The sequence below is a fragment of the Paenibacillus glycanilyticus genome (assembly GCF_023715145.1).
Taxonomy (GTDB): domain Bacteria; phylum Bacillota; class Bacilli; order Paenibacillales; family Paenibacillaceae; genus Pristimantibacillus; species Pristimantibacillus glycanilyticus_A.
The window spans coordinates 230,687-346,029 of the sequence record NZ_JAMBNP010000006.1 but is presented as its reverse complement, the minus strand read 5'-3'; the positions used below and the strand labels follow the sequence as shown (position 1 = coordinate 346,029).

At 49.2% G+C, this 115,343-nt stretch carries 106 protein-coding genes, 5 tRNA genes and 4 pseudogenes (2 of these 115 running past the window's edge); 83 read left to right on the top strand and 32 right to left on the bottom strand.

Translation table 11 applies throughout. The features are described from left to right. The 7 genes from M3194_RS19005 to M3194_RS18975 form a co-directional block, all read left to right on the top strand. Positions 1-598, top strand: the 3' portion of a protein-coding gene (locus M3194_RS19005) for an SDR family oxidoreductase (protein ID WP_251655642.1). Its footprint begins 182 nt before the window's first position; only the last 598 of its 780 coding nucleotides appear in the window; its start codon lies off the left edge, out of view; it ends in the stop codon at positions 596-598. Positions 599-801: 203 nt separating this feature from the next. Next, positions 802-1,725, top strand: a complete 924-nt coding sequence (locus M3194_RS19000; RefSeq protein WP_251655641.1) for an ArsR/SmtB family transcription factor — start codon at positions 802-804, stop codon at positions 1,723-1,725. A 282-nt stretch (positions 1,726-2,007) separates the two neighbouring features. Then, positions 2,008-3,414: an ABC transporter substrate-binding protein gene (locus M3194_RS18995; protein WP_251655640.1), complete on the top strand. Its 1,407-nt coding sequence runs from the start codon at positions 2,008-2,010 to the stop codon at positions 3,412-3,414. An 87-nt stretch (positions 3,415-3,501) separates the two neighbouring features. Beyond that, positions 3,502-4,395 (top strand): carbohydrate ABC transporter permease, encoded by an 894-nt coding sequence (locus M3194_RS18990; RefSeq protein WP_251655639.1) that lies wholly within the window; start codon positions 3,502-3,504, stop codon positions 4,393-4,395. Between the two features lie 14 nt (positions 4,396-4,409). Continuing rightward, positions 4,410-5,249 (top strand): carbohydrate ABC transporter permease, encoded by an 840-nt coding sequence (locus M3194_RS18985; protein WP_251655638.1) that lies wholly within the window; start codon positions 4,410-4,412, stop codon positions 5,247-5,249. A 19-nt stretch (positions 5,250-5,268) separates the two neighbouring features. Beyond that, positions 5,269-7,692 (top strand): glycoside hydrolase family 43 protein, encoded by a 2,424-nt coding sequence (locus M3194_RS18980; RefSeq protein WP_251655637.1) that lies wholly within the window; start codon positions 5,269-5,271, stop codon positions 7,690-7,692. A 58-nt stretch (positions 7,693-7,750) separates the two neighbouring features. Next, positions 7,751-9,508 (top strand): glycoside hydrolase family 2 protein, encoded by a 1,758-nt coding sequence (locus M3194_RS18975; RefSeq protein WP_251655636.1) that lies wholly within the window; start codon positions 7,751-7,753, stop codon positions 9,506-9,508. A 91-nt stretch (positions 9,509-9,599) separates the two neighbouring features. Here M3194_RS18975 and M3194_RS18970 read toward each other — a convergent pair. From M3194_RS18970 to M3194_RS18955, 4 genes and pseudogenes are all read right to left on the bottom strand, one after another. Then, positions 9,600-11,158: pseudogene (locus tag M3194_RS18970) on the bottom strand (IS1182 family transposase). Positions 11,159-11,463: 305 nt separating this feature from the next. Then, the gene (locus M3194_RS18965; RefSeq protein ID WP_251655635.1) at positions 11,464-13,374 is read right to left on the bottom strand and encodes an LTA synthase family protein; all 1,911 of its coding nucleotides are present in this window, start codon (positions 13,372-13,374) and stop codon (positions 11,464-11,466) included. Positions 13,375-13,401: 27 nt separating this feature from the next. After that, the gene (locus M3194_RS18960; RefSeq protein ID WP_251655634.1) at positions 13,402-14,343 is read right to left on the bottom strand and encodes a TIGR03943 family putative permease subunit; all 942 of its coding nucleotides are present in this window, start codon (positions 14,341-14,343) and stop codon (positions 13,402-13,404) included. Then, complete coding sequence (locus M3194_RS18955) at positions 14,340-15,218, bottom strand: permease (RefSeq protein WP_251655716.1); 879 nt, start codon at positions 15,216-15,218, stop codon at positions 14,340-14,342. The genes M3194_RS18960 and M3194_RS18955 overlap by 4 nt, the downstream gene beginning before the upstream one ends. 344 nt (positions 15,219-15,562) lie before the next feature. Between M3194_RS18955 and M3194_RS18950 the strand changes: the two genes are divergently transcribed. Then, positions 15,563-16,702 carry a transglutaminase domain-containing protein gene (locus M3194_RS18950; RefSeq protein ID WP_251655633.1) on the top strand — a complete coding sequence of 380 codons (1,140 nt, stop codon included), beginning with the start codon at positions 15,563-15,565 and terminating at the stop codon, positions 16,700-16,702. 68 nt (positions 16,703-16,770) lie between these two features. Here the strand turns inward: M3194_RS18950 and M3194_RS18945 are convergent, their stop codons facing one another. Continuing rightward, positions 16,771-17,916 (bottom strand): virulence factor, encoded by a 1,146-nt coding sequence (locus M3194_RS18945; protein WP_251655632.1) that lies wholly within the window; start codon positions 17,914-17,916, stop codon positions 16,771-16,773. A 205-nt stretch (positions 17,917-18,121) separates the two neighbouring features. Between M3194_RS18945 and M3194_RS18940 the strand changes: the two genes are divergently transcribed. From M3194_RS18940 to M3194_RS18925, 4 genes are all read left to right on the top strand, one after another. Continuing rightward, the gene (locus M3194_RS18940; RefSeq protein ID WP_251655715.1) at positions 18,122-19,039 is read left to right on the top strand and encodes an MBL fold metallo-hydrolase; all 918 of its coding nucleotides are present in this window, start codon (positions 18,122-18,124) and stop codon (positions 19,037-19,039) included. Positions 19,040-19,180: 141 nt separating this feature from the next. Continuing rightward, positions 19,181-20,251 carry a Gfo/Idh/MocA family protein gene (locus M3194_RS18935; protein WP_251655631.1) on the top strand — a complete coding sequence of 357 codons (1,071 nt, stop codon included), beginning with the start codon at positions 19,181-19,183 and terminating at the stop codon, positions 20,249-20,251. Between the two features lie 137 nt (positions 20,252-20,388). Next, positions 20,389-22,008, top strand: coding sequence for an ABC-F family ATP-binding cassette domain-containing protein (locus M3194_RS18930; RefSeq protein WP_251655630.1), 1,620 nt, complete (start codon positions 20,389-20,391; stop codon positions 22,006-22,008). A 211-nt stretch (positions 22,009-22,219) separates the two neighbouring features. Further along, complete coding sequence (locus M3194_RS18925) at positions 22,220-23,113, top strand: cation diffusion facilitator family transporter (protein ID WP_251655629.1); 894 nt, start codon at positions 22,220-22,222, stop codon at positions 23,111-23,113. Between the two features lie 39 nt (positions 23,114-23,152). Here M3194_RS18925 and M3194_RS18920 read toward each other — a convergent pair whose 3' ends face one another. From M3194_RS18920 to M3194_RS18900, 5 genes are all read right to left on the bottom strand, one after another. Continuing rightward, on the bottom strand, positions 23,153-24,349 hold the full coding sequence (locus tag M3194_RS18920) for an acyltransferase (protein ID WP_251655628.1): 1,197 nt from the start codon (positions 24,347-24,349) through the stop codon (positions 23,153-23,155). A 197-nt stretch (positions 24,350-24,546) separates the two neighbouring features. Beyond that, the gene (locus M3194_RS18915) at positions 24,547-25,398 is read right to left on the bottom strand and encodes a polysaccharide deacetylase family protein (protein ID WP_251655714.1); all 852 of its coding nucleotides are present in this window, start codon (positions 25,396-25,398) and stop codon (positions 24,547-24,549) included. Positions 25,399-25,427: 29 nt separating this feature from the next. Beyond that, the gene (locus M3194_RS18910) at positions 25,428-26,618 is read right to left on the bottom strand and encodes an acyltransferase (RefSeq protein WP_251655627.1); all 1,191 of its coding nucleotides are present in this window, start codon (positions 26,616-26,618) and stop codon (positions 25,428-25,430) included. Between the two features lie 126 nt (positions 26,619-26,744). After that, on the bottom strand, positions 26,745-28,160 hold the full coding sequence (locus M3194_RS18905; RefSeq protein WP_251655626.1) for an NAD-dependent malic enzyme: 1,416 nt from the start codon (positions 28,158-28,160) through the stop codon (positions 26,745-26,747). A gap of 112 nt (positions 28,161-28,272) precedes the next feature. Further along, positions 28,273-29,388 carry an MGDG synthase family glycosyltransferase gene (locus M3194_RS18900; RefSeq protein ID WP_251655625.1) on the bottom strand — a complete coding sequence of 372 codons (1,116 nt, stop codon included), beginning with the start codon at positions 29,386-29,388 and terminating at the stop codon, positions 28,273-28,275. A 553-nt stretch (positions 29,389-29,941) separates the two neighbouring features. Here M3194_RS18900 and M3194_RS18895 point away from each other — a divergent pair. Continuing rightward, the gene (locus M3194_RS18895) at positions 29,942-30,331 is read left to right on the top strand and encodes a kinase-associated lipoprotein B (RefSeq protein WP_251655624.1); all 390 of its coding nucleotides are present in this window, start codon (positions 29,942-29,944) and stop codon (positions 30,329-30,331) included. A gap of 58 nt (positions 30,332-30,389) precedes the next feature. On the opposite strand, the gene M3194_RS18890 is transcribed toward M3194_RS18895, so the two are convergent. Next, positions 30,390-31,601, bottom strand: a complete 1,212-nt coding sequence (locus M3194_RS18890) for a stalk domain-containing protein (protein WP_251655623.1) — start codon at positions 31,599-31,601, stop codon at positions 30,390-30,392. A 429-nt stretch (positions 31,602-32,030) separates the two neighbouring features. Between M3194_RS18890 and gltB the strand changes: the two genes are divergently transcribed. The 3 genes from gltB (at position 32,031) to M3194_RS31305 (ending at position 38,154) form a co-directional block, all read left to right on the top strand. Next, positions 32,031-36,632, top strand: a complete 4,602-nt coding sequence (gene gltB, locus M3194_RS18885; protein ID WP_251655622.1) for a glutamate synthase large subunit — start codon at positions 32,031-32,033, stop codon at positions 36,630-36,632. A gap of 414 nt (positions 36,633-37,046) precedes the next feature. Further along, entirely contained in the window at positions 37,047-37,520 is a 474-nt protein-coding gene (locus tag M3194_RS18880; protein ID WP_251655621.1) for a DUF2975 domain-containing protein, read from the top strand. Between the two features lie 508 nt (positions 37,521-38,028). Beyond that, positions 38,029-38,154: a hypothetical protein gene (locus tag M3194_RS31305; protein ID WP_285889365.1), complete on the top strand. Its 126-nt coding sequence runs from the start codon at positions 38,029-38,031 to the stop codon at positions 38,152-38,154. A gap of 14 nt (positions 38,155-38,168) precedes the next feature. On the opposite strand, the gene M3194_RS18875 is transcribed toward M3194_RS31305, so the two are convergent. Continuing rightward, on the bottom strand, positions 38,169-38,537 hold the full coding sequence (locus M3194_RS18875) for a helix-turn-helix domain-containing protein (protein WP_251655620.1): 369 nt from the start codon (positions 38,535-38,537) through the stop codon (positions 38,169-38,171). 267 nt (positions 38,538-38,804) lie between these two features. Between M3194_RS18875 and M3194_RS18870 the strand changes: the two genes are divergently transcribed. From M3194_RS18870 to M3194_RS18840, 7 genes are all read left to right on the top strand, one after another. Next, entirely contained in the window at positions 38,805-39,230 is a 426-nt protein-coding gene (locus M3194_RS18870) for a PilZ domain-containing protein (RefSeq protein WP_251655619.1), read from the top strand. Positions 39,231-39,251: 21 nt separating this feature from the next. Beyond that, positions 39,252-39,950, top strand: coding sequence for a CpsD/CapB family tyrosine-protein kinase (locus M3194_RS18865; protein ID WP_251655618.1), 699 nt, complete (start codon positions 39,252-39,254; stop codon positions 39,948-39,950). Next, the gene (locus M3194_RS18860) at positions 39,950-41,164 is read left to right on the top strand and encodes a sugar phosphate nucleotidyltransferase (protein ID WP_251655617.1); all 1,215 of its coding nucleotides are present in this window, start codon (positions 39,950-39,952) and stop codon (positions 41,162-41,164) included. Before M3194_RS18865 ends, M3194_RS18860 begins: the two co-directional genes overlap by 1 nt. Before the next feature lie 34 nt (positions 41,165-41,198). Further along, positions 41,199-42,158, top strand: coding sequence for an LCP family glycopolymer transferase (locus tag M3194_RS18855; RefSeq protein ID WP_251655616.1), 960 nt, complete (start codon positions 41,199-41,201; stop codon positions 42,156-42,158). A 170-nt stretch (positions 42,159-42,328) separates the two neighbouring features. Next, the gene (locus M3194_RS18850; RefSeq protein WP_251655615.1) at positions 42,329-42,472 is read left to right on the top strand and encodes a hypothetical protein; all 144 of its coding nucleotides are present in this window, start codon (positions 42,329-42,331) and stop codon (positions 42,470-42,472) included. A 233-nt stretch (positions 42,473-42,705) separates the two neighbouring features. After that, positions 42,706-43,626, top strand: coding sequence for an ABC transporter ATP-binding protein (locus tag M3194_RS18845; protein WP_251655614.1), 921 nt, complete (start codon positions 42,706-42,708; stop codon positions 43,624-43,626). After that, entirely contained in the window at positions 43,619-44,413 is a 795-nt protein-coding gene (locus M3194_RS18840) for an ABC transporter permease (RefSeq protein ID WP_251655613.1), read from the top strand. The genes M3194_RS18845 and M3194_RS18840 overlap by 8 nt, the downstream gene beginning before the upstream one ends. Before the next feature lie 75 nt (positions 44,414-44,488). Here the strand turns inward: M3194_RS18840 and M3194_RS18835 are convergent, their stop codons facing one another. Beyond that, entirely contained in the window at positions 44,489-44,938 is a 450-nt protein-coding gene (locus tag M3194_RS18835) for a bactofilin family protein (RefSeq protein ID WP_251655612.1), read from the bottom strand. Between the two features lie 190 nt (positions 44,939-45,128). Here M3194_RS18835 and rfbC point away from each other — a divergent pair, with 190 nt between their 5' ends. The 4 genes from rfbC to cls all read left to right on the top strand — a co-directional run bounded on the left by rfbC (position 45,129) and on the right by cls (position 49,135). After that, positions 45,129-45,686: a dTDP-4-dehydrorhamnose 3,5-epimerase gene (rfbC, locus tag M3194_RS18830; RefSeq protein WP_251655611.1), complete on the top strand. Its 558-nt coding sequence runs from the start codon at positions 45,129-45,131 to the stop codon at positions 45,684-45,686. Between the two features lie 10 nt (positions 45,687-45,696). Continuing rightward, the gene (gene rfbB / locus M3194_RS18825) at positions 45,697-46,716 is read left to right on the top strand and encodes a dTDP-glucose 4,6-dehydratase (RefSeq protein ID WP_251655610.1); all 1,020 of its coding nucleotides are present in this window, start codon (positions 45,697-45,699) and stop codon (positions 46,714-46,716) included. Positions 46,717-46,739: 23 nt separating this feature from the next. Next, entirely contained in the window at positions 46,740-47,588 is an 849-nt protein-coding gene (gene rfbD / locus M3194_RS18820) for a dTDP-4-dehydrorhamnose reductase (protein ID WP_251655713.1), read from the top strand. A 110-nt stretch (positions 47,589-47,698) separates the two neighbouring features. After that, entirely contained in the window at positions 47,699-49,135 is a 1,437-nt protein-coding gene (gene cls, locus M3194_RS18815; protein WP_251655609.1) for a cardiolipin synthase, read from the top strand. 9 nt (positions 49,136-49,144) lie between these two features. Here cls and ligD read toward each other — a convergent pair whose 3' ends face one another. From ligD to ku, 3 genes are read right to left on the bottom strand one after another with little or no spacing between them, the layout of a single operon-like run. Continuing rightward, positions 49,145-50,056, bottom strand: a complete 912-nt coding sequence (gene ligD, locus M3194_RS18810) for a non-homologous end-joining DNA ligase (RefSeq protein WP_251655608.1) — start codon at positions 50,054-50,056, stop codon at positions 49,145-49,147. Further along, positions 50,053-51,000, bottom strand: a complete 948-nt coding sequence (locus tag M3194_RS18805; protein ID WP_251655607.1) for an ATP-dependent DNA ligase — start codon at positions 50,998-51,000, stop codon at positions 50,053-50,055. Before M3194_RS18805 ends, ligD begins: the two co-directional genes overlap by 4 nt. Next, on the bottom strand, positions 51,000-51,911 hold the full coding sequence (gene ku, locus M3194_RS18800) for a non-homologous end joining protein Ku (RefSeq protein ID WP_251655606.1): 912 nt from the start codon (positions 51,909-51,911) through the stop codon (positions 51,000-51,002). The genes M3194_RS18805 and ku overlap by 1 nt, the downstream gene beginning before the upstream one ends. A 275-nt stretch (positions 51,912-52,186) precedes the next feature. Between ku and M3194_RS18795 the strand changes: the two genes are divergently transcribed. The 5 genes from M3194_RS18795 to M3194_RS31475 all read left to right on the top strand — a co-directional run bounded on the left by M3194_RS18795 (position 52,187) and on the right by M3194_RS31475 (position 55,942). Continuing rightward, on the top strand, positions 52,187-52,375 hold the full coding sequence (locus tag M3194_RS18795) for a hypothetical protein (RefSeq protein ID WP_251655712.1): 189 nt from the start codon (positions 52,187-52,189) through the stop codon (positions 52,373-52,375). 37 nt (positions 52,376-52,412) lie between these two features. Continuing rightward, a complete protein-coding gene (locus tag M3194_RS18790; protein ID WP_251655605.1) occupies positions 52,413-52,595 on the top strand; it encodes an H-type small acid-soluble spore protein in 183 nt (60 codons plus the stop codon). 183 nt (positions 52,596-52,778) lie between these two features. Beyond that, positions 52,779-55,097: a YcdB/YcdC domain-containing protein gene (locus M3194_RS18785; RefSeq protein WP_251655604.1), complete on the top strand. Its 2,319-nt coding sequence runs from the start codon at positions 52,779-52,781 to the stop codon at positions 55,095-55,097. Between the two features lie 124 nt (positions 55,098-55,221). Then, on the top strand, positions 55,222-55,749 hold the full coding sequence (locus tag M3194_RS31480; RefSeq protein ID WP_311291297.1) for a glycosyltransferase family 2 protein: 528 nt from the start codon (positions 55,222-55,224) through the stop codon (positions 55,747-55,749). Beyond that, a complete protein-coding gene (locus M3194_RS31475; RefSeq protein WP_311291374.1) occupies positions 55,682-55,942 on the top strand; it encodes a hypothetical protein in 261 nt (86 codons plus the stop codon). Before M3194_RS31480 ends, M3194_RS31475 begins: the two co-directional genes overlap by 68 nt. Before the next feature lie 172 nt (positions 55,943-56,114). Here M3194_RS31475 and M3194_RS18775 read toward each other — a convergent pair whose 3' ends face one another. Beyond that, a complete protein-coding gene (locus M3194_RS18775) occupies positions 56,115-56,426 on the bottom strand; it encodes a dehydrogenase (protein WP_251655603.1) in 312 nt (103 codons plus the stop codon). Positions 56,427-56,506: 80 nt separating this feature from the next. Next, positions 56,507-56,953 (bottom strand): cupredoxin domain-containing protein, encoded by a 447-nt coding sequence (locus M3194_RS18770; protein ID WP_251655602.1) that lies wholly within the window; start codon positions 56,951-56,953, stop codon positions 56,507-56,509. 193 nt (positions 56,954-57,146) lie between these two features. On the opposite strand from M3194_RS18770, the gene uptA reads away from it, so the two are divergent. The 6 genes from uptA to M3194_RS18740 all read left to right on the top strand — a co-directional run bounded on the left by uptA (position 57,147) and on the right by M3194_RS18740 (position 62,868). Beyond that, positions 57,147-57,755 carry an undecaprenyl phosphate transporter UptA gene (gene uptA / locus M3194_RS18765; protein ID WP_251655601.1) on the top strand — a complete coding sequence of 203 codons (609 nt, stop codon included), beginning with the start codon at positions 57,147-57,149 and terminating at the stop codon, positions 57,753-57,755. Positions 57,756-57,780: 25 nt separating this feature from the next. Further along, on the top strand, positions 57,781-58,350 hold the full coding sequence (locus M3194_RS18760) for a thioredoxin family protein (RefSeq protein WP_251655600.1): 570 nt from the start codon (positions 57,781-57,783) through the stop codon (positions 58,348-58,350). A gap of 24 nt (positions 58,351-58,374) precedes the next feature. Continuing rightward, positions 58,375-59,010, top strand: coding sequence for an MBL fold metallo-hydrolase (locus tag M3194_RS18755; protein ID WP_251655599.1), 636 nt, complete (start codon positions 58,375-58,377; stop codon positions 59,008-59,010). A 172-nt stretch (positions 59,011-59,182) separates the two neighbouring features. Further along, entirely contained in the window at positions 59,183-61,402 is a 2,220-nt protein-coding gene (locus tag M3194_RS18750; RefSeq protein ID WP_285889388.1) for a Tex family protein, read from the top strand. Between the two features lie 76 nt (positions 61,403-61,478). Continuing rightward, positions 61,479-61,970, top strand: coding sequence for an RrF2 family transcriptional regulator (locus tag M3194_RS18745; RefSeq protein ID WP_251655598.1), 492 nt, complete (start codon positions 61,479-61,481; stop codon positions 61,968-61,970). Between the two features lie 253 nt (positions 61,971-62,223). Continuing rightward, positions 62,224-62,868 carry a nitroreductase family protein gene (locus M3194_RS18740; protein ID WP_251655597.1) on the top strand — a complete coding sequence of 215 codons (645 nt, stop codon included), beginning with the start codon at positions 62,224-62,226 and terminating at the stop codon, positions 62,866-62,868. Positions 62,869-62,922: 54 nt separating this feature from the next. Here the strand turns inward: M3194_RS18740 and cmpA are convergent, their stop codons facing one another. After that, on the bottom strand, positions 62,923-63,075 hold the full coding sequence (cmpA, locus tag M3194_RS18735; protein ID WP_091185053.1) for a cortex morphogenetic protein CmpA: 153 nt from the start codon (positions 63,073-63,075) through the stop codon (positions 62,923-62,925). Between the two features lie 146 nt (positions 63,076-63,221). Next, positions 63,222-63,569: a hydrolase/acyltransferase gene (locus tag M3194_RS18730; protein WP_251655596.1), complete on the bottom strand. Its 348-nt coding sequence runs from the start codon at positions 63,567-63,569 to the stop codon at positions 63,222-63,224. A gap of 115 nt (positions 63,570-63,684) precedes the next feature. Between M3194_RS18730 and M3194_RS18725 the strand changes: the two genes are divergently transcribed. The 14 genes from M3194_RS18725 to M3194_RS18660 all read left to right on the top strand — a co-directional run bounded on the left by M3194_RS18725 (position 63,685) and on the right by M3194_RS18660 (position 75,181). Beyond that, entirely contained in the window at positions 63,685-64,146 is a 462-nt protein-coding gene (locus M3194_RS18725) for a SprT family protein (RefSeq protein WP_251655710.1), read from the top strand. Positions 64,147-64,234: 88 nt separating this feature from the next. Then, positions 64,235-64,310: transfer RNA gene (locus tag M3194_RS18720), tRNA-Asn, on the top strand. Between the two features lies 1 nt (position 64,311). Next, positions 64,312-64,402 (top strand) — tRNA-Ser (locus M3194_RS18715). Positions 64,403-64,462: 60 nt separating this feature from the next. Then, positions 64,463-64,537, top strand: a tRNA-Glu gene (locus M3194_RS18710). 47 nt (positions 64,538-64,584) lie between these two features. Next, a tRNA-Lys gene (locus tag M3194_RS18705) sits at positions 64,585-64,660 on the top strand. A 46-nt stretch (positions 64,661-64,706) separates the two neighbouring features. Next, positions 64,707-64,792: transfer RNA gene (locus M3194_RS18700), tRNA-Leu, on the top strand. Positions 64,793-64,943: 151 nt separating this feature from the next. Further along, positions 64,944-65,636, top strand: a complete 693-nt coding sequence (locus M3194_RS18695) for a response regulator transcription factor (protein ID WP_251655595.1) — start codon at positions 64,944-64,946, stop codon at positions 65,634-65,636. Next, complete coding sequence (locus tag M3194_RS18690) at positions 65,633-67,159, top strand: HAMP domain-containing sensor histidine kinase (RefSeq protein WP_251655594.1); 1,527 nt, start codon at positions 65,633-65,635, stop codon at positions 67,157-67,159. The genes M3194_RS18695 and M3194_RS18690 overlap by 4 nt, the downstream gene beginning before the upstream one ends. A gap of 151 nt (positions 67,160-67,310) precedes the next feature. Further along, entirely contained in the window at positions 67,311-68,441 is a 1,131-nt protein-coding gene (locus M3194_RS18685) for a TolB family protein (RefSeq protein WP_251655593.1), read from the top strand. Between the two features lie 337 nt (positions 68,442-68,778). Next, positions 68,779-69,864, top strand: a complete 1,086-nt coding sequence (locus M3194_RS18680) for a stalk domain-containing protein (RefSeq protein WP_251655592.1) — start codon at positions 68,779-68,781, stop codon at positions 69,862-69,864. Between the two features lie 129 nt (positions 69,865-69,993). Next, positions 69,994-71,475 (top strand): copper amine oxidase N-terminal domain-containing protein, encoded by a 1,482-nt coding sequence (locus M3194_RS18675; protein ID WP_251655591.1) that lies wholly within the window; start codon positions 69,994-69,996, stop codon positions 71,473-71,475. Between the two features lie 249 nt (positions 71,476-71,724). After that, complete coding sequence (locus M3194_RS18670) at positions 71,725-73,206, top strand: copper amine oxidase N-terminal domain-containing protein (RefSeq protein ID WP_251655590.1); 1,482 nt, start codon at positions 71,725-71,727, stop codon at positions 73,204-73,206. 168 nt (positions 73,207-73,374) lie between these two features. Continuing rightward, positions 73,375-74,232 (top strand): polysaccharide deacetylase family protein, encoded by an 858-nt coding sequence (locus M3194_RS18665; RefSeq protein WP_251655589.1) that lies wholly within the window; start codon positions 73,375-73,377, stop codon positions 74,230-74,232. Between the two features lie 82 nt (positions 74,233-74,314). Beyond that, the gene (locus tag M3194_RS18660) at positions 74,315-75,181 is read left to right on the top strand and encodes a fumarylacetoacetate hydrolase family protein (protein WP_251655588.1); all 867 of its coding nucleotides are present in this window, start codon (positions 74,315-74,317) and stop codon (positions 75,179-75,181) included. A 36-nt stretch (positions 75,182-75,217) separates the two neighbouring features. On the opposite strand, the gene M3194_RS18655 is transcribed toward M3194_RS18660, so the two are convergent. Continuing rightward, the gene (locus M3194_RS18655) at positions 75,218-76,075 is read right to left on the bottom strand and encodes a helix-turn-helix transcriptional regulator (RefSeq protein ID WP_251655587.1); all 858 of its coding nucleotides are present in this window, start codon (positions 76,073-76,075) and stop codon (positions 75,218-75,220) included. Positions 76,076-76,262: 187 nt separating this feature from the next. Here M3194_RS18655 and fabF point away from each other — a divergent pair, with 187 nt between their 5' ends. After that, a complete protein-coding gene (fabF, locus tag M3194_RS18650; RefSeq protein ID WP_251655586.1) occupies positions 76,263-77,501 on the top strand; it encodes a beta-ketoacyl-ACP synthase II in 1,239 nt (412 codons plus the stop codon). On the opposite strand, the gene M3194_RS18645 is transcribed toward fabF, so the two are convergent. Then, positions 77,445-78,311: a WYL domain-containing protein gene (locus M3194_RS18645; RefSeq protein ID WP_251655585.1), complete on the bottom strand. Its 867-nt coding sequence runs from the start codon at positions 78,309-78,311 to the stop codon at positions 77,445-77,447. The two genes, fabF and M3194_RS18645, sit on opposite strands and share 57 nt — an antisense overlap. Beyond that, positions 78,262-79,614, bottom strand: coding sequence for a helix-turn-helix transcriptional regulator (locus tag M3194_RS18640; RefSeq protein WP_251655584.1), 1,353 nt, complete (start codon positions 79,612-79,614; stop codon positions 78,262-78,264). Before M3194_RS18640 ends, M3194_RS18645 begins: the two co-directional genes overlap by 50 nt. A 727-nt stretch (positions 79,615-80,341) precedes the next feature. On the opposite strand from M3194_RS18640, the gene M3194_RS18635 reads away from it, so the two are divergent. The 7 genes from M3194_RS18635 (at position 80,342) to M3194_RS18605 (ending at position 86,661) form a co-directional block, all read left to right on the top strand. Further along, positions 80,342-81,460 (top strand): slipin family protein, encoded by a 1,119-nt coding sequence (locus tag M3194_RS18635; protein ID WP_251655583.1) that lies wholly within the window; start codon positions 80,342-80,344, stop codon positions 81,458-81,460. 13 nt (positions 81,461-81,473) lie between these two features. After that, positions 81,474-82,271 carry a nucleotidyltransferase domain-containing protein gene (locus M3194_RS18630; protein ID WP_251655709.1) on the top strand — a complete coding sequence of 266 codons (798 nt, stop codon included), beginning with the start codon at positions 81,474-81,476 and terminating at the stop codon, positions 82,269-82,271. A gap of 26 nt (positions 82,272-82,297) precedes the next feature. Beyond that, positions 82,298-83,977 carry a GAF domain-containing sensor histidine kinase gene (locus M3194_RS18625; protein ID WP_251655582.1) on the top strand — a complete coding sequence of 560 codons (1,680 nt, stop codon included), beginning with the start codon at positions 82,298-82,300 and terminating at the stop codon, positions 83,975-83,977. Beyond that, positions 83,974-84,651, top strand: coding sequence for a response regulator (locus M3194_RS18620; RefSeq protein ID WP_251655581.1), 678 nt, complete (start codon positions 83,974-83,976; stop codon positions 84,649-84,651). Before M3194_RS18625 ends, M3194_RS18620 begins: the two co-directional genes overlap by 4 nt. A gap of 166 nt (positions 84,652-84,817) precedes the next feature. Further along, positions 84,818-85,441, top strand: coding sequence for an FMN-dependent NADH-azoreductase (locus tag M3194_RS18615; RefSeq protein ID WP_251655580.1), 624 nt, complete (start codon positions 84,818-84,820; stop codon positions 85,439-85,441). A 172-nt stretch (positions 85,442-85,613) separates the two neighbouring features. Continuing rightward, positions 85,614-85,775, top strand: a complete 162-nt coding sequence (locus M3194_RS18610) for a hypothetical protein (protein ID WP_251655579.1) — start codon at positions 85,614-85,616, stop codon at positions 85,773-85,775. A 139-nt stretch (positions 85,776-85,914) separates the two neighbouring features. Then, the gene (locus M3194_RS18605; RefSeq protein WP_251655578.1) at positions 85,915-86,661 is read left to right on the top strand and encodes a peptidoglycan recognition protein family protein; all 747 of its coding nucleotides are present in this window, start codon (positions 85,915-85,917) and stop codon (positions 86,659-86,661) included. A 55-nt stretch (positions 86,662-86,716) separates the two neighbouring features. Here the strand turns inward: M3194_RS18605 and M3194_RS18600 are convergent, their stop codons facing one another. Continuing rightward, complete coding sequence (locus M3194_RS18600) at positions 86,717-87,610, bottom strand: DNA-primase RepB domain-containing protein (RefSeq protein ID WP_251655577.1); 894 nt, start codon at positions 87,608-87,610, stop codon at positions 86,717-86,719. Positions 87,611-87,774: 164 nt separating this feature from the next. Continuing rightward, positions 87,775-88,188, bottom strand: coding sequence for a CHRD domain-containing protein (locus tag M3194_RS18595; protein WP_251655576.1), 414 nt, complete (start codon positions 88,186-88,188; stop codon positions 87,775-87,777). 419 nt (positions 88,189-88,607) lie between these two features. Between M3194_RS18595 and M3194_RS18590 the strand changes: the two genes are divergently transcribed. The 6 genes from M3194_RS18590 (at position 88,608) to M3194_RS18565 (ending at position 93,986) form a co-directional block, all read left to right on the top strand. Continuing rightward, positions 88,608-89,765, top strand: a complete 1,158-nt coding sequence (locus M3194_RS18590) for a Gfo/Idh/MocA family protein (protein WP_251655575.1) — start codon at positions 88,608-88,610, stop codon at positions 89,763-89,765. Positions 89,766-89,779: 14 nt separating this feature from the next. Beyond that, positions 89,780-90,853 carry a Gfo/Idh/MocA family protein gene (locus M3194_RS18585; protein ID WP_251655574.1) on the top strand — a complete coding sequence of 358 codons (1,074 nt, stop codon included), beginning with the start codon at positions 89,780-89,782 and terminating at the stop codon, positions 90,851-90,853. Between the two features lie 30 nt (positions 90,854-90,883). Further along, positions 90,884-91,747 carry a sugar phosphate isomerase/epimerase family protein gene (locus tag M3194_RS18580; protein ID WP_251655573.1) on the top strand — a complete coding sequence of 288 codons (864 nt, stop codon included), beginning with the start codon at positions 90,884-90,886 and terminating at the stop codon, positions 91,745-91,747. Positions 91,748-91,749: 2 nt separating this feature from the next. Then, positions 91,750-92,577, top strand: a complete 828-nt coding sequence (locus tag M3194_RS18575) for an AraC family transcriptional regulator (protein WP_251655572.1) — start codon at positions 91,750-91,752, stop codon at positions 92,575-92,577. 210 nt (positions 92,578-92,787) lie between these two features. Then, positions 92,788-93,117 carry a PadR family transcriptional regulator gene (locus M3194_RS18570; protein ID WP_251655571.1) on the top strand — a complete coding sequence of 110 codons (330 nt, stop codon included), beginning with the start codon at positions 92,788-92,790 and terminating at the stop codon, positions 93,115-93,117. Between the two features lie 14 nt (positions 93,118-93,131). Further along, positions 93,132-93,986, top strand: coding sequence for a pentapeptide repeat-containing protein (locus tag M3194_RS18565; protein WP_251655570.1), 855 nt, complete (start codon positions 93,132-93,134; stop codon positions 93,984-93,986). Between the two features lie 111 nt (positions 93,987-94,097). Here the strand turns inward: M3194_RS18565 and M3194_RS18560 are convergent, their stop codons facing one another. Then, positions 94,098-95,489, bottom strand: coding sequence for an ABC transporter substrate-binding protein (locus tag M3194_RS18560; protein WP_251655569.1), 1,392 nt, complete (start codon positions 95,487-95,489; stop codon positions 94,098-94,100). Positions 95,490-96,885: 1,396 nt separating this feature from the next. On the opposite strand from M3194_RS18560, the gene M3194_RS18555 reads away from it, so the two are divergent. From M3194_RS18555 to M3194_RS18530, 6 genes are all read left to right on the top strand, one after another. Further along, entirely contained in the window at positions 96,886-97,449 is a 564-nt protein-coding gene (locus tag M3194_RS18555; RefSeq protein WP_251655568.1) for an NADAR family protein, read from the top strand. 458 nt (positions 97,450-97,907) lie between these two features. Continuing rightward, entirely contained in the window at positions 97,908-98,381 is a 474-nt protein-coding gene (locus M3194_RS18550; RefSeq protein WP_251655567.1) for a UPF0158 family protein, read from the top strand. 178 nt (positions 98,382-98,559) lie between these two features. Then, positions 98,560-99,036 carry an NUDIX domain-containing protein gene (locus tag M3194_RS18545; protein WP_251655566.1) on the top strand — a complete coding sequence of 159 codons (477 nt, stop codon included), beginning with the start codon at positions 98,560-98,562 and terminating at the stop codon, positions 99,034-99,036. A 168-nt stretch (positions 99,037-99,204) separates the two neighbouring features. Next, positions 99,205-99,429, top strand: a complete 225-nt coding sequence (locus M3194_RS18540) for a hypothetical protein (RefSeq protein WP_251655565.1) — start codon at positions 99,205-99,207, stop codon at positions 99,427-99,429. Between the two features lie 172 nt (positions 99,430-99,601). After that, entirely contained in the window at positions 99,602-100,060 is a 459-nt protein-coding gene (locus tag M3194_RS18535; RefSeq protein ID WP_251655564.1) for an NUDIX domain-containing protein, read from the top strand. Positions 100,061-100,134: 74 nt separating this feature from the next. Beyond that, positions 100,135-100,605 (top strand): hypothetical protein, encoded by a 471-nt coding sequence (locus M3194_RS18530; RefSeq protein ID WP_251655563.1) that lies wholly within the window; start codon positions 100,135-100,137, stop codon positions 100,603-100,605. 476 nt (positions 100,606-101,081) lie between these two features. Here the strand turns inward: M3194_RS18530 and M3194_RS18525 are convergent, their stop codons facing one another. Both M3194_RS18525 and M3194_RS18520 read right to left on the bottom strand, forming a co-directional pair. After that, the gene (locus M3194_RS18525) at positions 101,082-101,498 is read right to left on the bottom strand and encodes a MerR family transcriptional regulator (RefSeq protein WP_251655562.1); all 417 of its coding nucleotides are present in this window, start codon (positions 101,496-101,498) and stop codon (positions 101,082-101,084) included. A gap of 24 nt (positions 101,499-101,522) precedes the next feature. Further along, the gene (locus tag M3194_RS18520; RefSeq protein ID WP_251655561.1) at positions 101,523-102,257 is read right to left on the bottom strand and encodes an SDR family oxidoreductase; all 735 of its coding nucleotides are present in this window, start codon (positions 102,255-102,257) and stop codon (positions 101,523-101,525) included. A 364-nt stretch (positions 102,258-102,621) separates the two neighbouring features. Here M3194_RS18520 and M3194_RS18515 point away from each other — a divergent pair, with 364 nt between their 5' ends. From M3194_RS18515 to M3194_RS18500, 4 genes are all read left to right on the top strand, one after another. Then, on the top strand, positions 102,622-102,933 hold the full coding sequence (locus M3194_RS18515; protein ID WP_251655560.1) for a PadR family transcriptional regulator: 312 nt from the start codon (positions 102,622-102,624) through the stop codon (positions 102,931-102,933). 17 nt (positions 102,934-102,950) lie between these two features. Beyond that, positions 102,951-103,583, top strand: coding sequence for a DUF2812 domain-containing protein (locus M3194_RS18510; RefSeq protein ID WP_251655559.1), 633 nt, complete (start codon positions 102,951-102,953; stop codon positions 103,581-103,583). A gap of 277 nt (positions 103,584-103,860) precedes the next feature. After that, entirely contained in the window at positions 103,861-104,094 is a 234-nt protein-coding gene (locus tag M3194_RS18505; RefSeq protein WP_251655558.1) for a hypothetical protein, read from the top strand. A gap of 305 nt (positions 104,095-104,399) precedes the next feature. Further along, a complete protein-coding gene (locus M3194_RS18500; RefSeq protein WP_251655557.1) occupies positions 104,400-105,647 on the top strand; it encodes an MDR family MFS transporter in 1,248 nt (415 codons plus the stop codon). 106 nt (positions 105,648-105,753) lie between these two features. Here the strand turns inward: M3194_RS18500 and M3194_RS31835 are convergent. Both M3194_RS31835 and M3194_RS31685 read right to left on the bottom strand, forming a co-directional pair. Beyond that, positions 105,754-106,057: pseudogene (locus M3194_RS31835) on the bottom strand (transposase); the annotation flags it as partial. Between the two features lie 468 nt (positions 106,058-106,525). Continuing rightward, positions 106,526-106,615, bottom strand: a pseudogene (locus M3194_RS31685) (catalase); the annotation flags it as partial. A 229-nt stretch (positions 106,616-106,844) separates the two neighbouring features. Here M3194_RS31685 and M3194_RS18485 point away from each other — a divergent pair. The 5 genes from M3194_RS18485 to M3194_RS18465 all read left to right on the top strand — a co-directional run bounded on the left by M3194_RS18485 (position 106,845) and on the right by M3194_RS18465 (position 113,023). Further along, positions 106,845-108,344 carry a CehA/McbA family metallohydrolase domain-containing protein gene (locus M3194_RS18485; protein WP_251655556.1) on the top strand — a complete coding sequence of 500 codons (1,500 nt, stop codon included), beginning with the start codon at positions 106,845-106,847 and terminating at the stop codon, positions 108,342-108,344. Positions 108,345-108,410: 66 nt separating this feature from the next. Beyond that, positions 108,411-109,493, top strand: coding sequence for a HupE/UreJ family protein (locus M3194_RS18480; protein ID WP_251655555.1), 1,083 nt, complete (start codon positions 108,411-108,413; stop codon positions 109,491-109,493). A gap of 669 nt (positions 109,494-110,162) precedes the next feature. Further along, on the top strand, positions 110,163-110,822 hold the full coding sequence (locus tag M3194_RS18475; RefSeq protein WP_251655554.1) for a response regulator transcription factor: 660 nt from the start codon (positions 110,163-110,165) through the stop codon (positions 110,820-110,822). Next, complete coding sequence (locus M3194_RS18470; RefSeq protein ID WP_251655553.1) at positions 110,819-112,252, top strand: sensor histidine kinase; 1,434 nt, start codon at positions 110,819-110,821, stop codon at positions 112,250-112,252. The genes M3194_RS18475 and M3194_RS18470 overlap by 4 nt, the downstream gene beginning before the upstream one ends. Positions 112,253-112,360: 108 nt before the next feature. After that, positions 112,361-113,023, top strand: a complete 663-nt coding sequence (locus M3194_RS18465) for a hypothetical protein (protein ID WP_251655552.1) — start codon at positions 112,361-112,363, stop codon at positions 113,021-113,023. Between the two features lie 100 nt (positions 113,024-113,123). On the opposite strand, the pseudogene M3194_RS18460 reads toward M3194_RS18465, so the two are convergent. Then, a pseudogene (locus tag M3194_RS18460) lies at positions 113,124-113,225 on the bottom strand (DinB family protein); the annotation flags it as partial. 151 nt (positions 113,226-113,376) lie between these two features. On the opposite strand from M3194_RS18460, the gene M3194_RS18455 reads away from it, so the two are divergent. Together M3194_RS18455 and M3194_RS18450 are read left to right on the top strand one after the other, a co-directional pair. Beyond that, complete coding sequence (locus M3194_RS18455) at positions 113,377-114,102, top strand: MBL fold metallo-hydrolase (protein ID WP_251655551.1); 726 nt, start codon at positions 113,377-113,379, stop codon at positions 114,100-114,102. Positions 114,103-114,145: 43 nt separating this feature from the next. Beyond that, entirely contained in the window at positions 114,146-114,724 is a 579-nt protein-coding gene (locus M3194_RS18450) for a TetR/AcrR family transcriptional regulator (RefSeq protein ID WP_251655550.1), read from the top strand. Positions 114,725-114,734: 10 nt separating this feature from the next. Here the strand turns inward: M3194_RS18450 and M3194_RS18445 are convergent, their stop codons facing one another. After that, positions 114,735-115,343, bottom strand: the 3' portion of a protein-coding gene (locus M3194_RS18445) for an AraC family transcriptional regulator (protein WP_251655549.1). 243 nt of this gene lie beyond the right edge of the window; 609 of the gene's 852 nt are visible here — the last part of the coding sequence; its start codon lies beyond the right edge, outside the window; its stop codon occupies positions 114,735-114,737.

Here is a 115,343-nt window from a genome sequence, read left to right as displayed (position 1 = left end):
CGAGGAACTGCGTCAATCTGGCGTTCAGGTTGGACATATGAGCTTGGATCTAGCTTTATCGGGCTCAGGATCCCAGCTGCTGGAGGAGGCAGTGAGAGCGGTTGGTTTTCCGACCATCCTCGTTAATAACGCAACGTACAGCGTCGATGCCGATTTCCGGCAATTAACCGAGGAGCTCATTGATGCGCATTGTGCCGTGAACATTAGGGGGACGTTTATGTTATCCGCTGAATTTGCACGTTTGATAGAAAGAGAGAAAGTGACCGCAGGCGGACGTATTATTAATCTCACCTCTGGTCAGGGAAAAGGTCCGATGCCCGGGAATCTCATCTATGCCGCGACCAAAGGGGCCATCTCGGTTTTTACCGAATCGCTGGCGGCAGAGCTGGCTCCGCTATGCATAACCGTGAATGCAGTTGATCCGGGTCCAACGGACTCGGGCTGGATGTCCGAAGAAGTGAAAGAAGCGCTTCTGCCGCAATTTCCGATGGGCCGTATCGGGGTTCCCGATGATGCGGCGCGACTTATTGCTTTTCTCGCAAGCGATGATTCGCAATGGATAACGGGGGAAATTATTCATTCCAGGGGCGGTTTCTAACGAGTCATGCAGGAAAAACAACAAAGCTTGCCATATTCATTGGCAGCTTTGTTACGGTTAAGGGGTTATTTCAAAGTTAAAAACAAAAATTCTGTAACAAAAAATAAAAATATATTTTGTTACAATTAAACTAGACAAAATAGGTAAATAGCGCTAATCTTGTTGTAAGAAACTATCAGATAAGAGGAAGAAGGGACTTTGCGGTGTTGGAATTAACGATAGACGAGCCCGATCGTCTCGTAAAGGTCGCGCATGCTCTTAGTACACATACCCGAATTGGCATCATCAAGCTGCTGCTTGCCAAGCCTAACCTGAACATAATTGAAATCGCGGAGGCGCTCGATATTCCGGTCTCTACAGCGGCAACCAATGTGAAGGTGCTCGAGGAGGCAGAGCTTATACTGACCGAGCTTCAGCCGGCTTCCCGCGGGGCGATGAAGGTGTGCAGCCGTAATTTCGATGACGTGCGCATGATACTTAATCCGATTGCCTACTATCAGAATACGAGCAAAGCGGTCGAGGTCGAGATGCCGATTGGCCATTTCATCAACTTTGATATCATTCCGACCTGCGGAATGGCGAATACGACAGGCATGCTGTTTGCCGAAGACGAGGCGGACAACTTCTATCATCCGGACAGCCGGACGGCGGAGATTATCTGGTTCCGCAAGGGCTGGATCGAATACCGCTTTCCCAAGAAGCTTCCTGCAGGCGCAAAGGTGAAGTCAATCGAATTCTCTCTCGAGCTATGCTCGGAAGCACCTAACTATAATAATGACTGGCCCTCCGAGATTACGGTTTGGGTTAATGATATGGAGGTTGGCTCCTGGATATCGCCGGGCGATTTCGGTGACCACCGGGGCAAGCTGAATCCGCCTTGGTGGAATGACTCCAGCACCCAGCATGGCCTGCTCAAGACATGGGCAGTGGAGGAAAGCCGCAGCACGGTTGATAATGAGAAGAGCTCCATGACAACGCTTCGGGATCTGCATCTGGATCAGAAGCCTTTTATTACCTTCCGGATCGGACTGAAGCCGGACGCGAAGCATCAGGGAGGCATAAACCTGTTCGGCAAATCCTTTGGCGATTATGCGCAGGGGATTATCATGCGTATGCAATACGAATAAAGCTCGTTCAATTGTTCCAGATGTTTTGTGAGAACAAACGCATCTGGAACTTTTTTATTGAATGATACAATTTTATTGAAAGAAAGCGTTGACATTATAATAAACCGACTGTATATTTTGTTTATAAACAAATAAGTTGTAACAAAATAAAAAATATGTCGGGATGGTTAGGCCTGTTGAAAGGAACGCTAGCGGGGGCCGATTAGACTGTACATAAGGGTCAATGCTTATTTGTTTGTGGGGAATCGTATCGTTCATTCATTATGAAGGGGGAAGTAACAAATGGCGAAATGGACTAACGGTAAGGTTTGGATGGCTGCCATGCTCTGTCTCATCATCGTGCTTGCAGGCTGCAGCTCGAGCAACGGTGGCAGCAAGGAAAGCTCGAATAACGGTAAGAACAACAGTAACGCGGCAGCGCAGGAGTCGACGAATGCAGGAGCGGCAGAAGGAACGGATTCCGGTGCCGACGCGAAGTCCAGCATTGAATTTATGGGCTGGGGCGGAGACACGGAAAAGGCTGTATTCCAGAAGCTGATCGATGCTTATATGAAGAAATACCCGAACAAAAAGGTGAAGTACACGGTTGTGCCTCCAGGCGAGTACTATCAAAAGCTTGATACGTTGATCGCAGCGAAGAAAACGCCGGATGTATTCTACGCAGGCGGGGCGAACTTCAACAAGCTCGTAAGCAGCGGTGTTCTGAAGAACCTGCAGCCGATGCTCGATTCGAGCAGCCTCGTTGATCAATCCAACGTATGGCCGGCAGCGCTGGACCGTTACCGTTATGACGGGACTGCATCGGGTCAAGGCGATATTTACGGCTTGCCGAAGGACGTTGGTCCATGGGCGCTTGCTTACAACAAAGATTTGTTCGATAAAGCCGGTCTTCCTTATCCTAGCGCCAAAGCAGGCGAATACACTTGGGATGATATGCTTGCTGATGCCAAGAAGCTGACCGTGACGAACGAGCGCGGTAAAATCGATACCTTTGGCGTTGCCGGTTATTCTACGGAATCTGCCGTATGGGCGAATGGCGGAGACTGGACAGACGGCAAAGGAACAATCACAATCGACACGCCCGAATTTGCGACGGCCATGCAATTTGTTGCTGACCTTAGCCTTGTTCATAAAGTGAGTCCTTCCCCGGATGACGAGAAAGCGCAAAATGGCTATGCACGTTTCGTAGCAGGCAAAATCGCGATGTTCCCGATGGGACCATGGGATCAGCCTGGATTCTGGGATCTGCCGTTTAACTGGGATATCGCAGCATGGCCGGCTAGCCCGAACACGGGCAAGACAGCAACATGGCTCGGATCGCTTGGTTTTGTCGTATCGGACAAAACGGAGTTCCCTGATGACGCCTTCCGCCTTGCCGCTTACCTCAGCCTTGATCAAGACTCGCAAAAACAAAACTATGAGCTTGGCCAAGCGGTTCCAAACCTGATGGATATGGCAAAAGGCGAGTTCCTGCAAATGGATAAAAAACCGGAGACCCGCCAAGTATTCCTTGATATTATTTCCGACTATGGCCGTCCGCCAATTGAGAACACCTCGAAGAACACGAAATGGCTCGATACGTTCTGGCAGGATGCGAGCGTTGTCTGGAACGGCAAGCAAAGCGCAGCCGACTTTGTGAAGGCTGAGCAGCCGAAGCTTCAAAAACTGTTCGACGAAAGCAATAAGTAAAGCAGGTTGAACTTGCTGGAGTGCCGGGGGCGAAGATGATAAGACATCGTCTTTGCCCCTCTCACCTTCGGCCAGGGAGGATTAATAATGAAGAAAACAATAACCGGATACCGTCGCAAGGAAATGATCTGGTCCCTCATATTTGTAATGCCGCCCGTGCTCGGGTTCCTGATCTTTGGGCTGGCGCCGCTGCTCACCTCGTTTGGCCTCAGCTTTATGTCCTGGGATATGCTGACGCCTTCGGAGTTTGTCGGAGCTGACAATTTCAACTATATGTTCCATGACGAGAAGTTCTATAAGTCGCTGTACAACACATTTTTCCTGCTTCTAGGCATCCCGGTTGGCATGGTCGTCTCAATGATTCTTGCCATCATGATGAACCGCAAGCTTGCCGGAATCTCGCTTTTCCGGACCATTTATTATATCCCTGTCATTTCTCCGATTATTGCCGTTTCTCTCTTGTGGCAGTGGATGCTGAATTATGACTACGGCCTGGTTAACGAGTTCATTTGGAAGATCTTCGGCACGCAGGGCCCTAACTGGCTGGGTGATCCGAATTGGGTAAAACCATCCTTCATTATTATGGGATTATGGGGCGGCGTAGGCGGTACGATGGTACTGTATCTGGCCGGTCTCCAGGGGATTTCTTCAACCTATTATGAAGCAGCAGAAGTTGACGGGGCTACCCGTTGGCATCAATTCAAGCATATTACGCTTCCGCTTTTGTCGCCGATTCATTTCTATGTCGTTGTTATGGGCATTATCGGAACCTTCCAGTCCTTCAGCCAGATGTACATACTTGCAGCGGATGGCGGTCCGGAATACAGCGGCGCGACAATTGTGTATTACATTTTCCAAGAGGCGTTCAAATATTTCAACATGGGTTACGCAAGCTCGGTTGCCTGGGTGCTTGGCATCCTTATATTTATCATTACTTTGGTACAATTCCGCTTGTCCAAGCGGTGGGTGTATCAGGATTAGGAGGCCCCTACGCAATGGCCAATCAACGCCGTCTTATAGATACGATTATTTTCGCGCTGCTGCTTGCGGGATCCGTTATTATGCTGGGCCCGCTTGCATGGACAGTATCGACCTCGCTTAAAACGCAGCAGCATGTGTTTGATGTTCCGCCGCAATGGATTCCCAATCCGTCGACCTGGCTCAACTATAAAGATGTCTGGTCGAAGGCGCCATTATTATACGGATTTATGAACAGTGCCATCGTCGTTGTATGCGTACTGACTGTCGGCCTGTTTGTGGCTGCAATGGCAGCCTACGCGTTCTCCAAGTTCGAATTTCCGTTCAAGGAATGGATCTTTATGGCGCTGCTTGGCACGATGATGATTCCTTACTCGGTTGTCATGATTCCGCAGTATATCGGCTTCTCCGAGCTGGGCTGGGTGGATACGCTTGCCCCTCTGATTGTACCGGGCTTATTCGGGAACATCGTAACGATCTTCTTCTTCCGGCAGTTTATGCAGGGCTCCATACCTAACGATCTGATCGACGCGGCCAAAATCGACGGCTGCGGTTACTTCCGGACGTTTACAACCGTTGCGCTTCCGATTGCGAAGCCGGCGATTGCCGCACAAGCCGCGCTAGGTTTTATGGGCATCTGGAATGACTTTATGGGTCCGCTTATTTACTTGCATACGCCTGAGCGTCAAACGATTCAAGTCCTTATCGCGAGCATGCAGTCGAACTATATCTCTACCTCTAACTACCCGTCACTGATGGCGGCGTCGGTTGTTGCGCTTGTGCCGGTTGTTATCGTGTTCTTTATGGCGCAGCGTTACTTCATCGAATCGATGGCAATCAGCGGCATTAAGGGGTAATGACATGAGCGCTTCGCAAATGAAACGATCTTTGATCGGCATTGGCATCGCGGTTGTACTGGCAGCAGGGGGAGGGGGGATATGGATGATGACGCAGAAGCAGGATGAAGTTAAGGTCAGAGAGGCTCTAGCATGGGACCGAACCTATCAAAATCCGATTGTCCTGGATCAGGAATGGGAGGATTACGGGATCGGCGATCCTTATGTGCTTCGCTACAACGGCAAGTATTATTTGTACTGCAGCACGAAGGACTGGCGGGTCGGCATAAAAGCGTGGAGCTCCGACGATCTGGTGAATTGGAGCTATGAAGGTCTGGTGACGGAAGAGCCGCTGACCGAAGGCGCGTATGCGCCGGAGGTTGTCTATTGGAACGGTTCTTTCTATATGTATACGTCTCCGGCGGGCAAAGGGCATTATGTGCTGCAAAGCGACAGTCCCACGGGACCGTTCGCTGTAAAGACGGACAATCTCGGACTTACCATCGATGGCTCCGTCTTTATTGATGACGATGCCAAGTGGTATTTCACCCATGCCGAATCCGGCGGGATTATGGCCAGCAGCATGAGCGATCCTTATACGATTGATGCGGGCAATAAGCTGAATACGTCGCTTGGACATTGGACGGAAGGCTCGATGATCATTAAGCGGGGCGGCACTTATTACATGACTTATACCGGCAATCATGTCTTCTCGAAGGGTTACCGCGTGAACTACGCAGTAGCGCATGATTCTCCGACAGGCCTTTATGCGATTCCCGATAATAATCCGATTATTATGTCGACAGACAAAGATTTTAACGGTCTTGGCCATAGCGCGACCGTTCTCGGGCCAGATATGGACTCTTATTACATCGTTTATCACAATTTGGCGGGCAAGTCAGCCGAAGGGCCGCCGGTAAGGAAGCTCAATATGGACCGGCTTACGTTTAACGGAGATAAAATGTCCGTGCTTGGTCCAACGCATGGCATGCCTGCTCCGGCGCCATCGCTTCCCGCGTTTCGAGATTCGCTCGGCGATGATAGTCCTGGCAACGAGCGATGGGAGCAGGCAGACGTTGCCGGAGCAGATAAAGCTTGGGTGACAACGGTCACGACGGAAGACCGATTTACCGCGGAATATAACTTTGTCGTGGACAAAGAGCAGTCCTCGCCAGCTTCCGGCGAACTGGAGGCCATCTTCTCTTATGCCGATCCGGCAAGCTATCGAAGCGTCCGGATTCATCCGGCCAGCCGTTCGATTTCCTTGTTGAATTCGGAAGCGGGAGAAGAGCTGCAGCAAGCTTCTTTGCCCGAAGGCATGGACTTCGCCAAGCTGCATACGGTCCGGGTTGAAGCGGATCGGAACGGAACACGAGTATATTGGGACGGCCTTTTGCTCATTGATAATACGCAGCTGACCGCGAAGGCCGGACGGATCGGCTATGCCTGGAGCGGCGGACTTCATCCGGGGCTTCATTATACGGCATTCTCGAATGAGGCTGGCGGCAGCAGCGATAATCAAACGATTAAGCAGGTGCCCGGCACGATGGAAGCCGTTCATGCATCTTCGATGGCCAGTAACGACATTGTCCTTCATCAGGAAGGAACACCTGACGGAAGCTACTCGGCAGAGCTGAAGGGTGAGGACGCCGAGCTAGCTTTCCCGGTATATGTACGCGCAGACGGTGACTATGCCGTGGCCGCCATGGTAGAGGATACTTCAGCCGGCTCAACGCTTGTCGTCGAAGCTGGCGGCGCGAAGCGGACCGTGAAGCTGAAGGCTCGGAATTTCGCAACCGAGGATGATACCTCGGAATGGATGAAGGTACCGCTAGGAACGTTTCCCATGAAGAAAGGCATGCAATGGCTGACTGTCGCGAAGGGGAAAGGGAATCCGAATATCCGGTTTATCGAGACCAGCGAGGCGGCAGCTTCCGAAGGGAGGCAGGAGATTGCCTTTGACCCGGATTCTACCTTTGGAGATTGGCAGGTGGAGAGCGGTGCGATTGGACTGCTGGTAGACAGCAATAACGCCATGATCTTTGGCGGGGATACCCGGTGGACGGATATGGAGGTTGGTGTCGAAGTTACACAGACCGAAGCGGCAGAAGGCGAGGCATCGATTCTGCTGCGGACGACCAATGAATCCTCCTTCCGTGATCAGGTGACGGATTCCTTTATCGGGTATGAGCTCGCTTTGCGCAACGGCAGAATGATCTTGAGGAAGATCAGCTATGAAGTGAATCAGGAGCTGACCTCAGGTGTGCTTGAGCTTGAGAACGGCAAAGCGCATCCGATTCGGATCAAGCTGGAAGGTGCGAGCATTGAAGTATATGACGGAGACAATGACGAGCCGGTTCTGGCCTGGACGGACCGCAATGCCCTCCTTCATGGACGTGTTGGCCTTCGAGCAAGCTCGGCAGGCTGGCAGTTCAGCAATATGACGGTAAATACGAAATCATAATATTCATCTCATCCTTAAACGCAGCACATGAGGTGTAACAGAGAGCAGGGAAGCTAGCATGACAACAAAAATGTATATTAAAAACTACCCCCGTCCGCAATTTGTCCGGGAGCAATGGGTCGATCTGAACGGGGAATGGAATTTTGCCTTTGACGATGCGAACACCGGCGAGGCTCACTTGCCCGCTGCATTTACGGGCGATTTGAAGATCAACGTTCCTTTTACGTATGAAACGCAGGCAAGCGGGATCGGCGATGAAAGCCATCATCCTTATGTCTGGTACAACCGTACATTGGATATTCCGGCAGACAGGGACGGCTCTAGAGTGCTGTTGCATTTCCAGGCTGTTGATTACGCAGCAAAAGTATGGGTGAACGGCTCATACGTTGGAACTCATCAAGGCGGCTATGCGGCATTTTCCTTCGATATTACGCCTTATATCGCAATTGGAGAAGCAAACCAGCTTACCGTCAAGGTAGAAGACAGCCTGGACGCTACACAGCCAAGGGGCAAGCAGCGCTGGGTGAAGGATAACTTTGAATGCTTCTATGTGCAGACAACGGGCATCTGGCAATCGGTGTGGATGGAATTTGTAGCGCCCGTCCGCTTGGACTCCGTGAAGATTACGCCGGATATCGACAGCCGTACCGTGCGTTTTGAATACCAGGTCGAAGGTGACTACTCGGCTTCCGATATTCGCCTGGAGACGATCATCAGCCTGAAGGGACGCCAGGTCAAGCAGATGAGCCTGACGATCGACCGCCCTTGGCTGCAGCTGGATGCCGATCTTGTTCATGAAGCGAACGGACCTTGGATGCACAGCTACTGGTCGCCGCAGCATCCAAATCTGTATGATGTTGAATTTGTTTTGTACAAAGGCAATGAGAAGCTGGATCATGTCTATTCGTACTTTGGCATGCGGAAGATCTCGATTGAGAAAGGCCGGATCCTGCTCAACAATGCGCCGCTGTATCAACGGCTTATTCTGGACCAGGGCTATTGGCCGGAAAGCCATCTAACGCCTCCTTCCGAGGAAGCGCTGATCGAGGATATCGATCATATTATGGCGATGGGCTACAACGGCGTCCGCAAACATATGAAGGTGGAAGATGCGCGGTTCCTTTACTGGTGCGATGTGAAAGGTCTGCTTGTCTGGTCGGAGATGGCTGCGACCTTTGAATTTAACGACAACGCCGTTCATAAGTTCACCAATGAATGGATGGAGGTTGTCCGCCAGCAATATAATCATCCGTCCATCATTACTTGGGTGCCGTTTAACGAATCCTGGGGCGTCATGAATATTAAGAAGGACCGGAAGCAGCAGAAGTTTACCGAAGCGATCTATCATCTGACCAAAAGCTTTGATCCGTATCGCCCGGTTATTACAAATGACGGCTGGGAGCATACGGTCTCGGATATTCTGACCCTTCACGACTATGTGGAGACCGGCGAAGAGTTCGAGAAGCGCTACAGCAACAAGGATGAAATCTTAAACAATGAGCACTCGTTCAACCGCTGGAAATATGCTTTTGCGGACGGGTATGAATATCAAGGGCAGCCGGTTATCGTCAGCGAATTTGGCGGTATCGCCTTCCAGTCCGAAGAAGGCTGGGGATACGGCAATCAAGTAAGCACGGACGATGCTTTCCTGAACCGGTTCCGGAGCATCCATCAGGCTATCAAGAATAAAGATTACATCGTCGGCTACTGCTATACGCAGATTACCGACGTGCAGCAGGAAGTGAACGGACTTCTCACGGCAGACCGCAAGCCCAAAATTCCGCTCGAGAAGATCCGGGAAGTTAATCTGATGTAATTCGAAAAAAAGGGGCCGTCTCAAAAGAGGTTCGCTCGCTGAAGAAACGGCTCGCATCCGTGTAATTTCTATAAAAATAGCAGTGCAAGGGCTATCCCCGCACTGCTATTTTTGTTTTTAGATCTTTTGCTGCTTTCTTCAGCAAATTGTGGGCAAGTGAAAGCCACCCGACCTCTAGGCTGACTTTCGGCAAGCCTCGAAGCAGGAGCCGACGGAATCCTCGGTTATTCTTTATTTGCCCAAACACACTCTCCGGTTCATGCATGCGTCGAACCGATAAGGCATGTCCATCCTCGCTCTTTAGTTGCTCTCTCGCTTGCTGCTTGAGTCGAAGATATTCCATGCTGACCTTTATTTCTCGATCTCCTTGTGCCTTTGTACACCTGTCCTTTAGCGGACAGCCCTTGCAGGAAATACTGCGATAGTTGCGAGTAACGATCTCGTATCCGCTCTCGGTTAAGCTTTTGCTTTCATAGCGAAATAGCAGTTTCTGTCCTGCTGCACATGTCCACGAATCTTCATTCTCGTCATACAACCAGTTCTCGAACTTGCTTATATCTTGCTTCCATGCTTTGGTGTTTTCTTTATGATAAGTATTGTATTTTACAAGTGCTCGTTGTTCTTCAGACTCTAGGTAAGCATAATTTTCTTCGCTCCCATAACCCGCATCTGCGATGATGGTTCTCGGCAATTGACCAAGCAAAGCCTTTACTTGGTCAAGGTGCGGCTTTAGGCAACGCGTATCTGTTGGGCGTTGGTGAAGGCTGTAGCTAAGGATGAACTGATCCTCTGTTCCGATCTGCACGTTATAGCCTGGTTTCAACTGGCCATTACGCATGTGGTCTTCTTTCATGCGCATAAACGTTGCATCGGGGTCGGTTTTACTGAAACTATTGCGGCTTCCGAGTGTTTCCTGCTGATTTTCATATTTCTGCAGGCGTGGCAGAAGGTCTTTTCGCACAAGGCGCACGGTTTTCTTTAGTGGCTTGTCCTTCGGCTTTTCTGAAGCTTGCTTTCAAGCTGTTGAACAGCCTGTTCCAGCTTTTCACTCGTGATGGTTGAAGCTTCACCAAGTTCAGGGAGGTCCAAGTTACTCAGCGTTTGCTCTTCTTGTTTTTCTGCCTCTTCAATCGCGGCGAACAAGGTCTGAACTTTTTCTTGGAGCTTCAGCTTTTGTTTGACGACAGCCTTGCCCCAAACAAAGGTGTAGCGGTTTGCATTTGCTTCGATCTTCGTTCCATCCACGAAGTAATGGTCGAGCTTGACGTAGTTTTCTTCCATGAGAAACTGAAGAACAGCTGTGAAGATAGCCTCTAGTACGTCTTTCATACGTTCAGAGCGGAAGCGATTAATGGTGCGGAAGTCTGGGCGTTGTCTGGCCGCCAGCCACATAAACATGATGTTTTCGCGAACCGCTTTTGCGATCTGGCGAGACGAGTAAATGCGCTGCGTGTAAGCATAGATGATGACCTTCATAAGCATTTTAGGATGATAGCTGTCCCGGCCACCTCCGGGATAAGCTTTTGTGAAGAGATTCATTTCTAAACGGTTGACTGCGTCGTTGATGACGCGAACGAGATGATTTTCGGGATTATCTTCTTGCAAGTCCATTGGCAAGGACAGCTGATCCATGGTATATTCTTTGTACATAAAGAAGCCTCTCTTTACTTAGAATGGTTGGGTGGTACCTCCATTTTAACAAGGGTTGGCTTCTTTTTGTTTGAGCATTTCATGAACAGGTTAAAGGCAAGCGGAGCGTTTAAATGATTCTGGAAAAGCTTTAGCGGTCGCTTTTGCTCGGGGATTCCAACCTTGCCTCGTTGATTCAAGGAATCCCCGAGCAATGGCGATTGGAAGAACATTTAAATGCGCAGACTGCTGTTTAGCCCAGATAAAAAGGGGGTGTCCCATCGTCATTTACATGACTTATGGGACACCCCCTTTTCTGCGTTTTATTATTTCACGGAAGCAACCTGCTGATTGTTATTTTGCGGCTTGACGTCCTTCTCGTTGATTTCCGGAAGCGATGCGACATACTCGTCGGACATGCTGACCAGACGGTGAGCTATCGTATACGTTTCTTTGGTATCAAGCGGTGCCGTGACAGGACCGCCAGCCAGCGGATACGAGATCCCGTCCTCATAACCGGAGCCGGGCACAAATGCGCCATTATCCGAGATAAACGAGCCGGATGGCAGATAATAACGTTCGGGCAGAATGTTCGTTGCATGATTCAGCAGATCCTGGCCGAAATGCACCTGATCCTTAAGCGATACGCCCATCAAGTTGGATACGGTCGGGAAAATATCCGATTGTCCGCCGACCTGCTGGAATACTTGAGGCGATTGATTCGGCACGGACATAATAAGCGGGATATTCATCATATCCGGCAGCGCATAGTCACGGCCGTAAATTTCCTTCATCAGCTTCTTCTCGTTGTTGTTCAGCGAGTAGATCGGCAGTCCTTGATGATCGCCGTACAGAACAATAACGCTGTTATCCCAGATGCCCTTCTTCTTCAGATCATCAATGAATTGGCCAAGCGCGTAATCCGCATAGTTCTGGGCTTCGATATAATCGCCGACCAGCGTGTTTTTGTAACGGGCGGGAAGCTCCATCTTATACTTGCTTTCCGGTATCCGGAACGGATGATGGCCGGACATGGAGATCAATTGAACGTAGAACGGCTGGCCGGTCTGCTGCATGCGTGACAGCTCATCGGCCGTTTTGGCGTACAGGACTTCATCGGAAGGACCAAAGGCGACAAGATCTTCTTTGCCGAAGAACCGGTCATCATAATATTTGTCCCAGCCAAGAGCTTTATACAGCTGGTCGCGGTTCCAGAACACCACGTTGTTCGTATGGAAGGTAGCTGTCTGATAACCGTTAGCCGCAAAAGCCTTCGGCATGCTCGGAAGCTCTTTATCGGCATACACCTCGGAAGCTGCGCCGTTAGGCGGTACGTACAGCGATGTATTTACCACATACTCGGCATCCGCCGTATTGCCTTGACCGACCTGCTGGAAGAAATGCGGGAAGTAGAAATTCTCGGCAGCCAGCTTGTTCATGTTTGGCGTGATTTCTTTGCCGTCGATCTTTAAGTTAATCAGGAAGTTCTGGAATGCTTCAAGCTGAATGATAATTACATTCTTCCCTTTGGCCGCTTCCCAGTATGCAGGCTGAGCAGGCTGTGCGCTGCCTTTTTCCTGTTCGACCATAGCCGGAGTAATCTCCTCTTCCGCTATAGGCAGATCCTTGGAGGAAGCAAAGGTGGCATAGACCTCATAATTAAGAATGCCCATGTTCTTCGCTTGCTGGAACTCATTCATATCCTCCCGGTAAGGGAGAATAGCCGCGGTACAGGCGGCAAGCGCAAGCACCTGGCCGGCAGCAAACCAGCTGCGTCCTTCACGGACGGACAAGCTTTTGCTCCAGGCACGGAAACGGCGGCTGAATGCCATGAACATAAAGGCCGCGATAATGTCCGTAAAGATAAACAGGAAGTACGGGTCCATAAGCGAGATCACGCTGCTGTTGACCTCGGATACTTGATTGACCTGGCGAAGCTCGTGGTAAGTAACAATAACGCCGAAATATTTGTAGTACATGATAACGGCAAAATAAATGCCGGTAAGAATCAGGTCACTGATCAGATAAGCGACAAGCTTTTTACGGTAAGCGAACGATTCGATCAGGCAGAAAATAAACCCGATGGACGAAATGCCGGTTATCAGCATTTTCAGCAGATCCTTCGTTCCTCCGTTAAAGACAATGAGCCATACGAGCAGCATCTTTAAAATCATGATGATGGAAAAAGTCACAAAGGGCTTGCTTAGAAGTGCTCTCCATCTATATCCGTTATGCAAAACCAATCGTCTCCCTTTCAGCTAAGTTCAAAAATTACGATAAACATATGGATCAGAAGGTGCGTCAATGGAATTCCATGCTGATGCCTTCAGAACGAGAATGGTTTGTTTGAAAGGCTGGTACAGCTCGGAAGACAAAGTGCCCGATACATGAACCCAGTCATCGTTTTTCAGATTGGTGCCTTTGGGGAACTCAACCAGCATGCCGAATACGCCGGAGTCGGCAGCACAGTGGATAAAGCCGTAACGGAACACGAAATAATGTGTATCGTCAATTTGTTCGCCTTTGTAGACAAAGCCATCAAATCCGACTGTTTTTCCCATGAAATTCTGGGGATGGTTGTAGACGGCTTCCAGTCCTTTCAGATAGTCATTATCATTAAAAATCAGCTGATCCTTGCCGGCAAATTGAGCAAGCTCCTTGTCAGCGATTTTCTTATAGCCGTCTTGTCCATAGAAAATGCTGGTGTCCGGCTTCAGGAACTGATGATTTCCCGGATTGTCCGCCGAGTAATCAATGTTCGGAAAGGAAAAGCCCTTAGCTTTCAGAAAGCTGGAGTCGAGCGTCTGAACGGGCAGGAATAAACCCGTCAAAATCGGTATCAGCAAAAAGATGTAGCTAAATCCGCGTCCCGCCTTGGAATGATGATGGTCATGTCCGTGGTGATCGGGTCCATGATGGTCATGATCATGATGGTCGTGGTCTTGGCAGGCGCAGGCATGCTGGTGGTGATCATGATCATGATCATGGTGGTGGCTCTGGTCATGTCCAAGCTCGGCTTTTGCCTTGTCCGCACGCTCTTTACGGTAAATCCGAATAAATTCGAAGACGAAAAGAATCGTCAGCAGGATGATCGCGCTCGTCGATAAATACGAGTACCTCATATTAATATACTTGTTCAAATCGCCTCTTATATGCATTTCAAGAAGCATAAACGCAAAGCCGCCCAAAATATACAAACGGATCATCCGAACAACCTCCCTACAAGCAGGGATACCAGCAGCGTAAGGGTAGCGACGAGAGCGATCAAGGTCACTACAAATTTGCCTTTAAATACCCCAAGCAGCATTAACGTGTTCTTAATGTCAATCATTGGGCCAAATACAAGAAAGGCCGAGATCGCTCCAATGGAGAAGCTGCCTTGGAAGGAAGAGGCGATAAAGGCATCGGCTTCCGAGCAAAGCGACATGACAAAAGCCATCACGATCATGACCAGTGATGAAGTTACAACATTGCTGCCCAGGTGGATCAGCGACGCCGTCGGAATGTAGGTTTGCATGGCAGCGGCAATGAGCGCCCCAAGCACGAGATATTTGCCCACCGAGAAGAACTCTTCAATACTGTGCGTCATCACGCCAAGCAATTGCGTGCGGAGCGGCGGCTTGGCAGCGGGGGTTGCTGCCGGCTCCAGCGCAGCTGCAGCTTCCTGCATGCCCGCTCCTGGCGATGTACGGAAAGGCAGCTGCGGGAATAAATAAGAAATGACAATGGCTGTGATAAAGGCGACAACTATTGCTGCGCCTGCCCGGATCAATGCCATGCGCCAGCTGTTGCCAAATGCCATAAACGTAGCAAACAAGACAATCGGGTTAATGATCGGCCCGGTCAGCATAAAAGCGATGCCCGCATGAAGAGGGACGCCTTTGCCTAGCAAACGCCTCGTAATAGGGACGATTCCACATTCGCAGGCAGGAAAAAAAACGCCGACTCCGCAGCCAACGAGTGTGGAAAGAAACCGATTTCTAGGCATGACTTTGGCGATCCAGCGTTCGGTTACAAACGTCTGGATTAGGCCGGAGACAATGACGCCAAGCAGGATGAAAGGAATGGCTTCCATAATCATACTTAGAAATATCGTATTTAGTTGTAGTAATGTTTTCACACAAACCTCCGAAGCTAAAGCTCTCTATTCCAGCTAGTAATCATTACTATCATCACTATAAGCATTGCTATAAAGAATTGCAAGACAACCGAAATAGACACCAACAATTACATCGGAAGTACTTGTAGGAGCTGCATTTTCCTTCATGTTTAGGAAATATGTAAACATACTTCACGCGGCGGCCATCCTCCGTTAGAATGAAAGTAGCTACATTTTTAATAGTTTCCAGCGCTGCGTGTTTATTACGAAAGGGAATCGCATAAAATAGAGTAATAAACTAATATTCCCGAAAGCGGGAGGTACCTATGCGAAAAACAGGTTGGAAAATTACGGCAGTTGCGGCTCTTCTCGCTGCAGCCATTGGTTTGAACATGAAATCCGATCTGTTCTCTGTATTTGCGTCCGCCTCGAGCAGCGGCGGCACAATCGATCAGCTCGAAGAGGAACTGGCTTCGCAATTTCAAAGCAGGTCCGAGCATTTCACTCTTCAATATAAAGGAGACAAGCACAAGCTTTCCGACGGTCTGCAGAATACGATCAATCAAGCGCTTGCGCAGGATGATTATACCGCATATATACTCGACTCCTATTTGTATACGATCCGCAGCTGGGGGAATCTGTCTACCATTAAGCTGGAGGCCAGATACCGCGAGACAACGGAGCAGACTGCGGCTGTTGATAAGATGGTAAATAAAGCGATAGCCCAGATCATCACTCCGCGGATGAATGAGCATGAGAAGGTGAAGGCCATTCACGACTGGATTGTCGGCAAGCTGCAGTATGATGAGACTTTGAAGCATTACACGGCATACGAAGCTCTGTCGACGGGAACAGCCGTATGTCAAGGTTATTCCCTTCTCGCCTATAAAATGCTAAAAGCTGTCGGAATTCCGGTTCTGATCGCGGAAGGCAAGGTTAAATCGGGCGACCATGCCTGGAATATGGTGCAGCTGGATGGCAGCTGGTACCACCTGGATATGACCTGGGATGACCCTGTTGTGAAGCAAGCCGGCACGAAGCAGACAGAATCGCGTCTCAGCTACAATTATTATCTGAAGACGGATGACGAAATGCGCGCCGATCATCAGTGGACCAAAACCTATCCGGCGGCGAATCATTCCTATAGCAGTGAGCTGAGCAAGCTGGAGAGCACAGACAGCGGGAAAGCGGACGTCTATGAGAAGTTAATCACCGATCTTGGCCTTCATTGGACGGAGCCCGAGCATACGGTCGCAAGTCTCGTCGAGCTGGAGCAAGATATCCGCGAGGCCGTGATGGAGGAGCAGACAAGTATGCATTTCCGTTATCTCCATGGCGCGCAATTGGAAACCGATCTGTCGACGGCGTTCAAGCAGTCACATGTGTCTGTGCGTTATTCAGCCCGTTACGAGCCTTATGGCAACGACGGCTCGATGATCGTGCAGGTGCAGCTGGATTATCAATAAATGAAAAGAGCCGTATCCCGGGCAGCTCAGACGGCTTGCTTGGGGTACGGCTCTTATTTGTTTAAGAGTTATTGCTGTTCGCGGTTACGGGCAGCGGTCATTTGCTGCCATACCGAGCCGGCAGCTTCCTCGCCGCGCTCAATCCGCTCCAGCGCTATCTGCGCCTGCAGCTGGATCTCGAACTCGGCGTCCTTCGCCGCCTCGCGCAGCGCTTCCACGGCGCTCTCATCGCCGGCTTCGTACAAGAAGCGGGCCGCGCGCCAACGGACAAGCTTGTTCGGATCGCGCAGCGCCTCGATCATTGGGCCGGTAGCGGCCGGATCGCCCCAATCGGACAGCGTGTCGCCCGCTGTGCGGCGGACGGACACGGATTTGTCCCGCAGCGCCTCGAACAGGTAAGGCATCGCCTCTGGCGTGCGAAGGTCGCCGAGATAAACAACGGCAAGCCGGCGGATCGACATGTTCTCGTCATGCAGCGCTCTGGCGATCAGCGGCAGCAGCTCCGGCTCCGGCGACATCCGTTCCATCGCGGCATAACGGATTTGCCATTCCGGCGAATCCAGGCGCTCCGATATCTCTTCGGCCGACAGCGGCGCAGGTCTTGCCGGAGCGGCCGCTTCCTCGCCGGGACCCAGCGCCTGTGCGGCAGTAATTAGTTCTTGCAGACGGTCAGCAGTATAGGCCGCGTCAAGCTCCTTCACGATCTCGGCCGCAATCTCTTCGAGCTCGCCGTAACGGACGCCGAACTCCTCGAGCTTCCGTTCGCGGATCATCGAAGCGCCGGCCGCCTCGGATACGGCATCGGCGAATTTCGGCGGCAGCGCTGAGCGGGCTTCCCGCTCGCCGTTCTTCACCCGCACCTGCATCGGGATGCCCCGATACATTTGCACAAGCACATGCGCCTCGCCGTAGCTCTCGGCGGCAAGCGCGGCTCCTGCCGCGTCGTCGCCTTCCGTTCCGCCTTGCAGCAGCGCTCTCGCGTCGGCGAGAATACGCGCCCAGTCCGCGTTAGCTACGCGGTCCAGCGCGATAAAGTCGGCCGTGCGGAAGATGCTTCGCACGCCTTCTATGGCGAGGAGCGCTTTCAGCGGCTCCGGCGCGGACTCGATTTCTTTTTTTGTATAGGATTGTCTGACGCCGCGGGGCAGCGATTCATCGACGTTCAGCTTCATGGAATTTGGACTTGGAGTTGGTTCGATCGAAATAAGTTTCATGTTCATTATGCCTCCCGTTCACTAACTTGAGCTTATAATCATAGTGTACATGAAAAAAACAGCTTACGCGAATATCGCAAGGCAATAGTTGATTGGTCATTCCCAAGTTGGTATCTTTAAATGACAGGGCAAGACTACTAGGAGGGATGAACAGTTGAGGCAGCAAAAATTTACGAACAGCGAGCCGGTACAGCTGCAAAATTCCATGAAGCATTTGAAGCGTTGGCGGCAAGAGCGGCTTCGTAAAGCAAAGACGAAGGATTATTCCTATTCCGTTCCGAGCGTTGAGCCGGACCTTGAATTTCTTCATCAGAATGAGTCGACGCCTTCCTTGACTTGGGTAGGGCACTCGACCTTCTTCATTCAGCTTGCCGGCATGAATATCATGACCGATCCGGTCTGGGCCGGACAGATGGCTTTCCAAAGAAGACTGACGCCGCCGGGATTGCCGATTGATGACGTGCCTCCGGTTGATATCGTCCTTATTTCCCATTCCCATTACGATCATCTCCATATCCAGTCGCTCCGCCGTCTTCAAGGCAGGAAGCAGCTGCTTGTCCCGGCAGGGCTTCGCACGAAGCTCAGGCTGAAGGGCTTTGCGAATGTCAGAGAGCTGCATTGGTGGGAGTCCGTTGTTATAGATGGTATCCGCATTACCTTTGTGCCGTCCCAGCACTGGACCCGCCGGAATCTGTGGGATATGAACAGCTCCCATTGGGGCGGCTGGATCTTGGAGCCGGTAGAGAAGGATTCGCAGGACCCGACCCTGTATTTTGCCGGTGACAGCGGTTATTTCCCGGGATTCAAGGAAATCGGCAGCCGTTTCAACATTGATATCGCCTTGCTGCCAATTGGCGCTTATGAGCCGGAATGGTTCATGGGGCCTCAGCATGTGACGCCGGAGGAGGCGCTGCAGGCCTTCGAGGATACCGGGGCGAAGTGGTTCGTGCCGATGCATTACGGGGCGTTCAAGCTTGCCGACGATACGCCGCGCGAGGCGCTTGACCGGCTGGAGAATGAGCGGGACAGACGGGGCCTTGACGAAGAGCGGATCAGAATCCTGCCGCATGGCGAAACCTGGCATTGCCCGAACCGCCAAAATAACAAACGAGAACAAGAGTAAGCCAAATAAGCACAATGACTCTCCGATATCGGAGAGCTATACTTAGATCATACATGTGACAGAAACATCATTATCCTATGCTTCGTAGCATGAAACATCACAATGGCATGAACAGGGCCATTTCAGGAGGAACTAGAGAATATGAGTCAGCCTATCCGTCTTGGCATTATCGGTGCCGGGGCTATTGGTAAAATCCATTTGGAAACATTCGCGAAGGTAGGAGCAGATTCGGTATACGTCGCTGCAATTACCGATGCTTATGTGCCGCTTGCCGCGCAAAGAGCAGAGGAGTTTGGCGTGAAGACCGTGCATCAGAACCCGCAGGCTCTGCTTGAGGACCCGGAGATTGATGCGGTAGTTATTGGCGTGCCGAACCAGTTCCATGCTCCGTTAGCAATAGAAGCGTTGAAGCAGGGCAAGCATGTTCTGCTCGAGAAACCGATGGCCATTGACGCGGAGGCGGCTCGTACCATCTACGAAGCGCAGAAGTCTTCGCGCAAAGTGCTCATGATGGCGCAGCAAATGCGCTGGACCGGGATTAACCGCGCTATCAAGGCCTGTGTCGAGAACGGCGATTTGGGCCGCATTTACAATGTGAAGGCCGGTTGGTTCCGCAAAAAAGGAATTCCTGGCTGGGGCTCCTGGTTTACCCGCAAAGATATGGCAGGCGGCGGGCCGCTGATCGATATCGGCGTTCACATGCTTGACCTGGCCCTTTACCTGATGGGCAATCCAAAGCCGGTGTCCGTATACGGCTCCACTTATGCCGAGTTTGGTCCGGAACGCCGCGGTATTGGCACCTGGGGAACGCCTAACTGGGAAGGCTATTATGACGTGGAAGACCTTGCAACTGCGCTTATTAAGCTGGACAACGGCGCAACGCTATCGCTTGAAGTGAGCTGGGCCGCGCATGCGGCGGGCATGAGCCAAGATCCGTTTGTTCATCTGATGGGCAAGGAAGGCGGCGCAGCGCTGATCGGCAATGACGGCAAATTCGTGACTCACGAAGGCGACCAGGTTGTTGAGACCAACATCGATCCGCTTGAGGGCGAAGAAGATCGCGTGCTGCTGAGCAAGCATTTCATCGAGTGCATCAACGAGGGCAAAGAGCCGATTTCCTCCGCGCTTTCGGGCTATACCAACAGCCGCATTCTCGATGCAATCTACGAGTCGTCCCGTACCGGCAATGAAGTGAAGCTGATCTGGGATTAATAGAGGATTCTGAAAGGGCTGCCTGATGGCAGTCTTTTTTGTTTATCTTTTCCCATCGGGTGTAATTGGACGTTCAGACTGTGGTATAATGGTTCGAGATAAATTGAGTTTGGAAAAGAAGGACGGGATTAAATAAAATGATTAGTACAAGCGGCATAACGCTTCGCTTCGGGAAGAAGCCACTATTCGAAGATGTAAACATTAAATTTACGCCTGGCAACTGCTATGGCCTCATTGGCGCGAACGGCGCCGGTAAATCAACGTTTCTGAAAATTTTGTCCGGCGAGGTTGAACAGTCCAGCGGTGAAGTTCACATTACGCCGGGCGAACGCCTTGCGGTATTGAAACAGAACCATTTCGAATACGATGAGTTCGCTGTGCTCGAAACGGTTATTATGGGTCACAAAAAGCTGTATGACGTGATGAAGGAGAAGGATGCGCTGTATGCAAAAGCCGACTTCACCGATGAAGACGGCATGCGCGCAGGCGAGCTCGAAGCCGAATTCGCCGACATGAACGGCTGGGAAGCGGAATCGCAGGCAGCAGAAATGCTGAATGGTCTGGGCATCACGCCTGATCTGCATGACAAGAAAATGTCTGAGCTGGGCGGCAACGAGAAAGTCCGCGTCTTGCTGGCGCAAGCGTTGTTTGGCGAACCAAACATCCTGCTTCTCGATGAGCCTACCAACCATTTGGACATCGAATCTATCCGTTGGCTGGAAGACTTCCTGTCGGGCTATGAAGGCACTGTTGTGGTAGTCAGCCATGACCGTCACTTCCTGAACACGGTATGTACGCATATCGCGGATATCGACTTTGGCAAAATCCAGATGTACGTGGGCAACTATGACTTCTGGTACGAATCCAGCCAGCTGGCTCTCGCGCTTCAACGCGGCGAGAACAAGAAGAAAGAAGACAAGATCAAGGAACTTCAAGCGTTTATTCAACGCTTCAGCGCGAATAAATCGAAATCCAAGCAAGCGACTTCCCGTAAAAAATTGCTGGATAAAATTACGCTCGACGACATTCGTCCTTCGAACCGTAAATATCCTTTCATCAATTTCAAGGGCGAGCGCGAAGCGGGCAAATCCCTTCTGCTTGTTGAAGGTCTGACGAAGACGATCGACGGCGAGAAAGTGATTGATAACCTGACGATTGCCGTAAATAAAGGCGACAAAATCGCTTTCGTTGGTCCTAACGGCCTTCCGAAGACGGTTCTGTTCCAACTGCTGATGGGCGAGCTGGAAGCTGATTCCGGTACGTACCAATGGGGCGTTACAACAACGCAAGGCTATTTCCCGAAAGACAACGCGCCTTACTTCGACGGCGTTGAGCTTAATCTCGTGGAATGGCTTCGTCAATACTCGAAGGATCCGGACGAAACGTTTATCCGCGGCTTCCTCGGTCGTATGTTGTTCTCCGGCGACGATGCGATGAAGAAAGCAACGGTTCTGTCCGGCGGCGAGAAAGTACGCTGCATGCTTTCCAAAATCATGCTGAGCGGCGCAAACGTGCTTGTTCTTGATGAGCCTACGAACCACTTGGACCTCGAGTCCATTACGGCATTGAACAATGGTCTGACCGACACGGACTGCACGGTTCTGTTTACTTCGCATGACCATCAGTTCGTGCAAACCATTGCTAACCGCATCATGGAGATTACGCCTAATGGTTTAATTGATAGAATGATGTCCTATGACGAGTACCTCGAGAGCGAAGAGATTAAAGCCCTTCGCGAGCGTATGTACGCCGTATAAGCCGTATAATTAGCAGCTTTGGCTGTTACACTAAAGACTTGGCGATCGTTCGCCAAGTCTTTTTGTTTTGCGTGGAAGGAAGTTGCAGGCATGCATAAAAGCACGCATATGGTAAACACTGTTTCTCTAGACCCACATCAATTTGTTCGGGTATGATCATTTCATATTGTATTCATGGATTAATGAGATGAAATGAGGTTAGGGGATAGAAATGGATCAGTATGAAGAGATCAAGCAGGGCGAGAAGGGGGCCTTGGTCAGCATTGGCGCGTATATCGGGCTGTCGGCCATCAAGCTTGGTGCCGGCTATTGGTTCGCCTCCGGAGCGCTCGTAGCGGACGGCTTTAATAACTTGACCGATATTATTGCGTCGGTAGCTGTACTGATTGGCCTGCGCATCTCGCAGAAGCCACCCGATAAGGATCATCCCTACGGACATTTCCGCGCGGAGACGATTGCAGCTTTGATTGCCTCGTTTATTATGGCTACAGTAGGCATTCAAGTTATTATTAATACGGTTCGCTCTTTATTCTCGGGCGAACAGACCGTACCTTCGCTGAATTCAGCCTGGGTCGCTTTGTTTGCCGCCGTTTGCATGGGCGCCGTCTATTACTATAACCGGAAGCTTGCGAATAAGATCAACAATCAGGCTTTGCATGCCGCGGCAAAAGATAATTTATCCGATGCGCTGGTTAGTATAGGGGCAGCGATCGGGATAATAGGCTCGCAGTTTGGCATGCCATGGCTGGATCCGGTTGCGGCACTTGCCGTTGGCGGCATTATCTGCAAGACGGCATGGGACATCTTCTACAGCTCGACGCACGCGCTTACGGATGGTTTTGACGCGAACGAGCTGATGACGCTGCGGTCCACCATCGAGCGGACCAAGGGGGTCAAGTCGATTAAAGACATTAAGGCGCGCGTGCACGGCAGCAACGTTCTGATTGATGTCATCGTGCAGGTTGATCCCGGCCTGTCGCTTATTGAAAGCCACAGGATCAGCGACGAGATCGAGCAGCGGATGGAAGGCAAGCACAATATTATGAGCGTTCACGTGCATGTGGAGCCTCTTGAAGCAAACGCTGCGGCTGCTCCCCAGCAATAATAAAACCCTTAGCCAACAAATGGCTAAGGGTTTTTGATTTTACGCGTCCAATTGTCTATCCGGAAGAGCAGGCTGTGAAGGCCTTTTTTTAGATTTAGGCAAATTGCCAAAGACGATCCAATTCAACGGCACATAACGGGCGAAGAAGCCCACAACGATCCAGGAGAGAGTAAGGGCGAGCACAAAACCGCCAAGGTACCATAGATGGAGCAGCCATGCCGTTCCTGTATCAAGCGGGTATCGCCGGTAGATGAGCAGGAAGAACGGATGTATCAAGTATATCCCAAACGATAAAGCACCAAGTCTTGCGATAAGCGCGGTTAGAACCTTGGGCAGGCTTTTGGACAGGATAAATGCCAATTGTATGAGAACTAGCGCCGTTAGCAGGCCATGAATATTCCACACCAAATCAAACAATGTCGTATTGAACGATTTCTTGTGAAGTCTGGTCTCATAATACAGGTACACATGCGTCAAGCCTGCTGCGACCCACAGCGTCCATAAGATAATCCAGGTGAATACGCGGGCTGCGGTAGCGTGTTTTCTTGCGATAATGATCCATTCCTTGATTCTCGGATAATAGATCCCTAGAGCAGCGCCTAATAAATAATAGGAGAAGTACGAGAGTGACCAGCTGCCGCGGTTAGGGACACCGGGTGCCGGCAGCACATGCTTATTAATCAGGAAGAAAGCCCATTGGATCGCAATACCGGCCGGAATGGCCCATTTAACGGTGCGCGGATATTTCTTCATCACCCATAGGAACAAGGGAAGCATGAGATAAAACTGAATGTTGATAAAGACAAAATACAGGTGCGTATAGGCCTTGCCGGTTAATACTTTATCAATGAAATTATGTATTTCCGTTGATAAAGACCGGTCCTGATAATAAGTAAAATGCAGAATCGCAAAATAAAACAAAGAGAAGACCAGATACGGGATAATGATATACAGCAGCCGTTTTTTATAAAAGCTTCCGAGAAGCTGCTTGTCCAAAGGGCGGGAGTAATAGTTGTAGAAGAGGACAAAGCTGCTCAGAAAGATAAAGGTTGTTGTACCGATCTTCATGAAAATATTGAAGAAGTTATAAAGAAAAAAGTAATTCGAATTCACCATATCAACCGTGGCAAACGAAGTGGAATGTACGGACAGGACACCGATGATGGCCATCGCCCGCACGAGTGACAGCTCAGGAATGTTTTGTCTTTTCTGAATTGTTGGCGAAGCCGTTGTCATGGGTTATTCATTCATCCTTTCTCAGGCGTGTTCTGTCGACTTAGCCATTATAGTCTACTAAAGTTTAAGCGGACAACTTATATTAATCTTAAAAACTTAAGCAATTCTTAAATATTCGAACGAAATAATGTTTTATGTTGGAATAAAAAAATGCCCTTGGTCTTTCCATTTGGAAAGACCAAGGGCTGATGGGATTGTTATCCGTATTTCTTCATCATATCAAGGAATTTGTTAGCCGAGAGTGCCGGTGTGCCTGCATTCAGACGGAATACTTCATCGGATCCAGGTTTGTTGATACCCGGCTGTGTTGTGAAGAATAAGGTGACGCCTGCCTCTTTCTGGAGCTTCTTGGCGGTAGAGTTAAAGGCGCCGAACGGGAAAGCAATCATCTGACAGGAATTATTAAGCTCTTCCTTCAGACGTTTCTCCATCAGCTGGGCATCGGCTTCAACGCGAGCCATATATTCCTTCTTGGTTTCTACCCGGCCTTTATCCTTCAGGTAGACCTGATTGGTCAGCAGCGGTCCTTTTTTATGCCCTTTTTTATCGAGCGGAACATAGTCATGCTGATTGTACGTATGGCTGTAGAAGCTGAAGCCTTCTTCTTTAAGCTTGCGCATCGTATCCCAAGTTAAGTGCTTCGTGTGTACGTTTTGCTTGTCGCTGCTCGCTCCGATAATGAAATGAGTAGCGGTAAAATTGTATTTTTTCAAAATCGGAACCGCATATTGGTCAAAGCTTTCATAGCCGTCGTCGAAGGTAATCACAACGGCATTATCCGGCACAGTTGCTTTGTTCTGCATGAAGTCCGCGAACTGCTCGGAACTGATGACGTTGTAGCCGTTCTCCTTCAGAAGCTTCATGTGGGTGCCGAAGCGGCTGGGGGAGATTGTTGCCCCGCTTTCCTTCACATCGATATGATGATACATAAGGACGATAACCTTGTTTTTATAATGTGCAGGGTTGTTTGCAGCAGCCTTCAGCTGGTACTGGGACACCGGCCAAGTGATCGCGAGGGCGATGACGAGGAGTGCGGCAATCACTTTCATTCTCACAACTTATTCCTCCTACGGATGAATTACGCGTCCAGCTGTCTTTCCGGAAGAACAGGCTGTGAAATCTTTTTTGGTTTCGGCAGATTGCCGAAGGCGATCCAGTTAAACGGAACATAGCGGGCGAAGAAGCCAACAACAATCCAGGAGCCGATAAGGGCGAGCACAAAACCGCCAAGGTACCAGAGATGAAGCAGCCAAGCCGTTCCCGTATCAAGCGGGTATTTCCGGTAGAAGAGCAGGAAAACCGGATGAATCAGGTAGATGCCAAACGATAATGCGCCGAGCCTTGCCATTTGCTTGATTAAGGCCTTCGGCAGTTTCTTGGAAATAATAAATGCTATCTGCATCAAAACAAGTGCCGTCAGTACCCCATGAATATTCCACACCAGATCGAACAATGTAGTATTGAACGAAGCCTTGTGGAGCCTTGTCTCATAATACAGGTAGACATGCGTCAGACCGGCTGCGATCCAGCAGGCCCATAAGACGATCCAGGTGACAAGGCGTCCAGCAGTTGCATGTTTTCTTGCGATAATGATCCATTCTTTTATTCTCGGATAATAGATTCCTAGAGCAGCGCCCAGCAAATAATACGAGAAATACGAGAAAGACCAGCTGCCGCGGTTAGGAACAGGTGTCTCCAGTCCGTATTTATTAAGCATGAAGAAGCCCCACTGCAGAGCAAGGCCTGCAGGAATCGCCCATTTGACCGTGCGCGGATATTTCTTCATCAGCCACAGGAACAACGGGAACATAAGGTAGAATTGAATGTTGATATACACGAAATACAGATGCGTATACGCCTTGCCGGTTAATACTTTTTCGATGAAATTATCGATTTCCGTTGATAAAGTGCGGTCCGGGTAATAAATAAAATGCAGAATCGTAAAGTAAAACAAAGAGAAGAGAAGATAAGGGATAATAATGTACAGCAGCCGTTTCTTATAAAAGCTTCCTAGCAGCTGCTTGTCCAAGGGCCGGGTGTAATAATTGTAGAAGAGGACAAAGCTGCTTAGGAAGATAAAGGAAGTTGTGCCTATTTTCATGAAAATATTGAAAAAATTATAAACAAAAAAGTAATTCGAATTTACCATGTCAACGGTAGCAAAAGATGTTGAGTGAACGGACAGGACGCCGATTATAGCCATTGCCCGTACGAGTAGCAGTTCGGGAATATTGTCCCTCTTCTGCAGTGGTGGTGAAGCGCTAGCCATTCGTAATACATCCTTCCCGCGGTCCTATACTATTAAACTATTAACCTAGTTATTATAGTATAGATAGACAGGCCCACACAACAATTTGTCTTAATCTCCCATTCGAGATCAAGACAAATTGTTTTTTTATTCCCGTGGTCTTCTGCGGGCTGCGCCGCTGTCCTGCGCCGCTTGAATGACTCTCCGGCGGACTTCTTCAACGACTCTTGTATTAAATACGCTTGGTATAATATAGATTCTGCTTAACTCGTCCTCGCTGATTACGGATGCGATCGCTTCTGCGGCGGCCAGCTTCATGGGCTCGTTAATCGTTACCGCACGGCTGTCCAGCGCTCCTCGGAAGATGCCGGGGAAGCAGAGCACGTTGTTGATCTGATTCGCATAATCGCTCCTTCCCGTGGCCATTACGGCAACGATGTCCTCGGCAAGCTCGGGCCGGATTTCAGGCTCGGGATTCGCCATGGCAAACACGATCGGATCGGGAGCCATCGACAGGATATGCTCTCTGGTCAAAATGCCGCCGGCAGATACCCCAATAAATACATCGGCATTTGCCAGCGCTTCTTTTAGCCCTCCGCTTATTCGGGCTTCATTGGTATTTTCTGCATACCATTGCCACATCGGGTGACTATAGGTACGATCGGCTGTCAGAATGCCCTCGCGGTCAACGCCGATGATATGCTTGGCACCGCCTGCCAGCAGCATCTTCGTGCATGCCGTACCGGCAGCGCCGATTCCGCATACGACAAACCTTGTATCCTCGATCTTGCGTTTCGTCAGCTTAAGGGCATTCAGAAGACCGGCGTACAATACAACGGCTGTACCGTGCTGGTCATCGTGGAATACGGGTATATCCAGCTCATCGCGGAGCCTGCGCTCGATTTCGAAGCAGCGTGGCGCCGATATATCCTCCAGGTTAATGCCGCCGAAGGCGGGGGCCAGATGCTTGATCGACGCGATGATTTGCTCGGTATCCTGGGTATCCAGACAAATGGGGAAAGCATCGACATCGGCAAATTGCTTGAACAGCATCGCTTTGCCCTCCATAACGGGCATGGCCGCATAGGGACCGATATTGCCGAGTCCAAGCACCGCGCTGCCGTCCGATACTACGGCAACGGTATTGCGTTTGATGGTTAAGGTGAATGCCTTCTTCGGGTCAGCTTCTATAGCCTGGCAAACCCTGGCGACATCAGGTGTATATACGCGGGACAGATCGTCCCGGTTTTGTATGGGGGTTTTGGGCTGGATCGTTATTTTTCCGCCCAGATGCAGTAGAAAGGTGCGGTCGGACACATGGCGAAGGCGTATGCCCGGAACGCTTTGAAGGACGGTTTGCAGCCGTTCCGCAGCTCCTGCTTCGGTTATTTTGACCGTCAAGTCGCGTACGCTGACCTGCTTGTCGGTCTGGATGACGTCAATCGCCACGATATCTCCGCCGGCCCCTTCAATGGCGGTGACGGCTTTGCCGAAATGCGCCTGCTGGGTATCAATTTCGAGACGCAGAATAATTGTTTTACCTTCCATGCTTCGTTCCTTCATCCTTATCCGCTCCCTTTGCTATTCGACTGCGACATACGCATCCATTATAACAATAACCGGATAAGACTTGTACTATTCGAATGAATTCAGGATTTGTTCAAGCAAAAAGCCGTCATTGCAACAGCTGCAAGACGGCTTTCGGACAAGTTAGAGGGTTATATTCTTCATTTCGTTTGTTAATCAGAGCCTCGCGGTAGCGGGTGGATGCTTCTGTCTGCTGGATTGTGGCCATCCATCTGTCGACCGTTTCGGTCGTCTCGAGCATCTCGCCGAAGCCGTTTCGGATGAAGTATTCGCAGTTCTGCTCTTCCTGTCCGGGAATGGGCTCGTAGAACAGCATGGGAATGCCTTTGCTCATGCCCTCCGTACAGGTCATGCCTCCCGGCTTGGTCACAAGAACGTCAGCGACGTCCATCAGCTTGCTGACTTCCTTGGTAAATCCGATAACCCGTATGTTCTCATGCCGGAACCTGGGGTTAGCCAGCATCTTTTCTTTTACCTTATCATTGTTTCCTACGCAAAAAATAAACTGAACACGCTCGCGCCATTCCGTCATATATTCCAGCAGGCTGTCTTCGTACATAAGTCCCCAGCCGCCGCCCATAATAAGGACGGTAGGCAGCGCCTTCAGTCCGAACTGCCGTCTGACCTCGTCCTTGTCGTAGCTCTTCCAGAAGTGGGGATGGACGGGAATGCCTGTCACATTGATCCGGTTCTCCGGCACGCCGTGGTTGATGAGCTTGTCCTTGACGAGGGGAGAGGATACAAGAAATTTGTTCACTTCCTGGTTCACCCATGAACCATGCGCGTCATAATCGGTGATGACGGTACAGAGCCTGATGTTCAGCCCGAGCCGCTTCAGCCTGCTGACAACCGCGTTTGGAACAGGATGCGTGCAAATAACGAGATCCGGCTTAAGCTGGGCAATCACCTGCGAAGTATGGGTATAAAACATCCGGTGAAGCGCAAGCTGCATGAATCGATTAAGCGATTTTTTATAATTGCTGCGGTACATCAGGCCAACCATCTTGGGCTGCTTGCTGACCGTTTTGCGATAGGCGGAAATAATTAAAGGTCCTAACACAGGATTAAGAAAATTGCCCAGCTCCATCACGCGGGTCTGTATATCCGGGTTGAGCTGGCGCAGGCCTGCTGCCAAGGCATGCGCGGCTTGCGTGTGCCCTGATCCGAATCCTTCGGAGAGCAGGAGCACTCTTTTCTTACGCATAATGTCACCTACTTTTCTAGTTCCATATTACGACTCTGCTCGATTTAAAACAAGTCATCCTGCTATTGAAGTTGCAGGTGCGATAGTCCTAGTTCGGGCTACCTTCGCCGCAAGCGGGAAATCACGGGTTGCTTTACAAGAAAATATTCTTATATGATAGTGTGAATTGCTGATCATGCTTAGATGTCGTTCCATGTACTAAGCGGTATTATAGCACATTGGAAATAAGTAGCGTGCATACGAATGTGCAAAACAGGTATGTAAATTAAAGGCGAAGCTTCCGAACGCATTTTAAGCTAATGCTTACGAAGCAAGAATTGCTTCGCAATTCTTTAAGCTAATGCTTACGAAGCAAGAATTGCTTCGCAATTCTTTAAGCTAATGCTTTCGAAGTAAAAATTGCTTCGCATTTTTTAAGCTAATGCTTACGAAGCAAGAATTGCTTCACAATTCTTTAAGCTAATGCTTACGAAGCAAGAATTGCTTCACAATTCTTTAAGCTAATGCTTACGAAGCAAGAATTGCTTCACAATTCTTTTTAGGAGGACTACATATGCAAGAATTAAATCGTGATTTTATCGTTCCGGGCGCATTGGCTAAAGCCGATGTAAGATCAGGACAATATATCGGTGAAATTGTTGAAGTGAACGGGCCGCGCGCCGTCTTTAAGGTGCTGGCAGTATTGAAGCATCCCGAGCAGGGAGATCTTCATCATCCCTATAATCCGGATGTTGCGATGTTCCACGAGCGCAGAGCGCTAAGCTACACGGAGAAAACGAATGTGCCGCTTCGCGATTTGAAGCCCTTTGAAGGGGAAGTGCCGGACTACAATGCCTCGCTGCAGGAGGCTGTTGCAGCCCAGATCGCCGCGCTGGACCGTCTTATGCGCTGGTCCGCGCGCGGGCTGGAGCTGTTGAAGGAGCTGCGGAAGGAATATAAGTAACTAGAATAATTTCTTCTACTATAGTGGTTATATATGCAGCCTTGCGGACTGCGTCGGTTTATTCATTAATGAAGGCAGTTTGCAAGGTGCTGCGGTAATTGACTTGAAGGCCAAGCGCTTCAGACAAGGCGGCGAGAGGGAGGTAGGTCTTCGTTTCCTTGCCTGTTTTCAACAGGAACGCAGGCGGCGTTGTCAGCTTGACCTTCTTGCCGTCGATCGTTACATAAGCAGAGCCAATGGCGAAAATGACTTTGTGGCTGCCGTGAGTGACGGTTGCGCTTTGGGAAGCATTGTTCCAGCTCAGCTTTGCGCCTATGGCGTCGGTTATATCTCTCATCGCTACGAAGCTTCGGTTGCTGCGAAGGACGGGCGGTGCTGATCCGGCAGGCAATTCCTTGCCGTTTACGACAACCGACATCTGGACGTTTGCCTGACGAGGGCGGACGGTCCGGTAATCGCCCCAAACGGTCGTTGCGAAGGCGCGTCCCATTGCCGCATAACCGAGATGATTCGGATGTATGTCCTTTTCTGCTATAGAGGTGTACTCTAGCTCATGGCCGACAAACAGGCTGCTTACGTCCGTAACCTGGAGCTTGATGCCGTCCTTCGCGAGCCGGGCGCTTACTTGATCCAGCTTGACGCGCAGTTTGGTTACGCCGTCTTGCAGGACGGGGAGAGGAATTGGCGAGTATTGATCCGCTATTACGATATGAGCTTTCGAATTCAGGCCGGCAATCGTTCGGATTGAAGATTCGAGATCTTTTTCGTACTGATCCAATATCGTTTGGATATAAGTGGTGATTTCTTCGTTTGACGCGCCGGCTAACAGCATGTTCATAACGGGAGTAAGGTCATTTCCTCCGATCGTTAGAACGATGAGATCCGCGGAACGTATGGATTTAGCCATTTGCGCGGTCTGTCCGACAAGATTGTCCTTGCGCGGATCCTGGAGCTCTTTTTGAATATCGTCGGGCTTAACCGCACGGCCATCGGAGGCAGCCTGGAGAAGCAGCTTCAAGCCTTCGGACTTGAGTCCGAGAATGCCGTAATTGACATATTCCGCGCGAAGGCCGTGGAACAACGCCTGCTCGTACACATGCTCGACATAACCGTAAGGAACGGATTTTTCGGTATAACCATGCTCATAACCGGCGGTAAGGGAGTCGCCAAGAGCGACGATCTGATAGGGATCAGGCTCCCCGGATGCTGCCGCTGCCCGCGATCCTCCATAGGCCGTTCCGGCCAGAATAATGAGGGCCATTATTGCCATAAAGAATTGAAGTTTCCTTGATTTGCTATACAATTGTTCATCCTCCTTTTGATAAAATGTTATGCATAGTATAAGAACACGAACAATGTGCTGTAAAGTAAAGTTTTATCACATTCATAAAAATATTAAATTGATTCCCTTTTGGCCTGATGTTAAAATAATATAATAACCGCAATGGCGGAACACGGCCCGGAACATGGTCAATCTTAAACGAAAGCTTCATGTAGCTAATTATTTTCCACCAGATACGAACGATTTCCACTAAAAGCTTCGGAAAAGTTTGTGTCCGCGAAAATATGCTATAAGCCATCACGTTTAAGCTCGCAAGAACAGCAAGCAACAGGCCGATGCGCCTCGATTGCTGCCGTTCGATATACCGTTATTGAGCTATGCTTGCCCAAAAATCTTCTGATAGAAAGGTTGCACACGATGAAAGAGAAAATTTTTGGATTACCGCCGAAACAAGGTCTATATGATCCGCGCTATGAAAAAGACGCATGCGGCATGGGATTTGTGGCAAACATCAAGGGAAGAAAATCGCATACTGTCATTCGTCAGGCGCTGACATTGCTCGAGAACATGGAGCATCGCGGTGGTCAAGGCAGCGAACCAAATACGGGGGACGGCGCAGGCATTCTGCTACAAATCCCGCATGATTTCTTCGCACGTGAACTGAAAAAGCTTGAGATTGACCTTCCGCAAGAAGGAGAATATGCAGTCGGACTGTTGTTTATGCCGCATGATGAAGCGATCCGCAGCTCGTTTGAGCGTGAGCTGGAAAATATCATCCGTGAAGAAGGGCAAACGCTGATCGGCTGGCGTACCGTTCCGACGGATGATTCGAAGCTCGGTCAATCCGCTTTGTCGGTGAAGCCGTTCGTTCGCCAAGTATTTATCGCTAAGAACCCAGGACTTAAGGATGAATTGTCCTTTGAGCGCAAGCTGTACGTTATCCGCAAGCGTGCTGAGATTGCGATCCGCTTCGGAGGCAAAGAAGGCGGAGAAATGTTCTATTTCACAAGCCTTTCGAGCAAGAAGATCGTCTATAAAGGGATGTTGACAACGGAGCAAGTACGCTCGTTCTACCTGGAGCTGAACGACGAGTCTGTCGTGTCGGCCATGGCGCTTGTTCACTCCCGTTTCAGCACGAACACCTTCCCGAGCTGGGAACGTGCGCATCCGTTCCACTACCTGATCCACAACGGCGAGATCAATACGCTGCGCGGCAACATCAACTGGATGCATGCCCGTCAGACGTTGTTCGAGACCGAGCTGTTCGGCAGCGACATGGAGAAAGTAAAGCCGGTAATCAGCCCGGATGGTTCGGATACGGCGATGTTCGACAACGCACTTGAATTCCTGCATCTGTCCGGCCGTTCCTTGCCGCATGTTGCAATGATGATGGTCCCGGAGCCATGGTCGAACCATGAAAGCATGGACGACAAGAAAAAAGCATTCTACGAATACCACAGCACCCTGATGGAGCCGTGGGACGGACCTGCCGCAATGGCGATTACGAACGGTACGCAAATCTGCGCTTACCTGGACCGTAACGGTCTGCGTCCAGCCCGTTATTATGTAACGAAAGACGATCATATCATTCTCGGTTCTGAAGCCGGCACCGTCGAAATCGCTCCCGAAGAGATTTTGTACAAAGACCGTCTCCGTCCGGGCCGTATGCTCGTTGTAGATACGAAAGAAGGCCGCATCATCTCCGACGAGGAAGTGAAAGCGCAAATCGCGGCTGAACAGCCTTACCGCGAATGGCTCGACGAGCATCTTGTAGACCTCGAGGCATTGCCGGACGCGCCTGAGCTTCCAGAATTGGATCATGCTACGGTGCAACAACGCCAGCAAGCATTTGGCTACACCTTCGAGGATGTACGCAAAGTGCTTGAGCCAATGGCAAGCAGCGGCCAAGAGCCAATCGCTTCCATGGGTTACGATGCGCCGCTTGCCGTATTGTCCGAGCGCCCTCAGCGCCTGTTCAACTACTTCAAGCAGCTCTTCGCGCAAGTAACGAACCCGCCGATTGACGCAATTCGCGAGGAAATCGTTACAGCAGTTGGCACAACGATTGGACCTGAGCGCAACCTGCTCAAGCCTGAACCGGAAAGCGCGCGCCATATCAAGCTGGATACGCCAATCCTGTCGAACGAGGAATTCGCGAAGCTTCGCCATGTACGCCGTCCAGGCTTCAAGTCGATTACGCTTCCGATCTTCTTCCCGGCTGCCCAAGGCGAAGAAGGACTCCGTTCCGCGCTTAAGCTTATGCGCGAAGCGGCAGACCGCGTTATTGAAAAAGGCCATAATATTCTTATTTTGTCTGACCGCGGTCTGGATAAAGACAACGCCGCGATTCCTTCGCTGCTTGCCGTATCCGCTTTGCATCATCACTTGATCCGTCAAGGCACAAGAACCAAGGTTGCGATTCTGCTTGAATCCGGCGACCCGCGCGAAGTGCATCACTACGCTTTGCTGCTCGGTTACGGCGTCAATGCGGTTAACCCGTATCTTGCGTTCGAGACGCTTGACGATATGATCCGCCAAGGCATGCTGAGCAACATCAAGCATGAGAAGGCTGTTAAGAACTATATTAAAGCCGCTACGAAGGGCGTAACAAAAGTATTGTCCAAGATGGGTATCTCGACGATTCAGTCGTACCGCGGCGCGCAAATCTTCGAAGCGCTTGGTCTGCAGGAAGAGCTGATCAACGAATACTTCACGTGGACGCCATCGCGTATCGGCGGTATCGGTCTTGATATCATCGCCCAAGAAGCGCTGAAATGTCATAACAAAGCATACGCTGACCAAGAGGGCGGGGAGAAAGAACTCGACTCCGGCGGCGACTATCAATGGCGTAAAGACGGCGAAGACCATTTGTTCAGCCCGCAAACGATTCATACGCTGCAAATGGCATCCCGTAAGAACGACTATAAGCTATACAAGAAGTTCTCGAACATGGTACAAGGCGAAGACAAGAAGCACATGATGCTTCGTTCGCTGCTCCAGTTCAAGGATGGACGGAAATCGGTGCCGATCGAGGAAGTAGAGCCGGTTGAATCCATCTTCAAACGTTTCAAAACAGGCGCAATGTCGTTTGGTTCGATCAGTAAAGAAGCGCATGAAAGTCTTGCGATTGCCATGAACCGTATTGGCGGCAAGTCCAATACAGGCGAGGGCGGCGAAGACCCTGCGCGCTTTATCCCTGACGCGAACGGCGATTCCCGCCGCAGCGCAATCAAACAGGTAGCATCGGGCCGCTTCGGCGTAACGAGCAACTACCTGGTGAATGCGGACGAAATTCAAATCAAGATGGCGCAAGGCGCGAAACCGGGCGAAGGCGGTCAGCTTCCGGGACGCAAGGTTTATCCTTGGGTTGCCGAAGTTCGCGGTTCCACACCGGGTGTAGGCTTGATCTCGCCGCCTCCGCATCATGATATTTATTCGATCGAGGACCTTGCCGAGCTGATTCACGATCTGAAGAACGCGAACCCTCGCGCTCGCATCAACGTGAAGCTTGTATCCGAGGTTGGCGTTGGCACAATTGCTGCCGGCGTTGCCAAGGCGCGTGCAGACGTGATCATGGTCAGCGGTTATGACGGCGGTACCGGCGCATCTCCAATGAACTCGATCCGCCACGCGGGTCTGCCATGGGAGCTTGGTCTTGCCGAGACGCATCAAACGCTGATGCTGAACAACCTGCGTGACCGTGTCGTTATCGAAACCGACGGTAAAATGATGAACGGCCGCGACGTTGCAATTGCTATCCTGCTGGGTGCTGAAGAATACGGCTTCTCGACTGCGCCGCTTGTCGTACTGGGCTGCGTTATGATGCGCGTATGTCAGCTGGATACTTGCCCGGTTGGCGTTGCAACTCAAAACCCTGAGCTTCGCGCGAAATTCATGGGTGATCCAAGCCATGTCGTGAACTACCTTCACTTCATTGCGCAGGAGCTTCGCGAAATTATGGCTGAGCTTGGGTTCCGTACCATTCAAGAAATGGTTGGCCGCGTAGATATTCTTGAATCTAAAAACCTGGTTGATCATTATAAAGCAAAAGGCATCGATCTTAGCCTTCTGCTGCACTCCCCGGATGTACCTCAAGACGCGGCGCGTCATAACGTACAAGAGCAAAACCATGGACTCGAGCTGTCGCTCGACATGCAGGAGCTTGTTCCGGGAGCAGCAGCGGCACTGGAAAGCGGCGAACGTGTTCGCGGCACATTCCCGATCTGCAATACGAACCGTGTAGTGGGCACTATTCTCGGCAGCGAAGTTACCCGTCGCTACGGCGCGAAAGGCTTGCCTGAAGATACAATCTCCTACCATTTCGTTGGAACTGCCGGTCAAAGCTTTGGCGCATTTGTACCGAGAGGCATTACGCTCTCGCTCGAAGGCGATTCCAATGACTATGTAGGCAAAGGCTTGTCGGGCGGTAAAATCATCGTTGCTCCGTCTCCGAAAGCAACATTCGTAGCCGAAGAGAACGTTATTATCGGCAACACGGCGCTGTACGGTGCTACGGATGGCGAAGTTTACATCAATGGTATCGCAGGCGAACGCTTCGCGGTTCGGAACTCCGGCGTGAAGGTTGTTGTCGAGGGCGTAGGCGATCACGGCTGTGAATATATGACCGGCGGACGAGTGGTTGTTCTCGGCGGCACAGGCCGTAACTTTGCGGCAGGTATGTCCGGCGGTATTGCTTACATCTATGATGAGCACGGTGACTTCTATAAGAACTGTAACATCGAGATGGTTCTCCTTGAGCGTCTTGAGACGCAAGAAGATGTTGCTGAGCTTCGTGGCCTGATTGAGCGCCATGTGGAATACACGGGCTCTGCAGCTGGCTCGCGAGTTCTGAACGATTGGGATGCATCGCTCACGAAATTCGTGAAGGTTATTCCGAAGGATTACAAAAAAATGATGGAGCATATCCGCAAAGCGGAAGATGCTGGATTGACTGACGACAAAGCCCTTCTTGCTGCTTTTGAAGCAAGCATGAAAGAGCTGGCTCGTACAGGTGGTTGATAAAAACAGGCTGGGCAGTTGCCCAGCCTGTTTTTTTGTATGGTGGGAGTGGCTCGGAATGCCGGAAAAGCATCTCCTTCCAGTCGCTGTTGAAATCGTGGGGTTCTGAATCAATTAGGCTAAGGTAATCCCACGATTTCAAAGGCGAACGTTTAAAAGCTTTCTGCAAGAAAGCTACTTCGAAAGCATAAGCTTTCATCCAGGAGATACTTTCCCTCTATTCCTTCGCACCCACCATTTAAAAAAGGCAGGCAGCGCAAAATGCCGCTCGCCTGTTAAGCAGGGAACAGGGAAGAGCGGAGGGCAATGCAAATACCTTGCCCGATTCCACTCGATAAAACGATTAAAATATATTGTGAAACGATAAATGGCGGTTTATAATAGCACTGAGTCTACACGGATGAGGTGGTAGTTATGAAGCGTGTATCAACTTTGTTTTTAAAGATAACGGTCATATTAATGGGGCTGCCAGCGCTAGCTGTATGCGTATTTGCGGTGATTGCTTTGATTCGGGATAATCCTAACCAGTTTCCAGGTAAAATGCATATTTCGGATATCGGCTTTTTTGTTGCCGTAATACCGTATTTCATTGCCCTATACATGGCGATGAAATTGCTTGGTTACATTGATAAAAATATCGCTTTTTCTGACCTGTCCGTTCAAGCTATAAAGAAGATCAAATACTGCGGTCTCAGTATCGGCATTATTTTTGCGGCAATGATGCCATACGTGTACATTATGGCCAGACAGGAAGATGCTCCGGGAATTATTGTGATCGGATTAGCAATAGCGTTCGCCTCGTTTGTCATCGCCGTATTTGGTGCTTTGCTTGAACGGTTGCTTCAGAACGCGATCCGGCTGAAGTCGGAAAATGAACTCACGGTATGATACGCGATAACATTCTGTCTGTCCGAACATAAAATAACCGTCTCCCGAGGAGACGGTTATTTTATGTTTTGGACTTGCATAGGATGTAAGCAGTAAGGAATGAGAGCTGAAGGGAGATGGTAATCCCCATTGCCATATAAATACCTTCATCTCCATCAGTTGAGACTGTTGGATCTTGTGCGCATGTCACCCTTCTAGTATTGTTTAATTATTCCATTCCCGTGTTTGTCTACTTTAATATAGATCCAAATTTCTGTCGACATCCAGCTATGAAAAAAAGGTTAGGAGCAGCTTCTATGTGCTCCTAACCTTTATCTAACCATTTGTTTGAAGAATCTTACAAAGGCTTCCAGAAAAAACGACTCGCTTTTCTTAAAAAGATGGGCATTTATTCCTATTTTCGACAAAAAAAGAACTAAACCTACCACAACTTCCGACATATTCCAGCTAGATTGTTAGGTATAATAACATTATTGTTTTACTTTATTAGGATTAGGAGTCGGATAAGATGAGAGAAGCAGAGATGCAAGTAACAAGCACGGAAGACAAACGTACTGAACTAAATATTAGAGAAATATTAATTCAATTGGATATTCCGCCTGAAAAATGGCCAACGGATCTTATCCAGCCCTAACAATTGTCGCAGCACTAATTCATCATACGTTCTGCCCGAACGAAGGCAATGAACCGTTTCGTTTCTTCTGCGGTAAGCTTACGGCCATCCACGCTTAAGTTGTATCTCTCCAGCAGCTCTTCGTCAGAAAGCTCCAGATGATCGACAAAGGTACGAATATCTTCGCTTAACGCCGCCTGAGTATTCTGCGTTCTTCCTACCAAATAATCTATCGATACTTGATACAGGTCAGCAAACTTTGCGAGCGTCTCCGTATCAGGCTCCCTGCGGTTTTTCTCGTAATGAGATAATGCAGCCCTGGATATGCCGAGCTTCGCTGAGGTTTGCTCCTGTGTCCATTTTCTTTCTTCCCTCAAGCCAGCAATTCGGTTCCCTATATTCATCTAATATCCTCCTAAAATGACTGACTTCCGCTACACCTATATTAATACGTAAACTTAAAAATTTCATTTATTGCAACAAAACGTCGCAAAATATCTATAATGTTATGATTTATGCTTGACATGTTACATATCGTATCGTAAAGTGAAGGAAATGAAAGATACAAAATGTATCGTTATTTTATAGTGTTGACGCAATTGGCTGTCTTTATTCCTCCCGTACAAGCGTAATGGCTGCATAGTTCCTACAGGCAAGGAGTTGCTTTAAACATGGGTACCGACCCTTTTATGCCAAGGTCTAATATCCGTATTCATTTAAATGAAGGAATAACGGCGAGGGCAGGACTGCTGGATGAGCAGGGCCTCTTGCTAACGGGCTCGACATGTCCGGTGCTGATCCTCAACATCAGCCGTCAGGGACTAAGCTTTTTATCTGGATTGCGTTTCCCCGTGCATAAGGGTTATTTAATGGATTTCCAGATGCATATTTCCGGCGTGCCGATTAATCTCCGTGGCCATGTCGTATGGCGCAACGCGAGGGATAACCAGTATGAATACGGGATTGTCTTTCACCCTCCTAACCGGCTTCGGGCCGTACTGGTCCGCATGCTGAATCAGGAGCTTCTTCGTCAAAGCCCGCAGCAGTACAAGATCCACGCCTTATATCGCGCAATTAATCATAAAGCACTCCAATAATAGCTGGCAGGTGGTTAACGAATGCAACAATCCACAATCGAAAAAAGCAAGCTGATTACAATGAGTAATCCGGATTCTCCAATTGCAGAGGCATACCGTTCTCTACGTACGAATATTCTTTTTTCCTCCATTGATGAACCGGTGAAGTCATTAATGGTAACGTCCTGTCAATCCGGTGACGGTAAAACAACCACAATTGCCAATCTGGCGGTTGCCTTCTCGCAGGAGGGCAAACGTGTCCTTCTGATTGATGCGGACTTGCGACGTCCAACGCTTCATACGTTGTTTATGCAGTCGAATCAAACCGGCTTAACAAATGTGCTGGCCAACCAAATGGAATGGCAGGATGCGGTTCATTCCACCTCGATCGAAAATCTGTTCTTTATCGGTTCCGGTCCTACACCACCGAATCCGTCGGAGATGCTTGGCTCGAAGAAAATGAATCATCTCATCGAAGAGCTCTCCGCCCATTACGATATGATCCTGTTTGATGCTCCGCCATCTCTCGTTGTGACCGACGGGCTTGTGCTGGCATCCAAATGCGACGGTGTTGTTGCCGTCATTGGTGTTGGCATAACGAAACGCCAGCAAGCGAAAAAAATGTACGCCAGTCTGGAGCATGTCAAAGCGAGATTGCTTGGAGTGGTGCTAAACAATAAGAAGAAGAAGAGCAAGGAACAGCTGTATTACACCTACTACGGTACAAACAGGAGGATGTAATGGGAGAGCAGCAAGTGAGACTCGTAATACTAGCCGGCGGTCAAGGCAGACGGATGTGGCCGCTTTCACACGCAAGGCGTGCAAAGCAGCTTCTTCCTCTGTTGTCTGGACCAAATGGTGAAAGGGAGTCTTTGCTGAACAGGCTGTGGCGTCAGCTGGGCAAGGCCAGCTTACAGCAGGATACGTTTATTGCGATCAGCCATAATCAGGCCGAAGCTTTGCGCAATCAGATCTCCGTCAGCCTGAACATTATTCAAGAGCCGATGGCGAAAGGAATCTATCCCGCAGTTGCGCTTGCTGCTTCCTACCTGTATTCTGTTGCGTCCATTCCTCTTCACGAGACGGTTGCTGTACTGCCGGCAGACTTGTATCTGGAGGAAGAGGATTGGCTCGAGACGCTTAAGGAGCTGCCTGATCAGCTCCGCAGGCATGAATTAAACCACGCTTTAACCAGCGACGAGAGCGGCATTATTGTTTTTCGACTGGAGAGCGTTATCTCTGCCTTGGAGACAGAAGGAATGCCCATTCCCTATGAACAGCTTTACCGGTGTTTTGAGGAGCTTCACGGCAATCTGGAAGGCGTAATGTCCCGATTATTCAAGGATAGTCCTACCTTCCGAATGCCCGAGCAGCCTTTCTGCCGCATTAACAGCTGGAGTTCTCTAGCTGCCCTGCAGGCGGAAAACGCTTCTATTTATAATGATTCGGCAGTTCCGGTAATTATGATGGGGCTGAGTAATATTATGGTGGCTGTATCTGCCTCTGGAATTTTAATTGCTGGCCAAGAGACTGCTCTTCCACACGAGGAACTGCAAAATATGAATACGGTTGAACAGCTGCTTGTGCCCGGCTACGAGGCCGGAATATGGGGAAGCGCAGTTGTTATGAATTGCTTAATCGGTGATAACGGACAGCAAACCATTACGAGGAAGCTGGATATAAATGAGGGCGAGTATTTGAACTATGCCTTGTATATGAAGCGGAAAAAGATCTGGACGGTACTTGCCGGCGTCGGAGAGCTGATCCGCAATGAGGAAAGAAGCGTCATACAGGCAGGCGACGTTGTAGAGATCAAGCCGGGAGAGCGGCATACCATACAAGCGAGAACCAGACTTACCATTCTGGAGGCTCATTTCGGCACGGAATTAATGGAAGATGATCGGATCGTGCTCGCTGATCATTGGGAGGAAGTTCTCCCGTCCATGCTGCATTAAGATGCGGCGGTCACGAGGAAGGAGGCAGTTGAACATGAGACGGGGCTGGAGAAGGGCACTTATCGGCATTGGGGCCGGATTGATTATAATTGCTGCCGGTACGGCAGGGTATGTTTGGCATCTGTATGGTTCGGTAAAAGAAACGGCCGATCAAATTTATGAGCCGATTCAGCCGACGGTTTACGTAAGCAAAGACCCGGAGGTAACCCCGAAACCTCAGCAGGCTGTTCAGGCGTTAATCGAGAAGCGTCATCCGTTTACCGTTCTTGTAATGGGCGTTGATGAGCGGGAGAATGATAAAGGGCGCTCCGATACCTTGATTGTGCTAGCCGTTAATCCCGAGAAGAAATCCATCCTGATGTTCAATATACCGCGTGATACAAGAACGGAAATTATCGGCCATGGGACAACGGATAAAATCAACCATGCTTACGCATTTGGCGGAGTGACGATGGCAAAAAATACGGTTGAGCACTTCCTGGATTATCCGATGGACTACTATATTCGCATTAATATGGAAGGCTTCGCCCGTTTAATTGATATCCTCGGCGGTGTTGAGGTAGATAATCCTTTCTCCTTCTTTTATGAGGATCATCAATTTGACAAAGGAATGCTCAAGCTTAACGGCGAGTTGGCGCTCAAGTATTCCAGAATGCGTTATGAGGACCCTAGAGGCGACCTGGGCAGGAACTTCAGACAGCGGGAGATATTGATGGAGGTCATGAAGAGCTCGCTGCAATTCTCCAATATTACTCAGATTCAAAAAATATTAAAAGAGCTTGGCAGCAGCGTCAAAACAAACATAAAGTTTGACGAAATGAAAACCTTTATGAGCGATTACCGCGAGGATTTGGGCAGTATCGAAACGGTAGAGATCAGCGGATCGGGAAGCACAATTAATCAGGTATGGTACTTGATGGTGAACAAGGAAGAGCGGGAAAGGATTCATGAGCTGCTCAAGGAACAGATGGATATTGACCAGACGGCGTCTTAACAGGACGCTGTTTTTGTTTCCAATATCAGTAAACGCTTACAAGCGAAAAGACGACAAATTAGATCCATGTATTGACAACTTTCGCTAAATCCAATAAAGTAAAGATACGAAGTGTAACAAATAAAGTCGTTTGATACAATCGGTATAATGATATGGGAGTGGGGATAGTAATGATGGTACAACAAGAAGAACGTTTTTATTGTGTAGGATGCGGAAAAATGATGCGGGTGTACGAAGCGAAAGCGCTGTTTCGGACCGGCTTTTTCCGCGTAATCCTTCCACTTGGCTGCTGCTCGGACTGCTCGCAGGTCTAACTGGACTTATCAGCTATTTCCCTCACACTTTTAATTCGCTATAATAGACGCACGATACATAGAACTAGATACTAGCAATAAAGTGTACGCTTACGAAGCGATGAATCATCACAATGGCCTTATACGCGGCCATTAGGGTGATAATTCATTAAGCTAATGCTTACGAAGCGATGAATCATCATAATGGCCTCATACGCGGCCATTAGGGTGATAATTCATTTTAGGAGGGTGTTATGGAGCAGCCGATCGTACAGCTGCAGCAGGTAACGAAGCGAATCGGGAAGAAGACGATTATTAACAACCTGACGCTTGACCTGCCGCTTGGCGAAGTATTTGGTTTTCTCGGGCCGAACGGCTCGGGTAAAACAACCACGATCCGTATGATGGTAGGCCTCATGGCCATGACCTCCGGTGAAATTAAAATCGGCGGGTTCAGCATTCGAAGTGAGTACCAGAAGGCGATCCGAAATGTCGGGGCGATAGTAGAAAATCCGGAAATGTACAAGTACTTGACCGGGTATCAGAATCTTGTCCATTTTGCACGAATGATCGAGGGGGTTACGCCTGAACGGATTCAGGAGGTCATTACTCTTGTTGGTCTGGAAGCGCGCATTCACGATAAGGTGAAGACCTATTCCCTCGGGATGCGTCAGAGGCTTGGGGTCGCACAAGCGATCCTGCACCGTCCGAAGCTGCTTATCCTTGACGAACCGACGAATGGTCTGGATCCGGCTGGCATTCGCGAGCTGCGTGATTATTTGCGTCAGCTGTCGAAGGAAGAAGGCATTGCCGTATTCGTATCCAGCCACCTGCTCTCCGAGATGGAGCTTATGTGTGACCGCGTGGCGATTATTCAGAACGGCAAGCTGATTGACGTGCGGACCATCAACCAAGGCGGTATGGATGTCGAGAGCAATGTGCACACGCTGTTTGAAGTAGACAAGCCAGCCGAAGCCGCAGAAGTGGCGGCAGAGCTTGGCAAAGCTGCAATTAGAGAGGGCAGCAGCCTTGTTATTGAAGCGAACCGCGAATTTGTTGCGGACTTTAATGCAAGATTGGTTGCTTCGGGTATTAAGGTCTACGGTATTCGCGTTCAAACCAAATCGCTTGAGGATCAATTCCTCGAAGTAACGGGGGGTGAACGCATTGTTTAACTTTTTCAAGCTTGTTCAAAACGAGAATATGAAAATTTACCGCCGTCCCCGGACGTATGTCATGCTGGGACTGCTGCTTGCTTTGATCGCGGCGATATCCATCATTGGTTATTTTGTGGATCAGAATCATACCACCTCCGCATGGAGCATGATTATGACCGAAGTTATGATCTCGTACATGCTGATTACGGTATTCGCGATCATCATCGCATCCTCCGGCGTGGCGGACGAGTTCACAAGCGGCACGATCAAGCTGCTTCTGATACGTCCTTGGTCAAGATCCAAGGTGCTGCTGTCCAAGTACATCGCGGTTCTGCTGTATGCGTTAGGCATGGTTGTCGTGATGCTGATCTTTACGGTCATTATCAATATGATCGTGTTCGGATTTGCGGATGAGACGGCAGCGGAGGTCATTTCTCCTCTGGTCTCGGGTTCTATCGTTGCTTATCTATTGAAGTACAGCTTATTGAAATATGTGTCGCTCGTCGTCACGACTACGCTTGCCTTTATGCTTGCGACGGTATCCCGCAGCGGCGCTTTGGCGATCGGCTTGTCTTTGTTCCTTATTCTGGGGGTTAACTCCTTCACCGTTCTGCTCGCTTCGATCAAATATAAATGGGCGGATTACATCTTGTTCATTCATCTTGATCTCACGCAGTATTTGAATGATACCCCGATGCGCGACGGGATGACCATGGGCTTCTCCGTTCTTGTGCTGGCGATCTACTATGCGGTATTCGTAGCTCTGGCCTGGTATGTGTTCAAGAAGCGGGATGTTGCGGCATAAAATCAACCCACACTAAAAAACTCCCATTTGGCTTCTCTGCAGAGAAGCCGAATGGGAGTTTTCTGTCTCGATAACTTAAACAGCCTGGCGCGCTTTCTCCTTCTCGCGGCTTTGCTCCTTCGAAGGCTGGGACGAGCCGCTGCCGCTGACCGTCTCTGACAGCGGCCGGGTCCGCGTTTCAATTGAGCGCTCCATATGACAGGTCCCATTCAGCACGCCGCCATCCTGTACAATGATGGCCTGGGCGGAAATGCTGCCCGTCAATTGACCGCTGGCGGTAATCGTCAGCCTTCCTTTGGCGGTCACTTCACCATACACCTTGCCGGCAATGGTTATATCTCTGGCTGCAATGTTGGAGCGTGCCATGCCGTTCTCGCCGATAATGACATCCCCCAGACATTCGATATCTCCGCTATGCTCCCCCTCGATGCGGAGATTTGCTTCGCAGATCAATTTGCCCTCGATATGCGTACCTAGTCCGATTAATGTATCTGTCGAAGGCATACGCTTATTGTCTTTAAACATAGGTATGGGTTGATCCTCCTTCCGCTTCCGGCCGTATTGGAACGTTCTATTGACTTTTATTCTCGCAAAGCTCGAAACATGCCAGAATAATATGAAATGATGGGAGAAAAATGGCGTATGCCCGTGGGGCAGTACGAGCTTGTCGAATATAATAATATAGTTGAGTTCTGATCTGACAGGATGGTGAGGCATGAACGTAATGGAAACAAGGCTGCCGGGAGTTAAGCTGCTGGAGCCTCCTGTATATGGTGACCACAGAGGTTTTTTCACGGAAAGCTATAACGAAAAGACGGCCCGTGAGAACGGAATCGTCCATTCCTTTGTACAGGATAATCATTCTTTGTCGGTAGAAGCGGGAGTACTCCGGGGGATGCATTATCAGCTTCAGCCCAAGGCGCAGACTAAGCTTGTTCGAGTCACGGCAGGGGCAATTTACGATGTTGTGGTAGATATGCGCCGCGGCTCGCCGACCTTCGGGCAATGGCAAGGTTTTATTCTAAGCGCGGCAAATAAGAGACAGCTTCTGGTACCGCAGGGCTTTGCCCATGGCTTCTGCACGCTGGTGCCAAATTGTGAAGTACAGTATAAGGTAGACGCCTTGTATTCCGCGGAGCATGACCGGGGCATCGCCTGGGACGATCCGGCGCTTGGCATTGACTGGCCGGTCACAAAGCCGATCCTGTCGGACAAAGACGCGAAGCATCCAAGGCTTGCCCAGGCGGAAATTAATTTTGTATATGAGGGGTGAGCATTCTCAAATGAAGTTGTTAATTACAGGCGGAGCGGGGTTTATCGGAAGCAACTTCGTTCATTATATGTTAAGCCGTTATCCCGGCTATACACTTATTAATGTTGATTCTTTGACGTACGCCGGAAACCCGGAAAACCTGCGGCAGATTGAGAATCATCCGAACTATACGTTTGTCAAAGCCGATATTGCCGATCAGGCAGCGCTTGTTCCGCTCTTTGAATCCGGTATCGATGCGGTTATCAACTTTGCGGCGGAATCGCATGTCGACCGCAGCATACTGCAGCCGGGGCTGTTTGTTCATACCAATGTGATAGGAACGCAGACGCTGCTGGATTTGGCCAAGACGTTTCAGGTAGCCAAATATGTTCAGGTATCCACGGATGAAGTATACGGTACGCTTGGAGCGGAGGGGTTGTTTACGGAAGAAACTTCGCTCGCGCCGAACAGTCCGTACTCGGCGAGCAAGGCCGGTGCTGATCTGCTTGTCCGCGCTTATTATGAAACCTATGGGCTGCCGGCAGTTATCACTCGTTGTTCAAACAACTATGGACCTTATCAATTTCCGGAAAAGCTGATCCCGCTCATGATCCGCAATGCCCTGCTGGATAAGCCGCTTCCGGTATACGGCGATGGTCTTCAGGTGAGAGACTGGCTGTACGTGGAGGATCATTGCCACGCTATTGATCTGGTGCTGCATCAAGGCCGGATCGGTCAAGTGTATAATATCGGCGGCAGTAATGAACGTACGAATCTTCAAGTCGTCCAAACGATTTTGCAGGAGCTGGGCAAGCCGGAATCCCTGATTCGACATGTAGAAGACCGGCTTGGTCATGACCGCCGCTACGCGATTGATGCGGGCAAAATCAAAAGTGAGCTTGGCTGGACGCCTCAGCACAATTTCGAGAATGGCATCAAATCCACCATCGCTTGGTATCTTCAAAACGAACAGTGGCTGGAGCAGGTTGTATCCGGTGCTTACATGAACTACTATAATACACAATACACGAAAAGGCTGGAGTCCAAATGACCGGTTCAGGAGAGCGGAAAAAGCTGAAGGTAGCCGTAACGGGTGCTAACGGACAGCTTGGGCGGGAGCTTGTTATGCTGGAGACTGGCGGACGGTTCGACATAATCGGGCTTGGCCGCACGGAGCTCGATATTACGAATCTGGAGCAGTGCCGCAGCGTATTGTCCCGGCTTCGTCCGGATGTCGTTATTCATTGCGCGGCTTATACGGCAGTAGACAGAGCGGAGGCGGAACCGGATGAGGCTTTCCGGATCAATGCCGCAGGTTCGCGCAATGTGGCTGTGGCAGCCCGGGAGATTGGCGCGAAGCTATGCGCGGTTAGCACAGATTATGTATTTGACGGAGCAGGCGCGGTTCCCTATAAGGAATATGACCGCACCAATCCGCAAACCGTGTATGGGCAGTCCAAGCTGGCCGGGGAGCAGGCGGTATCAAGCCTTCATGACCGTTATTTTATCGTCAGGACGTCATGGGTCTTTGGAGCTTACGGGAATAACTTTGTTAAGACCATGCTGAAGCTATCCTCAGAGCGCGATAAGCTTACCGTTGTGGCCGATCAATGGGGCTCTCCAACCTATACGCGGGATTTGGCGATTTTCCTTCTGGAGCTGGCGGAGACTGATTATTACGGCATATATCATGCTTCTAACAACGGAGTCTGCTCCTGGTATGAATTTGCGCAGGCGATCATGGAAGAAAGCGGGTGCCGCACACAGGTTGCTCCTTGCACGACCGCGGAGTTTCCCCGCCCGGCTCCCCGCCCTCATTATTCGGTGATGGATCACAGCGCCATTCGCAGCAACGGCCTGACTCCGCTCCGGCACTGGAGGGAAGCGCTGAAGCATTATTTATCAAATAATACGCTTGTGTGACAGCCTGTTCCCGAATGACGGGAAAACAGGCTGTTTTTGTGTTCATAAAGTATACGGTCATGGCAGGTCGAACAAACTAGTTGAATGGGATTTCGTAATGGGGTGCGTGAATGATCGGTTGGCTAATCGCAATAATGATACTCTTACTGTTATACAGCGCTCAGCCTGCTGTTATTATATGGATGGAAAGGCGTACGCCGGCCAAAGCCATTGCCTGGATTCTGCTGGCGCTGGTTGTTCCTGCCTTGGGCTTTTTCGGGTACTGGATGATTGGGCGCTCGAGGCGAGTAAAAGCAGGTCAAGCCATCTCAAGAGAATACGAGCAGGCAGCCGAACGGCTGTCCATTTGCGCCTCGAGTCCTGGAGAGCTTGGTCATGCCGGTATGCTCCAGCAGGAACAGCTGCTTAGGCTGCTCCGCGAATGCTCGGGCAGGCCGGTAACGCTTGGCAATCAGGTGAAGGTGCTGACGAACGGCCGGGAGACGTTTGCATCCATCTTGGAAGAGATGGAGAAGGCCCGGCATCATATTCATCTGGATTACTATACGATTCGCGATGACGGAATCGGAAGAACGTTTCTGAACATGCTGACTAACAAAGCAAGAGCAGGTATCGAGGTTCGCGTGCTTTATGACGGGATCGGGAGCGTTCATTTAAGCAAGCGCTATATCCGGGAGCTCAAGCAGTCGGGCGTACAGGTAAGCTGTTTTTTGCCGGCTGGAGCGGCCTTGTTCAAGCGACTGCTGAACAGCCGTAATCACAGCAAAATTGCAGTTATCGACGGAAGAGTTGGATTCGTTGGCGGCATCAATATCGGAGATGAGTATCTGGGCAAGGATAAGAGGCTTGGCTTCTGGCGGGATACGCAGCTTCGGCTGGAAGGGGACTCCGTTTATTTCCTGCAGGAGCTGTTCATGAAGGACTGGGAGCTTGCGGCTAAGGAAAGACTGCCGGTACATGCCGAATACATGCCCGAGCATGATCCGGATGATGTTTTGCAGGAGCCGGTTCTCATCGTCTCGAGCGGTCCTGACCGGAACGGGGAACCGATACTGGAGACGGCGTTTGCCGCTGTAAAAGCGGCCAAGTCGAGCGTCTGTATTTCAACGCCGTATTTTATACCGGATGAGAGTCTGCTCGCCGCATTGGGGAGTGCCGCCAAGAGCGGGGTGGATGTGCGGCTCATTATACCGGGCATCGCGGATACGCAGCTCGTCCTGTGGGCAACCTTGTCGTTTGTCGAGAGAATGCTGGAAGCGGGCGTCCGGGTATACCGTTACCAGAAAGGCTTCATCCATGCGAAGGTCATGATCGTGGACGAGCTGCTTGCTGTGGTCGGAACGGCCAATATGGACATGAGGAGCTTTCACAGCAATTTCGAGCAGAACGCCGTATTGTTTGATTCCGGAACGATTAGGGATCTGAAGCGGGATTACGAGCAGGATCTGCTCGACAGCAAGGAGCTGGACCTGGCGGAATTTAGACAGAGACGGAAAAAGGAAAAGGCAGCGGAAGCCGCTGCCCGTTTGTTGTCGCCTCTTTTATAAAGGGGCGGCTTATTTGGCATGGATAAAACGGAGTACATGATCCAGATCCTGCGGCTTTACCGTGTCAATCAGGTCTCCGTAACGCTGCAAGCGTTCTGCAATATTCAGGAGATGGAAGTCGGCCGGCTTTATTCCTCCCGCATAGACCTCTTCCCATTTCAGCGGCGTTGAGACCGGCGCGCCAAATCGCGCTCTAGGCGTGTAGGGAGCTGCGATCGTTTTGCCTTTGTAATGCTGCAGGTAATCGACATAGATCAGATCGCCGCGGTTTTTGGTCAGCCGTTCAACGGTGAACAGCTGCGGATAAGCACGGGATAAGTAATCGCCGACAAATTGGCCAAGGCCTCTCAGCTGATCGAAGGTGTACTTCTGCTGAACCGGAACAATGATCTGAACGCCGGTTGCGCCGGAGGTCTTGGGAACGGATTCGATCTTCATCGACTCCAGCATTTTGCCTACAAGCGCGGCTGCTTCAATAATGCGAGGCTCCTCCTCCCGGGACGGATCAAGATCCAATATCCATTCCGTCGGAAGCTCCGGTTCGCTAATCCGGTCGAAGGAAGCATGGAATTCGAGGCAGGCCAGGTTGCCAAGCCACAGCAGAGTTGGCAGGTTGTCGAGATGCACGTACGAGATGCCCTCGCTTACGGCGATTTGTACGAAATCCGGCTTTGGCTCCGGGCAGTTTTTCTGATAAAACGACTTGCCCGCATAACCATGCGGATACCGGATGGTCGTTAAATACCGGTCTTTGCAGTGCTTCAGCAGGAAAGGCGATAGCACTGCAAGCTTCTCCAGGTACATCAGCTTCGTGATGCCCTGCTCGGGCCATAGCGGCTTCTCCGGATTCGTTACGGTTATTTCCTGTCCTTCCACCATGACGGTGGCGGGCCGCTTGGCGGATGAGCTAGTTCTGTTCATGGGCGGCCTCCTGCATTCAGACCAAACGATACAAGCTTGGGATGCCGCAGCAACCCGGCTGATGTCAGCTCAAGTCCGGTTACCCGGCAAGGCATGGGAGAAGGAAGCCAAATGATGCTTTCCCCTTTCAGCTCGGCCGGCAAAGCCGGGAAGGGCATCGGCCAGGAAGGCGCATCGCTTCTCCGAAGCTGCAGCATCTGGCCTAGAGTCTCCCGCATCGCTTCGTCGAGGCCAAGGGACACGCTTCCGAGGAAACGGCCTTGATCGGACATGATCAAGCTTGCCGCGCGTCCCTCGCGGCGCTTAACCCCAACTATGCCTACATCAAGCAGCAGCGCCCGTTTCTTTTTCAGCCAGTCGCGATGCGCCTTCCCTTCCTTGTAGGGACTGTCGAGCTTCTTGCTGACAATTCCTTCCCACTGGCGGTCATCCACCCATTTCCACAGTGCCTCCGCATCGGTGTAAACATCAGCCGTAAGAAGCCGGTCAGCGGGGACCGGCTTCATCTTTTCCGTGAGCCGCTTATGCCGCTCCGCATAAGGAAGGGGACGCAGGTCCAGATCCCCATCCTGCAGCAGGTCAAAGAGAACATAGAGAATTTTCCCTTTGCTCGAGGAGGGAGAAGGCTCTCCCCCAAAGCTTCGTTCGCGGGTTAATACCATTTGGAAATTTGGGCGTTCCCCGTCGTAATAAACAATCTCTCCGTCCAGCATGCAGGGACCTAGCAGTCCGGCTTGTTCCTGCAGCGTCCGGTAGATCTCCGGATAAACCGTATTTTTGTTCAGCAGCTTCCTTGAATAGAGATCAATCTTGCCGTCATCATTAATTGTGGCTATGATTCGGACCCCATCCCATTTGATCTGATAGATCCAGCCGGACTCCTGGGGGATACGGTCGTCGGCGACGGGGATCATCGGCTCGGCAGGAAGCGAGAATACAGTCATTAAGAGATCTCCGTTGCTTTAGGCTTCTTCGCTCTAGGCTTGCTCGGCTTCACAACCGGCTGGTCTGTTCCGCCGTCCGCGGCGGAAGTTGAACCGGCAGCTGCTTTGCCTGCACCCGTATCGAGGCCTGCTCCGCCAGGGGGAAGCTTGGCTGCATCAAGGCTGGCCTGAAGCGCGGCCATCAGGTCAAGCACATTGGTCTGTTCCTGTTGAGGCGCAATGCGGATCTCTTGTCCGGCAATTTTATTCGTAATGGCCTGAAGCATGTTAGCGCGGTAATCATCCGTATACTTGGACGGATCAAACGGCGTGGACAGCTGTTCGATCAGAAGCTTTGCCATTGTTAGTTCTTTCTCGTTCACATTAACCGACTCCGGTACGCCGGGAACTTGGGAGATCGATCGGATCTCGTCCGGGAAAAAGATCGTCTCCATCGCCAGGCAATTATCGATGACGCGAATCGCGGCAAGGCTGCTTTTGGAGCGGATCGACACTTTGGCTACACCAATCTTGCCGGTATCCGACATCGCCTGCAGCAATAAGCCGTAAGCGTTGCCGCCAGCCTGATCCGGAGACAAGTAATAGGTCTTCTGGAAGTAGACCGGATCAATCTCCTCTAGCGCTACAAAATCGAGGATTTGAATCGTATGCGACTTTTCTCCCGCAAGCTGCTCCAATTCCTCTTTCTCGAATAACACGTAACGGCCTTTCTCATACTCATAACCCTTAATAATGTCGTCCCATTCCGCCTCCACATCGCAATTCGGGCAGCGGCGTACATAGGCGATTGGGCTTCCGCAAGTTTTATGAATCATGCGAAGCGAAATATCCTTGTCCTCCGTTGCCGAGAACATTTTGACAGGTACATGAACAAGACCGAAGCTGATGGCGCCTTTCCATACGGTATGCATTTGGTTATCTCCTCCTAAAATGAATAATCACCCTAATGACCCTGGATGGGTCATTGTGATGATTCATTGCTTCGAAAGCATGGGCTAAAATGAATAATCACCCTAATGACCCTGGATGGGTCATTGTGATGATTCATTGCTTCGAAAGTACGGGCTTCATCGAAGCCTTCTGTTATCCCTTATTGTTCCCGCAATGCATGAGAATCAATCAAATCGGGCATATTTTGCTTGAACCAATAATGCTTGCAGCAGCAGGGAGGACTGAACCGACTATGATGGAATTCGATAATGTGGAAAACAACGAGAAGGCGCCGGCCGACAAATGGGACGAAGGCCGCGACAATTACTTTATGGATATTGACCGTATGGTGAATGAAGGCTTAGGCGGAGGCACCGTGTCCCCGCATAACGGCTTAATTGACGAATCGACAACCGACTATATCGTTCCGGAATCAAAAGACTGACCCGCACGGGCAAGTTTGAAGGAGGCGGCGTTTTCAAATGGACGTAAACCGTGCCAAACAGATTTACAACTCGGAATCCACAATCAAGGTTCATCTGGATGATGGCGATTCCGTATGGATCGAGCATGTAGATGAAGCGAGCGGAACGGCTACCGTACAGGTCGAGGGCAACCCGGCTAACACAAAGACGGTTCCCGTAGACCGGCTGCAAGAAAAATAAATAAGAAGTACAGAAAGCCGTTTGGGTTTAAAACCCGGACGGTTTTTTATTTTTCCTAATATCATAAATGCCGTACCATGAATAATTTGTAAAAAAATTGAAACCTTTGTCCCTTGCCCATCGTCTATACTAAGGTGTATTTTTTGGAAGTGATTTCTATTTTAGTGAAGGTGAGGAAAAAGGATGAAGAGATCTATGAAGGGCAAGCTGCTTGCAACGGTTCTAGCGTTTAGTTTGCTTCCGTTTGGAGGGCTTGCTAATGCGGCACAATCTTCCCTATCGTCTACAACGGTTATCGCCAGCAGTTCGGGAGCATCTGCATCTTCAACCGGCGTCCTTGACGAGAGTCAGGCAAAGATATCGAAGGAAGAGGCAATTGCGCGATTCAAAAAGCTGTTCCCTGATTTGAAAGACGCCGAGGTGACTAGCATTGACCTTGGCAATCCGAATCAATATCCGCCAAGCCATGATATGATTTGGACCATTCAGTGGAGCTTTACTGTCGAGAACGGATCATATGGCTTTGATTCTGCGATAGATGCGATAACCGGCGACATTATTACGTACTACAATCCGCTTCCGAAGGAAGATTCGTATTATCCGGCCAAAATCTCGAGGGAGGAAGCGGAGAAAATCGCCAAGCAGTTCATCCCGCAGGCGTCGCCATCCGTTAAGTCGGGAGATAAGCTTCAGCTCAAATCCATCGAGAACGATTACCCGCAAGCCCTCTTTGGTCCTGTACAATACAGCTTTAGCTATCAGGCTCAGGTGAATGGCATCCCGGCTACCAATAGCCAAATTGGAGTAGTCATTGACGGGAACGGAAAAATTACAAGTTATAACGGTTTTGGCACGGGGAAAGAATATCCGTCGCCAGATGCTTCGCTGACAAGCCAGCAGGCAGTCGAGAAAATGAAAAAAGAATTGAAGCTGCAGCTCGCTTATGTTCCGGGCTCCGATTACTACTTAAACCGTACGAATACATCGCAATATCGGCTTGGCTATGTCGCGGTTAGCGGAATAGGGATGATCGATGCGAAATCCGGCAAGTTCCTTGACGATCAAGGACAAGCCATTGATGCTTTCCCGCAGATTACCTATTCCTCTATTTCTTCTTCGGCGGCTGCCTTTAAGCCGCATACGGGCGGTGAATTGACCAAAGAGGAAGCGATTGCGGTTGTCACCGCGGTTACAAGCAAGGAGGCCCTTGAAGGAACCCCGCAAGCTTCGACCAGCACCGACCGTGACGGCCGCAAGACATGGTCCATCTGGAATGGAAGCCCGTTAGGCGGCGTTCAAATTCACGCAACCGTGGATGCGAATACGGGAGAGCTGCTCGATTTTTCTTCTTACTCTTACCCGTCAGGGGAAGCTTCAACTAATGAAACTGTAACAGCAGGGAAGCCGTCCATTACGGAAGCCGAAGCCAAAACAAAAGCCCAGGACCTCGTAACCAAGCTTTTTCCGAACGCTTCGGCCAGCTTAAAGCTAATTGACAGACCGGGAACAGTCTCTTATAGTCCCGATACAGCTTATATGTACAGCTTCCAGCAGTTTTATAACGGGAAGCCAATCCAGCCGTCAGCCGTTCAGATCAATCTGGATAAGGAAGGAAAGCTAACGAACTATTATAATATGAGCACGCCTGCAGACAAGCTCGGCAAGCTGGATTCCTTAACGGCGAAGATAACGGAGGAAGAAGCGCTCAAACTTTACCGCGATGCCATTCGCGCGGAGCTTCAGTATGCGACAATCGGCGGCAATTACGTGGAAGGCGAGCTGCAACAATCGCAAGTGAAGCTTGTCTATATGCCGCAGCTCACGGAAGACGATAACTGGGGCGTCCTTGTAAACGCGGTTACAGGCAAGCTGGAGCAGCAATATGTTTATCCCGGAACAACGGAGCAGAAGGGCGAGCTGCCTGCGGACGCAAAGAAGCATTGGGCATCCAAGTCCCTGCAAATCATGTTTGATTACGGCATTATTAAACCGGAAACCGACGGACTTATTCATCCGGACCAAACCGTTAATAACGGAGACTGGGTCAATATACTGCTGGCAGGCTTTACGGGAGGACAAAATTATTACATCACTCCGGAGAAGCCTCGGTTTGCCGACGTTCCGGTCGACAGCCAATATGCCTCCGCGGTAGAATACCTGGTTCAAAGAGGCTTCCTGAAAGCTGCTCCAACGCAAAAGCTTCATCCGGAGCAGACATTAACCCGCGGCGACTTGGCGTTATGGCTGACAAAGCTGCTCAAATATGAGAAGCTGTCCGAATTTATGGCCAAGGATACGGATGTCACCGCATTAAAAGACGCTGCGCAGATCAAGAATAAAGGCGCGGTTACGATTGCGATGAAGCTGGGACTGCTTACGGCGGAGAAAGGCAAATTTAATCCGAATGCTCCCGTAACAAAAGCGCAGATCAGCGTCGTGCTTCTCAGACTTGCTACCTTGCAGGATAAAGTGGATTCGCCTATCATGAATAGCAATTATTAATCTCTATCTTGAGAAACAGGCTTCCGGGCGACCGGCAGCCTTTTTTAGTACCATATAGTTCTAGGTGCTAAGACCTGTATTTAATCCGAGGTATTTGCTAGAGTTACATCATGGATGTGATAAAGTGAGACCTTCCATCAAGCGCAGCAACCGTACATTACCTAATCCGCAGTTTCCGCAGCCCACATTTTATGTCCCCGTTAAATTCAAATTCGTATTGGGGCATTGCTTTGCTGCTGCATGGCTTATCTTTTCGATTTATATATCCAAGGCCCGGGTTGTATCGCTAGGTCATATTATAACCATACCTTTATCGATCATCGTAATTACGGGGATTGCCTATATCCCCGGTTATATGATCAGCTTTTTGGTTGGCAGTCTCTTAATGGACAGGCAGCCGAGATTTAAGGTGGAGCATCCTCGGGAGCCCGTAACGGTCCTCATTGCGGCATGGAATGAGGAGAAGAATAACGGCGACACCTTGCGGCAGCTTGCCAAACAGGATTATGAAGGTGCCGTTTCCGTTATTCTTGTTGATAATAACTGTACCGACAATCCGGTTAAGCCCGCTTGGCACACCGCAAATGAACTTGGAGGCGGTCAAGCCTTGGCAGCAGCCGCGTATCTATGGCAAATATTTGACGGGCGTTAACTTGATTCTGCCTTATGTGGACGCTGCCTATACGTTTTTCTGGCTGCCCGGCCTGATCCTGGCTTTCTTTGGCGTTTATTGGATCGCGGGACCTTTGACCCTGCTTGTACTGCCGATCACGATACTGAGTTATATGGTTCTGTATCGGTACCAGAGGTCGGTCTTTCGGGCGCTCGATCTGAAGGTCAGGTAAAACAGCCTGGGCTTTATTCTGTTTATTATCGTTTATCAAATAATGATGAGTCCTGTTTCGATTTATGGATATATGCAAGAGCTATTTAAGCTTAAGCGAGTATGGACATAATGTTCTAGCTGCATGGAAAAGCTGCCAAACCCGGTTCGGCAGCTTTTCTTATTGCCCCGCATTAACCGCCAAAAGCATCACGGAATGCCCACCGGAGCTTGGCGACGTCGACCTCCCACAGCTCGGCGATTTCGCTCGCGACATTCTCGTCCCACCAGTCTGACAGAACCTTGCGGTTTTTCTCGTTTTCGGCAATAAAGAGCAGGTTCTGAATGACCTTTTTGTAATACAAAGTCTCAGCCTGGTCCATTTTCTCTTTCGGCACCCATACCTTCAACCGTTTGACGGTTCGATATAGTTCATTGCTGCAGGCGCGACGGATTTTTCGTGCGGACGGCAGGCCGGAGGTATGCTTCTGGGTGGTTGACTTCATCGTGAACCGACTCCTCTCTAACTCATAAATATGCGCCCGAGTTTGAGACGGTCACTTAAGGAGCGACGTATTGCCGTTTGTTAGTGGACCTCGATGTAGCCGACCATCGGGCCTCCGTTATTCATATCGGTATGGACCTGGCATATAATGGGGTAGGTGCCAGCTTGTTCGGGAGTAAACCGGACAACCGTTGTGTGTCCTTTTTTCACCTCGCCTTTAATGCCAAGACCTTCAATGACGAAGGGATGGCTGCTGCCGTTCACGCCGCTGATGTGAAGCTCAACCGGTTCGCCCTTGCGGAGGCTGATGCTGCCCGGATCAAAGCGGTACACCTCCAGTTTTTTGCCGTCTTCGGTCGTTGAACTAAATTCGCCGGTTACAAGCTGGATGGTCTGTACCTTTGCAGGCTGGCCGCTTGCAGGACGTGTTTTATCCCAGGTAAAATAGGCGGCCGCCAGGAGGATGATAAGCAGAGCAAATACAAACAGCTGAACATGCTTTTTATGAATAATAAATACTTTGGACATAAGGTATTCCTCCTCTTTTATAGTCAAGGGGTGCAGATTTCAAGATGATGCTAGTGTATGCGTGGGCCTGTCCGGGCATGACTACTCTTGCTTCGCGATATGCCCGACTACAGTCGGGTGGATGCTTATCCACTTCGTATGGTAGAATACAGTCGACGATTACTATTATTTAGGATGGGGAAGGCGGGATGGAATGGAATGGATTTCGGATGTTTTACACGAAATTCTATTATGGATTGAAAGCCTTGGTTACTTCGGCATATTAATTGGATTACTCATAGAGGTCATCCCGAGTGAGATTGTATTGGGCTTTGGCGGTTATCTCGTCTCGGAGGGGAAAATATCGTATCTGGGCGCTGTTATTTTCGGCGTGCTTGGCGCGGTAGGACAGAACTGGATTTTATACGCATTTGGTAGATTTGGCGGCCGTCCGCTGGTAGAGAAGTACGGTAAATACATAAAGATCAAGACGAAGCATGTGGATTTAGCGGAGAGCTGGTTCAAGAAATACGGTGCGGGGATCGTATTTACCGCCCGGTTTGTTCCGGTTATGAGGCAGGTTATTTCCATTCCGGCAGGGATGGCGAAGATGAACTTCACCTTGTTTACCGTGCTGACAGCGCTGGCATCCATTCCATGGACGATATTATTTGTTCATTTGGGCAAAACATTAGGTGAGAACTGGGAAGATATTGATCAGAAGGCTGCTCAATATGTACAGCCGGCTATTCTGATTGCTATAGCCTTGCTGATTGTTTACGTGGTGTACAAGTTTATTCGTTCCAGGGGCAAATCGGTATAAATACAAATCAGAAAGAGGGATGAACATGAGCAGAAGCGTTGCAGAGAAATTAAACAAAGGGATTAGTCCGCAGCAGTTTGTTGAAGGGATGACCAAGAACAAGGAAGCCTTCCAGGGCTGGTATGACAAATTCGATTGGGCCGATAATAACGACCGTGAATTTTTTGAATCCCTGAATAGCCGTGACGACCTGCGTGTCTTTATTCTGATGGCTGACTGGTGCGGCGATGTTGTCCGCAATATTCCGGTTGTATTCCGGGCTCTGGAGACGGGCGGCGTTCCGGTCGAGGTGCTTATCATGGAGGAAAATCTCGATACGATGGATCAATTCCTTACAATGGGAGGACGTTCCGTTCCGGTTGTCATCTTGACGGATGCCGATGGACAAACGATTCATGGTACTTGGGGGCCAAGACCAACCCATGTGCAGGAGCCGATGGTGCTCTTCAAGAAGGAGAATCCGGACCGCGAAGCAGCGGATTATCAGGATAAGCTTGCCGTGACAAGACAGGAAATTATGCGCCGTTACGGAGAAGGCACCGGTTATCACGCTCTTGTTGTGCAGGAGCTTAGAGCTTTAATAGAATCGATTTAACGGATCAGATTGGAGTAACACGAAATGCGCATTGAAACGTTTACGCTTGGCCCGCTGCAGACCAATGCTTATCTGCTGACCGAGAAGGATGAGCAGACCGGAGAGGAACGCGGGATTGTTATTGATCCGGGCATGGGGCCAAAGAGGCTTCTGGACCGGATCTCGGGAGTAAAGATCGAAGCGATTCTGCTGACTCATGCTCACTTTGATCATATGGGCGGCGTGGAGGAAGTAAGGACTGCCGCGGGCTGTCCGGTATACATTCATGATCTGGAAGCAGACTGGCTGACCGATGCGCGCAAGAACGGCTCGCTGCGCTGGTCGGATGTAACGCCGCCGCTTACCACAAGTCCGGCTGAATATGGGCTGGATGAAGGGCAAACGCTGAGCTTTATCGGTCATACGTTCAAAGTGCTGCATACGCCGGGTCATTCACCCGGAAGCGTAAGCTTCCTTTGCGGTAACGACATTTTTTCGGGCGATGTGCTGTTCAAGCAATCCGTTGGCCGAACCGACCTGCCTGGCGGACGGGAGCGGGATTTGTTCGATTCCATTCAATTGAAGCTGTATAAGCTTCCGCCTGAGGTTAAGGTGTACCCGGGACATGGTCCCAAAACATCGATTGGCTTCGAAATGGCGAATAATCCTTATGTAAGATAAGCTTGATCAAGAAACCGCTGGCTGCAAAGGCCGGCGGTTTCTTTGCTTTTTAGGATTCATTTCCGGAAATATGGAAAAGCGGTTTCAAATCTGAGACAATACAGTTATGGCCTTTTTGTAAACAAGTTTGAAGGGATGGTGCAGTTGTTTGGCTGATACTAAGATAAAGCAAATGGAAGAGGAAGCGGCAAGCACGGGGAAACGGACACCGGAGCAAATTGCTGCTGAGAATGAACAGATTATTAAAGGCATGGCATCGCAGCTGTCGATTCCGATCACGAAGGTGAAAGCGGCCGTTGCGTTGCTGGATGAAGGAAATACGATTCCGTTTATCGCCCGTTACCGGAAAGAGATGACGGGAGAGCTGGATGAGAATGATCTCCGGGCGATTGAAGAACGGCTGCAATATATGCGTAACCTCGAAGATCGCAAACGGGAAGTCATTCGTCTTATTGATGAGCAGGGCAAGCTGACCGATGAGCTTCGCAGCTCGATTGTAGGTGCGGGCAAGCTGCAGGAAGTGGAGGATTTGTATCGTCCTTACCGGCAGAAGCGCAAGACTCGTGCCAGCGTGGCGAAGGAACGCGGACTGGAGCCGTTAGCCTTGTGGCTGTGGGCACAGCCCCGTCAAGGCGAACCGCTTGCAGAGGCGGCAAAATACATAAGCGAGGACAAGGGCGTTGCTTCCGCGGAAGAAGCGCTTCAAGGCGCAATGGACATCCTGGCCGAAAATATCGCTGACGACGCGGCAATCCGCTCCTGGGTGAGGAAGCATACCTTTGACCAGTCACTGCTTCGCACCGAAGCGAAAAACGCGGATGCGGAATCCGTCTACGAGATGTATTACAGCTACCAGGAGCCGGTACGCAAGCTGCCGCCGCATCGCGTCCTGGCGATTAACCGCGGGGAACGGGAAGATGTGCTGCGCGTATCGTTTGAGCTGTCGGCGGAGCGGATTCATGAATTTATCCAGCGCAAGGTGCTTCGTCAGCAGACAGCTCCAGCCGTGCGTGATGTCCTGGTTGCCGTTATCGAAGATGCCTACAAGCGGCTGATTGCCCCGTCAATTGAACGGGAAGTGCGCGGCGAGCTTACGGAGAAGGCAGAGGAGCATGCAATCTCCATTTTCTCGGAAAATCTTCGCAACCTGCTGCTCCAGCCCCCGGTACGCGGCAATGTCGTATTGGGTGTCGACCCTGCTTACCGGACCGGCTGCAAGCTGGCGGTTATTGATGATACGGGCAAGCTGATGGAGGTAGCCGTTACTTACCCGACTCCTCCGAACAATAAAGTGGCCGAAGCCGAGAAGACTATTAACGGACTTATGGATCGTTACGGCGTGACGCTTATCGTGATCGGCAACGGGACGGCTTCCCGCGAAACGGAACAATTTATCGCTGGCTTGATTGGCAAACGCAAAGCTGCCGGACAAGGCGAATTGAAATATATTATCGTAAGCGAAGCGGGGGCGAGCGTTTATTCCGCTTCCAAGCTTGCGGCAGAAGAGTTCCCCGATCTGGACGTTGCGGAACGGAGCGCGGTTTCCATTGCCCGCCGTCTGCAGGATCCGCTCGCAGAGCTTGTTAAGATCGAACCAAAAGCAATTGGCGTCGGGCAATACCAGCATGACGTCAGCCAGAAGCGCCTCGACGAAAGCCTGGGCGGCGTTGTAGAATCTGCCGTAAACCATGTTGGCGTCGATGTGAATACCGCATCTGCGTCGCTGCTTTCATATGTAGCGGGGATCAATGCGACCATTGCCAAAAATATCGTCAAATACCGCGAGGAAAACGGCCGGTTCGCAAAGCGCGGCCAGCTGCAGAAGGTGCCGCGGCTTGGCGCCAAATCCTATGAGCAGTGTATCGGCTTTCTGCGCATTCCGGAAGCGGCAAATCCGCTCGACAGCACGCCGATCCACCCGGAATCCTACGACGTGGTGGACAAGCTGTTTGGCCAGCTTGGCTTGAAGCAGAACCAGCTTGGCTCGGAGGAGCTGAAGGAGAAGCTGTCGGGAATTGATCCGTCGGCGGTTGCTCCCGCGCTTGGCGTAGGGGTGCCAACCTTGAAGGATATTATCGACAGCCTGCTCCGTCCGGGGCGTGATCCGCGGGAGGAGCTGCCGCTGCCTATTTTCCATACGGATGTATTGAATATCGAAGATCTGACGCCCGGAATGGAGCTGCAAGGAACGGTAAGGAATGTCATTGACTTCGGGGCCTTTATCGATATCGGCATTAAGAATGACGGACTTGTCCACATCTCGCAGATGAGCGAAAAATTCGTGAAGCATCCGATGGATGTTGTATCGGTCGGCGACAATGTCACCGTATGGGTGCTTGGCGTGGATTTGAAGAAGGGCCGGGTTTCTCTAACCATGCGCAAGCAGGCATAATTTCGGGCTTGCTGGCTGGTTATAAGGATCCTATAATACAGATGTGCCTCTAAGATCCTACTTAAGGAAGGAGAGGGTGGACATCATTACTCAACCGGTTAATCAGACGGAGAAAGAACGATGCAGCAGCGCACCTAACCACAAATGGTTTGGCTTGTCCCTGCAGGCGCTTGTTGTATTGTCCCATAAGCCAAACGCTTGTACCAGCGCAGAGCTTGCCGGTTATTTGAAGACGGAAGCGACGATGCTGCGCCGCGTACTCGCCAAGCTCGCCCGCGAGCAGCTTCTTGAGACGCGGGAAGGCCGAGACGGAGGCTACCGATTAAAGCGCGCCCCGGAGACCATTACGCTTGCAGATGTTTATTTGGCTTTGCGAGTAGGGCAGCCGTTATGCAGCGGCATGATTGATACAACAGGCATCCATGACTTTGGTCAGGAGATGCGGGTTGCTTTTATGGAAATAACCGACGAAGTGGAGCGGAAAACAATCGAAGTCCTGCAGCAGGTCACGATTACCCAGCTCTCCGAACGCATTTGCACCCTGAAACAAATGGATTTGAATAAATAAGACGGGCGGCGGAAAAATAGTCATACGATCCCAGTTGACTTTCCGCCGTTTCGATTTTATACTGTTATCAAAACTGTTACAGATGCGTGCACGACTTACAGCATGGAAGGCATACGAGTTCATTATTAACTGTGATTAATTTTTCGCAGTTAAATCTGTGATTAATTCTTCACAGTCGTCCTCTTTATGTCTTTTTTTGATTTTAACTGAGCAATCTGGCACACAGATCATTTATTTTTGGAGGGAACCGACTATGACTATTGGAACACAAGCAGGAACAAGCTTTACGGAAGTACTGACATCCCGTCGTTCTGTTCGTCATTATGATCCATCATTCAAAATTTCGGATGAGGAAATCAAAGAAATTTTGGAGCTGGCGACCAAAGCGCCGTCTTCGGCTAATACACAATCGTGGCGTTTCCTGGTTGTAACGGATCAGGCGCTGAAGGATCAATTGCTTCCGATCGCGAACAATCAACAACAAGTGGTCGACGCGTCCGCTGTAGTTGTTATACTTGGCGACATGGAGTTCTACACCAAGCTTGGCGAGATCAATGACGCGGCTGTAAAAGCCGGTTATATGACGCAAGAGATTGCGCAGCGCTTCACAGAGAACTACCAGAAGCTGTTTCCTTCCATTCCTAAAGATCGTCTGACGGAGATTGTTGCTTTTGACGCTGGACTTGTGTCGATGCAAATTATGCTGGCAGCCAAATCGAAAGGTTATGACACCGTTCCAATGGGCGGCTATGACCGCGATAAGCTGAGAACTTTCTTCGAAATTCCGGATCGTTACCTGCCGCTTCTGGTGCTGCCAATCGGCAAAGCGAAAGAAGAAGGCCGTCCTACCGTACGTCTTCCGCTTGAAGAGATCACGTTCTGGAACGGCGTGAAGTAATAGGAAGAGCAAAAAACTCCCGCAGCAATCGCTGGCGGGAGTTTTGTCATTCCTTTAATGAAGGGTTATTTCGGGACGGCTGTCGTCTTCGTTTTTTGTCGTTTGCTTGCTCCGATAGAAGTACCAGCATTCATTCAGCAGCTTGATCTGCCTAAGGTCCTTCTTCTGGAAAGCACGCATCATTTGATTGCAGAGCCATTGTGGCATTCATATCTACTCCTTCCGGCCATACCTGATGTACTAATACGATATGGGGAAGGGCGAATGTCCGTGCAGGTCCTATTTAACGCAATAGAATTTGTAAGCAAGTTCTGCATCAGCCGACCTTATATGCGGTAACGACAGAGGATTATTTACATTTCGTCCTCATACCACTGTTCAAGCTGGGCTTGCAGGGCACGAATCTCGGTGAGCAGCGCGATCAGCGGATAAGCCGATTCCTTCACGGCCGCAAAATCGCGTTCTAGTTCATTAATGTAGTCAAGACCGGATACGATCCGTACAGCGCTGTCGTGCAGCTCGACATTGTCGCATTCTGCGACTGCGTAAGGCAGCCCGGGCACGTGCTCAGCCGTCAGCTTGTCAATCTCTTTATGAAGGCGCAGATTAAGCGCGCTGAGCTGGTAAGCATGGGTGTCCGGCATTTCAACAAAGAAAATGTTGCTGCCGCCGTTCATCAGGACATAACGCATAGTAGGCATAGTAAAAATTAACTCCCCTCGTTGGCGCAGGTTTCTATAATGATTGCTACTTGACAGTGTAGCGTATGATCGCTTTAAAATTCAAGTAGTGGGGGCGAATACAATGACAATAACAATGAATGATCAAATGCTGCAGCAGTGGGTGGAGCGCGTATCGCTCGAAAGCTTTGGAAGACCGTTTCTTCATCAGGCAACCTTTAACCGTCGGCTGAAGGCAACCGGCGGACGTTATTTTACGAAGTCGCATCATATCGAGATCAGTCCGCATCAGCTTGAAGCGTTTGGCGAAGAAGAGACCGAAAAGATTATTAAGCATGAGCTATGCCATTATCATCTTCATATTATGAAGAGAGGGTATCAGCACCGGGATGAAGATTTCAAGAAACTGCTCGCTTATGTCGGCGGATCCCGTTACTGCCAATCGCTTCCGGAGAGGGCTGCAAAGGCGCCAACTCCTTATAAGTACAAGCTTGTATGCCATAGCTGCGGTACCGAATATCCGCGTAAAAGAAGGCTTGATCCAGCCCGTTACGCATGCGGAAAATGCCGCGGAAAACTTTTTTTAAAAAACGCTTGACCTTCCGAAATGAGCGTGATATATTATTACTTGTCGCCGCGGTGAACAAGCGGTCGAAACGAAAGAAAAAAGCAAGTGATTAAAGTATTCCCTGATAGCTCAGTTGGTAGAGCACTCGACTGTTAATCGAGTTGTCACAGGTTCGAGTCCTGTTCGGGGAGCCATGGAGAGATACCCAAGTGGCTCAAGGGGACCCTCTGCTAAGGGGTTAGACTGCGTAAGTGGTGCGAGGGTTCGAATCCCTCTCTCTCCGCCATAATTTTCTTGGTGGATATGTCGCTCGAGAGAGATGACGATAGGAACAAGAAGTAAGTAAGGCCCGTTGGTCAAGGGGTTAAGACACCTCCCTTTCACGGAGGTAACAGGGGTTCGAATCCCCTACGGGTCACCATTTTCCATGAGTGAAGCAAGCTCTCAAGAGTTCGTTTTACAACATGAGAGCCATTAGCTCAGTTGGTAGAGCACCTGACTTTTAATCAGGGTGTCGAAGGTTCGAGTCCTTCATGGCTCACCATTTACTTTCTCCTCAAAGTAAAATGGTATGAAGGAAATTAAAATGTGCGGTAGTGGTGGAATGGCAGACACGCTATCTTGAGGGGGTAGTGGGCGTACGCCCGTGGAGGTTCGAGTCCTCTCTACCGCACCATAACTTAAATGATCCAATCCCTTACGTTGTAAGGGATTTTTTTATTTTCCCTTTAATTTTTTGGACTTTGGAAGAAGCGCGGCTATAATGATAAGAATACGGAATATCTTCTGTCTGTTATAAGGTTTGCATGATAAGGAGTGATAACGGCATGATTAAAGTGCTGGTTGTAGATGATGAAGTCAGTATTTCCAGCGCGATAGCCTATGCGCTGCAGCGCGAAGAATACACGGTGGAGACAGCCGGGGATGGACTGGAGGCGCTCGAGAAGCTTGCTTCGTTCAAGCCGGACGTGATGGTACTGGACGTCATGATGCCCAAGATGAACGGTTATGAGGTATGCAGAAAGCTGGATGCGGACAATAGACCCGCGGTAATGCTGCTCACCGTTAAGAACGATATTGTGGATAAAGTGCTTGGCCTTGAGCTTGGCGCCGACGATTATATGACCAAACCGTTTGATATTCGGGAAGTGGTCGCGCGGGTAAAGGCTTTACATAGACGTCGCCAGATTGAAGCGCCGGAACAGGAAGCGGACAAAGAAGGAAAGCTTGAGCTTGGAGGGATAAGCATTGAGCTGCTCAGCCGCACGGTCAAGATTGACGGTCAGATCGCGGAATTGACGCCGAAGGAATTTGATTTGCTGGCGCTGCTTGCCAAGCATCCGGATCGGGTATATACCCGGGAGGCCCTGCTCGAGCAGGTGTGGGATATGGATTTTGCGGGCGGAACGCGCACGGTGGACATTCATGTTCAACGGCTGCGCAAGAAGCTTGGCGAGTGGCAGGGATTGATTCAGACCGTATACGGTATCGGCTATAAAAGCACGAGGACGAACGCATGACCCGATCAGCCGTATCCCGGCCTAGGTTCAGGATCGGTCTGAAAGGCAAGATTACCTTGTTTCTCGCTCTGCTGCTCGCTTTTGTTGTCGTGCTGCTCAGCACGCTGGTGCTTGCGGGTATTCGCGAGGATCAGCAGAGAAGGATGGAACAAAGCTTCGCCCAGCTGGCGAATTCCGCAAATCTGCGCGTCCGCGCGGAATATCTGACCGGTGAACGGGTATCGCCGGCTGAATTCATGGAACGCAACGCTCAAAGCCTGGCGGTAGATCTAGGCGGACAAAGCGGAATGGCGGTTACGTTGTATAATGCTGACGGGGTGTTTGCCGGGACTTCGCTGCCGGTTCAGCCCGTGACCGATGCTAAGGATGCTCTTGCTCATACGGCCAAAGGTCAAGCGGCGTATATTACTCTCGGCAATCAGATTTTGTATCTGGCACCGCTCTACAATGCCGATCAATTTCTTGGTACCGTACAGTTCCACGGCTCTCTTGTAGAACAAAGAATGTTCTATCGTCATATCCGCGACTTGTTTGTTGGGACGGGAGCTGCCGTATTGGCAGCGGGCCTGCTGCTCGGTTATCTGTACGTGTGGAGGCAAGCGCATACCCTTGGCAAGCTGAATCAGGCTGCCAGGGATATTGGGGAGGGCCGTTATCTGGACAAGCCGCCCGTCCGAAGGCAGGATGAAATCGGCGAGTTGGCGGAAGGAATTTACGATATGAGCGGGAGCATTGCTTCTTATGTGAATGAGTTAAACGAAGAGAAGCAGAAGCTGCTAACGGCTATCCAGCGGCTGCAGGAGCTGGAGCAGCAACAGAAGCAATTTATCGGCAATATCAGCCACGAACTAAAAACTCCGTTGACCTCCATTCTGGCGTATTCCGATCTTCTCGGTATGTATAGCGACGATCCGGTTCTGCTGCAGAATGCCCGGACCCAGATCAGCAAGGAAGCGGAGCGTTTGTATGGGTTGATTGAGAAGGCGCTTCAGCTCTCATCGATGGATATTTATGATTTTGAGACCAATGCCGCCACGTTTGATGTGAAGCCGGTGCTGGAGGAAGCTTTAGACCGTCTGCATATTAAGGCGGAGAAACGGGAAATCTCATTGTCTGCCGATTTGATGAATGACCAGGTATGGGCGGATCAGGATAACCTTATGCATATGGTCACGAATTTGCTTAGTAATGCCATAAAATATAACCGTCCCGGGGGATGGGTACGGCTATCCAATCGTTCGGAAACGTTAGCCGACGGTGAACGCCGCGTTATTATCGAGGTCGCGGATAACGGCATCGGGATACCCGAAGAGCTTCAGAACCGAATTTTTGATCCGTTCTTTACGGTGAGCGATGACCGCTCGCGTGAAACCGGCGGCACGGGACTAGGGCTGGCCTTGGTTAGAAGCCTCGCCGAGAAACAGCATGGCTCCATCAAACTGGCCGAATCAGGACCCGAGGGCTCCAGATTCGTCATATCTCTTCCCGGAGAGCCCATAGGCATAGGTACGCAAGAAAATTGAACTACAGCCTGGACTTGGCATGGTCCGGGTTGTTTGTTTTTTTTGGGTATCCTATATAAAAGTTGTTACAACTTGGATACAATTCAGATATGTTTTTGATATAAGGGCCTTCTATACTTAGAAAAACAGGTTAAGTCCAGGGGGAGTAACAATGAAACCGTTCATCAAATTAGGCGCCGTGCTTTCGCTGGCAGCAGCACTAGCGGCGTGTTCCTCTATTCCAAATAATGATCTCGCCAATAGTGGCAATAATTCCAACAAAAAAGGAGAATTGACGGTTGTAAAAGGCCCGGCTCAGAAGCCGAACCAGGATATTGTGGTACAAAGCATTCACCGGTTCGAAGGAGCAAGCATGGAGAAATGGCTGTCCGATGATCTGGTGCAGCTCATGTACACCAAGCTCGTCAAGCAGGCTACGGCCACCGAAGAGGCTCAATACGAATACAGTAATGTGAGCGTTGACCTAAGCAATAACGAGGAGAAATCGGCTGCCGAGCCGGTGAAAGAAGTTGAAAAGGTCGTGAAGGAGCAGACGTCTCCGGACGGAAAATATGTATTTATCCAGCAGTGGAAGGATAAATATACGGCACGTAACTTTATTAAGGAAATCAGCACGGGGAATACGACGGAAGTTAAGGGCAGCAACTATTTGGAGAACGGCGGCTGGCTGAATAATACGACTTATATTCTTGCCGCAGGCTCGATGAACGGGCTTGGCGATATCCGCCAGATTACGGTGGACGGAACAGTGACGCAGCTGAAGCTTGAGGATCCGGCCATGGCCGGTCAGTATTTTACGAATTTTGGAGCGGGGCAAGGGTATATTTATTACACCGATAACAAACAGACTTTGAAGCAATTTACGCCTAACGATCCGCAGCCAACCGAGCTCGTCAAAAACGCGTTGAAGTTCCAGGTGTCGCCAAATGGCAAGCACCTGGCCGTTGAAATTCAGAAGGTTGCGGGGAAAGCCGGAAGCGAGCTTCGCATATTCGATTCAAACGGAAGCGCGGAAGGGCTGTCTATTGCAAAAGGCGATCTGATTCCTTATATCGTATGGTCCCCTGATTCCTCGAAGCTGGCGGCAGCCGTGTACACCGAGAATCAGAGCGGGATGAACGGGGTTTATATTTTTGATTCGGCAACCGGCAAGATATCGCCGATCGGACCAAGTTATTTTCCGCAATATCCGCTTAGCTGGAATCCTTCGGGTACGCGTCTTGGCATAACGGTCGCAGACAAAGATGGTATGCCCGTTACTCATATTGTAGACTTCCAATAGAAAAACCTTAATGAATCCGGATCATTTGATCCGGATTTTTTTTGTCTGAATAAGTGTTACATATCCGATACAAGCCCGATATGTTTTGGAGATATCGGCTTATTATACTGAGTTCATCAACAAGAACAACGCATCAATGAAGGAGAGGGCAACATGAGTTGAACATCATTGAATAAGGCGTCGCGCAATGTTTACAGGTTCGATACAAGGCGGAGACGGTTTAGAAATATCGCCTCTATATACTGAAGTCAGTAAGGAGCTTCAAACAAACACAAACGGGTTATTAGAAGTCAGTAGATAAAAAATAAAAAATGAGCGTTAAAGGAGATAAACGAAAATGAACAAAAACATGAAAAGAACAGTTGCTACGATGATGATCGCAGGGATGACCTTTTCCGGAGCGGCAGGGGTATTTGCCGGAACGAATATGCAGAAGATTGACGCGTTTCTGAATCACAGCATTGGTTTCAAAATCAACGGCAGCACGTATATCCCTAAGGATGAGAACGGCAATAAGCTTGCGCCTATCACGTATCATGACACTACTTATTTGCCGGTTCGCGCGCTCTCTAACGCGCTGAATACGCCAATTCAATATGACGGCAAAACCAACACGATCTATATTGGAACAAGCTCAACGGAGCAGTGGGTATTGACGAACTACACAGAAGCTCAACTTGATGACATTAAGAAAGCATTTGCCGGCTTTGACGGATTCGAAACGGCTTATGCCCCGCAAATCATGATCAAAGGCGATGCTTTGCAAAAGGCAGCGGCTACCGCAGACGGCGTGAACCTGCTGTTCAAGAATATGACGGTTAATGTATCTCCTCGTGATTATTCCCATGATTATGACGGTACAACCGTAATCTTAACGAATGGCGTAAAAGCAAAATGGTATAAGCAAGGCGATACAGCGTTGATGACCGTCAAATTGGATGATCGTTATGTAACCGTAAGCTCCCCAGGCGGAAAGCTGAGCAAGGCGCAGCTGGAAAAAGTAGCGGTAAGCGTAACAAAAGTAGGCTCTGCTCAAACGGATCTGGCAAAGGTAACGTATACAGCAGCTCAGTCAAAAGCGATTAAAGAAGAGTTTGCAAAGTTTGATGGCTTTACAACCGCATATGCGCCTACAAAAATGGCCAAAGATGATGCGTTTCAAAAAGTGGCAAGCGGAGATTCGGTGATCTTCTGGTTCAAGCACATGAACGTTCAAATCTCGCCCCGTGATTACTCGTATGGCTATGACAGCACGAATGTAACGCTGCCAAACGGCGTGAAAGCAAAATGGTTTAAGCAAAGCGATACAGCGATGCTGACTTTACAGATCGACGACCGTTATGTAACGATCAGCTCGGCAGATAAAAGTCTGAGCAATATTCAGATCGAGCAAATCGCTACAGGCGTCGTTAAAATGAAATAACGCATCACAATGTTTACAGGTTCGTTACAAGCCGGATATGGTTTCGAGATATCGCCTCTATATACTGAAGTCAGTAAGAGCTTCAAATAAAACACCAACAAAAAACCTACTCTAAAGGAGATCATAAAAATGAACAAAAACGTGAAAAGAACAGTAGCAACAATGATGATCGCGGGGATGACCGTCTCTGGCGCAGCCGGGGTGTATGCCGGAACAAACATGGAGAAGATTAGTGCGTTTCTGAATCACAGCATCGGCTTTAAAATTAATGGCAGCACGTATATCCCTAAAGACGAGAACGGCAATAAGCTTTCGCCAATCACTTACCATGACACAACTTACCTGCCGGTTCGCGCCTTGTCTAACGCGCTGAATACGCCAATCCAATATGACAGCAAAACAAATACGATCTACATTGGAACAAGCACAACGGATCAATGGGTACTGACGAACTACACGGCAGCTCAGCTGGACGAAATCAAGCAAGCATTTGCGGGCTTTGACGGCTTCGAAACGGCTTATGCTCCGCAAATCATGATCAAAGGGGATGCCCTGCAAAAGGTTGCGGCTACGGCAGACGGCGTGAACCTGCTCTTCAAGAACATGACGGTCAACGTATCGCCGCGCGATTACTCCCATGACTATGACGGCACAGCCGTAACCCTGCCGAATGGATTAACAGGCAAATGGTATAAACCGGGCGATACTGCAATGCTTTCGGTAAAAGTAGATGACCGTTATGTAACGGTAAGCTCCCCGGATGGTAAGCTGAGCAATTCCCAGCTGGAAAAAGTAGCGACTACGGTAACGAAAGTAGGCGCTGTCCAAACAGATCTGGTACAGGTGGTTTATACAGCAGCACAACTTGACGAGCTCAAGAAAGCATTTGCGGGCTTTGACGGCTTCGAGACTGCTTATGCACCGCAAATGATGATTAAAGGCGACGTTCTGCAAAAAACAGTAGCTACGGCAGACGGCGTGAACATTGTTTTCGAGAATATGACCGTGAACGTATCGCCGCGTGATTACTCCCATGACTATGACGGCAAATCGGTAACTTTATCGAATGGCGCAAAAGCAAAGTGGTACAAAGTTGGAGATACTCCGATGCTGACGTTAAAAGTGGATGACCGTTATGTAACGCTAAGCTCTCCAAATGCAAATCTGACGCAAGCGCGGCTGGAGAAAGTAGCCGTGACGGTAGCAAAAGTAGGCGCTGTACAATCCGACTTGGCAAAAGTAACCTATACGTCAGCTCAATCCAATGCGATTAAAGACGAATTCGCTAAATTCGACGGGTTTACAACGGCTTACGCCCCAACGTTAATGATCAAAGACGATGCTTTCCAAAAAGTAGCGGGCGGAGACTCGGTTAACTTCTTCTTCAAACACATGAATGTTAAAATCTCGCCGCGCGACTACTCGGTTGGTTATGACAGCACAAATGTAACGCTGCCAAACGGCGTGAAAGCAAAATGGTTTACGCCTAGCGATACGGCTACGCTGAGCTTCCAAATTGACGACCGTTATGTAACGATCAGCTCCGCGGACAAAAGCCTGACCAAAGCGCAAGTCGAGCAAATTGCAACAGGCGTAGCTAAATTGAAATAAGGACTTATAAGCTCCCGGTACGGCTATTATGGCTGTGCCGGGAGTTTTTTATATCCTCGGATTGGCCAAATGTTTACAGGTTCGTTACAAGCTCGAAATTAGTTGGAGATATCCTCTCTCTATAATGAAGTTTGTAAGGAGCTTCAAACAACACACAGACAGAAGCGACAAAGAGATAAAAAGGTTAGAGATAAGGTTAGAGGTTAGAAAAATACTTAAAACAAAAACAATCTAAAGGAGTTCATAAAAATGAACAAAAACGTGAAAAGAACAGTAGCAACAATGATGATCGCGGGGATGACCGTTTCTGGTGCAGCCGGGGTATATGCCGGAACAAACATGGAGAAGATTAGTGCGTTTCTGAATCACAGCATTGGCTTTAAAATTAACGGCAGCACATATATCCCTAAAGACGAGAACGGCAATAAGCTTGCGCCAATCACTTATCATGACACGACTTATCTGCCGGTTCGCGCGCTCTCCAATGCACTGAATACGCCAATCCAATATGACAGCAAAACAAATACAATCTACATTGGAACAAGCACAACCGATCAATGGGTATTGACGAACTACACGGCGGCTCAGCTCGAAGCCATCAAGAATGCATTTGCCGGCTTTGAAGGCTTCGAAACGGCTTATGCTCCGCAAATGATGATCAAAGGCGATGCTCTGGACAAGGTAGCAGCAACCGGAGACGGCGTGAACCTGTTCTTCAAGAACATGACAGTTAACGTATCGCCGCGCGATTACTCGCATGACTATGAGGGTACAAACGTAACGTTATCGAACGGCGCAACGGGCAAATGGTATACGCAAGGCAAAACTTCAATGCTGACTGTAAAAGTAGATGACCGTTATGTAACCGTAAGCTCCGCCAATGGGAAGTTAAGCAAAGCACAGCTTGAAAAAGCAGCAGTAAGCGTAACAAAAGTAGGCGCTGTTCAAACGGATCTGGTAACGGTATCGTACACAGCTGCTCAACTGGATGAGCTTAAGAATGCATTTGCCGGCTTTGAAGGCTTCGAAGCGGCTTACGCACCGCAAAAAATGATCAATGGCGACGCTTTGCAAAAATCTGCGGCTACGGCAGACGGCGTAAACCTGCTCTTCAAGAACATGACGGTAAACGTATCGCCGCGCGACTACTCGTTTGACTACGAAGGTACGACTGTAACCTTGTCGAACGGCGTAAAAGCAAAATGGTACAAACCAAGCGACACGGCGATGCTGACAGTAAAAGTAGATGATCGTTATGTAACGCTGAGCTCCCCGAACGCTAAGCTTACCAATGCTCAACTGGAGAAAGTAGCGGTAACCGTAGCGAAAGTGGGAGCTGCCCAAACCGATCTGACAACTGTAACGTTTACAGCTGCCCAAACGAAAGAGATTAAAGACGAATTCGCGAAGTTCGATGGCTTCACAACGGCTTATGCGCCAACAAAAATGGCCAAAGACGATACTTTCCAAAAAGTAGCGGGTGGAGATTCGGTTAATTTCTGGTTCAAGCACATGAACGTTCAAATCTCGCCGCGCGACTACTCGGTAGGTTATGACAGCACGAACGTAACGCTGCCAAACGGCGTGAAAGCAAAATGGTTTACGCCAAGCGATACGGCTATGCTGAGCTTCCAAATTGACGACCGTTATGTAACGATCAGCTCCGCGGACAAAAGCTTGACGAAAGCTCAAATCGAGCAAATCGCAACGGGCGTAGCTAAATTGAAATAAGGCTTTAAGAACTCCCGGTACAGCCGCTCCAGCTGAACCGGGAGTTTTTTTGTTTACAGGAAATTTGTTTACAGCTTCGTTACAAGGCGGACATGGTTTGGAGATAACGCCTCTCTATACTGAAGCCAGTAAGGAACTTTAAACAAACATCCGTAGGAGGAATAAGTTGTGAGAGTAAAAGTGATTGCCGCACTCCTCGTCATCGCCATCGCGATCACTTGGCCGGTGTCCCACTACCAGCTTAATGCTGCTAATAACAAACCCGTACATTATAAGAACAAGGTTATTGTCCTTATGTATCATCATATTGACGGGAAGGAAAGCGAAGCGACGATTTCCCCCGGCCGGTTCGGCACCCAAATGAAGCTTCTGAAGGAGAACGGCTATCATGTCATCAGCACGGAACAGTTAGCGGACTTTATGAAGCATAAAGCCAAGGTACCGGACAATGCGGTCGTCATTACCTTTGATGACGGCTACGAAAGCTTTGACCAATATGCGGTTCCGATTTTGAAAAAATACAATTTTACCGCTACTCACTTTATCATCGGATCGAGCAGCGACAAGCAGAATGTTCAAACGAAGCATTTGACCTGGGATACCATGCGCAGGCTTAAAGCCGAGGGCTTCAGCTTTTACAGCCATACGTACCATCAGCATGACTATGCTTCACTTGATAAAAAGAGCCATAAAACGGGACCTATGCTGGCCAGCCCCATCTATCTGAAGGACAAAGGCCGGGTTGAGACCAAAAAGGAATATCTGGCCCGCGTGGGGGCGGATGCTCGGCTGATGGAGAAACGTCTGAAGACAGAGCTGCATAACACGTACCAGATGATCGCTTTCCCGTACGGAGTCTTTAACCGGACAGCCAAGCAGCTGGAGAAAGAGGCGGGTGTGACGTTATTCTTCACAACTCAGCCGGGCATTAACAAGCCGGGTTCCGATGAAGTACTCCGGCTGAATGCCGGAACACCAACGCTCACGGGCAGCAAATTCCTGAGGATGATGAAGAGGTACGGATAATTTCTTTTGTTCCGCAGGACAAGCAGGGCTATAATAAGGAGGAATCTATTGTATATCATTGGCAGACCGGGAGGGCTTATTCGTGAAATTGGTCAACTTCAGGGAAAAGGAAGCTTCGGCTTCTTATCGATTGGGAGTACACACTGATAAAGGCATTGCAGATGCCGGCGATATCACCTTAAGCGGGTTATTGCAAGGCGGAGAAGCGGAATTCAACAGGCTCGGGCAATACCTTGCGGAGCATAAAGGAGAGCAGGTACGCTACTTGAAGGAGTCTGAGATTGTTTACGGTCCTTGCGTGCCTGAGCCGGGGAAAATCATCTGCATCGGTCTTAATTACCGCAAGCATGCGGAGGAGACAAACATGCCGCTGCCCGAATATCCTATTCTGTTCAGCAAGTTCAACAATGCGCTTGCCGCGCATGGCGAGGATGTGCCATTGCCAAAGTCGACGGAAAAGGTAGACTACGAAGCGGAGCTCGCCATTGTCATCGGACGTACGGCGAGAAATGTAACAGAGGACGAAGCGCTTGATTATGTATTTGGTTATTGTGCTTCCAACGACCTGTCCGCGCGTGATCTGCAGACGCGGACAAGCCAGTGGCTGGCCGGCAAATCCTGCGATAAATTCGCGCCTATCGGACCGTACCTCGTCTCCAAGGATGAGGTGGAAGATCCCAATGCCTTGCGGATCAGCTGCACCGTTAACGGAGAGGTGCGCCAGGACTCGAATACCTCGGATATGGTTTTTAACTGCAAGGAGCTCGTCAGTTATATTTCGCAGTGCATGACGTTGTCGCCCGGAGATATTATTCTTACCGGTACGCCGGAAGGCGTTGTGATGGGCTATCCGCCGGAGAAGCAAGTCTATCTGCAGGATGGCGATGTTGTCACGATCGAGATTGAGAAGCTGGGTGCATTAACGAACCGAATGATAACTGTACAATAATCATGCTGTCAAAAACCGTCTCTGCCTGGGAACAGGCTAGGACGGTTTTTTTGTCATGAGCTTGCTCAGCTTCTCCTCCGTATCGCTGTCCGGCGCCGGCGTATAGATGCTGCAGCGGAGATCCAATCCGCCCTGCAGCTGCAGGGAAGTCAGGTGGAAGAGCATTTTCCCCGCCTTCGCATGCCGGAATTCCAGGACAACCTCAGGCGCGGTACGCACCTCGCTTTGCTCCCATAGCTCCTGAAAATCAGGATGCAGCTCCTTCATTTCATTCAGAAACTGATCATACCAGTTATCCTCTACATATTGCCCATAATAAGCCCGGAAGATGGATAAGAAACCGCTCGCGAACTGCTTCCAATTAACGGCAAGGCGGCGAAGCTCCTGCCTTGTGAATAGCAGCTTGATCATATTGCGTTCCGATTCGGGGATCAGGGCAAAATCGACAAAGACATGCGCCGCGGCTTCATTCCAGCCAACGATCTGGCAGCGGCGGTCCGAAATGATCGATGGGCATTGCCTTAATTCCTGCAGGATTTTGCGTAACGGCGGGCTGACCGCATCGGGTGAGTAGGACGGCAGCTCAGCCGTGCCGGATGCTCCAGCCCCTGGCTCCATCGCAAGGCCGTGCAGATACTTGCGTTCATCATGCGTAAGGCGCAGGGCAGAAGCGATGGCATCCAGTACATTCGGAGAGGCTTGAATGTCCCGGCCTTGCTCCAGCCAGGTATACCAGGTTGTGCTTACGCCGGCTAGCGCGGCTACCTCTTCCCGCCTCAGGCCGGGCGTTCTTCTTCGGGTGCCGGGAGGAAAACCAACCTCCTCTGGGGTGAGCTTGGCCCGTTGGGCTTTAAGGAAACTCGAAAGCGCGGCGAGCCGCGTTTTATGATTCATGCCGGGTGGTGCCTCCTTATAAGATAATCCTGTTACTCATTATACTAGGATAAACGACAACTTGTAATAGGATACTTGCTGTGGCAACATGATTTAATATCAGGTACTAATTTTGAGGTATAACCACCTGAATAAGCGTAGTCTTATGCTGTTTGGGTGTTAATTCTTTATTAGGAGTGTTGAACCTATGGAACGCGTAGTTGTTACGGGAATGGGCGTTGTCTCGCCGCTCGGGAAAACGGTGGATGAAGTATGGTCTCGCATGAAACGCGGGGAATCTGGCATTTCGCGCATAGATGCTTTTGATACAGCACGGATGAAAACAAAAATAGCGGGGATCGTCTCTGATTTTGATCCGGAGGGGTTGTTTGGCCGCAAGGAAGCTAGAAAGATGGACCGCTTCGTGCAATTTGCCGTTGCCGCAGCGGATCAGGCGATTGCAAATTCGGGGCTTAAGCTGGAGGAGCTGGACCGGGATCGCGTTGGGGTTTATGTTGGTTCTGGAATCGGCGGATTAAGCACCTTAATGGAGCAGGATGAAATCCTGCGCAGCCGCGGACCTGAACGCGTAAGCCCGATGCTGGTGCCGATGATGATCGCAAATATGGCGGCAGCCTCGATCAGTATCAGGTACCAATTCACGGGACCAACCTTGGCTCCGGTTACCGCCTGCTCGATTGGGAATACGGCGATTGGCGAAGCGATGCGGCTCATTCGGCTTGGTCTGGCGGATGTCGTGATTGCAGGCGGAGCAGAGGCAGCCGTAAACGAGCTGTCGCTTGCAAGCTTTGGCAACGCGCAGGCTTTATCTTCCCGGAACGAGGATCCAACGAAGGCCAGCCGGCCGTTTGATCAACAGCGTGACGGTTTTGTAATGGCAGAGGGTGCAGGCATCGTGGTACTCGAGTCTTTGGCTCATGCGAAGAAGCGGGATGCGGAGATTTACGGCGAAGTGCTTGGCTATGGAGCAAGCTCCGATGCTTATCATATTGTCGCGACTCATCCTGAAGGGGCCGGAGCGCATACGGCGATGCGGACTGCTCTTGCGGATGCGGGGATCCGTCCAAGCGAAGTAGACATTATTAGCGCGCATGCAACAAGCACGGGGCTTGGGGACCGCTCGGAAGGCCAGGCTATCAGCCGGTTATTTGGCGAGGAGGCGGGCCGGATTGCCGTTACTGCGAACAAGTCGATGCTAGGTCATATGCTTGGCGCAGCGGGCGGCGTTGAAGCCATTGCCCTCATACAGAGTCTGCGTGAAGGAATTGTGCCGCCTACCATTAACCTGGAGCAGCTCGATCCGGAATGCGGTCTGTCCAATATTCCGACGACGGCACAATCCGCTTCGCTGCGCATCGGATTGTCCAACTCATTCGGCTTCGGCGGGCATAATGCCGTTATTGTGCTGAGCCGTTTCGATGGCTGATGGCGCATATCCGTAACGGGCCAATGATTTTTGCGCCGCTTCACGTAGCCGATACTTCATATAAGAATGGTCGGTAACACGCACGCGCAAGCCCAGAAAACGGAGCTTCGACAGCACGTATTCGGTTTCGTCGCCGAGAAACGTCAGCTTGATCGCGTAAGTATCGGCGGGTTCGTCATATTGAACCTGCTTATCAAAGCAGGAAAGAGCATACAGAATCCGGGACAATTCCCTGTTGTAAGCCGGAATGATTTCAATCGTGGCGTGCTGCGTGCGCTTTTCCAGCTGACTTGCGAGCGCAGCCGCCGCTTGATTGAAAAATTCCTCGCTTACCGGCATGTCTTCAACAAGGCGGATACTCCGCAATCTGGTCGTCATCAGCGAGCGGGTTCTCCGGTTGTACCAGAGCAAATACCACTCCTTTTTCACCATGGAGTATTCAAGCTTGTATGGAACTCCGGCTTGGCGGGGGAGCAGGGTACCGTCTTTTCGGGTATAGAGGAGCTGCATGCCGGATTTCTTCACAATCATTCTTCTAAGCGTTCCCATAAGCGGATGATAAAGCGAAGAAACGGTGCTGCCGGCCTTCTCTATTATGATGGTTCGAAAATGGCCGGAGCTAGGTTCATCCGACCCGCAGAGACATTGCCGAAGTCGATCCAGCGTCTCCGGTTCGATTGCGGAGGAAGCATCCGGATGCTCCAGCATCATCAGGAGCCAGCGGCGTTCCTGAGCGGTAACGGCAAGAGCGCCATGCTCATCAAGCTGTGCCATCATCCGGTAATTGAAGATTTTCTCGAACAGGTTCATAATAAGCCGCCAGCTCCTTCCATTCTTTAATGAATTCACGCCTTAATGATCCGGGTTCCAGTACTTCGCAGCTGGATCCAAAGCTGCGCAGCCAAGGCTTAATCTCCTGCGTGCCGTTGACCGTAATCTCGAACAGGAATGAGATCTCATCCTCCTCCGTAATAACGCCCCACTGCCCTTGCAGCTGCACCCGATCCTTAATGAAGTTTCTATTTCCCCCTTCGGGGTTGAAAAACCTTACCTTGACCGCAACCGGCCTTCCCATATCAACGAGCCAGCTGTATCTGGTGTTCCGCTCAAGCGCGGCAAGCTGTGTTACATACTCGTCCTCGGACACAAGTCCGCTTTCCTCCAGCTGGGTAATGCCCTCCATCCGGAAAATCGCAACGCCAGAACGGCCCGAGCTATGGCCAAGCAAATACCATCGTCCGTATTGATGATCGTAAGCGACCTTCAGCGGCAGTATTTCGGTAAGCCGGCCCTCGGATTGCTTAGCAAACATCGGATTTGTATTTTTGGATTGATAGCTCCGGTTGGATTTTGGCGTGAAGTAGTGGAAAGTCAGCCTCCGCCTGGCCTCAATAGCCTGCATGATCGTATAGAGATGCGCTTCGTCCAGAATGCGCGAATGATAATGGTACTTATATAAGAAGAGATCACTTGCCCCGTCCGGCAGATGCCGGCGCTTCATCGCTTTTTTCAGGCTGTCCCGCAGCAGATAGCCTTGGACGGAAGGAACCTGCGTATTGGCCATCACGTCTACAAAAGCGTACAGATCAGACAGCTCGTCGTCTGACAGCATGCTTACGAAATCATTATGCGCGGTATACTTCTGCGGTCTTCCGCCTGGAACCCGTCTTATCACGCCGGCCTGCTCCAAATATTTGAGATCGGAGCGGATGGTTTTCTCATCCGGAAGCGCAAGCTCCTCCGGCATTCCTTCGCTGCAGAGCTCAAGAAGCTCCAGCGAAGTAAGCGACTGCTCCTGCAGGGCGGCGATCAGTAGCGATAGACGGTAGCTCTCGGACTCTTTCAGTGACTTCGAGCGGAACAAGAACAGCAGCAGCGGGTCTGCCGATTCGTAATAGCTTGTTCGCAGCATGTCCGTTATCGCTTTGTTTTGTTCCTCTGCTGCTTGCTGCTGAACGGTTCCGGCAATATCCTTCAGGCGCCGGATGGTCTTGTCGAAGGTATGTACCGAGATGCCAAGCCGGTCGGCGAACTGCTGCCGGTTATAAGCGCCGCTTGTCAGCACCAGCATGCGCAGAAACTGGATTTCTTTATCAAAGCTTTCTTTAGCCACGGTCCGTAAGGCCCCTTTCAATTGGAAGAGGTAGTTAGCTTTATTGTAACTTGGGCGGGCCAAAGAGGATAGGTGGCAATTGGTTAAGCTTCTGTTTCCGAAGCAACTTTCTGGAGAAAAAGCTTTGCTTTTCCTCCAGAAAGTTTATGCTTCTGCTTCCGAAGCAATTTTCAACAGAAAAACAAGTGCGCTTTTTCTGTTGAAAATTTTGATTCGCCATACTTTTACCATGTTCCGGAAACGGAGCATCGATGATAATGAGGTTGTAAAGCAAACGGCCTGGCCGAACCGGGCAGGGATGTCGATGATTATCCCGCAGTACCGGTACAGTCTCTGTACGCGGTATGCTGTCGGATCGGGTACGCGTTTTACCCTATTGCGGAGGTTCGAATCCTCCACCGTCACTGGGCGACGTTCATGGTAGAGCGATGACTCGACTGCTAATCGAGATCAATCAAATTTAAAGTTCAAGTTGGTTGGGGAAATGCTCAGCAGGCTCTTACAGCTGCACCAAATGCCGGAGCTCTGCAATCCGCGGATACCGGACGGGAGACACCTGCATGAAAGGCCGCTGCCAAACGCATCGCAGGCAGATTGAAGCAAGAAAATCTGCCGCGGTGCCTTAGGAATCAGCCGGTATGAGGAAGGATGCCGTTCTTAAGCCGGATTCCGCTCCGGGCTTGGGAGCATTTTCGCCAATCAGCCCCAAATCAAAGGAGGTTATACTATGACTGCCTATATAAACAAGATTACGATACAAAGCGATCAGCGCGGATTGCTGTTTAAGGACGGAAGCTATGTACGGCTGCTTGGTCCGGGCAAACACCGCTTTCCCCTTTTCTCGAAAATGACGGTAACGGTTATGGACGTAATGAAGCCGTTTGTAGTGCCGGGCAAGGAGCTTGCGTTGTTCCTGCATGATGACAGACTGCTTGAGGAGCTTCATATAATCGATGTTGCCGATGATGAATATGTCCTTCATTATGAGGACGGCAGATGCAGCAGCGTGTTGAAGGCAGGGAAGCATGCTTACTGGAAGGCGGTTATCAAGCATACATTCACCCGTCTGAATACCCGGGATATCGAGCTGCCAGCAATATTAAACGCAGCCGATCTGATGAAGCTGAACTCGCTTTACAGCACCCACGAGGTGGCGGGACACGAGAAGGCCTTCCTTTTCTATGACAATGTGCTCCAAAGAGAGCTTGGCCCAGGGAAATACCGCTTCTGGCGCACGCCGGTTTCGATAACGGTACAGACGATGGATATGCGCCGCCAGCAGCTGGATCTGACGGGTCAGGAAATGATGACAGAGGATAAAGTCACGCTGCGCTTAAACTTTGTCAGCCAGTATATGATGAAGGACCCGCTGAAGGCGATGGAGATCAGAGGGTTCGAGGAGCAGCTGTATATTCAGCTTCAACTGATCCTGCGGGAATATGTAGGGACGATGAAGCTGGATGAGCTGCTTCGGACGAAGCAGGAGATCGGGGCTTTTGTGCTGGAGAGGCTTGCGGTCCGGAGCGGAGAGTACGGTGTCGCGTTTCTGAGCGCGGGCGTAAAGGACATTATCCTGCCCGGTGAAGTGAAGGACATTATGAACACGGTGCTTCTTGCGGAGAAAAAAGCGCAAGCTAATCTCATTACGCGGCGCGAAGAAACGGCCTCGACAAGAAGCCTGCTGAATACGGCGAAGCTGATGGATGAGAATGCCACGCTCTACCGCTTGAAGGAGCTCGAGTTCCTGGAGAAAATATGCGATAACGTCGGAAGCGTCTCCCTCACGGGAGGAGGCGATCTGGTTGAGCAGCTCAATCTGCTGCTTGGCGGAAAACGTTCGAGTTAGGGGAGTCAGCGTGATGGATGAGCATGACCGATTAAAAATAAAAGCCGAGCTCGCGCGCATAGAAGAGGAAGAGAATGTCCGCATCCTGTATGCCTGCGAGTCCGGCTCCCGGGCTTGGGGCTTTCCCTCGAAGGACAGCGATTACGACGTCCGCTTCCTCTATGTTCGTCCGGCGGAATGGTACTTATCGATTCGGGAGCGCCGGGATGTGATTGAACGCCCCATCAGCGGGATGCTGGATATTAACGGCTGGGATTTGCGCAAAGCGCTGGCACTGTTCAGCAAGTCGAACCCGCCTTTGCTGGAATGGCTGCGGTCGCCGATCCGCTACCTTGAGCCATACGCGATAGCTGAACGGATTCGAGCTTATTCCGCGGCAACCTTTTCGCCAAAGTCCTGCATGTTCCATTATCTCCATATGGCGAGGGGCAATTACCGGGAATATTTGCAGGGCGATACGGTCCGGGCGAAAAAATATTTCTACGTGCTCCGCCCGCTGCTCGCTTGCGGCTGGATCGAGAAATATCGTGAGATGCCGCCCGTTCCGTTCGAGGAGCTGGCTTGGGATCTCATTCCCGCTGACAGTGAGCTGTATGACATCATTCAGCGTCTGCTGGCCAGAAAACGCGCGGGAGACGAGCTTCGCATGGAGCCGCGTATCGGGCTGTTAAATGACTATTTGGAAGAACGAATCGATTATTTTGAACAGGCAGCCAAACAATTGGATGCGGCAGCAGGTGTGGCGGATGAACAGCTCGATGAACTTTTTAGGGATGCCCTGCTGGAGGCATGGGGAAAAGTAAGTGTATAATGGTGGTAGAAGAGGAGGGATGCCGGATGCCGAGGGATATTCGCGTCAGCGAGCTTACAGCGCTCAAAGAAATTGCGGAATTGCTTAACACAACCAATGATATGGATCAGATGCTGAATGACGTGCTGGTCAAGCTGCTTGAAGTGACCGATTTCACGACGGGCTGGATATTCTTAATTGATGATGACGTGCCGGGAAATACCTGTGCCGCCCATCATAACCTGCCTCCTGCCTTAACCGCCGGCAATTATGCGCTTATGTGCGGGGAAGACTGCTGGTGCGTCGAGCGATACCGCCAGCGCAAGCTTACCCATGCTGTTAATATTATTGAATGCAAACGGATTACGTATGCGGTAAGCCATCAGCTTGGAAGCACGGAAGGAATCACCCACCATGCAACGGTGCCGCTGAAGGCGGGCAAAGACCGGTTCGGGCTGCTGAATGTGGCGCAGGCTGGCAAGGAGCAGTTCAGTGAAGCGGAGCTTGCGATGCTGCAGGCTATCGCTCTCCAGATCGGAACGGCGATCAACCGGATTCGCCTGTATCAGACACAAGAACGGAATGCGATGCTGTATGCAAAGCTCGGAGATGTGATTCAGCGGATTAACGGGGTGCAGGATATCAATCAGCTGCCGATCAAGGCGGTGCAATATATTGGAGACGCCTTCGGCTGGCCGAATGTCTCCTTATTTATGTTTGACGGGCAGCAGCTATCCCTTAGCGCCTTGTATTCGAACGGTCAGGTCACGAAGGAATGGCAGTCGCTTGCTCCCGAGCTTGCAGGCCCGATCAGCACGGCCCTCCGGGATAATCGCATTGTCATTGAGTCCTCCTGCAACGAGGGCAACGCGCTAGACTCGGTAGGTATACCGCCATATCGTTCGGCAGCTGCCATTCCGCTTCGCGTCCGCAACCGTACGATTGGCGTTATATTTATCAGCAGTCCGGATCAGCGGCAATTCGACGAGCTGAATGAGGACTTTATGTATTCGCTTGGCGATCACTTTACGTTATGCGTGGAGAACCTGCGTATCTATGAGCACCGCAGCGAGCTGACGCGGATGGAGGAGCGGAACCGGATGGCCCGCGATTTGCATGATTCCGTCGTTCAGAAGGTATTCTCTTTAACCTTCCTCGCCAAAGGCGCGGAAAATGTGCTTGCCGGACGCGATCCGGTCGTGCAGCGGTCGCTTAACGAAATTCAGCAGCTATCGCAGGAGGCGCTCAAGGAGATGCGCACGCTCATCTGGCAGCTGCATCCGGCAGGACTTGAGAACGGACTGCTGCCGGCGCTTAAGCAATACGGGCAAGGGCTTAATCTGACGATTTATGATCGGACGGAAGGGGTGAAGGAGCTCCCGCGCGCGATTGAAGAAGCATTCTGGAGAATTGGCCAAGAGGCTTTGAATAATGTAAGGAAGCATTCTGGCACGGAGACCGCATATATCCGGCTGATCAAGCAGCAGGATGGGGCAGCCGTACTGGAGGTTAAGGACGAAGGCGCAGGCTTTCAGGTTGACCGGAAAAAAGGCCGTCAGACGATGGGAATGCGGTCGATGCGGGAGCGGGCGGAGGCGCTTGGCGGTTCATTAACGATTACAAACGGACGGGGAAGGCCGACGATTGTCAGAGCGATTATTCCGCTTGAATCGGTTCAGTCGCATTGCGCGGAAGAGAAGGGAAGCAGCGGTGATTACTTATTATGAAAATCAAAATTTTGCTTGTAGATGATCATCAAATCGTATTAAAGGGGATATCGTTCTTTCTCTCGATGCAGCCTGATTTCGAGTTGGTCGGGGAAGCGCATAACGGGCAAGAGGCCGTGGATAAGGCGGGAGAGCTTCAGCCGGACATCGTCCTGATGGATTTGAACATGCCGGTCATGGACGGAATTGAAGCCAGCGCCTTGATCAAGGAGCAGCATCCGCATATCAAGGTGCTGGTGCTGACCAGCTTTTCCGATCAGAGTCACATCGTACCCGCTCTGCAAACCGGCGCCATCGGTTATATGCTGAAGGATGTGGAGCCGGATCAGCTGGCAGAAGCCATTAGAAGCGCTTATAAGGGGAATATTCAGCTTCATCCGGATATATCCAAGGTGCTGCTCAGCCGCCCGGAGCCAGAGCAGAGGGTTGAACCGGTCAGACAGCAATCGAATATGGATAAGGCGCTTGACGCTTTGACGCCGAGGGAGCTTGAGGTATTGGAACTGCTGACGAAGGGGTTGAGCAACAAGGATATTGCCCAGACGCTTATTGTCGCGGAGAAGACGGTGAAGACGCATGTCAGCAGCATACTCAGCAAGCTGGATTTTACCGACCGCACGCAGGCAGCTCTGTTTGCGGCACCGCTCTTTCAGAATAGGGGGCAAATGGCGTAAGGTTCGGTCTCAGCCTAAAGTCGTAAGACCTCTCTCAGACTATTGTGCCGCCCGGTTTCGGCTTATTTTCCGTCTATTTGCCGATGATGGCGAGTGCAAAACTCTATAAGATAAAGGTAGTTACAAAAAGTTAACTACACATTATTTTATGGAGGGAATTAATAAGATGAGTACTGTATTGTTCGTAAAAGCAAATGACCGTGGAGATATTGCTGTCAGCGTAAAACTGTATGACGCTTTCCTGGCTAGCTATAAAGCAACACACCCGCAAGATACTGTAATTGAGCTGGACCTGTTCAACGAGGAACTGCCTTACCTGAATGCCAACCTGATCAACGGCGGCTTCAAAGCAGCTCAAGGCCTTGAGCTGACTGCAGAGGAGCAAGCAGCGGTAAACGTTGCCGACAAATACCTGAATCAATTTATCGCTGCGGACAAAGTCGTATTCGGCTTCCCGCTTTGGAACTTCACGATTCCGGCTGTTCTGCACACTTACATTGACTACCTGAACCGTGCGGGCAAAACATTCAAATATACAGCTGAAGGCCCGGTTGGTCTTCAAGGCGACAAAAAAGTGGCGCTCTTGAACGCTCGCGGCGGCGTATATTCCGAAGGTCCTTACGCTGCAGCTGAGATGTCCCTTAACTATGTGAAGAACATCATGGGCTTCTTCGGCGTAACAAACTTCGAAACGGTTATCGTTGAAGGTCATAACCAATTCAGCGACAAAGCGGAATCGATTATTGCTGAAGGCGTAGCGAAAGCTGAAAAAGTGGCAGCAAGCTTCTAATTTCGGTTAATTTCATAGCAAACTAGATAAAGTCCCACATTTTCCTTGTTCAAGGTAAAATGTGGGACTTTTCTCTCTAAATGCGACAAATTTTGACATGTCTCCGGTGCGGCAGTACAATAAATATAGGACTTTAGATACAGCTAGATGCTAGTGACGGAGAGGGTAGCTAATGAACAAAGAGTTTTTTGCGGAGATGAGAAAGATCAGCCACGAGGATGAGCTTCGATCAAAGCTGCTGCTTCATGGCGTGAAACGGATTTTGGAGGAGAAGCAGGAGAAGCGTAAGCGGGGCTTGCTCGGTTTTCTGAGAAGAAAAGATAACAACATATAAGGAAGTACATATATATATATGCAGCCAGGCGATTCGCCTGGCTGATTTTTTTTATCCTCCAGCACACAAACCATTTGAGCTTCTTCTCAGTATACATATAACTATGGACAGGAGATAAGCTTCAAAAGGAGTGATGCGCATGTTCGAGACGGTTCAAGTTGATATGATTCCGGCAGGCAGGGGCAATCGTCCCGGCACTCCGTTAAATGGCCCTTATTTTATTACAGTGCATGATACGGCCAATCCCGGAATTGGCGCAAATGCTCTCATGCACGCGAAGTATTTGAAAGGCGAAGCAGCGGAGGAGCTGCCCGTATCCTGGCATTTTACCGTTGACGATACGCGGGTTGTGCAGCATTTGCCGGTTAACGAGCATGGCTGGCATGCGGGAGACGGGAGTAACGGTGAAGGGAATCTAAGCTCCATAGGAATTGAGATTTGCGAGAACGCGGACGGTAACCGGGCTGAGGCAGAGGCGCGGGCCGCGCGGCTGATCGGGGATCTGCTCTATAAGCTGAAGCTCCCGATCGTAGCGGTTGTCCAGCATAACCATTGGAGCGGGAAAAACTGCCCGCATATCATCCGGGCGCGCAAAGACGGTTGGGAAGTATTTATGGATCGGGTCCGGACTCAATTCAATACTCACTTAGGGGAGGAAGACGTACCGATGACAGAAGCGGAGAGAAAGCAATTCAATGCCTTGGTGAAACGTGTAGCAGAACTGGAGGAGCAGCACAGCATGAAGGTGCCCGTTTGGGCCAAGCCGGCGGTAGACCGGGCCATTGCGCTGGGGCTTATTGATGCTCCTGCGGACGGCAACTCCCGGGACTTTTTCAGAATTCTGACGATCATGTACCGGCATGGATTATTGGATGACAATAAATAAGGAAAGCCCGGGTATTTGAACCCGGGCTTTTTTCTTTCCGATTAATGGATGGACTTCATGAAGCATGCCGGGCGCGGCGCTTTCCCCTGAGCTTCGCCGCAACCGCAGGTTTTAATTCCAGCAACGCAATAAGCTCCTCTTGCGTAAACGGCTTCTCCCTGCCCCATTGTTTCACCTTGACCATATAAGGGCTGCCGGGATTTTTCATATGGTAGAACCCCGGGATACGCATAACCCTGGATAGGTTGGTGATCATCGGATCGGAATCGAAGGTTTGGGCCAATGCTTTTTGAATAGGAACGAATTTGCTTATGTCTCCGCCTTGCATGATCCAATAGATGTGATAGCCGTTTTTCGTTTCGACGATCATCGTGTCCTTGATGCGGTGCCCATGCTTCTTTAAGAATTGTTTTTTTAACTCGGCTATTCTCTGTTTCGTGCGCTGGGCTAGAAGGCGATATTGGCCTTGTTTATTCTGTGTAATGGTAATGGACTGAAGCCGTTCAGAAGGGTCGGAGAGAATGGCGTCGATCTTCTGCTGGACCTGCTCTTTTGTTTTGAAAAGCGCTGAAATTTTATTTAGATCAACATCGATGAATTGTGCTCTGATGGCTTTGAACGGGGTAGCCCTCGTCGTTTCCCTGCCGTTAATCTCCATAAAAACGGCATAGCCCTTTTTATTTAGCCACAGCGCATTTACAAGTTTATTTCTTCTTGTATAGAGCTTGATTCGAGGGGCCAGCTTTTCTAAGGAATGAAAGGGCTTATGCAAGGCTATTGCGGGAAGCTCGGTAGCAAAGCTATGGCCTCGGTTATTGTTTTTGGCGTCATAGATTAATAAGAATTGCAATTGATCGCTTGGCTTGCAGCCAAGCTTCTCGATAAACCGGTAGGCGTGACCGGCATATAGCTGCACAGGATTGGAAACTTTCGCCCGGCTTTGCGTCATTGACCACATCTCCTTATAAGCCCGCGTTACCTGGGAGTTCGTATCTAAACAATCATATTCTGACAAGATGTTATTCGTGTAAAATGCCGTACCCATTTTTCCGTATTTCTTCCCCGGAATGCTGAAAGCCAGCCGCATGCGGCCGGCTTTCAGCATTCAGTTAATTATGGGCGATTTTTCTTGAAAACTTGGCCGCGAATTTCCCCGTCCGGATTTTGAACGGTATGCACATTGATGTAGGCGTTGCCTCTTTCGAATTCACGGATAAGATCGCCGATCGTCTTTCCGCTTAGAGGGCCTTCCAGATCGCTGCCGGTCAAAGTTCCCCGGATAATGCCGCGTTTGACGGAGATGCCGAATTGCGACGGGCCGAACAGAAAGGCGACTACAGGACCGTTTTCGCCTTTTTGTCCAAGATGAATGTGGGCTGCTGTCACTTTTTTAATGTTTCGGACAACAAGTTTGAAAGACAACTGGTTGCCGCTGCCGCTCAGCTGAAAAACGGCAAATCCCGTAGCATTGGTTCGTACGGGAGGGACTTCGTTTCTACCATTCAAAATCGCTTTAAACCTCTTCATAGCATTCACTCCTCTTCGTTCATACAGCAGTTTATTGATGAAGTAAGAGGATGGCTTGTTCGACTGCCTAAGTTTGGATAATTGTGATACAAGCTACCCTGAAAACGGGCTTTCATCTCGACACCTACAGTTAAATGAAGGAGATTCAAAAACAACAGCGGCCGAAGTCCAAGCTTTCTCGCAGTGCGACCATCCAGTTCAATCACTGTTAACCACAGTTAAATCGAAGTTCATCCACAATCTAAAGCACAAGAGAAGCCACAGCATCGCTCCGCGCCACCCTGATTCGCCCACCTCAGAACAACCACAGTTAAATGAAGCCCATTATTGGCTCATTAGAATCAAGCGCTTTCATAACGTGCCATGCTAGAATGGAAGAAGAGATTCCTTATTTCATCAAGCATGGAGAGGGTGTAATCATGGTACGTATCGGTATAGTTGGATTAGGAAATATGGGAACGGGGCATGCCCGTTATTTGATTACAGGAGGCGTCAAAGGCGCTGAACTGACAGCAATATCCGACGTTCGTCCGGAGCGTTTGGCAGAGGTAAAAGCGGAATGGGGTGACCATATTCAAGGCTTCCTGAGCCCGCAGGAAATGTTCGAGTCCGGCGCCGTTGACGGCGTAATTATCTGTACGCCGCATTACGATCACCCGGAGCAGGCAACCGCGGCATTAAACGCAGGACTGCATGTATTGATTGAGAAACCAGCAGGCGTCTACACTCGCTCGGTCCGCGAGATGAACGAAGCTGCCGCGAAGAGCGATAAAGTATTCGGCATTATGTACAACCAGCGCACCAATCCGCTGTACGCGAAGCTGAGAGAGCTGATTGCTTCCGGTGAGCTGGGCGAGATTCGCCGCACGAACTGGATTATTACGGACTGGTACCGTTCGCAAAGCTACTACAACTCCGGCGGCTGGCGCGCAACCTGGGCTGGCGAAGGCGGCGGCGTTCTGATTAACCAGGATCCGCATCAGCTCGACCTATGGCAGTGGACAACGGGCCTTATGCCAAAACGCGTCCGTGCATTTTGCCAGTTCGGCAAGCACCGCGACATTGAAGTAGAAAACGACGTTACGGCTTATGTCGAATACGAGAACGGAGCTACGGGCGTATTCGTAACTTCGACGTTTGAATCGCCGGGCACGAACCGTTTCGAAATTTCGGGCGACCGCGGCAAAATCGTGATCGAAGACAATAAGCTGACCTTTCATCGCCTGCGCGTACTGGAATCCGAATTTAACGAGACGTACACGGGGGGCTTTGGCCAGCCGGAATGCTGGAAGTTCGAAATTCCGATCACGGGCAGCGGCGGCAGCCATCAGGAAATCACGCAAAACTGGGCGGATGCCATCAACAAGGGAACTCCTCTTATTGCACCGGGCGAAGAAGGCATTAAAGGCCTCATGATCTCGAACGCGATGCTGTTGTCCACTTGGACGGATAATTGGGTTGACCTGCCAATCGACGAAGATTTGTTCTATGACAAGCTTCAAGAGCAAATCGCCAAGTCCGACTCGAAGAAAAACGCGAACGAATACCATACGCTGGATGTTTCCGGCACGCACTAATCAGGAGGCCAACCATGTCAAAAGCTAACGGAATGAACTATGCGCCGCAAGGAAAGCCTCGTCCGGTTGTTGGACAAGGCGAATTCCTTTTCGCCGCAATGTCGCTCGATCACGGACATATTTACGGGATGTGCAACGGCCTCCGCGAAGCGGGAGGCACTTTGAAATGGGTATACGATCGGGATCCGGCCAAGGTAGAGGTGTTCTGCCGCACGTATCCGGAGGTGAAAGTTGCCCTTTCCGAGGAGCAGATCCTTCAGGACCCGGAAGTGCAGCTGGTTGCCGCGGCAGCCATTACGAATGCACGCGGGCCGCTTGGCGTGAAGGTTATGCAGCACGGCAAGCATTATTTCACTGACAAAGCTCCGTTCACAACGCTGGATCAATTGGCGGATGCCAAGAGGACAGCTGCGGAGACGGGCAAAAAATATTCGGTTTATTACAGCGAGCGCCTTCACGTGGAAAGCGCGGAATTCGCCGGCCAGCTTATTAAGGACGGCGCGATCGGCCGCGTCCTGCAGGTAATCGGATTAGGACCGCACCGCCTGAACGCGCACATGCGTCCGGATTGGTTCTTCCAAAAGGAACAATACGGCGGCATCCTGTGCGATATCGGCAGTCATCAGATCGAGCAGTTCCTTTATTATGCCGGCTGTAAGGATGCTAAAGTCCAGAACAGCAAGGTAGCCAACTATAATAACAAGCAGTATCCGGAGCTTGAGGATTTTGGAGATGCTACCCTTATCGGCGATAACGGTGCAACCAACTACTTCCGCGTGGACTGGTTTACGCCAGACGGCTTGTCCACTTGGGGAGACGGCAGAACAATGATTCTCGGCACTAACGGTTATATTGAGCTCCGCAAATACGTGGACATTGCAAGAAGCAATACGGGAGATCATCTGTTCCTGGTGAACGGCGAAGGCGAACACAAAATTGAAGTGAAGGACCAAGTGGGCTTCCCTTACTTTGGCGCCCTCATTCTTGATATCTTGAACGGAACGGATCTTGCCATGCCGCAGGAGCATACCTTCAAAGCGGCCGAGCTGTGCCTGGAGGCGCAAAGACAGGCTGTTCAGGTCGAGTAGAACTATCATTAACGAAAGAAGGTTTCTTATATGAAGCTGTCTATTTTTACAGTTGCAACTCCAGAGCTTTCTCCGGAGAAATTGGTAAGCGTTGCCCGCGAGGCCGGCATTGACGGTATCGAATGGCGTTACAAGGAAGCTCCCGAGAATGCGTCCGAGCAGAAGCCGTCCTTCTGGGGAAACAACCTGTGTACGCTGCTTCCTTCCGGTGGAGAAGAGATGGCTGACCGGTTCCGCGATGCTGCAGCTGCGCAAGGGTTAAGCTCGATCAGCGTTACACCTTACTTGACGGCAGGCGATCTGGAAGCAACGGAGGATGTTCTTCGCAAAGCGAAACGCGTAGGTGCGCAGTTCATCCGCCTGGGGGTTCCCGGTTATGACCGTTCCCGTCCATTTGGCGAGCTGTTTGCGCTGACCCGCCAATATTTGAAGGATGCCGAAGGCCTATGCCGCCAGTACGGCATTAAAGGTCTGGTAGAGACGCATCATCAGACAATTGCTCCAAGCGCATCGGCAGCTTACCGTCTTGTTGAAGGTCTGGATCCTTCCTTTATCGGTGTCTTGTTTGATCCGGGCAACATGGTGCATGAAGGCTTCGAGAATTACCGGATGGGGATGGAGATTCTCGGTCCGTATCTCGCCCATGTGCATGTGAAAAACGCGGGCTTCGCAACCGATGGCATCGCCGAAGACGGAAGCGTGCGCTGGAAGTCGGAGTGGAGCGGGATCAAGGAAGGCGTTGTACCGTGGAAGCAGGTTATTGCTGATCTGAAAGCGGTAGGTTATGACGGTTATCTCGGCGTTGAGGATTTCAGCGGCCAATTCCCTGAAACCCAGCAAATGCTGAAGCATTTTGTTGCGTACATGCGCGAGCTGCTGCAAGCCGAGGCTTAAACATGCTGGATTTGCATTACTGGTCAGACCAGCCGATAGAGCCGTTTTTTCACTCCCATATGCACTACGAGGTTTATTATTTTCATGGCGGCAAATGCAACTATCTGATTGGCGACCAGATTTACGAGCTTGCTCCGGGTGATCTGATCATCATGTACGGAATGACGCTGCACTGCGCCAAGGCGGATCCATCGGTTGAGTACATCCGGTCGATCATCCACTTCGAGCCGACTTCGCTGCAGCCTTATCTCGAATTGCCGCACGCCCGGAATATTCTTCAGCCCTTTCAGCAGCTGAACAATTACCGGCTCCGGCTAAGTGGAGAAGACAAAGCGGAGGTAGAGCGGATCCTGGCCGCAATGGATGAGTATCAGAAGCGCGGAGATGTCATTGGCGACAACCGGTTCAGACTTGCGTTTGTCGATCTGCTCTATATGATTCTTGATCATTGCGAGCAGCCGCTGCTAAATCGGAACAGGCAGGAATACAGCTCGGAGAAGGAAGCGACGGTACAGCGCATCATTTCGGTGCTGGAGGAGAATTACACCGATGACCTGAATATGGAGCTGCTAGAGGAGCGTCTTCACTTAAGCAAATCGTATCTCTCCAAGCTGTTCAAGGAAGTGACCGGCGTCACGATCTTTCATTATATTTATACGAGAAGGATCAATGAGGCGAAGATTCTATTCCTCATGCAGCCGGAATTATCGGTTACGGAGGTATGCTTCCGGCTAGGGTTCAAGCATCTGGCGCATTTCAGCAGGCTGTTCAAACAGTATGCCGGCATGCCGCCGGAGCAATTTCGCAAACGCGAGCAAGTACAAACGTAACGCAAAAACCGGCATTCTCTCTTCATGAGGGGATGCCGGTTTTTTATATTTATAATAGATCATAGAGCGACGCGGGTATTTTTTCATTTGCATTACCCAAACTTAAGAGGTTGCAGTATAGCTCTAATCGAACAAATGGGTATTTCATCGGGAATAGTACCTTTACAGTCATAGTAATAATTTTGTATGATACATGAGCGGGGTGATTAAATGAGCGAGAATAAAATTACATCCGACTTGCTGCGCGGACATACCGATACGATGATTTTGCGACTTTTATCCGAAGCAGACCGCTATGGGTACGAAATTGTCAAGTTGATTGCGGAGCGTTCGGATGGTGAATATGAATTAAAGGAAGCAACCATGTACTCCAGCGTCCGGCGTCTTGAGGCGGAAGGCGATATCGAATGGTATTGGGGCGACGAATCTCAAGGCGGCCGGCGAAAATATTTTAGAATTACCGAGAAGGGCAGGGAGTCTTACGCCCGCAACAAAAGCAACTGGGAGTATTCAAAGCGCGTCCTTGAAAACTTACTATAGGGAGAGTGGATGATTTGAATCCGAAATTGACCAGCTATCTGAACGGAGTTTTCGCACCGTACGACGGGGTGAAAAGCGTGGAGGAATTGAAGGCGGATCTGCAGGAACGGTTCCGCGAACTTATAGAAGAAGGCAAGGACGACGCAACAGCTTTCGAGATGACCATTAATAGCATTGGCGATATCGAACAAACAGTACTGGAGGTTGCTAACCTCTCCCGGTCGCTGGAGCGCCAGGTGGTGACAAACTTCAGCGCAAGCAATTTACATAAAAGCGATTTTGCCGACGTGATTGCGCGCAAGGGGAAGTTTTCGGGAAGCACGCTGCAAGGATCCGATTTCTCCAACGCAGACCTGACCGGCAGCACGTTTTCGGCAAGCGATGTGCGTGAAGCCATTTTCGACGGAGCAAACCTTACCGACTGCAATTTTACTTCTCTGGATCTTTCGGATACAAGCTTCAATAAATCCACTCTGGTGCGTACCAGCTACATCTCTTCCGGTCTGGACCGCGCAAAATTTCTGGACGTCAAATTAACGGATGTGAAGATGAACACGACCGACCTTAGAAAAACCATTTTCGTAAATTGTATGTTTGACGGCGTGGAATTCAAATATTCCGATCTTACGGGCCAGTGTTTCGACGGGCAAACCTTTATTGGCGTCAAGTTCGAGAAGTGCGGATTAAACGAAGTTACGTTCAGAGGCTCGACGCTGAAGAATGTGTCTTTCCATCCGGGGTTTACCTTGACTAAAAAATACTACCGCGCTATCAAAACCATCTGCTTCGACGGCGCGATGATGGATAAGCTGACCTATGCCGCCCTGAAAGGCATGGACGCCGATTTGTCAAAAGTTACGGTTATATAAATTGCCTAGCGCCTAGTTATACGAGAACCCGGTATCGTACAAGTACCGGGTTCTTTGCGTTTCAGCTCCATGCAAACCAGAAAATAGACGGTCATTGTTATGGCTTTCCGACTATTCGTTGAGGATGAGGTTGACCTTGCTTTGCACGATCTTCGCCACTTGTTCCGCCGTTTTCTGGCCGCTGAAGAAGGCTTTTGATTCATTCTGGATCGTCTTGTCTATATTCGAGGGGGCATGGACCCAGTGAACGGCTTCCTTCAAATCCTTCTTCAGCAAATCCAGCATTCCGACATCAACGGCTGTATCGGGATGCGACTCCGTTTGAATCGTGCCCGCCGATTTTAACTGCTCGACTTGCTTGTCGTAGGCGTTCATGTTAATTGGGAAGCCGTGTCCGCCGGAAGCATCGTCAAGATGTTGTACTTCAGATTCCATGAGAAAGCGGATAAAATTCCAGGCCTCCTGCTTATGGGGGGAGTTAGCGCTGATGCCCACTGAACCGTAAGTGCTGAAATAACCGCCTGCGCCCATATCCTGTGGATGCGGCTTCGCATATAGCGTCGGATTTGCAATTAGATCGTTGAATAGATATGTGCCGAAGGAGCTGATGGTGTTCTCGCTGAAATAAGCATGCGCGTTCTGGGTGGCTGCGCTGCCTCTGCCTCCTCCGTCCTTGAGCATGTCGAAGAGCAGACCATCGTCGACCATTTCTTTGACTTGATCGATGAGCTGGATGAATGCAGCCGAATCGAATTTTCGTTCGCCGTTTTTCTCTTTGACTAGATGGGTGAAATTTTCGGCGGCCATTTCGCTTAGGAGGATGGACGGCTCGCCGATAATCGCGTTTTTGAACTCTCCCTGTTGCTGTAGTTGCCGGGCCGTATTCAGGAAATCGTTCCAAGACCAACTGCTGTCGTCGATCTGTACGCCGGTTTTGCCGATAGCCTGGCTGTCGCCGACCAAGCCGACAAGGGAGAAATATAGCGGCATGCCGTACAGCCCGTTGCCGAGCTTCGCGTTGTTCAGGATATTGACGAAATAATCCTGAGGACGAAAGGACGAGTCTCCGGCCATCAACTCGTTCAAGTCAGCCAGCAGACCGCGTTTCGTATAGGCTTCCATCGGCAATTCGTCCATCTCAATCAGATCAGGACCTTTACCCGCCAGTACAGCCGTATTTACGCCGGTCACGAATTTCTCATAGTAGGCCATCACTTCGTCGAGATCCTTCCCAGAGGTCGGCGTAGCTTGCAACAGGATCTCGACGTTGGGATAAAGCTCTTCGAATTTCTCGATAGCTGCCTGCATCTTATCGCTCAGATAGTAAGTAGCGAACGTAAGCTTTACGTGCCCGTCAGTGCTCACACCGTCCACGGGCTGCTTTACTATTTCGGAGGAGTTCCCGGGTGAAGATGAACCCGAGCCTGGTCCCGATACGTTATTAGAGCTGCAGGCAGCGAGCAGAAATGCCATGCTTAGCAAAGAACTTGCGATGCTTCTCACGTTGATTCCCCATTTCGAATTGTCATGAGGAAAAGTATAAGGGATAGATGTTGCCAGAGTTTGGCCGGGATGTATCCGACATGTCAAATTAGCATGGTGGAGGTTCTCATGCCCGGTCATCTAATATCTCCGATATTTTGGATAACTTCCTAAGAGGAATCCCTATTAGAAACCCTGATAACATCTTAATGAGCGAAACAACATTCTTGTCTATTGTAAGGAATCGTGATTACATCAAACTTACTTCGTGTGGTCTAAGAACACTTGAAAGTATTCGATTCTTTATCAGTCTTTTGAAAAATGCCTTGTTCAGTAATACCCACTTACCGAGTTTCTGATGATTGATACGGTCGGAATGTATCTTGGAAAAACATCCACATCTATACTCGTCCCACTTGATGAAACTGATATTGCAGAGGGTATACAGGAAGGTATAAGTGATCCACAGAAATATACTAACCTATATAAGTACTTTCTCGAACTCCATAAAAATTACAGCGAACATATGCATTGTGAAACATTTTAGAGTAGATGGCAGAGAGGGAAGTGATATCGGTTTGATTGATGATATTGGAACTAATACTGCATCGCAGGCAGCAGTTGGAGGACAAGATGTCTAAGCGAAAAAGAAGGTCAGGGGACCAGGACAACAAGCCCGAGGAAGATTCCACTTCCATGGGCTTTTGTTGTTTCATCTAAGAAAACAGGGCGACTAGGCAATCTACCGTATAATTGGTAATTTCATGTCGTGATACTATCAAGGTTCTTTTTCATTTCTACGTAATTTCTTGTCGTTTATTTTTGGACGTGAAAATCCCTTTATACTGCTCCATCGACAAAAAAAGCACTTATTAAGGGTTTTATGAGCTATATTTAAGGCTGAAAAAAAGTGCGAACAGACAAGACTTCATTATGACGAACGGGCAGGATAACGCAACAAATCCAATTAATTAACGTCTATTTACTGGGGAAATATTCTAAAATTTCAGGAGAAATATTTATGAAATATAAAAAAATATTAGTAATGGCGGTTCTATTGTTCGCTTATATCTTGGCGTGTTTTAGTTGATCTTAACGGTAGTAAAATTGTTATGGATGCTTCAGGACGTTCTTATACTCTTGAAAATCTTTTCTTTTACAATGAATATATTTTCAGTGGAAGTAATACCGCGCTTAATCTCAAACATGATAGAATTTTCTTGCTCTGTACAAGTGTTGTTTACTTGGTTTTTAACCTAATGAAAAAATACAAGGGTATGCGTCGTTGACAAACTTAAATAATAAATCATTCCAAAATTAAGCTATCGGGTAACATCAGTTTAAATAATCACCAGGTGAGGTTACCGGTTTAGAAAAACCGGATATTGTTCTTATTTCGATAGAAAGGAGGTATAACATGTACTATTCTCTGAAAAGTCTACAACATGCTTATGAGGCTGGAGAAAAGTTGAAATTCCTGTTCTTTTGGGGTCACACACCTTCGGCAGATGGTCATATTAATAGCAGTTGTTTAAGCCAATGGTGGGGGAGCGAATTTATAGTTGAAAACGAGCAGTATAGTTTTGCGGAGCAGTTTATGATGGCCGAAAAAGCTAGGTTATTTGGCGATAAAGAAATGCTCGAGGCAATCATGAAGTCGAAGCATCCTAAAGAGATGAAAGCATACGGGCGTGCCATTAAAGGTTTTAATAATGAGGTTTGGGAAAGCATTTGTTATGATATCGTGCTTCGAGGGAACCTAGCTAAGTTCGAGCAAAATCAGGAACTGTTAGAATTTTTGAAGTCTCATCATAATTGCGTATTTGTTGAGGCTAGTCCAGTGGATCGAATATGGGGGATTGGTCTCGCACAAGACCATCCTAACTCGATGAATCCAATATTGTGGGAAGGAAAGAACCTACTTGGATTTGCTTTGACTGAAGTCCGAGATCGGTTAAATAAAGGGCAGGCGCTCAACTAACGGCGAACTTTAACTCAACAAAAAGACAGCTCCCAATAATCAATCGGCACTCCAATGAACTATTGAAGGAACTTTAGGAGAATTTATGATAAAGTCAGTAACTATCTTAGTGTTGGCTATGCTTCCGAGTATTGCAACCATATTTTTATTAATCGAATTCTTCCCTTATACAGGTCTAGGAAGAATCGTTAGCATTCCAGTGACTTTGATTTTAAATTTGACTTTCTTTGCTTGGTTTCTATTTTTATTACTTAAGCTAAAATCGAGGACATTCAAATTATTATTATGGATTGCTGCCATATTATTAAGCGTAGCATTGGCAATTTTCTTGCATCCGCAGGAACATTTGCCAAACGTTATGTCACAGCTGTGGAACCAAATCTTGTTGGATTAATTTATTCTACGATCGGGAAACGATAGTTCAGAACAAAATGATGAGTAGGAAAGGAACGATTATATTGATTAAGGTACCCATCAGTTTAGATGAATTAGTCAGCGAGATTGAGATTGGGATTGAGGATACGTTTACTTATATAGATGTAACAACAGGTGAAGTGATTACGTTAACTAGAGAAGAAATTCGAGCTGCTGAAGATGAACAGCCGCTTGAAAATTTTCCGGAATGGCAAAGAGAGAACATTCAAAGGGCAATTTGCATACTTGAGGATGAACAGGAGAAATATGTCGACTTCACGTTAAAAAACGAATACAACGAAAATGAACTCATAGAAGAGTTCATTTCAACTCTTGAAAATGAAGAGATTAATGAAGCGCTAAATGCCGCAATTATTGGGAAAGGCGCATTTCGCAGATTTAAAGATAAAATAATACAATTTGGCATTGATAAGCAATGGTATACCTACAAGGAAAACAAGATAAAGGAATTGGTGATTGAATGGTGTATCGAACATGACATTGAGTTCCAATATTAATTACACTAAAAAATGAAGCTGCCGTCATGGCAGCTTCATTACGTTAACGGGCAGTTATGCTTAATCATCACCCCTCCTTTTTCTATAGGTAATTTAAATAAAGACATAGGTTTTAATTATTTAACACTATAATGCTCGTAGGTTATAATTACCATAAATTAGTTGGCGAGGTGTGGAGATGAATGTATCTTGTACTGCAGCTGGTTTAATTGTAGAAGATGGTCATGTTCTTTTTGTAAAAGTTACTTATGGAGCAAATAATGGGTGCTGGATGTTACCAGGAGGTTTTGTTGACGAAGGGGAAACATTTCAGGAAGCCGCAATAAGAGAAGTGCAAGAAGAGAGTGGATTGACTGCCAAAATAAAAAGCCTTATTGGTGTGAGAGATGGGATTAGAGCTATTCCGAACGGCAGTGAACATGGAATATACTTAGTCTTTGAAATGGAAGTAACTTCGGGTACTGTTTGTATCGATGGTTATGAGGTTTCTGAGGCTAGATTTATACCAGTAGAAGAAGCATTACGAGATCCATTGGTAATCGACTTAACGAAAGAAATGATACTTGCATATCGTTTGAATAATAATGGGTTGCGTCAACTACAGAAAGCAGTCCAAACTAACAATAGCTGGACTAAATATGAAGTTTTAGCTTGAAATTCAATTGAGGCATTAAGCTATCGGGTACTATAGTTCAACGAAACTTGGAGCAGTTGCTACGGCAATTTGCTCCTCTTTTTTCATTGAAGTAACGGGCAGGTTAGTTCCAATATGTGCTAACATGTAATTGTAATAACCCGAGCTTATATTGGGGGGATTTTTGGAGTGTCATCATTAAAATTATTGTTGAGAAATGGAAAGTATCGATTCTTATTAAAAGAAGCCCTAAAAGGAGAAATCGTTTACTTATTAATCATGAGTATATTTCGAATACTGTTTGGGCGACCGTATGATTGGTATGATCTGGTCGCTGGCATGGTGTTTGGAGTGATATTTGGACATTCAAGATGGAAAACAGAACAACAAAAGAACAACCAAATTGATTCCTAAAGAACGCGTGTAGTTCGATGGTTGAACTATCTGGGAACGTTAGTTCAAGTCAAACAAACCGGCAGCAGATCAGAGATCCGCTGCCGGTTTGTTGTTGAAGTAACAGACATTTTACTTCCAATATGTGTTAATATGGAAGTTGTATCTTAGTTAGAAGAGGAGTCACCTGCTAATGAAAATTGTTGTAACTGGCGGAGCGATTATAAGAGATAGCAAAGGTAGAGTTTTATTGCAGCAGAGATCCGATTACGGTGATTGGGGATTACCGGGCGGAGGCATGAATCCAGGTGAGACTATTCAAGAGACAATGATTCGAGAAGTTATTGAGGAAACAGGATTAACTGTTAAGGATTATGAATTTTATGCGGTATATAGTGGCCCAAGAATGGAATACACCTATCCTGATGGGAACAAGGTAGTTTTTGTTATGTTTCTTTTCAATGCTTGGACTAATTACAATGAGCATTTATCAGTAGATGGAGATACAATTTATTTTCAGGATGACCTATGTGAATCATTGAAATTAAAGTTCTGGAATATTAGTGACATCTCATTGGATCAAATAAACAGAGTCCAACGACCAGTCTTTGAAGATTTGCTTAATGGCAAAACAAATATACTTAGAACTTAAATACCTAAATCGTTGAACTATCGGGAAAACTGCAGTCCAATCATTAATGCGGCAGCTGAGGAGTGAGGTGACAAATGCAGGTTATTAAATATCTATGCTTGGTCTTATTTATTGTTGTACTCTCTGGATGCTATAACAATGACAAGTCAACAATAAATTCTTATTTATCTCTGATGGGAGAAAGTGAAACATGGAAAGTAGAACAATATAAAATCTCCATAACCTCAGAAATTCTTAAAGCAGGCGACGGAATTCTCAAAATAAAAGATAAAAACCAATATACTACTGATTTTTTCGACCTCGAAGTACATGCTGTCATGGATTACGACGACAGAGTTATACAGAAAAAAACAATAACAGGGAGCGAAAATCTAACAGAGGTGACCACTGGAACAATTGAAGGCGGTACGTACTTAGATAAAGATGGAAAAGCACTTGTATCAGAAAACATTAGTGAGGTTTATATGATTATTGAGTGGCAAAACATGAACAAAGGCAAAAGGGTAATAGAAAGAATTGATTTATTTAAACGGTCATTAAAGTAACGGCGAAATTAGGGAAAGTGGAGATATGAAGGCGAGAATGGGTTGCTGGACCGGGAACCTTTATCTTCGAGCCGCCTGGTGACATTCATACCCTTGTAACAGAAAATGAAGAAGTAGTAACTCTGTTTATATTAGGAGGAGCTCTTCAGTACTTTGATGAGAATGATCAAATTGTTGGTCAAGACGATATTTATACCGTTCTTAATAAGTATAGAGCTTATTGCGAATTGCATGGGATTGAAGCCAGAGAAGACCTGATTTATTAAGGACCTGCAGATAATCCGTTCAACTATCGGAGAACTATAGTTCAATCAACTAAGCTGCAGCGGATCGGAGGATCTACTGCAGCTTTGTTGAAGTAAAGGGCAGGTTTCCTTAAATGGGAGGCGAAATCCTTGTTCAAAGAAAATAAAGTATTAGACTGGCACACGTTGATTAAAGGGCAGAAGAGTTCAATAAGAACAATAAGAAAGCTCTCAATCGGCTGAGGAGGATATCCATTTTTTGTTTGAATCTGGATTTACAAGGACCTCTTTATACGTGTCGATTTTGTAATCAATCATCCTTTGCGTCTCCAGTAAGCTCTCGATCTCGTTCTGAATTCTATTCTTGTGTTCGATCAGAAGGGAGACTCTCTCGGGGAGCGTGACTTCACCCCTTTCGTAAAGCTTACGGAAACGCTTCATTTCTTCAAGCGTCATTCCGGTCGCTTTAAGTCTCGTTAAAAAGACCATGCCATCCAATTGATGTTTACTGTACGTTCTGTGTCCGCTTGTTTTGCGGTCGGCATATGGAAGCAAGCCGATTTTCTCGTAATAGCGGATCGTATCTTCCGACAGGCCCGTGAATTCAGCCGCCTGTTTAATCGAGCTTGCGGTTTCGGGAATGTCCATCGCTTTGCCGCACCTCCAGACGTATTACCATGGTATCACGCCGTTCTCATCAAAGAAACCGCCGTTCGGTCCATCGCTCGGAAGGGTGGCGAGTTTCACGACGATGGAAGCGCCCTGTTCAACGGTACGATAACCCGTATGCCCATTCAAATCCGTAGCCGTGTACCCTGGATCGGCTGAATTTACCTTGATCGGTGTATCTTTTAATTCTTTGGCAAACAAGACGGTTAGCGCATTGACGGCCGTTTTCGAACTCATGTAGGCGAGCAAATTCAATCCGTATTTTTCGGCATCTGAGTCCGGGGTATTGTACTCGGTCAAGGAAGCCAAGCCGCTTGAAAGGTTTACGATTCTGCCGGCAGGCGATTTTTTAATCAAAGAGAGCATGGCCTTCATGACAGAAAAACTGCCGAAAACATTTGTCTCGTACGTATTCCTTAGAACCGTTAATTCCAGTTGGCTCGGAGGAAGAACTCCTTCAAAGCACACGCCAGCGTTATTGATCAGAACATCAAGCGCTCCATACTGATCGTCAATTTGCTCTACTGCGGATTGTATGGTATTCAAGTCTGTTATGTCCAGAGTAATTGCCTTTGCATGTATGTTCTCGGCCGTCAGGGTAGCCGTCGCTTCCCGCCCTCTTGCTTCATCTCTTGAACCGAGCAATATCGTGAATCCTAGCTTGCCCAATTGCCTAGCAGTCTCAAGGCCGATCCCTTTGTTTCCGCCAGTGATCAAAACGATTTTTGATGTGCTCATGATTACGCCTCCTATAAGTGATAGTTACTTGACTCACGATCACTCTACAACTTGGAGTTCACTCCAAGTCAAGAGCAACATGCAAGATTAGAATGTCTTGTTATTGGACTATTGTAAGGTGTTCAATAAAACAGCAGCAGTCTAGGAACGATCGGTTGCCGCCATTGAAGTAACGTGCAGATTACACTAATGGCCGCAACTAAAACTTAGAAGTGCTAGCCAATACAAGAGCTCAATAAGCGGCCATCCTATTGGATAGCCGTTTTCTTGTGTTGCAATATAAAGTTGAATTGTATATAGTTTGACTATATAGTTTAACTTAATATAGTTATGCGATATAAAGTTTATTACCAGGAGGGTAAGCATGGAAAGAGATAAACACTTGCCATTGACCGAAACCGTTTATTACATTCTGTTGGCCGTGGTCGAGCCGGCGCACGGTTATCTAATTATGCAGAAGGTGGAGGAACTGAGCGGCGGGCAAGTTCGAATGGCAGCGGGTACCCTGTATGGCGCGATTGAGAATCTGGTAAAGCTGAAGTTCATTCAGCCTGTGGCCAGCAAGGACAGCCGCCGCAAGGTGTATGCCATTACCCACAAAGGGTTGGATGTTCTGCGCTTTGACCTTGAGCGAATGAAGCACATGATTGACGTGACGACAGATCGATTGAAATGAGAATGGAGGGACCGCGAATGAAAAAAATCAAGTTCTTTACTAACTTCAACGAAGAAGAAAACTGGCTAAATGACATGGCGAGGCAGGGTTACCAATTCACAAAAAAGACATCGTTCAGCTATGAATTCGAATCACAAAAGCCAGAAAATGCAATTATAAAAATGGATTACCGCACTTTCAAAAAGCGGGAGGATTTCGAGGATTACTGTGCTTTATTTGAGGACAGCGGCTGGGAACATATCGCTGGAACGAAAAGCTCGGGATATCAATATTTTAAGAAAGCAGACAAACAGGGAAGCATAGAGATCTTTTCGGATGTCGACTCCAAAGCCGGCCGGTATAAGCGGCTGTCGGATATGTGGGTTCTATTAGCTTGTTCCTTCATCCCTATATTGGCGGCACTCATTTCTACTGACACGATCGATCCGGGAGTAATGCTTGATCCGAAATCGTTATATTTTACTCCAGAACTATGGGATTTAAACGGAGCGGCTTTCTGGAGGGCCTTTCTCTTCGAAACACCATTCGCCCTGTTTAGAGGCTTTTTCTGGATAATCCTTCCGGTTATGATAATGATATATCTATATTTCGCGGTTAAAGCAAATAAACAATATAAGAAAACACAAGAAGATAAAATTACCCGCAAATAAAAACAAATCGCCTCAATGCAGATGCATGTCTGCATGAGCGCTGCTGCTGCCAGGAATAGATCGAGGGTTCATTAGGCTAACGGCGAACTATAGTTCAAAACAACACGACGGCAGCATATCATGATGGGCTGCCGTTTTCTCAACTACCATGAAAGAACGAACTAACTTTAATGCTCTGTGGTGCAAATATCAGATGCATGGATGGCTAACGGGAGGGTATATCCAACGTTTAGCAAATTACTGTATTATTATCTGTCCGAAGGAGTTGCTGATACCGATGAGAGCAAAGTTATTGGGATTTGTTAGTGCAGTAATTGCAATATTTATCTTCTGGCTCTATTTTTCCCATGGTTCAGATGAGACGTGGTGGTCAATATATAGGTTTAGGTACATAGGAAATGATGATGTTATTGCAAAGATATCTTGGTTTAAGGTTTCTATATTTGCTATTTTAAGCATTATTATCGGATATACTGGTTCCAAAATTTCAGTGAAACGTATCAACAATTAGTAACTAATAGTTAAGCTATCGAAGAACGATAGTTCAACCAGAACAGGGAGCAGGCCGCCGCGGCTCTGCTCCCTGTTCCAGTAACGGGAAGGATAACGTGATATAGGGGAGAATAATAGCTGTATATACTGCCTTCAAGTGGGGGATTCGATGAGTAGAAAAAAACAAAAAAAGTACCTTTCTAACGGAACGGGTCAGTCTGGAAAAATAAGAGTGGAATTCCTCTCACAAACCGAATACAATAGGCTTACTAAATATGAAACCAAGTTTCATTTAGTGAAACTTTGTCCGAGGAGCTGAACGCCATGATGTTATCCAGATTGTACGACCGCCTTCGGCTGTTCGCACAAGATTACCATCCAATCGTTCATTCCTTATTGGTCGGTACGATTTTGGCGCGTGCGGCTTCTTCGATGAGCATGCCGTTCCTCGCCATTTATTTGTCCAAGCACACCGATCTCAACCCTGCGATGATCGGCTTCGTGATTGGGGCCGGCTCGCTCGCCAGCATGGTCGGCGGCTTCATTGGAGGAGCACTGTCAGATCAGTTCGGACGCCGTAAAATCCTGCTCGGCGCGCTGCTCGGATGGAGTGCCGTGTTCCTCGGCTTCGCGCTGTCGAATAGTGCGGTGCTATTCTTCTTGTTCAGCTTGCTGAACGGCTTGTGCCGATCGTTCTACGAACCAGTCTCGCAGGCGCTAATGGCCGACTTGACGCCGAAGGAGCGCCGATTCAAAGTGTTCTCACTGAGATACATGGCGATCAACGTCGGTGTGTCGGTCGGACCGTTGCTGGGCGCGGTGTTCGCCGCGTTAGACAGTACGCTTCCTTTCCTCTTTACGAGTGCCATTTATTTCATCTACGTCTGCAGCCTTTATGTTCTTCTGAACCGATTCGGAATCAAGAGAATAGAAGGAGAGCAGAAGGCAGGCAAAAGCCTTTCGTCCGCTTGGCGCGCGGCTAAAAATGACGTCGTGTTAAGGTATTACTTGCTGGGCGGCATCGTGACGGCGATAGGTTATTCGCAAATGACGGTGACGCTGTCCCAATACGTGGAGGGGAAGTTTGCCGAAGGCGTCACACTGTTCGCGGTTATGATGAGCGTCAACGCGATTACCGTCGTCGCCTTGCAGATTCCGTTGTCCAAATGGACGGAGAGGTACACGCCTCTGGTCACCCTGACAATTGGCGTCTCGTTCTACGCGCTCGGCAACATCGGCTTCGCTTATTCCGTCGGATGGATAACGATTCTGCTGTCCATGATCGTATTTACGCTTGGAGAAATATTGACTTATCCGTCGGGCAATGTGCTTGTTGACCGGATCGCCCCGGATGGTATGAGGGGAGCCTATTACGGCGCTCAATCGTTCGGCAATTTGGGCCATTTCATAGGTCCGTGGATCGGCGGATTGATGCTTATCCATTACGACGGATCGACGCTGTTCGTGACAATGGCGTTCGTCGCTGTTAGCGCGATCGTCTTCTACCGGGCGGGGGAGAACGTGAGGCGGATTTCAGATTTGCGTGCGCAAACCCAGCATATACAGCCTTGAAAAGAGAAATATGAACATGAATAAGCAGACAAACAAGCAAAGGAAGTCGCATATTTTGCGGCTTTTTTGTTTTATAGGGTATTCGGATTTTATGGTGGAAAAGGGCTTATAGCTCGCCCTTCTCCAATTTCTCGATCAAGGTGGAAAGATCTATTCCTAATAGGGTTATTTCTTCTGGCTCAGGAACAACGCCAACAGGTGGCATTTTGAACATCGGGAAGTTTTCCTCTCGCAGATCATAGCTATCTGACCTCCGTTGGTACTTAGGCTTGGGTTGCTTTATAAGTCCCTCTGTATGGCTCGCAGGGCTTCAAAAGAGTTAAACGATTAATGACTCGTATAAGGCTGTTCAGAGACTCCGTATAAGCGTTAGTGATGCGATGGTCGAAATAGGCGAAAATTTCCTTTTCCTAGTTCCAGTTGCTTTGGGCAGCACAACCTTCATTGCGTTCTTATACGGTTTTCGTCCATCCCAACATCTTCGGAGAAGCTCCGCTTTACTGTACTTCATTACGTTAAAGGGTAGTTTAACGGAGAGAAGAAAACAAGAGCAAATTATCAGTTATTACTATGTAAAAGAGCAAGGCTGTGAGTTTGAAAAGCCGGACGTAATTCGTTAATATATTGTGATCACGGAAGCAGGGAGCCCTTTGAAGGCTCCCTGCTTTTCATGCTATCAGGCTTATAACAACGCCCCCTCCCAGAAATGGCCCTATGCAATTCCGTTTATAGACGCTTCTAGAGCGGGCGTCGGAATTGCAGCTTCATTGCTAACTAATAATACGGCATCGAAGAGAGTAGGGTCCGTCGTCTCGTAGGCAGCAAGCGGTTACTCTCAACGGGTTGGGCAAGTCATAGAGCCTGTCACCAACAACCGTATAAAAAACTGCCCCTACGCCGCGTGCATGCACGATTCGTTGCGGAATCCGCTCATGATCGAATTGAGTCATCTTCTCGCGAAAGTGAATGCTTCTCTTGTTGTTAACGGTGTACTGCTTTAACTGTTCGTCTTATAAGTTCAAATACCTATTTGCCACGGTATAATCGTCCGGCAAAGAAAATGGGACTTGAGATACATTTTCACCATTACCGGGTCGATAAGGCAAAAATTTACATAACCATTACTTATACTTGTTTTTCCGTTAACATACTACATCTATGTTATTACAGAATCATATACATAAGGAGTTGAGAGTTTTGAAGTTGAAACGTAAAGCACTCCCAGTGCTGGCAGTAACGGCAATGGCAACCGCGGCCGTAGCCACTCAGGGCCTTACCGATGGTTTTGGCGTACCGAAAGCAGCAGCCGAAAAAACGGACATGCAGTGGCTTGCAGGCGATCACCACGTGCATAGTGAATGGAGTGTTGGCTGGGATAACACAACAAATCCCCCAACTCCGATCCGCGCAGGAGACGCGGTTTACCCAATCGTGAAAAATGCCGCAATGGCAAACTCGTATGGGCTTGATTGGATGGTTTCAACCGACCATGGCGGTCCGAACCACTCTAAAGTCAACCTGGAGCAAGCATACCCTGAGGTGCTGAAAGCTCGTGCCGAGAATCCTGATCTGAAGCTGTTCTACGGCATGGAGTTTGATACGCCAGCCGCAGACCATAGTTCTCTCATTATTCCGAACTCGGATGCCGAGTCGCAGACGCTCTATGATATTGAAAGTAAATTCAATAAGCGCGATCCGTTCCCGACAGACCCGCAGCGCGACACAGAAACCAACATGATTGACGCGCTAAACTATATGAAAAACCTGGATCTTGCTCCTGTGCTGTTTGCTAATCATCCTGCACGTTCCGCAACCGGTGAAACCAAATGGGGTCAAGATACGCCGGAAGAGTTCCGTAACTGGAACGATGCTGCGCCGAACGTATCCGTTGGTATGGAAGGAGCGCCTGGGCACCAGGCCGGCGCCATCAATCCTGACGGCTCCATCGACCCGAAAGGTGACCGCGGCGGGTACGGCAACTACGCAACGATGGGCGGCTTTGACCAAATGACAGCTAAGGTTGGAGGTCTGTGGGACTCCATGCTGGGTGAAGGCCGTCATTGGTGGATCACCTCCACGTCGGATTCCCATGTGAACTGGCGTGACGGCGGAAGCGATTTCTGGCCAGGCGAATACTCGAAGACGTACGTCAAGGCTCAGGATACTTACAGCAGCCTCCTGGATGGTCTGCGTAACGGCCGCATTTTCGTTACGACGGGCGACCTAATCAATCAGCTGGACGTGACGGCGCAAGCCGCAGGCAAGTCTCCTGCACATGCGCAGTCGAATGGTAACCGCGCATCGATTGGTGAAACACTTGCGATCCCTGGCAACGGCAAAGACGTAATGGTTACGATCACATTCAAAGATCCAAATGCGAAGAACAACCATGGCGACAATCCGAAAGTTAATAGAGTGGATCTGATCATGGGCAAAGTGACGGGTAAAGTGGAGGATCGTTCCACAGCAGCGAACCCTACGACTAAAGTAGTTGCACGTTTCGATGAGAGCAGCTGGCAGCGCGACGGTGAGATGGTTAAGATCACTTACACGCTGGAGAATGTGAACAAAGACAGTTACATTCGGGTTCGCGGTACAAATACGAACGAACTTGAGCCGACCCTTGACCCGAAAGGCGAAAATCCGTGGTCGGATCTGTGGTTCTACTCGAACCCGATCTTCCTGCAAACGAAGTAAGGTTCGTAAGGAAGGGGAGCCCCATGCTCCCCTCCTTATTAATGAAGAAAGGTTGTGTCAAATAGCGTGAGATGTACAAGGCTTCTCGTATGGATCTTTCTAATGCTGATGGCTGCTCCTTCGCTGGCCAGTGCCCACACCAATAACAGTGAAGGATTTTCGTTAATTGAAGTGAAGAACACCCGCATAGATTACCAACTTCAACTGGATGCGGTTGAACTAAGCCATGCCGTCGGGTTTCAGGTAGATGAACAAGCGAGCGCAGTTCCCGACAAGCTCCAAACCATAACCAGCGAAAATAAGGTTCCGATTGAGGAATATTTGAATACACACATCCTGATGTATGCCGACAGTATGCCCGTTGAAGGAACCGTTACTGCAATCGGCATAACGACGATAAACGAAAAGCTCTTTGCGGATCTTTCCATTTCGTATGATATAAAAAAGGCACCGGAAAACCTGATTGTCAAATATAATGTCATGTTTGAAGAAAGCGACCCAAGTCATGCGAATATGGCGAAAGTGATCATGGATGGGAAGCAGCAGGAATTCGTCTTCACTTATGAAGTCAGAGAGCTGAATATCGGTGAAATGAGCCCTTTCACGAAGATTAAGCAGTTTTTCGTGCTTGGCTTAAAACACATCTTTACAGGCTATGACCATATTTTGTTTGTAATCAGCCTGTTAATTGGCGCGAAGACAGTCCGTCATATATTGTCCCTCGTCACCGCCTTTACCGTTGCGCATAGCATCACGCTTGCTCTTGCGACACTCGAAATCGTACAGCTTCCTGGTAAATTTGTAGAATCGGCGATTGCGCTTAGCATCGTGTATGTAGCGCTTAAGAACATTTTCACCCCTGAATCGAAACATGCGCCTTGGATCGCATTTGCATTTGGACTCATTCACGGATTTGGATTTGCGGGCATTCTATCGGAACTTCATTTAGGCAAAAGCCATTTGGCCGCGGCGCTTGTATCGTTTAATTTAGGGATTGAAGCGGGGCAGCTGCTAATCGTCACCCTTGTGTTCCCAATTCTTCTCTACCTCAGCAAGAACCTTATGCGAATAAATAAATGGGTGACGCCGAGCATCTCAACGGCCGTGCTTTTGTTTGGATTTGTGTGGTTTATCGAGCGTGCATTCTAGATATTTATTTCAGTTAAGAAGCCTCGCATGGCGATTAATCGATTCGTTCACTATGCTGGGTTTGTGTAGGTGATAGAATGTCGATAGGCTCATTCACGGAAAAGACCAGGCGCAGCGAATTTTAAAAGTAATCCAACTTTGTATTACCTTATTGTGTTTATACTGTATTGCTCCTCTATACATTTGTGTACAAATATGAAAGATGGCATTTGCGGATAATCTCAAGCGATGTTAGTTCAGAACAAAACAATGGCAGCTGATCTTTTGATCGGCTGCCATTGTTTCGTAATATAGGTCTGGTCACTCTATCGGGGAACTTGCGTAAGTTGATGTCAAATATATGAATTTAAAAGTTTATTGGTGGTTAGGGGAAAATCGCATGCAGAAGGATTGCAAATTGATTTTGGTCGAACTTTATTCTCTTTGTAAAAAAAGTGCCATACTTATTGCAGCCAACAAGAACGGAGGTAGGAGTATCCGATATTTCTTATTTCGCAAGTTCGCACTTCCTTTCCAAAAATGACCACTGCCTTTTCAACGATATTTTACAACTAATTTACAACTTGGAAAACACCTCTGTAGTTTAGGTAAGCTATAATTTTTAGATAAATCTATTATTGCACATACTATATACATGCACTGACATCCGTTGGAAGTAGAGAGGTTACTATGGAAAAAATATTAATTGTTGAAGATGATGTGGCCATATCCGATCTAATCCGCTTGAATCTTGAGATTGCGGGGTATGACACGAGACAAGCCTTCAATGGCTCTGAAGCATTAGAACTAATCGACACCTATGCACCGAATTTAATTTTGCTTGACGTTAATCTCCCGGAAAAAGACGGATTTGAAATCATGGAAGAGCTGGAGTCCAGCAATCTGCCAGTCATTCTCCTGACTGCCCGGGGGAGCCTAGCCGATAAGGTCAAGGGTCTAAGGATGGGAGCCGACGATTATATCGTCAAGCCTTTCGAATCCATGGAGCTGCTTGCACGAATTGAAGCCGTACTTCGGCGGTACGGGGTGAAGCACGATCATTTGGTGTTTGGCGATCTAGAGATCAATCTTGAAGAACGTATAGTACGAAGCGGGAATAGGGTAATCGACCTTACGATGAAGGAGTTCGAGCTCCTTCTCCTTCTCATCCGCAACAAGAATAAAGCTATGTCCAGAGAGCGTATTCTTGAGCTGGTATGGGGCTACGAATATATGGGAGAGACACGTACGGTGGACATTCATATTCAGAAAATCCGCAAGAAGCTGAAGCTGGAGGATTACATTAAAACCGTATATAAATTCGGATACCGGCTGGAGGACCATCAATGAAGTTATGGCATAAGGTCTTTCTCTGTACCTTCCTCCTCTTCGAGGTGCTGTTTAACGGTGCCTCGTTTTATCTCATCGAACACAATTTCAACCGAAATCTGAAGACCGAAATCGACCTCGGTTTGACCGAGCGGCGCATCATAGCCTCACAATTGCAGTCCGATTGGTCTTATGCAATTTCTCTCAGCAATAATATGGGGGGCACGTCTGAGGACTCTGCCCATTTTACCCGGAACAATGCTCAGAAGTATACACGCACTTTCGAAAACAACAGGATTTTTCTAGAGTTCCGTAATTCGGCTCAAGTGGAGGTTTTTAATAATTTCGAAAGACCGATCACCGGCTACCGGCCAGAGCTAAATGCTCCTTCTTCTGATAGGCCGACCTACATTCTACGGGATATCGGCAAGCAAACCTATCTGTTCGTAACCGGTAAACTGGCGCTCAGCGGGACGAACTATACCATGAGTTATATTCGGGATATCTCCGGCGTATACAGCGACAAATCTGCACAGATCCGTTTGTTTTTTCAAATTAATATCTTGGTTACCTTTATTCTGGGGATCGGTTTATATGGGGTCATTCGGTATTTGACTCGCTCGATCCGATCGCTTACAGAGTCCGCCCAGACGGTTGCCCGCGGTCTTTATTCGCAGAGGGTCAGCGTACACTCCGGGGATGAAATCGGCATTCTGGCGCAAAATTTCAACAGGATGGCCGAAGCTGTCGAGGAAAAAGTAAATGAGCTTGAGCTGACCGCGATGCGGCGCCAGAAATTTATAGAGTTTCTTACGCACGAGCTGAGGACGCCGCTAACCTCGATTATCGGGTATGCCGACTTGCTGCGCACAACGAAGTATAATGAAAAAGTTTTCTTCAAAGCGATGAATTATATTTACTCCGAAGGCAGACGGCTGGAGAGCTTATCTTTTAAGCTGATGGATCTCATTCTCCTTGGCAACGAAAAGCCAGAGCTACAACATCAGGATATTATGCCGCTATGTCTTGAAGTTGAAGAAGCCCTCCAGCCCCGATTAGAGGGATTAGACCTAACGCTGATTCTGTCCATTGAGCCCTACCGGCTGCTTACCGACAAAGATCTGTTCCTCTTGGTCTGCACCAACCTGCTGGACAACGCCATAAAGGCCTCGAGCAAAGGCGGACGGATCTATCTTAAGGGGTATCTCGTTAATCATACCTACTATGCCATTGAAGTAGAGGACGAAGGAATCGGTATTCCGGAGCAGGATGTGCCCAAGGTTTTCGAGCCTTTCTTTATGGTGGATAAAGTTCGGACACGATCGCAGCATGGTGCTGGTCTGGGACTTGCCATCTGCTCCGAGATCGTAAAGCTGCATGAAGGAAAAATCGAGATTACTAGCCGGGAAGAAGTCGGTACACAAGTAAAAATACTATTCCCTCAGAATTAACATCTAATTTACAACTTTTCGATAGTTCTGAGATATTGCTTTTCTATAGTAAGGAGGCAAGAAGGAATCACGATTCCGAACAAACGACTATAAAACGGAGGGAATAACATGAGAACAAGTAAATTGGGCAGTGTAAAAAAAATATCGGGAATGGTGGTAGCTTCGGCTATCGTCATCGGCAGTCTTGGCTCCCTTGCGGCTTATGCGGCCAACAGCAGCGACGCAGTGCCGAAAAATGTCCTGCTTACCGCCCCGAAAACGACAGACTCGGCTGCTGCGAATACCGAACAGACGCAAGGCAACATCGAACATGTCTTCAATACCTATGAAACAGCTGACGGCAGCAAATTCTTCGAAAACGAACACTGGTACAATCCGACAACCAAGCAGTTCCGCAGCGAGCACCGTGAATACACGGCCGACCATAAACTTCTCAAGAAGAGCAGCATTTTCGAAACTGTAAAGGATCCTTCGCCACAATTCACCTTTGAAGCATTCAAATCACATATGCAAGGCCCGGGCTATATCCATCTCGGTACGGTAACCTCCGAGGACGGCAAGGAGCTGGAGAAGCTCACCATGAATGACAAAGTGACCAATCAGACTTATATCTCTTATGTCGATAAAGAAACGGGACTTCCGGTGAAAAACGAAACGTATGAGTATTCAAACGGAAAAGAAACGCTGATCGACATCAGCACCAATGTCTATGATTATATCAAAGATGATGGAACGATCTTTAAAAAGGATGGAGCAACCACTGTCGAATAATAGGTGATAGCCCGATTGATATAAAACCCACTCTTTTGCCGTACTCGTTATGCAAAAGGGTGGGTTTTATTCGTTTCAAGTTAATGATCGAACAAGCCTCTCTAATCAAGTTGGCAGTAACCGGCCTTCTTCCGATCTCTCGTGACCATCTGGACAATTGACCGATATGGTGAATTTCATGAGCGATCACATGCCGCATCACTCATCTAACATTAATAACGGGGAAGGCGGTCAAACTCCCGAAACTGGCATTTGTGTCGTCAGAAGAGGAAAATCCCTCTTGCAAAAACTAATGGTATTAGTTATTATAAAACTAACGATATTAGTTTATAAGCGAAGGTGGTTAATTAATTATGAAAATGACACGTCATGAACAAGTTTATCAGCTTACTTACTTGCCTAATGTATTCCCGGTTAATTGTTATCTCGTAGAGGAAGAAAAAAGCTTAACGTTAATTGATGCCGCATTGCCCAATAACGCGGCAGCCATTCTGAAAGCAGCCGAGCAGATTGGCAAACCGATTACGCGCATCGTGTTGACGCATGCGCATAGCGATCATATCGGAGCGTTGGATGCCCTTAAGAAGCAGCTGCCCGATGTCACGGTATATATTTCCGCAAGGGACTCCCGTCTGCTTAACGGCGACCGTTCCCTGGACCCGAATGAAGCGAATACGCCAATCCGGGGCGGCGTGCCAAAGCCTGATAAAATTGTAACCCGCCCGGATGTACTGCTGCAGGATGGCGACCGGGTTGGCTCGCTGCTTGCGGTCTTGACGCCGGGACATACGCCGGGTTCGATGTCTTTCCTGGATTCGCGGAGCCATGCGCTGATTGCAGGGGATGCCTTCCAGATTCGGGGGGGAATTGCGGTGAGCGGTCAAATGAAGCCTTGGTTCCCGTTCCCTGCGATGGCTACCTGGAATAGCATTGAAGCCCTTCGCAGTGCGATGAAGCTGCTTAAGCTGAAGCCAACTTTACTTGCGGTTGGACACGGAGAAATGCTTGCAAATCCGGAAGCCGCGATGGAACAGGCGATAATGGCGGCATCCCGCAAGCTTGATGCGGTCATTCATTAATGCGGAACCACGCACGAGATTCAAGAGAAGGGGAGAATAAGCGATGTCACCAAGAATAGGATTGGATTTGCAAACCATCATACGCAAGGCAGCTGAGCTCGCTGACAAGAGCGGACTGGAGTCCGTGACTCTGGCTTCGCTGTCGCAGGAGCTGGGTGTCCGTTCCCCCTCTTTGTATAATCATGTAGATGGATTAAGCGGTCTGAAGGAAGAACTGTCCTTGTACGGATTGAAGAGTCTGCATGATAAATTGCTCCGGGCGGCAGCCGGCAGATCAGGCGATGATGCCGTCTTTGCAATAGGGCTTGCTTATATAGGTTTTGCAAGAGAGCACCCGGGCTTGTATGAGGCAACGCTTCCTGCCCAGCACTCCGAGAATGCGGAGCTGATCAGAACAAGCGAAGAGCTTATTAAGCTTATTATTCAAGTGATGCAACTTGCTTTTGAGATGAAGCAGGAAGATACGATCCATCTCGTGAGAGGCTTCCGCAGCTTTATGCACGGGTTTGCAACGCTTGAACGGAGCGGCGGTTTTGGACTGCCGGTTAATTTGGACGAGAGCATTCAGGTCGTGCTGCAGACTTATTTAACCGGCATCCGCGTAAAGTTCCAGTCCCAATAGTCATATCCACTTACTCAAATGACCGGGCAATCCCTTTACGATAATCATCGGGCGATTGTCCGGTAAATTTTTTGAACGTTAGGCTGAAATGCGAGACATATTTGAATCCGACCTCAAACGCCGTCTCCGTTATCGAACGGTCCGGATGCATGGTGAACAGCATTTTGGCCTGATTGATCCTGCGTTGATACAGGTAGTGAAACAGCGTGATACCGGTTGTTTCCTTGAAGATTTTCACCAGATAATGCTTGTTTAGATGCATGTATTCGGCGACGTCATCAAGCTGCAAATCCTCGCGGTAATGCTCTTCGATATAGGAGATCAGCTTTTGGACATTCTGATGCTTAATGCTCTTTGGCGGGGATGCTTGTCCATAGCTTGGCATATTGGCGAATTCGTAAATGAGCAGCAGAAGCTCCTGAAAACAAAGAATCAACCGGTCATGAGACAACGCATCCTCCCTTTGCCGCAGGAAGCATAGCCGTTCCAGCAGCGGCTCGATTCGGGCTTGCTCCTCCGGCTTAAGCGAAATTAGACGGTTGGTCTGTTTCTCGAAAGGGAGGAGAAGGGGAACAAGAAAAGGCGGCTGCAATAACCCCGAAGCAAAAGCGGGATTGAA

What these genes read in the sequence shown, in the direction of transcription:
- M3194_RS18995 (WP_251655640.1), top strand. Translation starts at nt 2,008, where the DNA reads ATGGCGAAATGGACTAACGGTAAGGTTTGGATGGCTGCCATGCTCTGT.
- M3194_RS18990 (WP_251655639.1), top strand. Translation starts at nt 3,502, where the DNA reads ATGAAGAAAACAATAACCGGATACCGTCGCAAGGAAATGATCTGGTCC.
- M3194_RS18985 (WP_251655638.1), top strand. Translation starts at nt 4,410, where the DNA reads ATGGCCAATCAACGCCGTCTTATAGATACGATTATTTTCGCGCTGCTG.
- M3194_RS18980 (WP_251655637.1), top strand. Translation starts at nt 5,269, where the DNA reads ATGAAACGATCTTTGATCGGCATTGGCATCGCGGTTGTACTGGCAGCA.
- M3194_RS18975 (WP_251655636.1), top strand. Translation starts at nt 7,751, where the DNA reads ATGACAACAAAAATGTATATTAAAAACTACCCCCGTCCGCAATTTGTC.
- M3194_RS18960 (WP_251655634.1), bottom strand. Translation starts at nt 14,343, where the DNA reads ATGATCCGTTTGTATATTTTGGGCGGCTTTGCGTTTATGCTTCTTGAA.
- M3194_RS18955 (WP_251655716.1), bottom strand. Translation starts at nt 15,218, where the DNA reads ATGATTATGGAAGCCATTCCTTTCATCCTGCTTGGCGTCATTGTCTCC.
- M3194_RS18950 (WP_251655633.1), top strand. Translation starts at nt 15,563, where the DNA reads ATGCGAAAAACAGGTTGGAAAATTACGGCAGTTGCGGCTCTTCTCGCT.
- M3194_RS18945 (WP_251655632.1), bottom strand. Translation starts at nt 17,916, where the DNA reads ATGAAACTTATTTCGATCGAACCAACTCCAAGTCCAAATTCCATGAAG.
- M3194_RS18940 (WP_251655715.1), top strand. Translation starts at nt 18,122, where the DNA reads ATGAAGCATTTGAAGCGTTGGCGGCAAGAGCGGCTTCGTAAAGCAAAG.
- M3194_RS18935 (WP_251655631.1), top strand. Translation starts at nt 19,181, where the DNA reads ATGAGTCAGCCTATCCGTCTTGGCATTATCGGTGCCGGGGCTATTGGT.
- M3194_RS18930 (WP_251655630.1), top strand. Translation starts at nt 20,389, where the DNA reads ATGATTAGTACAAGCGGCATAACGCTTCGCTTCGGGAAGAAGCCACTA.
- M3194_RS18925 (WP_251655629.1), top strand. Translation starts at nt 22,220, where the DNA reads ATGGATCAGTATGAAGAGATCAAGCAGGGCGAGAAGGGGGCCTTGGTC.
- M3194_RS18920 (WP_251655628.1), bottom strand. Translation starts at nt 24,349, where the DNA reads ATGACAACGGCTTCGCCAACAATTCAGAAAAGACAAAACATTCCTGAG.
- M3194_RS18915 (WP_251655714.1), bottom strand. Translation starts at nt 25,398, where the DNA reads ATGAAAGTGATTGCCGCACTCCTCGTCATCGCCCTCGCGATCACTTGG.
- M3194_RS18910 (WP_251655627.1), bottom strand. Translation starts at nt 26,618, where the DNA reads ATGGCTAGCGCTTCACCACCACTGCAGAAGAGGGACAATATTCCCGAA.
- M3194_RS18905 (WP_251655626.1), bottom strand. Translation starts at nt 28,160, where the DNA reads ATGAAGGAACGAAGCATGGAAGGTAAAACAATTATTCTGCGTCTCGAA.
- M3194_RS18900 (WP_251655625.1), bottom strand. Translation starts at nt 29,388, where the DNA reads ATGCGTAAGAAAAGAGTGCTCCTGCTCTCCGAAGGATTCGGATCAGGG.
- M3194_RS18895 (WP_251655624.1), top strand. Translation starts at nt 29,942, where the DNA reads ATGCAAGAATTAAATCGTGATTTTATCGTTCCGGGCGCATTGGCTAAA.
- M3194_RS18890 (WP_251655623.1), bottom strand. Translation starts at nt 31,601, where the DNA reads ATGGCAATAATGGCCCTCATTATTCTGGCCGGAACGGCCTATGGAGGA.
- gltB (WP_251655622.1), top strand. Translation starts at nt 32,031, where the DNA reads ATGAAAGAGAAAATTTTTGGATTACCGCCGAAACAAGGTCTATATGAT.
- M3194_RS18880 (WP_251655621.1), top strand. Translation starts at nt 37,047, where the DNA reads ATGAAGCGTGTATCAACTTTGTTTTTAAAGATAACGGTCATATTAATG.
- M3194_RS31305 (WP_285889365.1), top strand. Translation starts at nt 38,029, where the DNA reads ATGAGAGAAGCAGAGATGCAAGTAACAAGCACGGAAGACAAACGTACT.
- M3194_RS18875 (WP_251655620.1), bottom strand. Translation starts at nt 38,537, where the DNA reads ATGAATATAGGGAACCGAATTGCTGGCTTGAGGGAAGAAAGAAAATGG.
- M3194_RS18870 (WP_251655619.1), top strand. Translation starts at nt 38,805, where the DNA reads ATGGGTACCGACCCTTTTATGCCAAGGTCTAATATCCGTATTCATTTA.
- M3194_RS18865 (WP_251655618.1), top strand. Translation starts at nt 39,252, where the DNA reads ATGCAACAATCCACAATCGAAAAAAGCAAGCTGATTACAATGAGTAAT.
- M3194_RS18860 (WP_251655617.1), top strand. Translation starts at nt 39,950, where the DNA reads ATGGGAGAGCAGCAAGTGAGACTCGTAATACTAGCCGGCGGTCAAGGC.
- M3194_RS18855 (WP_251655616.1), top strand. Translation starts at nt 41,199, where the DNA reads ATGAGACGGGGCTGGAGAAGGGCACTTATCGGCATTGGGGCCGGATTG.
- M3194_RS18850 (WP_251655615.1), top strand. Translation starts at nt 42,329, where the DNA reads ATGATGGTACAACAAGAAGAACGTTTTTATTGTGTAGGATGCGGAAAA.
- M3194_RS18845 (WP_251655614.1), top strand. Translation starts at nt 42,706, where the DNA reads ATGGAGCAGCCGATCGTACAGCTGCAGCAGGTAACGAAGCGAATCGGG.
- M3194_RS18835 (WP_251655612.1), bottom strand. Translation starts at nt 44,938, where the DNA reads ATGTTTAAAGACAATAAGCGTATGCCTTCGACAGATACATTAATCGGA.
- rfbC (WP_251655611.1), top strand. Translation starts at nt 45,129, where the DNA reads ATGAACGTAATGGAAACAAGGCTGCCGGGAGTTAAGCTGCTGGAGCCT.
- rfbB (WP_251655610.1), top strand. Translation starts at nt 45,697, where the DNA reads ATGAAGTTGTTAATTACAGGCGGAGCGGGGTTTATCGGAAGCAACTTC.
- cls (WP_251655609.1), top strand. Translation starts at nt 47,699, where the DNA reads ATGATCGGTTGGCTAATCGCAATAATGATACTCTTACTGTTATACAGC.
- ligD (WP_251655608.1), bottom strand. Translation starts at nt 50,056, where the DNA reads ATGAACAGAACTAGCTCATCCGCCAAGCGGCCCGCCACCGTCATGGTG.
- M3194_RS18805 (WP_251655607.1), bottom strand. Translation starts at nt 51,000, where the DNA reads ATGACTGTATTCTCGCTTCCTGCCGAGCCGATGATCCCCGTCGCCGAC.
- ku (WP_251655606.1), bottom strand. Translation starts at nt 51,911, where the DNA reads ATGCATACCGTATGGAAAGGCGCCATCAGCTTCGGTCTTGTTCATGTA.
- M3194_RS18795 (WP_251655712.1), top strand. Translation starts at nt 52,187, where the DNA reads ATGGAATTCGATAATGTGGAAAACAACGAGAAGGCGCCGGCCGACAAA.
- M3194_RS18790 (WP_251655605.1), top strand. Translation starts at nt 52,413, where the DNA reads ATGGACGTAAACCGTGCCAAACAGATTTACAACTCGGAATCCACAATC.
- M3194_RS18785 (WP_251655604.1), top strand. Translation starts at nt 52,779, where the DNA reads ATGAAGAGATCTATGAAGGGCAAGCTGCTTGCAACGGTTCTAGCGTTT.
- M3194_RS31475 (WP_311291374.1), top strand. Translation starts at nt 55,682, where the DNA reads ATGAACTTGGAGGCGGTCAAGCCTTGGCAGCAGCCGCGTATCTATGGC.
- M3194_RS18775 (WP_251655603.1), bottom strand. Translation starts at nt 56,426, where the DNA reads ATGAAGTCAACCACCCAGAAGCATACCTCCGGCCTGCCGTCCGCACGA.
- M3194_RS18770 (WP_251655602.1), bottom strand. Translation starts at nt 56,953, where the DNA reads ATGTCCAAAGTATTTATTATTCATAAAAAGCATGTTCAGCTGTTTGTA.
- uptA (WP_251655601.1), top strand. Translation starts at nt 57,147, where the DNA reads ATGGAATGGATTTCGGATGTTTTACACGAAATTCTATTATGGATTGAA.
- M3194_RS18760 (WP_251655600.1), top strand. Translation starts at nt 57,781, where the DNA reads ATGAGCAGAAGCGTTGCAGAGAAATTAAACAAAGGGATTAGTCCGCAG.
- M3194_RS18755 (WP_251655599.1), top strand. Translation starts at nt 58,375, where the DNA reads ATGCGCATTGAAACGTTTACGCTTGGCCCGCTGCAGACCAATGCTTAT.
- M3194_RS18750 (WP_285889388.1), top strand. Translation starts at nt 59,183, where the DNA reads ATGGAAGAGGAAGCGGCAAGCACGGGGAAACGGACACCGGAGCAAATT.
- M3194_RS18740 (WP_251655597.1), top strand. Translation starts at nt 62,224, where the DNA reads ATGACTATTGGAACACAAGCAGGAACAAGCTTTACGGAAGTACTGACA.
- cmpA (WP_091185053.1), bottom strand. Translation starts at nt 63,075, where the DNA reads ATGCCACAATGGCTCTGCAATCAAATGATGCGTGCTTTCCAGAAGAAG.
- M3194_RS18730 (WP_251655596.1), bottom strand. Translation starts at nt 63,569, where the DNA reads ATGCCTACTATGCGTTATGTCCTGATGAACGGCGGCAGCAACATTTTC.
- M3194_RS18725 (WP_251655710.1), top strand. Translation starts at nt 63,685, where the DNA reads ATGAATGATCAAATGCTGCAGCAGTGGGTGGAGCGCGTATCGCTCGAA.
- M3194_RS18695 (WP_251655595.1), top strand. Translation starts at nt 64,944, where the DNA reads ATGATTAAAGTGCTGGTTGTAGATGATGAAGTCAGTATTTCCAGCGCG.
- M3194_RS18690 (WP_251655594.1), top strand. Translation starts at nt 65,633, where the DNA reads ATGACCCGATCAGCCGTATCCCGGCCTAGGTTCAGGATCGGTCTGAAA.
- M3194_RS18685 (WP_251655593.1), top strand. Translation starts at nt 67,311, where the DNA reads ATGAAACCGTTCATCAAATTAGGCGCCGTGCTTTCGCTGGCAGCAGCA.
- M3194_RS18680 (WP_251655592.1), top strand. Translation starts at nt 68,779, where the DNA reads ATGAACAAAAACATGAAAAGAACAGTTGCTACGATGATGATCGCAGGG.
- M3194_RS18675 (WP_251655591.1), top strand. Translation starts at nt 69,994, where the DNA reads ATGAACAAAAACGTGAAAAGAACAGTAGCAACAATGATGATCGCGGGG.
- M3194_RS18670 (WP_251655590.1), top strand. Translation starts at nt 71,725, where the DNA reads ATGAACAAAAACGTGAAAAGAACAGTAGCAACAATGATGATCGCGGGG.
- M3194_RS18655 (WP_251655587.1), bottom strand. Translation starts at nt 76,075, where the DNA reads ATGAATCATAAAACGCGGCTCGCCGCGCTTTCGAGTTTCCTTAAAGCC.
- fabF (WP_251655586.1), top strand. Translation starts at nt 76,263, where the DNA reads ATGGAACGCGTAGTTGTTACGGGAATGGGCGTTGTCTCGCCGCTCGGG.
- M3194_RS18645 (WP_251655585.1), bottom strand. Translation starts at nt 78,311, where the DNA reads ATGAACCTGTTCGAGAAAATCTTCAATTACCGGATGATGGCACAGCTT.
- M3194_RS18635 (WP_251655583.1), top strand. Translation starts at nt 80,342, where the DNA reads ATGACTGCCTATATAAACAAGATTACGATACAAAGCGATCAGCGCGGA.
- M3194_RS18630 (WP_251655709.1), top strand. Translation starts at nt 81,474, where the DNA reads ATGGATGAGCATGACCGATTAAAAATAAAAGCCGAGCTCGCGCGCATA.
- M3194_RS18625 (WP_251655582.1), top strand. Translation starts at nt 82,298, where the DNA reads ATGCCGAGGGATATTCGCGTCAGCGAGCTTACAGCGCTCAAAGAAATT.
- M3194_RS18620 (WP_251655581.1), top strand. Translation starts at nt 83,974, where the DNA reads ATGAAAATCAAAATTTTGCTTGTAGATGATCATCAAATCGTATTAAAG.
- M3194_RS18615 (WP_251655580.1), top strand. Translation starts at nt 84,818, where the DNA reads ATGAGTACTGTATTGTTCGTAAAAGCAAATGACCGTGGAGATATTGCT.
- M3194_RS18610 (WP_251655579.1), top strand. Translation starts at nt 85,614, where the DNA reads ATGAACAAAGAGTTTTTTGCGGAGATGAGAAAGATCAGCCACGAGGAT.
- M3194_RS18605 (WP_251655578.1), top strand. Translation starts at nt 85,915, where the DNA reads ATGTTCGAGACGGTTCAAGTTGATATGATTCCGGCAGGCAGGGGCAAT.
- M3194_RS18600 (WP_251655577.1), bottom strand. Translation starts at nt 87,610, where the DNA reads ATGACGCAAAGCCGGGCGAAAGTTTCCAATCCTGTGCAGCTATATGCC.
- M3194_RS18595 (WP_251655576.1), bottom strand. Translation starts at nt 88,188, where the DNA reads ATGAAGAGGTTTAAAGCGATTTTGAATGGTAGAAACGAAGTCCCTCCC.
- M3194_RS18590 (WP_251655575.1), top strand. Translation starts at nt 88,608, where the DNA reads ATGGTACGTATCGGTATAGTTGGATTAGGAAATATGGGAACGGGGCAT.
- M3194_RS18585 (WP_251655574.1), top strand. Translation starts at nt 89,780, where the DNA reads ATGTCAAAAGCTAACGGAATGAACTATGCGCCGCAAGGAAAGCCTCGT.
- M3194_RS18580 (WP_251655573.1), top strand. Translation starts at nt 90,884, where the DNA reads ATGAAGCTGTCTATTTTTACAGTTGCAACTCCAGAGCTTTCTCCGGAG.
- M3194_RS18575 (WP_251655572.1), top strand. Translation starts at nt 91,750, where the DNA reads ATGCTGGATTTGCATTACTGGTCAGACCAGCCGATAGAGCCGTTTTTT.
- M3194_RS18570 (WP_251655571.1), top strand. Translation starts at nt 92,788, where the DNA reads ATGAGCGAGAATAAAATTACATCCGACTTGCTGCGCGGACATACCGAT.
- M3194_RS18555 (WP_251655568.1), top strand. Translation starts at nt 96,886, where the DNA reads ATGTACTATTCTCTGAAAAGTCTACAACATGCTTATGAGGCTGGAGAA.
- M3194_RS18545 (WP_251655566.1), top strand. Translation starts at nt 98,560, where the DNA reads ATGAATGTATCTTGTACTGCAGCTGGTTTAATTGTAGAAGATGGTCAT.
- M3194_RS18535 (WP_251655564.1), top strand. Translation starts at nt 99,602, where the DNA reads ATGAAAATTGTTGTAACTGGCGGAGCGATTATAAGAGATAGCAAAGGT.
- M3194_RS18530 (WP_251655563.1), top strand. Translation starts at nt 100,135, where the DNA reads ATGCAGGTTATTAAATATCTATGCTTGGTCTTATTTATTGTTGTACTC.
- M3194_RS18525 (WP_251655562.1), bottom strand. Translation starts at nt 101,498, where the DNA reads ATGGACATTCCCGAAACCGCAAGCTCGATTAAACAGGCGGCTGAATTC.
- M3194_RS18520 (WP_251655561.1), bottom strand. Translation starts at nt 102,257, where the DNA reads ATGAGCACATCAAAAATCGTTTTGATCACTGGCGGAAACAAAGGGATC.
- M3194_RS18515 (WP_251655560.1), top strand. Translation starts at nt 102,622, where the DNA reads ATGGAAAGAGATAAACACTTGCCATTGACCGAAACCGTTTATTACATT.
- M3194_RS18510 (WP_251655559.1), top strand. Translation starts at nt 102,951, where the DNA reads ATGAAAAAAATCAAGTTCTTTACTAACTTCAACGAAGAAGAAAACTGG.
- M3194_RS18505 (WP_251655558.1), top strand. Translation starts at nt 103,861, where the DNA reads ATGAGAGCAAAGTTATTGGGATTTGTTAGTGCAGTAATTGCAATATTT.
- M3194_RS18500 (WP_251655557.1), top strand. Translation starts at nt 104,400, where the DNA reads ATGATGTTATCCAGATTGTACGACCGCCTTCGGCTGTTCGCACAAGAT.
- M3194_RS18475 (WP_251655554.1), top strand. Translation starts at nt 110,163, where the DNA reads ATGGAAAAAATATTAATTGTTGAAGATGATGTGGCCATATCCGATCTA.
- M3194_RS18470 (WP_251655553.1), top strand. Translation starts at nt 110,819, where the DNA reads ATGAAGTTATGGCATAAGGTCTTTCTCTGTACCTTCCTCCTCTTCGAG.
- M3194_RS18465 (WP_251655552.1), top strand. Translation starts at nt 112,361, where the DNA reads ATGAGAACAAGTAAATTGGGCAGTGTAAAAAAAATATCGGGAATGGTG.
- M3194_RS18455 (WP_251655551.1), top strand. Translation starts at nt 113,377, where the DNA reads ATGAAAATGACACGTCATGAACAAGTTTATCAGCTTACTTACTTGCCT.
- M3194_RS18450 (WP_251655550.1), top strand. Translation starts at nt 114,146, where the DNA reads ATGTCACCAAGAATAGGATTGGATTTGCAAACCATCATACGCAAGGCA.